Source organism: Xanthomonas sp. NCPPB 1132, assembly GCF_056629235.1.
In genome coordinates this window covers 1-112,687 of record NZ_CM152819.1, presented here as the reverse complement: position 1 = coordinate 112,687, position 112,687 = coordinate 1, and the positions used below count along the sequence as shown (strand labels likewise).

The window sequence follows — 112,687 nt, the reverse complement described above, 5'->3', positions numbered from 1 at the left end:
CATCGGCACGCATCGCCACGGTGACGACCGGCGCAGCAATGCCAGGCTGCGCGACGGGCGTCCTTGCCCGTCATGCGCCACGGCTCAGTAGCGCCAGCGCAACGTAACGCTGACGAAGCGCGGTTCGCCGTAGTTCTGGTAATCCAGGTTGGCCCAGTACTTCTTGTTCAGCGCGTTGGTCACCGCCAGGGTCGCGGTCCACTGCGAACTGAGCTGGTAGTTGGCGTTGAAGTGCACCAGCGCGTACGGATCCTGCACTACGGTGACCGGACGCGTGGCGGCGCTGCCGTCGCCGACAGGGCGCTGGATGTTGTAGCCGCGCACGGCGCTCTGCCAGCTCACGCCGCCGCCCAGGCTCAGGCGCTGCCAGGCGCCGGGCAGGCGCACCTGGGTGGACAGCTGCAGGTAGTCCTCCGGCAGGTTGGCGTAGATCGCATCGGTCGGCGCGCGGGTGACCTTGGCGCGGGTGTAGCCGGCGTTGAGCGTCCAGCCCGGGCGCAGTTCGCCGTTGTATTCCACTTCCCAGCCGCGGCTCTTGGTGCCGTCGACGCCGATGTAGGCCGAACTGCCGTCGGGCAGCGAGGCTTCGGGCTGGGTCATGTCGCGCACCGCGTAGTTGTCCTGCTTGGCCTCGAACACCGCCGCGCTGAGCAGTGCGCGGCCGTCGGCCAGCTGCGCCTTGATGCCCGCTTCCAGGTTGGAGCCCTGCACCGGCGCCAGCAGGTTGTTGTCCTTGTCCTTGTAGTTCTGCGGATTGAAGATCTCGGTGTAGCTGGCGTAGGTGGAGATGGCCGGGGTGAGGTCGTAGACCAGGCCGACGTAGGGCGTGACCTCGTCGCTGACCCGGTAGCGGCCGCTGGTGCCGGTGTAGCGGCCGTCGGCGGCGAAGGCCTGGGTGCGGGTCTGCCAGGAACTCAGGCGCGCGCCGGCGATCAACGACAGCGGCTCGGCCAGACGCAGGCGGGTGGAGGCGTACACGCCGCGCTGGGTGGTGCGCGCTTCGCGCCGCGCGCCGGTGCGGGCGGTGGTGATCTGGCCCACATCGCCGCGCCAGTCGTAGACGTTGGGGATGTAGTAGCAGCGCTCGCGGCCGCAGGTGGTCCAGTCGGCCGGATAGCGCAGCGCCAGGGTCGGCGTGGTCGACTGCAGATCCTGCCAGCTGCCGCCGATCACCACGTCGTGGTCGCGGCCGAACAGCGGGAACGTGCCGGACAGGTACACGTCCAGGCCGTCGCGGGTGTCGGTGGTCCGACCGGCGGCCGCGCGCAGATAGATGCCGCTGCCGTCGCGCTTGGGATAGCCGCTGCCGTACACGCGCAGGTTGTTGACCTCGCCTTCGGTGCGCGCCAGGTTGACCTTCAGCAGCCAGTTCTCGCCGAAGCGCTGTTCCAGGTTGGCGAAGGTAGTGTGGGTGTTGCGCTGCCAGCGCGTCCACTTCGGCGCCAGGTTGGTGGACGTGGGCAGGTCGGCGTACGCACCGTCGGCGAAGAAGTACGGCACCGTGCCCCAGGTCGCGCCGACCGGGTCGTTGTCCTGGCGCTGGTAGCCGACGGTGACCGTGGTGGTGTCGGTCAGGTCGCCCTCCAGCACCGCCATGCCGGACATCTTCTGGTCGCTGTAGTGGTCGTAGTAGTAGCCGCGGTCCTGCCAGGCGGCGACGAAGCGGCTGCGGAAGCGGCCGTCGGCGGTCAGCGGCGCCGTGACGTCGGCCTGGGTGCGGCGGAAGTCCCAGGTGCCGAGCGAGGCCGCGAACGCGGCATCGAAGGTCTTGCCCGGGCGCTTGCGCAGCAGGTTGACCGTGGCCGAGGGAATGCCGGCACCGCTGAGCAGGCCGTTGGCGCCGCGGATCACCTCGACGCGGTCGTAGAAGACCATGTCGTATTCCTGGTTGGTGGAGCCGCTGTAGGTGGGCAGGCCGTCGACCTGAAAGTCGGTGATCTGGAAGCCGCGCGCGAAGTACAGCGGGCGCTGGGTGTCGTAGAAGGAGACGTTGACGCCGGTGACGTTGCGCATGACGTCGTTGATGCTGAACAGCGATTCCTCTTCCAGCCGCTGCTGGCCCAGCACGCTCACCGACTGCGGCGTCTCCTGCAGCGTCAGCGGCAGGCGGGTGGTGGTGGACGGCTGCGCGCGCGACGGGCTGCCGCTGACCTCGACCTTGTCCAGCGTGGTCGGCTGCACATCGGCCTCGGCGTCGGCGGCGAGCAGCGGTGCCGAGGCGGCGGAGAGCGCGGACAGCACGGCGAGGGACAGCAGGCGGCGTGGAGCGGAGGAAAGCATGGATCGATCTCGCGAAGTTGGGGCACGGGGCGACACGGTCGCGCCGCGGGTGGCAGGAAAAGGACAGGCGCAGCCGCACGCCACGGCGGGGAACCGGCGTGGCTGGCCCGGCAGGGCTGGCGGAGGGGCTGTGGCCGTGGATGGCCGTCGAAGAACGCAAATGTAAATCGTTAGCAACAACTTAACAAGGGCAGCCACGCGCCGACACACGGCGACACATCCGTGGCAGTCCCGCTAGCCGCGCGGCAGCGGCAGGCCGGCGAAGTCCTTGACCGTGCGCAGCACGAAGCTGGAATTGACGTCGGCGACGCCGGCGGCATTGAGCAATTTGTCCAGCAGGAACGCGGAGAAGTGCGCCAGATCGCGGACGTAGACGTGCAGCAGGTAGTCCATGTCGCCGGTCAGCGCATGGCAGGCGACCACCTCGTCCCAGCCCTGCACGCTGTCGGCGAAATGGGCGATGCCGCTCTGCCCGTGCTTCTCCAACTGCACGCGGACGAAGGCCTGCAGGCCCAGGCCGATCGCCGCCGGCACCAACCGCGCGGCGTAGCCGGCGACCACGCCCTCGGCTTCCAGCCGCTGCACCCGGCGCAGGCAGGCCGAGGGCGACAGATTCACCTGCGCGGCCAGCTCGGCGTTGCTGGCGCGGCCTTCCCGCTGCAGCAGGGCGAGCAGGCGCAGGTCGGTGCGGTCGAAGGTCGGCGATCCGGTCATTTATTGCTCTGCAACATGGCTTACACGCAACAATATTGCGCGCAGCGCGCGGAACCGTGCAACTTCGCAAGCCCATTGCGCGGCTGCACGCCTACCATCGTGGCTATTCCTTTCCGGAGCGTCGACCATGGACACCGCACCGCGCCGCGTCGAACACCAGCAGACCGACAAGGGCTATGTGCCGGTCTACACCACGTCCGTGGTGACCCAGCCATGGGAGCGCTACAGCGCCGACGACCATGCCACCTGGGGCACGCTGTACGCGCGCCAGCGCGAGCTGTTGGTCGGCCGCGCCTGCGACGAGTTCCTGCAGGCGCAGGACGCGATGGGCATGACACCGCAGGCGATCCCGCGCTTCGACGAACTCAACGCGGTGCTGCAGGCGACCACCGGCTGGACCCTGGTCGGCGTCGAAGGGCTGCTGCCGGAACTGGACTTCTTCGACCATCTCGCCAACCGCCGCTTCCCGGTGACCTGGTGGATCCGCCGTCCCGAGCAGATCGACTACATCGCCGAGCCGGACCTGTTCCACGACCTGTTCGGCCACGTGCCGCTGCTGATGAACCCGCTGTTCGCCGACTACATGCAGGCCTATGGCCGCGGCGGAGTGAAGGCGCACGCGATCGGCCCGGACGCGCTGCAGAACCTGACCCGGCTGTACTGGTATACGGTGGAGTTCGGCCTGATCGACACCCCGGACGGCCTGCGCATCTACGGCGCCGGCATCGTCTCCTCCAAGGGCGAATCGCTGTATTCGCTCGAGTCGAACGCGCCCAACCGCATCGGCTTCGACCTTGAGCGGATCATGCGCACCCGCTACCGCATCGACACCTACCAGAAGACCTACTTCGTCATCGACAGCTTCGAGCAGCTGATGCAGGCGACCGCGCCGGACTTCACTCCGATCTACGCGGCGCTGGCCGACCAGGCGCAGTTGCCGGCGGGTCAGGTGCAGGCGCAGGACCGCGTGTTCCATGCCGGCAGCGGCGAAGGCTGGGCGGACGGCGGCGACGTGTGAAGTGCGGCACTGCCCGTCTCCACCTGACCCTGGCGGAGACGGGCGTGGAGCAGGGTCAGTCGGTGCCGTACTTAGGGTTGTAGGGTCCGTACAGCAGACCGCCAGGGTGGCCGGCGGACAGCAGGCGCTGGCTGGCCACGTTGCCGATCTGATGCCCCTGGTCGGTGACCTGGTTGACGACCTGATTGATCGCGGCCGTCACCAACATGCCAAGCAGACCGCCGCCGGCGTTGTTCTGATTTTCGCCGCTGGACGCCTGCGCCTGGCCCTGCCACAGCACTGTCCCGGTGCGCAGATCCACCAGTTTGGCGTTGGCTGACACCACCACCACGCTGTTGATGACCTGATACACGGCACCGTACTTTTCCACGGTGATGTACAGCGCGGCGTCGGCCCCGAAGATTTCCCGCAACTTCTCCGGAGAGACCGCCTGCGCCTCGTCGGCCACCGTGATGCCGTTCTGCTTGAAGGTCTCGTAGACCGGCGCCACCGGCATCACGTAGTAGCCGGCTTCGGCCAAGGGCAGCGTGGTCACCGACAGCACGCTCAGGCTGGCGTTGACGTCCGGGGCGTGGCTGACCGGCGGCAGTACCAGGATCGACCGTGGCTTGCTGGCCTTGTACGCGCTGTAATCGCGGGACATCGGCTGCGTCGCGCAGGCGCTCAGCAACAGGCCGAGCACGGCCACGCAGGCCATTCTTGCGACGTTCTTCATTGCGCGCTCCTCGCGTTGCGGCCGTTCTTCAACAGCAGATCGATGTACGTGGCGGACTCGGGGTACTGCGCCTTCTCGGCGAGGAGCTGCTGCTGGGCTTTGGCGTCGTTGCCGGTTTCGGCGTACAGCATCCCCAGATGCGCCTGCAGTCCAGGCGGCGGCCTGCGGTTGGCGGCCTGCATCACCTGCAGGTCCTTTTCCAGCGCCTGGATCTGCTGCTCCGGGCTTCCGCCCTTGAAGTGGCTATAGACCTGATCCTGGTAGCTGCCCCACTGGTAGAGCGATGCGCTCTGATGGGCGCAGCCGACCAGCGCGAGCATGGCGCAGGCGCCGAGCCAGCGCCGCTTGCGGACGTTGATGGTGTTCATGTGCGAGGGTCCGTTGCAGGTCACTTGACCGGCTTCCATGCGCCGGCGTCGACCGCGGCGGTGAGATTGTTGACAGCCTCCCGGATCGCCAGATCCAGGACCTTGCCGTTGAGGGTGGAGTCGTAGCTGGAGGTGCCGCCGAAGCCGACGATCTCGCGGTTGGACAGGGTGTACTCGCCGCCGCCCTGCACCGAATACACCACTTCGGACGTCGCGCTATCGACCACATTCAGGCTGATCTTCGCATAGGCCTGCTGCTGCTTGCCGCGCCCGAGAATGCCGAACAGCTGCGTATCGCCGGTTTCCTTGCGGCCGAACTCGGTCACGTCGCCGGTAATGACGTAATCGGCGCCCTTGAGTTGCTGCGCCTGCCCCTTGATCTGCGCTTCCTGCTTGATCTCGCCCATGTTGTCGCGATCCAGCACGCGGAAGCGATTGGTCTGTTGCAGGTGGGTGATCAGGATGGTCTTGGCCTGGCTCCCCAGACGATCCGCGCCATCGGAGAACAGGCCGCGCATGAAGGACGAGCGGTTGTCGAACTTGCCGACGGCGATCGGCGCGCGCGCGCCGGCGTAGGGCACGCTGGCCGCCGCCACGGTCTGCGGCCTGACGCTCTGATGGGTTTCGGTCGCGCACGCCGCCATGCCCAACGCAAGCACCAGCCCGATGGCTCCCTTGATCACACTGTCCTTCATCGATTACCCCTTGTTGATACAGCTACGAAAAAAACGAATCGTCACCGGCTGTGTCCTTGTCCAGCGGCGCCACGTGCGGCAGGCGTGCGCGCATCGCGTGCGTACGACGCGGTGCGTGGCATCGGCAGGCAGAGGAAGAAAGGCATAGCGGAAGAGTGATGTCGCTCCATGACCATCCTGCGCAGGGCAGGGAAAGAAAAATCCATGTCGTCCCGCGACGCAGCGGGACCCAGCTAGGTGGTAGATATCGGCGGCCTCACCTGGAACTTTAGGCCAGCCTCCTGCGGGCAGGTTGCGATGCGCGGAAACACGGGCAGCGTTTCCTCGCGTCGTCGCGCAACCGGGCTGGAATGCGGCGGCGTGGCGCTGCGGCAAACGGCACCGCAGCAGAGATCGGCCGGTACACCTCGGCAAATCGGCAATGCGCCGATCCCGGCGTCGCCGATGGCGAACCTACGCTGTGCAGCGAGCGACATCGGTGCGCCACGACGCGGACACCCCGGATTCCCGGACGCTCCCGTCCAACACGTGTTGGCGGCCCTTTGCGTCGGGAGAATCCTCATGCTCATCTATGTCGGCCTGGACGGCGATCAAGCGGATCAGCGCGGCGCCAAGCTGAAGGCCCTGCAATCCCACTTCGGCGAAACCCAGTCGCATGCCTTGACCATGCTCGATGCGACGTCGCTGGCGCCCAGCAACAAGACGCGCGGCAAGCGCCTGGTGATCAATTCGCACGGCAACGTCAACGTCTTTGCCGGGCTGACGCCGGAGGCGTTCCTGCAGCAACTGTTGAACAAGGGGCTGGGCAAGGACTCGTTCGAGGAGATCGTGCTGATGGCGTGCCAGGTCGGCGCACAGAGCCAGACCAACTCCATCGCCAACAACTTCGCCAAGGACCTGAAGCGACTGCTGGTTGGCCACGGCATCCTTGCCAAACTCTACGCGCCGCGCGGCACGCTGACCTACGTCGTGCACACCGAGCAGAAGCTGGGCCAGACGTTCTACGTGGTGGACAGCATGCATATCGCCTGCCCGGAGCGGAACTATCCGCTGGCCGAAGGCCTGCTGTTGGTGCAGTAAGACCGTATGCAAAACGCCCCGCGGGTGCGGGGCGTTTTGCGAACAGCACCTGGGCGCGCCCGCCCGGGCGTCTGCGCGACCTCAGGCCGCCGCAGCCTCGGCCTTGCCCAGCACGCCGGCGACGAAGGCGCGCAGCTCGGCGTGCTTGGCGTTGTCGAAGAAGCACTGCTGGAAACGCGGGCCGCCCACGGCCTGCTTGACCAGTTCCGGGTCCAGCGCGCGCAGGCCGTCCAAATAGGACTTGGCCAGGGCCTGCTTGACCTGGGTCAGGATGCCGGCGTTGGCCTGCTGCGATTCGCGGCGTTCGGCCGGGTAGCCCATGCCGCGCTCGCCGCTGAAGGCCTTCTCGAAGATGTAGCGCACGTTGATCTCCGCGCCCCAGCCGTAGCCCTTGGCGAAGGCCAGCGCCAGCGCGTTGCCGTTGTTGACCTGGGCGAACAGGTAGGCGTCGGTCGGCTCGATGCAGTAGCCGCAGAACACGCCCGGGTGCGCGTTGAGCGACATCATCGCGCCCTGCCCGGTGCCGCAGCCGGCCACCACGAAGTCCACCGCGCCGGCGTTGAGCAGCAGTCCGGCGCAGATGCCCAGGTGGATGTAGGTCAAGCGGTGGTCGGCGTCGCCGTCCATGCCGACGTTGAACACGCTGTGGCCCTGGGCGGCGGCGACGTCGTTGAGCTGCTGCAGGATCACCGGGTTCTTGGCGGCCTGGCTGAACTCGTTCATTAGGGCGATTTTCATGGGGGGTCCTTTGGTGGGGGATTGGGTGGTTGGCAGGGTGGTTTTGGTTGGGATGGGTCGGCGGTGGTCGCACCCCCATCCGCCCTTCGGGCACCTTCCCCCGGTGGGGGAAGGGAGTAGGCCACGCGCTCTGGCTAGCGGGCGAGCCAGCCGCCGTCGACGGGGATCACGGTGCCGTTGACGTAGTCCGAGGCGCTGCTGGCCAGGAACACCGCGGTGCCGCCCAGGTCTTCCGGCACGCCCCAGCGGCCGGCCGGGATGCGGTCCAGGATCGCCTGGTTGCGCGCGGCGTCGGCGCGCAGCTGCGCGGTGTTGTCGGTGGCCATGTAGCCCGGGGCGATGGCGTTGATGTTGACGCCCTTGGCGCCCCACTCGTTGGCCAGCAGGCGGGTGATGCCGGCGATGCCGGACTTGCTGGCGGTGTACGAGGGCACGCGGATGCCGCCCTGGAACGACAGCATCGAGGCGATGTTGATGATCTTGCCGCTGCCCTGGGCGATGAAGTGGCGGCCGGCGGCCTGGCACATGAAGAACGCGGACTTGATGTTGACGTTCATGACGTCGTCCCAGTCCTGCTCGCTGAAGTCCACTGCGTCGGCGCGGCGGATCAGCCCGGCGTTGTTGACCAGGATGTCGAGGCGGCCGAGGCCGGCCAAGGTCTCGTCGAGGATGCGCTGCACCGGCTCGATGCTGATCAGGTTGGCCTCGATGGCGACGAAGCGGCGGCCCAGCGCGGTGACCCTGGCCTCGGTCTCGGTGGGCGCGGCGATGCCGGCGGCGGCGATGTCGGCGCCGGCCTGTGCCAGGGCCAGGGCGATACCTTGGCCGAGGCCGGTGTTGGCGCCGGTGACCAGGGCGACCTTGCCTTCGAGACTGAACGGGTGGGTCATTGCGTGGACTCCTTGAGGGACTGCGGACGACGGGAATGGGAGCGGCGCGCGGGACGGCGGCCTACTTGAGCTGGCAGATGTCCAGCACGTGCATGTCGGTGTAGTCGAGGTTCTCGCCGCCCATCGCCCAGATGAAGGCGTAGTTGGCGGTGCCGGCGCCCATGTGGATCGACCATGGCGGCGACACCACGGCCTCGTTGTTCTGCACCACGATGTGACGCTGCGCGTCCGGCTCGCCCATGAAGTGGTAGACGCGGTCGTTGGCGCCGAGGTCGAAGTAGAAATAGACCTCGCTGCGGCGGTCGTGCAGGTGCGGCGGCATGGTGTTCCACACGCTGCCCGGCTTGAGCACGGTCAGGCCCAGCAGCAACTGCGAGGACTGGCAGGTGGCCGGCACGATGTACTGGTAGATGGTGCGTTCGTTGCTGGTCTCCAGCGCGCCGCGGTCCAGCGCCACCGCCTCGGCGATCGACAGGCGCTTGGTGGCGAAGCGCGCGTGCGCCGGCGTGGAGGCCAGGTAGAACTGCGCCGGGTTGGCCGTGTCGTCGGAGGCGAACACCACCTCGGCGCTGCCCATCGCCACGTACAGGCCGTCCTTCGGGCCCAGCGGATACGCGGTGCCGTCGACGGTGACGGTGCCGCTGCCGGCGCCGACGTTGATCACGCCCAGCTCGCGCCGCTCCAGGAACGGGTGGCCGGCGGCCGACGCCGGCTCGGTCTGCGCCGGCAGCGTCAGCGCCCGCGTGCGCGGGGCCGAGCCGCCGAGCACGAAGCGCTCGTAGTGGGTGTACTTCAGGGTCACCGCGTCGTCCACGAACAGGCCGTCGAGCAGGTACAGGTCGCGCAACTGGTCGTTGCTGGCGCCCTTGATCGCGTCGGGATGGGTGGCGTAGTGGGTCTTGCAGTACAGGGACATGGGCCTCTCCAGTGCAGGCGACGGCATGCGGCAGCCCGCCACGGAAGACAGTCTAGCGGGTCTGGTAAACCGGTGTCATTCCGCAGTGCACGAAGGGCCGGGATTGGGGATTCGGGATTGGGGATAAGAGCGCTGCGGCACTCGCTGACGGCGTGCTAGCCGGGCGGCAATGGCTCGCCCACGTCGATGCGGTTGCCGTCGGGGTCGGCAAAGACGAAGCAGCGCAGGCCGAAATCGGCATCGCGGAGCGCCTTGATGATGCGCACGCCTTGCGCCTGCAGGCTGTCGTACAGGGCCGTGGCGTCGTCGACGATCAGGTGGGCGACGTTGCTGGTGCTGCCGCGGTGGTCGGGGCGCAGGGTCAGGTGCAGTTCGGCGGCGTCCTTCTTCAGGATCACGAAGCCGACCGGGCTGCCGTTCTGGAACACGCTGCGGAAACCCAGACGCTCGGTGTAGAAGGCGACGGCGCGGGCGATCTCGGCGACGGGTACGGTCGGCGCCAGGCGGCCGAAACGGACCGCGGCGGCGGCAGGGACGGGGGACGACATGGCCAAGCTCCTCGCAGGAAGGCCGCGTGGGTCCGCGCGGACGGTGCCGGGACGGAGCGGGCCTTCGATGGGCGGAGCGGTGTCCGCACGGTCGCCGGGCAGTCTACACCGGCCGCGGCGGGCTCAGTCTTCCGGCGGCTGGCAGGAGTCGCGCACGATCAGGTGCGGGCGCACGCTGGCCACCGCCAGCGACGGCGTGCCCTCGGGCTGGATCAGCATCGCCGCGGCGGTGCGGCCGGTGTCGCGGGTGTGCCGACGCACCGAGGTCAGCGACGGCCACAGCCGCGAGGCCAGCGGGCTGTCGTCGTAGCCGATGATCGACAGCTGGCGCGGGATGTTGATGTTGGCGCGCAGCGCGACCTTGTACACGCCGGCGGCCATCTCGTCGTTGCCGGTGAAGATCGCGCTGGGCCGCTGCTTGCCGAGCAGCAGCTTTTCCGCCGCGGCCACGCCCGATTCGAAGGTGTAGCCGGCTTCGACGATGCGCGCCGGCGGCAACTCGATGCCGCGCCGGGTCAGCGCGTCGATGAAGCCGGCGGTGCGCTCGTGGGCGGAGCGGTAGGCGCTGGGGCCGGTGATCAGGGCGATGTCGCGATGGCCCAGCGACAGCAGGTAGTCGGCGGCCTCGGCGGCGCCGTCGCGGTCGTGGGTGACCACCATCTGCGAGGTGTCGTCCAGCGGCAGCGAGGCGATGCGGGTGTAGCGCACGCCGATGCCGGCGAGCATGTCGGCCAGCGCCTGGTCCTCGGAAGCGCGCGGCACCAGGATCACCCCGTGCAGCTTCTGCTGCTGCACGAAGCGGCGCACGCCCTCGATGTAGCCGGGACTGCGGCTGTCGCAGGGGTGCACCACCAGCTCGAAGCTGGAGCCGCGCAGCGCGTCCAGCGCGCCGTACTGCATGTCCACGATGTACTGCGCGGTGGGGTTGTCGTAGACCATGCCGATCAGGAACGAGCGGCGGAACGCCAGCCCGCGCGCCAGCGGGTCCGGCGCGTAGCCGACCTCGCGCATCAGCGCCTCGACCTTCTCGCGGGTGTCTTTGCGCACCAGCGGCGAGTTGTTGATGATCCGCGACACGGTCTTCTTCGACACCCCGGACAGGCGCGCGATGTCGTTGATCGTCGCGGCCTTGCCGTGGGCGGAAGCGGGAGCATCGGCGGGGCGGGGCTTGTTCGGCGCCATGGACGGAAAACCGGACGAAAGAGAGGGGATTCTACTGGGTGTCATGCTCGCTCCAGCGTACGGTCACGGAACCGGCGTAAACGCAGCGCGTCCGCGCCGACCCGACCCGACCTGGCGCCGGTGTCGACGCCAGGCGTCTGCCGTGGCCGGAGCGGCGTGCGTTTCACGCCGGTGGCGCGCCATGACGCGACCCGGCGCCGCCTGCCCGGCTCAGGCGCGCAGCGCGCGCGGCAGCCATAGCGACAGCTCCGGGAAGAACGCCACGATCAGCAGCACGCACAGCGCCGCCAGCCAGAACGGCCAGATGGTGCGCATGCTCTGGGCCACGGTGATCTGCCCGATCGAGGTGCCGATGAACAGCACCGAGCCGACCGGCGGGGTGATCAGGCCGATACCGCCGGCCAGCACCATCACCAGGCCGAAATGGATCGGGTCGATGCCGTAGGCCTTGGCCACCGGCAGGAAGATCGGCGTGCAGATCAGGATCTTCGGCGCCAGGTCCATGAACATGCCCAGCAGCAGCAGCATCACCACGATCATCAGCAGCACCGTGTGCTGGCTGTGGGCGATGGACTGCAGGAAGTGCACCGCCGCCGCCGGCACCTGCAGGTAGGCCAGCAGCCAGCCGAACACCGCCGCGGTGGCGATCACGAACAGGATCACCCCGGTGGTGCGCGCGGCATGCGTCACCGCGCCGAAGAACTCGGCCCAACGCAGCTGCCGGTACAGCAGCGCGGTGACCAGCAACGCGTACACCACCGCGATCGCCGCGCTCTCCACCGCGGTGAAGATGCCGGCGCGGATGCCGACGAAGATCAGCGCGACCAGGCCCAGCCCCGGCAGCGCCCCGACCAGGCGCAGCGCCACCGCGCGCCAGCCCGGGAATGCCTCGGTGCCGTAGCCGCGCGAGCGCGCCACCGCGTAGCCGGTGAGCATCATCGCCGCGGTCATCAACAGCGCAGGGACGATGCCGGCGGCGAACAGGTCGGCGATCGACAGGCCGCCGCCGGCCGCGGCCGAGAACAGGATCAGGTTGTGCGAGGGCGGCACCAGCAGCGCCACCAGCGCCGCGGTCATGCTGACGTTGACCGCGTAGTCGCGGTCGTAGCCGCGGTTGATCATCTGCGGAATCATGGTGCCGCCGACCGCCGAGACGTCGGCGATGGCCGAGCCGGACACGCCGCCGAAGAACAGCGAGGACAGCACGCTGACCTGGCCCAGGCCGCCGCGCATGCGCCCGACCAGCGAGGACGCCAGCGCGATCAGGCGGTCGGAGATGCCGCCGCGCAGCATCAGTTCCCCTGCGAAGATGAACAACGGGATCGCGATCAGCGACGCCGAGCCGCTGCCGGCGGAGATCTGCTGCACCAGCACCACCGCCGGCAGGTCCAGATACAGCAGCGTGGCCAGCGCCGCCGCGCCCAGCGCATACGCCACCGGCACGCCGATCAGCAGCAGCACCACGAACAATCCCAACAGGATGGCAATGGCCATGCTCAGTTCCTCCCCACGGTGGTGCCCGGGCGCAGCACCCGCCAGGCCTGGTACAGCGCGAACACGCTCATCAGCGCGCCGCCGATCGACAGCGGCAGATAGTTGATGCTCTGCGGCATCTGCGCGCCGGCCATCTTGATGTCCAGCCCGTCCAGCAGCAGCACCGCGCCCCACCAGGCGATCACCGCGCCGATCGCCGCCACCAGCAGCGGGCGCAGCAGGTCGATGACGCGGCGCAGGTTGGCGTGCAGCGTTTCGGCCAGCAGGAAGAAGCCGAAATGGCGGCGGGTGTGCACGCCGGCGGCGGCGCCCAGGCTCATCGCCGTGCTCAGCAGCAGCAGCGTCACCGGCTCGGTCCAGCTCGGCGAGTCGTTGAGCACGTAGCGGGTGAACACCTGCCAGCCCTGCACCACCACCAGCCCGAGCAGGGCGGCGGCGGCGATGCCGATGGCGAGGTTGGCGATCCGGTCCAGCAGCCGCTGCAGCGGCGGCACCGGGAGGGCGGGGTCGTGGTCGGTCATCGGCATGGCTCAGGCGAAATCGCGGATGCGGCGGTAGAGGGCTTCGATCTCCGGCTGCTGCCGGTACTCGGTCAGCAGCGGCGCGGCGGCCTTGCGGAAGGCCGGCATGTCGACCTCGTTGATGGCCACGCCGTAGTCGATCACCTGCTGCCGCGCCTGCGCCTCGGAGGCGTCCCACAGCCGGCGCATCACCGTCACCGACTGCCGCGCGGTCTCCAGCACCAGCGCGCGCTCGTCCGGCGCCAGCGCCTCGAAGCTGCGCCTGGACATCACCAGCACGTCCGGCGCGTAGGAGTGATCGCTCTGCGACCAGTAGTGCGCGGCCTCGAAGTGGCGGCTGGACTGGAAACTGCGCATGTTGTTCTCGGCGCCGTCGATCATGTGCGTCTCCATCGCCGAGAAGGTTTCGCCCAGCGACATCGGCGTCGGGTTGGCGCCGAGCATGCGCATCAGCTTGAGGAAGATGTCCGAGTTCGCCACGCGCAGCTTGAGCCCGTGCAGGTCCTTGGGCTGCCGCAGCGGATGCTTGGTGTTGTAGAAGCAGCGCGCGCCGGAGTCGTAGATCGCCAGCCCGACCAGGTCGCGCTGCTCGAAGCTGCGCAGGATGCTGTCGCCGACGTGGCCGTCGATGGCGCGGCGCAGGTGCGCCACCGAGTCGAACACGTACGGCAGGCACAGCGCCTGGGTCAGCGGGAAGGTATTGTTCAGCGCGCCGGAATACACGCGGGTGATGTCGATGGCGCCGAAGCGCGCCATGTCGATCGCCTCCGCCTCGCGGCCGAGCTGGCCGGAGTGGTACTGGCGCAGGCGCAGGCGGCCGCCGGTCTGCTGTTCCAGGGTCTGCCCGAACCAGCGCACCGCCTCCACGGTGGGGTAGTCGGCCACGTGCACGTCGGTGGCGGTGAGCAGGCGGGTGTCGCCGCGCTGCGCCAGCGCGCCCAGGGGCACGCCGGCCGCCGCCGCGGCGGTGATGCCGGCACCGAGGAATCGTCTACGAGTGATCATGCTGCGCCCTCCCGCGCGTCGTGGTCAGCGCGCAGCCTAGGCTGCGACCGCCCTGCAATGCAGTTCGCCGTAGCCATCGAAGCGGATCGTCGCCTGCTGGCCGATGGCGATGTCGTGGATGCCGGTGGCGTTGCCGGTGGCGATCAGCTCGCCGCGGCGCAGCGGCCGCCCGCGCCTGGCCGAGCGCGCCAGCGCGAACGCGAACGCCGCGCGCAGCCCGCCCGGCAGCAGCGTGGCGCCGCCGGTGCCCACGCACTGGCCCTCGATCCAGGTCTCGGCGCGCAGCGCGGTCTCGTCCAGCGTGGTCCAGTCCGGCACCTGCGGCCCCAGCAGCAGGCCGTTGTTGTTGCCGAAATCGGAGATCACCACGCGCGGCCCCAGCTGGTTGATCGTGGCCAGGGGGCTGCTCGCCACCTCGACCCCGACGAACAGCGTCGCCGGCACCTGCGCAGCCTGCTGCGCGGTCCACTGCACCTGGTCGGCGGGCACGTCGGCCTCCAGGCGCAGCACGTACTCGGCCTCGACCGCGCCGAAGCCGCCGTCGAACACCGGGATGTCCGTTGTTCCACCGGTAGCATTCCACAGCGCAGCGGCGAAGATCGGGCCCAGCAGGCGCTCGTCCCCGGAGTGGTCGCGGCGCTCGGGCGCGATGTAGCCGACCTTCCAGCCGACCACGCGGTCCGGCCATTGCGCGATCGCCAGGTCCTGCACGCGATAGGCGGTCTCCAGATCGTCGGGGATGACACCTGGGAAATCGGGCAATGCGCGGCCCTGGCGACGGGCCTGGACGAAGCGGGCCGCGATGTCGGCCAACGCGGGCGGTGGCGTCTGCGACGGGCCGGAAGGAAGGCTCAAGGGCATCTCCGCAAAGAATGTGGGGGATCGGAATTGCTGCGCCGCGCATCGACAGCGCGTTGCGCCGTTGTATATGGTAAACCGGTGTCATTGGCAATGTGCGGTGCGGCAAAGGGCTGGGAATCGGGAATCGGGAATCGGGAATCGGCAACAGCAACAGCAACAGCAACAGCAACAGCAACAGCGATACAGCGTCATGCGTTGGCGCAGGCGGCGCGCACACTGGGGCCATCGTGCCCTCGGCCACGCGCCGCGGGTTTCTTCCATCCACGACGAGATCTCGATGATGTCGGCCCGACTCCTCCCCACCCGCCCACGTCCCGCCGAATCACTGTCCCCATCCTGCGGCAGGCGCCGGCCCCGCTCCGGCATCGCCCTGCTGGCGGCGCTGTGCCTATTGCTGGGCGTCCTCGGCCCGACGGCAGCGGCCGAGCGGCCGGCCAGCGAGAGCGCCGCCGAGGTGGCGGCGCGGTTGCCGCTATGGCCCGGTCCGGCGCCGGGGTCGGCGGCCGGGCCCGAGCAAGCGCACTTGGTCGAGCGCAGCGACGACCCGGCCCTGTCCGATCGCGCGCTCAGCGGCCGCTACCAGCCCTACATGGTGGTGTACCGGCCCAAGCACCCGAACGGCAGCGCGCTGCTGGTGGCGCCTGGCGGCGGCTATGCACGCGTGGTGCTGGACAAGGAAGGCACGGCCTTGGTGCCGATCTTCGCCGAACAGGCCGGCATCACGCTGTTCGTGCTGCGCTACCGTCTGCCCGACGCGGCCGTCGACGGCGCCACGGCGCGCGACCAGCCGCTGGCCGATGCGCAGCGCGCGCTGCGCCTGATCCGCGCGCATGCCGCCGACTATGGGGTGGACCCGCAGCGCATCGGCGCGATCGGCTTCTCCGCTGGCGGCCACGTCGCCGCCAGCCTCGGCACCCGCTACGACGACGTGGTGTATCCGGCGCGCGATGCGATCGACCAGGTCAGCGCGCGCCCGGACTTCCTGTTGTTGCTGTACCCGGTCATCGACATGGGCAGCGGCACCGCGGCGCACACCGGCTCGCGGCTGCGGCTGCTCGGCCGCCACCCGGACGCGGCGACCATGGCCGCCTACTCGCTGCAGAACCGCGTGCACGCCGGCATGCCGCCCACCTTCCTGGTGCAGGCGCAGGACGACCCGGTGGTGTCGGTGGAGAACAGCCTGCTGTTCTACCAGGCGCTGCGCCAGGCGGGGGTGCCGGCCGAGTTGCACCTGTTCGCGCACGGCGGCCATGGCTTCGGTGTCCGCGGTATCGCCGGCCTGCCGCTGGCAGCATGGCCGCAGCTGGCACTGAGCTGGATGCGCAACGTGCAGGACGATCCGCGCGCCCGCGCGCCGATCCCGCCGCCGGCGGGGGGAAAGTGAACCACATGGCCTGCGCGCCGTTGGCTGCCCGGCCAGGCGATCGCGCCGCCACGCCGCACACGCGTCCCCGATCGCCACATCAGGAGTCCGTCCACGCATGACCGCCCGCCCTCGTCTGCCCGCCCCGCATCCCACCGCGCCCGACGACCAGGGCCGGCGCCGCTTCCTGCGCGACGGCGCACTCGGCGCGCTGGCCATCGGTGGCGTGCTGCCCGGCGTCGCGAGCGCATCGGCGCCGACGCCCGCGGCACCGCTGGCACGCACCCGCAGCGGCCGCATCCGCGGCCTGCGCGAGCAGGGCGTGTGCGTGTTCAAGGGCATTCCCTACGGCGCCGACACCGCGCCGCGACGTTTCCAGCCGGCGCTGCAGGAACGGCCCTGGCACGGCGTGCGCGACTGCAGCGCCTACGGCGCATCGGCGCCACAGCGCGGATCCGAGCCGGTCAGCGAGGACTGCCTGTTCCTCAACGTCTGGACGCCCGGCCTGCGCGACGGCGCGAAGCGCCCGATCCTGTTCTACATCCACGGCGGCGCCTACAACAACGGCTCCGGCAGCGACCCGCTGTACGACGGCGTGCGCCTGTGCCAGCGCGGCGACGTGGTGGTGGTCAGCGTCAATCATCGCCTCAACGCCTTCGGCTATCTGTACCTGGCGCCGTTCGGGGGCGAGGCCTATGCCGCCTCGGGCAATGTCGGCCAGCTCGACCTGGTGCAGGCGCTGCAGTGGGTGCGCGCGCATGCGGCCGAGTTCGGCGGCGACGCCGGCAACGTCACCGTGTTCGGCCAGTCCGGCGGCGGCGCCAAGATCGCCACGCTGATGGCGATGCCGGCCGCGCAGGGCCTGTTCCACCGCGCCTGGACCATGAGCGGGCAGCAGGTCACCGCCGCCGGGCCACGTGCCGCCAGCCAGCGCGCGCAGTTGCTGCTGCAGGCCCTGCAGTTGGAACCATCGCAACTGGACGCGCTGCGCACGCTGCCGCTGCAACGCGTGCTCGAGGCCACCCGCATCCGCGATCCATCGCGCGCGGAGGACACCGCGCTGTACCTGGGCCCGGTGCTGGATGCGCAGGTGCTGCACCGCCATCCGTTCTGGCCGGACGCGCCGCCGCAGTCGGCGCGCATCCCGATGGTGATCGGCAACACCCACGACGAGACCCGCGCCTTCCTCGGCCACGATCCGGCCAACTTCGCGCTGACCTGGGACACGCTGCCGGCCAAGCTGGCGCAGGAGCAGTTCGTGGACCTGTCGCCGCAGGTGGTGATCGCCGAGTACCGGCGGCTGTATCCGCACTACACGCCGAGCGAGGTGTTTTTCGCCGCCACCACCGCCGGACGCTCCTGGCGCGGTGCGGTGGAGGAAGCCGAGGCGCGTGCGCGGCAGGGCGCGCCGACCTGGGTCTATCAACTGGACTGGGGCTCGCCGCTGGACGGCGGCAAGTTCGGCGCCTTCCACACCCTGGACATCCCGCTGGTGTTCGACAACATCCGCCAACCCGGATCGCGCACCGGCGATGGCGCCGATGCGCAACGCATGGCCGATGCGATGAGCACAGCGCTGCTGGCCTTCGCCCGCCACGGCGATCCCAACCACGCCGGCCTGCCGCGCTGGGCACCGTATTCGCTGGCGCAGCGCGAAACAATGCTGTTCGATACCGACAGCCGCCTGGCGCACGACCCGCGCGGCGGCGAGCGGCGCCTGTACCAGCAAGTGCCGTTCGTGCAGCGCGGGACGTTGTGAGGCGGCGCGCCGTCCTCCACGGCAGCCGCACGACCGTCTGCTACGAGCCGGAGTACTTCCAGTACAGCCTGGATGTCCGGGTGTCGTAGACCATCACCCCCGCGCCCTTGGTGAACTCGGTCTGCGGACCAAGCTTGCCCGATTCGTCGTAAAAGAAGGTGACCACGAAACGCGAGGACGTTGCCACGGGGAACTTGGGGCAACCTTTTATCAGCGGGGATTCGGGTTCGGCCCACTGTTCCAGCTTGAACTGCCTATCGAGGTCGAAGGGACCGCGCTGCCAATGCCGCAGCGCGGCGGCGGTGGCCCAGTAGGTGTCCGGAATCCTCGCCACATCGACGGCATAGGAATAGAAGAACCCATCGAGGAATCCCACGTCCTCGCAGAATTGCGGTAGCCCGCGCAAGGAGGTGACCTGGGCGAGCCTGCTGCGCTGCAGTTGATCGCGCATCGCGCCGACGGCCTTGTAGTTGTGCCGCATCATGCCGACCATCTGCAACTGCACGATCGCCCCCAAGGGGATCACCAACCACAGCGCGAGTACCCGCAACGGCTTGACCAGACGCATCGATCACCTCGGCGAAGGGCTATGCGCAGCCGCTAGCATTGCATGTCGCGCGAGCCGGGACTACCAACCGGTCTCCTCGGCCAGCACCACCTGGCTGCCGCCGCCGATGCGCGCGCGCTGCAGCAACGCCTCGGCGCGTTGCATCAGCGTGGCCGCAGTATCGGCGGGCGCGGCGAGCAAGGCGCCGACGCTGACGCCGAGCCGTTCGTTGGCCATGTCGGCGTGCGCGATCGCCAGCAGTTCGACCATGTCGCGCAAGGCCGGCGCCACCTGCCGCAGGTGCGCGCCAGTGGCGTCGTACAGCACGAGCGCGAAGCGGTCGGCTTCGATGCGCATGGCCACGTCCATCGGCCGCAGCAGGCATTGCAGCACCTCGGCCACGTCCACCACGGCGCGATCGGCCTCGTGCGCGCCGTAGCGCTGCGCGAAGGCGGCGTATCCATCCAGTTCGACCAGGATCAACGCCAACCCGCGCTGCAGGCGCCGGGTTTCGGCCAGCGCCACCGCCAGGTGCTCCTCGAAGCGGCGGCGATCGCCAAGACCGGTCAGCGCGTCGCGCAAGGCTTCGTCGTCGCGCACGCGGCGCTGCAGAAACCCTTCGCGGCGCGAGTGCTCGCGCAGGTAGCCGCCGACCGCGCCGACCGGCACCGCCGTCCACAGCAGCCACTGCAGGCGCAGGTAGGCATCCCGGGCCGCGCCGTCCAGCAGCAGGTGGCCGGCCGCGGCGCTGATCGCACACAGCAGCAGCGCCACCGCCGCGCTCTGCCACAGCGCCAGGCCCAGCGGAAAGAAACCGGCCACCAGCACCAGGGTCATCACCGCCGCCGCGTAGCGCAGCTCCTGCGGCGGGTAGCCGATGCTCGACAGCACCAGCCCGGTACCGCCGACCAGCAGCAGCAGCGCGGCGCGGCCGGGGCCGTGCGTGTCGGCGCGGTGGATCGCCGCCGCCACCCACAGCAACGCCAGCAGCGTCGCCCCGCGCACCGCGATCGCATAACCCAACAGGCCACCGCCGCCGCGCCAGCCGAAATGCACCGCATCCCAGCCCAGCAGCAGCAGCGCGATCAACACGCCCAGCGAGGCCGCCACGCGCTGCGCGAAGCCCAGCGTGGTGGCGGTGTAATGGCGGTACGCCCGTTCCAGTGGAGGATCGAAACGCAGCGCGGCGAATCCCTTGCGCAGTTGCGCCGCGTAGGCCTCGCCCGGCGGCGTGTCGTGTGGCTCCTGGTAACGCTCGTGCATGCAGTCCCCTGTCGACGGCAGCGCGGCGCGAAGTGCGGAGCGGGTCACATCAGGTCGTGGAACCCGACTCCATTTCGTGCGGACGCTGCGGTGCCCACGTCGAGACCATGAAAAAGCACCGGCGCGCGATTGTCCACTTTCGGGGCGATCGATTGCGTGACAGCGGCACCCTACTGCGCCGCATGGAGCGCACTGTGGCGCCTCAGCGCGGCGGCGGGAACGCCCACACGCTGTGCGGATCGCCGCCCTGCCCACGACGGTACGCCGCGCGCGCCATCTGCCAATAGGCCCAGGCCAATACCAGCGCGCAGGCATCGATCGCCAGCAGGGTGCCGCTGCTCCACGGCGCCACCCAACCGGCGGCGCCGCGCAAGCCGGCCAGCGGTACCAGCGCGGTCAGCACCGCGCAGGCCAGCAGCAGTTCGTAGGCGCCGCGCGCGGTCGGCCGCAGCAGCGCCCAGGCCACGCCGAGCGCGAACACCGCGTAGTACGCGCCGCGCTCCATCCCCGGCGGCAGCAGGCGCGCGGCCACGAACAGCGCCGACACCCCGGCCACGCAGCCCAGGCAGACGCCGGTGGTGAGCCGTGCCATGACGTGGGTACGCAACGGCTGCGCATGCTGCCGGCGCTTGCGCCGCGCTTCCACCCACAGCAGGTTGCCGCTGTAGAACAGGAACGCACCGCCGAGGCCGAGCAGGAAGTACAGCCACTGCAGCGGCCAGCGCCCGTAGTTGCCGAAGTGCAGGGTCTGCAGGCCGCGCAGCGCGGCCACGCCCGGCGACATGGTCTGCGGCGACAGCACCCGCAGCACCTGGCCGTCGGCCGCGCGCAGCGCCACGCCGCCGAGGGTATTGAGCCGGCGCTGGTCCTGGTGGCCGTAGAGCTCCACCTGCGCGTTGGCGTCGCCGGCATCGTGGAAGGACAGGCTCTCCGGCACAAAGCCGGGATTGGCCGCGCGCGCCCGCGCCACCAGCTCGGCCACCGGCAGCATCGGCGCAGGCACATGCGCGGGCTGCACGTGCGGGGCCAGTTCGAAGTCGGGCTGCAGCACCTGCATCAGCTTGCCGTCGAACACCAGATACTGGAACGGCGCCAGCAGCAGCACGCCCAGGGTCAGCACCGCGCCGGACCAGGCAAAGATCACGTGGAACGGCAGCGACAGCATGCCGATGGCGTTGTGCGCGTCCTGCCACAGGCGCTTGACGTTGCGACCGCGGCGCAGCGCGAACAGGTCCTTGAGCAGCACCGGCGCATACAGCACCACGCCGCTGACCAGGGCCAGCCCGTACAGCAGGCAGACCACGCCGAACAGATACGTGCCGAAGGTGCGCGGCAGCCCGGCGGTGAAATGCAGGTCGTACAGGAAATCGACGAAGCCGCTGCGCTGCGGCAGCTGCACCGGTTGCCCATCGGCGCCGGGCTGGAACTGCACCATGCCGCCGAAGGCCTGCTGTGCGGCCGGCCCGAACGCGTACAGCTGCGGCAACGCGCGGCCCTCGCCCGGCAGCATCAGGGTGTAGGACTCGGCCAGCGCCGGATGCCGTGCCAGCACCGCATCGGCCAGCGCCTGCGCGGCCTGTTCCGGCGGCAGCGCAGGCGCCTGCACGTCAGACGGCCGCGGCCACTGCTCCAGGTCGTGGGTGAAGATGTTGATCGCCCCGGCATAGAAGGCGATGAACAAGGCCATGCCGGCGAGCAGGCCCATCCAGCTGTGCGCCGACAGGAACTGGCGCAGGGTCGCGGCCTTCATGGAGTCACCTGCACGAAATGGCTGGCCTTGAGCAGGAACAGCGCCACGTAGCACAGCGCGGTCGCCGCACCCAGCCACAGCCACGCACGCGCGCCGCTGCGGAACACGAAAGCCAGCGACATCGCGCCGACCCACGCCGGGAACACCAGCAACAGCCACGGCAACGTGTGCACCTGCAGATTGCCCGGCCACAGCAGGACGCACAGGCCGATCGCACCCACCGCCAGCGGCAGCCCGAGCACGATCGCCGCCAGCCACCTAGCCCACATCGCCAGCCCCTCGGTGCAATTGCCGCCACGCATCCAGGTACGGCAAGGCCACCGCCGCCAGCATCGTCGCGCTCAATGCGGCGAAGACGCCGGCCCACACGCCCAGCGCGGCGATCGCCGCGCCCAGCGCTGCCACGCACAGCAGCGTGCCGGCCACGCGCAGCGCGCGCGCGTGCCGGCGCCAGGCCGGACGCAGCCGCTGGTGCGCGGTGGCCAGGTAGAACGCCAGCGCCGCCAGCGCGGCGGCCAGCAGATAACCGGCAGTGGCAAAGGCGAGCATCACCAGCGCGCCTCGAAACCGATGCCGACCACGCGCGGCGCGCCCAGGATCGCGACCGGATCGGTGGCCCAGCGGTACTGCAGGTACTGCCGGTCGAGCAGGTTGTTGGCGAAGATCCACGCGCTCCAGTCCAGGTTCTCGTAGCCGAACTTGGCGTTGACCACGGTGCGCGACGCCAGCTGCACGGCGCCGGTGCCGATGTCGGTGTACACGCGGTCGCGGAAGCTGGCATTGAGGTTGGCCAGCCAGCCCTCGGCGAAGCGCCAGTTGGCGCCCAGCGCCGCGGTCCAGTGCGGCGCATAGGCGAACTCGCGGCCGGCGTAGTCGATGACCGAGGCGCCGGCGATGGTGGCGAAGCTGTCGTAGCGGGTGCGCGCATAGCCCAGCGAGCCGTACCAGTCGAAGGCCTCGTTGGGGCGGTGGCTGGCCTCCAGCTCGGCCCCGTACAGATGCGCGCGGCCGGCGTTGACGGTGTTGAAGTCGAAGCTGTTGAGGCCGAAGTAGGCGGTGGTCTGCTTGTCCTTCCAGTCGATGTAATAGGCGTTGGCGTTGAGGGTCAGGCGCCGGTCCAGCCACTGCGAGCGCAGCGCGGCCTCGTAGTTCCAGGTGTATTCCGGGTCGTAGGGGAAGGCCTGGCTGCGCGCGGAGTTGAAGCTGGAGCCGCCGGAGCGGTAGCCGCGCTGCACCACCAGGCTGGCCGACAGGTCCGGGTTCCAGTCGTAGCGCACGCCGAGCTTGGGCAGCAGCGCGTCGAAATCGCGCGTGTTCCAGGCCACCTCGCCGTTGGCCGAGCGCACGATGCCGGCCACGCCCTGGTTGATCGCGACGATAGCCCGATACAACGCGGTGCCGCTGGCGGCGAAGGCGGCCGGATCCGGATAGCGACCGGCGAAGGCGGCGGTGGTGTCGGAGGCCATGGCGTAGCGCTGGCGGTCGTAGCGCAGCCCACCCAGCAGCGAGAACCCGCTGCCCACCTGCCATTGGCCGTCGGCGAACAGCGCGCGGTTGCTGGAGCGGGTCGGGCTGGCGCTGACGTAGTCGACCGGAATCACCGGCAGCGCCTGCGCGTAGCGGGCGGCGATCGCGGTGGCGGTGGCAGCCGGGAAGCCGGCGCTGCGCAGCAGCCCGGCGATGGTGGTAGTCGGCGTGGCGACGTTGTTCAGCAGTTGCGCGTCGTTGTCTTCCACGTGCCGCGCCCAGTACGCGCCGATCAGGCCCTGCACCGCGGCGCCGGCGTAGTGCAGGCGCAGTTCCTGCGAGGCGGTGGTGTCGTCGAGCTGGCGCCGCGCGTAGCCGGCATTGTCCGGGCCATGGTCCATGTCCCACAGGCTGGACGAAGTGACCTTGTTCCAGGCGCTGACCGAGGACAGCGACCAGGCGTCGGAAAGCGCGTAGTCGGCCTGCAGGGTCACGATGTCGCTGTCGCTGCGGGTGCGGTCCGGGGTGTTGTTGGTGGCGTAACGGTGCTCGAGGTAATCGGGCAGGTCGGTGCGCACGTAGGTGTACATGTACGGGCCGGTGCGGTGCGAGCGGGTATAGCCCAGTTGCACTTTCAGCCCGGCGATCGCCGACGGCGTCCACAGCAGCTTGCCGCGGTAGATCGCCGAGACCTGAGCGTCGTCGGCGGCCTGGCGGGTAAGGTTCCAGGTGTAGCCGTCGAAGCTGCGCTGCTCCACCGAGGCGCGGAACGCCAGTTCGTCGGCGACGATCGGGCCGCCGATCGCGCCGGCCAGGCTGCGGTCGGACGGGTCGGAGGCCAGTACCCGCAGCTTGCCCTGCCAGTCCATGGTCGGCTCGGCGGTGCGCAGGACGATCGCGCCGGCCAGGGCGTTCTCGCCCTGCAGGGTGGACTGCGGGCCGCGCAGGACTTCCACCTGCTGCAGGTCCCACAGGCTCAGCGGCGCCCAGCTGATCGCTTTCCATGGCAGGGCGGCGCCGTCCAGATAGATGGTGGCCAGCGGTGCATCGCTGCCGCCATCGATGTTGCGGATGCCGCGGATGCTGAAGCCGGCATCGCCGTAGGTCTGGGCCATGTTGGCGGTGCGGTTGAACACCTCGTAGGCGTTCTGCAGGTTCTCCTGCTCGATGCGCGCTTCGGTGGTGACGGCGACCGAGCTGGTGGTGTCCTGCACGCTGCGGCCGCTTTTCTCGCCGGTGACGACGATCTGGTCGAGGGTGGTGGGATCGGGGGGAGGCGCGGCCTCACCGCCTGCGGCGCGCGTTGTGGGCGCCCAGCCCAGCAGGATGGAGACGACAGACAAGGACACCACCGATCGCGCGACGCGCATGCACCACTCCCCCCGAAAAACGCACGGATGAAGGCATGGCGGCGGCTGTGCCCGGCTGCCGGACCCGGCAGCGCTGGGCGCGGACTTTAGCAGAGCGGGGGCGGGGGCGCTATGGGATTTGGGATGGGTGGCGGGTTTGTTTTGGGCTCTTGGGCTCTTGGGCTCTTGGGCTCTTGGGCTCTTGGCGTCGTAGGCGTCGTAGGCGTCGTAGGCGTCGTAGGAGCGGCTTCAGCCGCGACCGGGCTCTACCGTGAAATCGCGGTCGCGGCTGAAGCCGCTCCTACGGCTCACTTCATCTGATACATCAGTTAGAAGCAAAGGCTTTCGCCCTTGCGGGCGAGTTACTTTTCTTTGCTCGCGCAAAGAAAAGGTAACCAAAAGAAAGCGCGCCCTGCCTTGCGCCCTCCGCGCTGCGCGCTCCGGGTCCGCGTCCATCCCGGGGATCCGCGGAAGGGGCATCCTGCCCCTGCCGCGGACGGCGTACATCCATGTACGCCGCCCTTCGGGTGTTTCCCCGCGATGGCCGCCGCTTCGGAAGGGAACCCGGCAAATCAAAAGCGAGAGCCAAAGCCCAGCAACAGCAACAGCAACGGCAACGGCAACGGCAACGGCAACGGCAACGGCTATGGTCACAGCTGCGGCAACTTATCCTGCCAAACGCAAACGGGCGGGAGGACTGTCGCCCTCCCGCCCGCTGGTGCCGGCAGGTGCTGCCGGCGTGGTGCTACGACTTGCTGCGATCAGTGCCAGTGCAGGTTGAAGGAGACGCCGACGATGCGGGGTTCGTTGTACACGGCCGCCATGTAGTTCTCGATCACGCCCTTGAGGTTCTTCTCGTTGGTGATGTTGCGGGCGAACGCCGCCACTTCCCAGGCGCCGTAGTTGCCGGTGTAGCCCAGCTTGAGGCCGCCTTCGAAGTTGCCATTGGAGGTGAACTCGGTGGAGTCGTACAGCACGAAGCTGGTGTAGCCCTGCTTGTTCCAGTCGGTGGCGACGAAGAAGGCGCCGCCGTCGTTGACCGGGATGTCGTAGCGGGCGGCCAGGTTGACGTTGTACTTGGGCGCGTTCGGCAACGGGTTGCCGTCGATCTGGGCGAAGGTGTTGTTGCCGATGCGGATCGTCGGATCCTTCACCGTACACACCACCACGCCGTTCAGGCCGCACACCTGCGCGTACACGCGCTTGTCCTGGATCTCGCTGTGCAGCAGGCTCAGGCCGGCGGTCAGCGACAGGTTGGGGATCGGGCGCCAGTCCAGGTCCGCTTCCATGCCGTAGGCCTTGGCCTTGTCGGCGTTGAACAGCACGCCGTTGCCGTTGGAGTCGTTGCCGTTGAGCTGGATGTCGTCGACGGTGTAGGTGAAGCCGGTGACGTTCAGGCGCAGGCGGTTGTCGAACAGGTTGGTCTTGATGCCCGCTTCCCACGACAGGATGGTTTCCGAGTCGGCGGTGGTGAAGTCGGAGTTGAACACCGCCGAACGGCCCTGGATGGTCGGGCCGCGGAAGCCGCGGGCGACCTTCGCGTACACGTTGACGTTCGGGTTGATCTCATACATCGCGCTCAGGTCCCAGCTCGGCTGGGTGTCGGCCAGGCGCACGTCGCGGCGGCCCTTGTAGGTGACCACGCCGGCCGCGGTGTCGGCGGTCTTGAGCAGCTTGGTCTCCTTGCTGTCGCGGGTCTGGCGCACGCCGGCGGTCAGGGTCAGCGCGTCGGTGACCTTGTAGGTCAGCTGGCCGAAGCCGGCCCAGGAGGTGTTGCTGTTGTGCAGGCGCACCCAGTTGTTGGGATTGCGTGCGGCGGTCTGCAGGAAGTAAGCGCGCTGGTAGAAATCGGTGGTGTCCTTGCCGTCGAAGTAGAACGCGCCGGCCTGCCACTGCAGCGGGGCGTCGCCTTCGCTGGCCAGGCGTAGTTCCTGGGTGTACTGGTCCAGGTCGCGCACCTGGCCCATCGACTGGCCGTAGCCGTTGGGCACACCGTTGACCGGAAAGTTGGCCGCGGCGCCGCCGTCGGTGTCGCCGCGGCTGTAGCCGGAGGTGGTCTCGTAGGCGCTGATCGAGGTCAGCGACACGCCGCCGAAGTCGTAGATCGCCTTCAGCGAGGCGCCGTGGGTCTTGTACGCCTGCGGGTTGTCGTGGGCTTCGTCGTAGGCCACCTGATCGCGCGGCACGTCGACCTTGTTGGAACCATTGTGCAGGGCGCCACGCAGGAACAGGGTGGAGGTGCCGTCGTAGTCGCGGGTGTGGAACGAACCGAGCAGGGAGAAGTTCTCGCTCGGCTTCAGCAGCAACTGCAGGCGCGCGTTGCGGTCGTCGTAGCCGCCCATCGCGTCCTTCTTCGGGGTGATTGTGCCGTCGGCGCTGGGGCCGGTGTAGGTGTTGTCCACCCAGTTGTCGCGGTGCTGGTACAGCGTGGACACGCGGAACGACAGCACGTCATTGATCGGGCCGCCGATGCCGCCGTCGACCGAGACCGTGTTGTAGCTGCCGTAGCTGGCGGTGACGCGGCCGGTGTAGTCGTCGCTGGGCTTGATGCTGTCGAACTTGACGATGCCGGCGGTGGTGTTGCGGCCGAACAGCGAGCCCTGCGGGCCGCGCAGCACTTCCACCTGGTCCACGTCGTAGACCGGGTTGGACTTCAGCACCACGTGCTCCAGCACCACGTCGTCCTGGATGATCGACACCGGCTGCGAGGCGCCGAGGTAGAAGTCGATGTTGCCCAGGCCGCGGATGTAGAAGCGCGGGAAGATGCGGCCGGTGGTGGTCTCGGCATAGAAGCTGGGCACGCGGCCGGACAGCGCCAGCAGCGTGTCGTCGCCGCCGGCGGTGAAGTCGCGCATCGCCTCGCCCTGCACCACGCCCACCGACACCGGCACTTCCTGCAGGTTCTGCTCGCGGTGCTCGGCGGTGACGATGATGGTGTCCAGCGAGGTCGCCGCATCGCCAGTGCCGGCGGCGTTGGCCGGGCGGGTCTCGCTGCCAGCCAGTGACGGCGCGCTGTCCTGCGCGGCGGCGGCGGCGGCGACCGAGGCCAGCACCAGGGCGGCGCAAGCCTGCGCCAAGCGGGTACGGACCGGCGCGGCGCGCGCGGCCAGCGGCCGCGGGGAGAGAGAGGAGAGCAGCATGTCGGATCCTTGTGAGCGCGCAGAATCGAGTCCGTTCGGCTTGCGCAGCAGCCCGCGACGGCATGCGCCATACGGTGGTGCAGCGCGGCACGATATGTCGTCTGTGTTGCACCGCCATTGCAATGACGGCATATCGGCCACGGCGCAACGATGCATGACCGCCCGACGGCGCGCGAAGCCGCTGCAGCGGACATCTGCCGACGTGCATGCGCCACGCCACATGGTCGGCTCTGCGCGTCACGACGCCGTGCAGACACCCCGGCCACGGCCGATCGACGTGGCGCAGCCAATGCTGCCCCTTGTCGTGCGCCACGCGTCCGGGCCATGCGGCCCACGCCGCCGCGCCGCCCTTGGAGTACCGCATGCGCCGCATCCTGTTCGCTCCCCTGTTGCTGACGTTGGCGGCCTGCGGGCGCGACCCCACCGAACCCGCCGCGCAACCGCCCGGCGCGGCCGAGAGCGCCAAGACCCGGGTCCTGGAAGCCGGCGCCAAGGCACTGCAGGACAGTGGCCCGGCCGCGGTGCTGGACATCCACCTGGTCGGCTTCCATCCGATGCGCGAGCATCCGCACCAGCAGATGGAAGCCCACCACTTCTGCCGCCAGGCCAACGAGGATTTCGCCCAGTGCGCCCTGTTCGACGGCGACACCGCGCAGGCCAACCTCACCGGCGTGGAGTACATCATTTCCGAGCGGCTGTTCCAGCAACTCCCGCCCGATGAGCGCCGCTACTGGCATCCGCACAACGGCGAGATCCTGTCCGGCCAGCTGTCCGCACCCGGCCTGCCGCTGACCGCGGAGAAGGCGCTGATGCGCAGCAAGCTCAACAGCTACGGCAAGACCTGGCACACCTGGCATTCGCGCGACGGCGATGCCGCCGGCGACGCCCTGCCGCTGGGCGAGCCGATGCTGGCCTGGTCGTTCAACCGCGACGGCGAACTGCAACCGGACCTGCAGGCCCGCCGCGATGCCATCGCCCCGCACCGCAGCGCCGAACTGCGTGCCAACCGCCAGGATCTGACGCCGCTGGCCAAGCCGCAGCAGGGCGTGGACCTGCTGCGCGACGCGTTTCCCGCGGCCACGCCGATTCCCGGGGTGGTGGAGGCGGGCACGGAGGAACGGTAGGTACCGGCGGCGCCAGTCAGGCCGAATGATCCGCTTCTGCGCGGCGATATGCCACGTGCTGCAGGGCCTGCAGCGGCGCCGGCATCGGCACGGCGACATGCGCTTCTTCGAGGTTCCAGCCTGCCGGGAAGTCCGCGATCACCTCGGTGGCGGCGCGCGAGCAGCTTTCGTGCGGCGCTTCCAACGGCGGGCCATCGTATTCGAAGCGCAATCGGACTACGCGCCGCGCCCGATCGGCCTCGATCGAGGCTTGCCGCAGTTGCGGGTGCACCTCGCCGAGCAGAGCGCGCTGCAGGCTCAGCAATAACACGGTACGGCTGCCGAGTTCGTCCATCGTGCTTCCCTCGTCTACGCCGGCGACGTCATTGCGTGCAGCGCTGCGCGGCAAACTCGGCCAGGCGTCTGGTGAGCGTTCCTTCCTGCCAGGCGATGTCGAAGATCACCCAGCGATCGTCCTGGCAGCCTAGCACCACCGTGTCCGTCCACTGCTGGCCATCGATGGCCAGGCTGGCATGCACCTGCGCGGTGTCGCCGGTGACCTGGGCGGTCGTCGAGACCAGCGCAGTGGGCTGGTCCGGCCACAGGAAGAACGGGCTCTGGTCGAGCATGTGCGGCTTGACGTCTGCGGGCACCAGTTTGGCGCAGGCCGCCTCGTAGGCGCGCTGCGCCTGCAGCGCCGCGAACAAGTCCCGCCCCAGCAGCTGCCGGACCTGCGCAACGTCTCCGTCGGCGTGCTCGGGCGCGATCGCCCAGGTATAGAACGTCTGGACCGTGCGCGCCGGCGACTCGCCGGCGATGGCGGCGAACGCGCTCAGCCACAGGCTCATCGCACACAGAAAACGAATTCCCCTCATCGATCGCCGACACCTTGAGCCGCCAGGCGCGGCATGGCGATCCTCAACGAGGCGCTGCGCGCCGTCAATGCGAGCGCTCCCCGTGCGCGCCAGCGACCGGCGTGGACGCAGCAACCAGGCGGCCTGGGTAACAGGAGACATCCGATCTGACCCGGACTCCACGCACCTACGTAGGAGCGGCTTCAGCCGCGACGGGCTTTACCGGGAACGCCTACGCGGCTAAAGGGCACCTCGAACAACCTGCCACGACCTGGAGCCAGGGGCAGCATCTGTCGCAACGGCACCAGAGCGGCGCCTGATCGTGGTGGTTGGGAGGCTGAGGTGGCCGCTCGGCCACCTCAGCCGATCACGCCGGCACCATGGCCCGCTCCTGTAGCCGTGCCAGCCGCATCACGTTATGGCTGGCGACCTTCAGCCCGATCACCACCTTTGCCCGCGCCAAGCCGATGCAGCGTACGAACTTGCCGCCTTGTTGGGCCAAGCGCGCAAACGGGTGCTCGCCGAACACCCGATCCTTGGCAATGCGACGGTTCCGGCGCTTTGCTGCCTCGCTCAAGGGCTTGCGTGCCTGCCCTTGATGTTGGATCGCGGGGCGGTAACCACGCTTTTTCAGGTCTGCTTCTCGCGCTGCATCGGCATACCCGCTATCGGCCCATACCGTGCGGCCGGTGTTGTCCGGGTCCAGCACCTGCTCGAAGTGGCGGCTGTCGTGCACGTTGGCCGCGCTCACGTCGTAGCGGCGGATGAAACCCCAGCGGCGGTCCGTGCTGGCGTGCAGCTTGTAGCCGTAGAACGTCACCCCATGCTTCCTGGTCCAGCGTGCCTGCACGTCTTTCTGCGCACGCTTGGCATCACTCCAGTCCTGGCCGACGTCATCGCCCTGCTTGATCTGCGCGTTCTCCTCGCGCGTGTTGCGCTGGATCGGAGCGCTGACGATGCTGGCGTCGATGATCTGACCGCCGCGGGCAATGAACCCAGCACGTTGCAATTGCTCACCGATCGCCGTGCTGATGTCGCCCATCAGATCCTTGGTCTTGAGCCGTTCGCGCCACACCCAGATCGTCTTGGCGTCGGGCACCTTGCCGCTGTGTTCCAGTCCAAGGAATTGCTGGAAGCTGCGCCGATCCAGCACCTGATACTCCAGCGCATCGTCGGAGAGGTTGTACAACTGCTGCAACAGCAGCAGCTTGATCATCATCTGCGTCGGCCAAGCCGGACGGCCGCCGCGCTTGCCGGTACCCAAGGACAGCTTCGCGTCTACGGCGTGAGCAATCCCGGCAAAGTCGATATGCCGTGACAGCAGAGCCAGAGGATCGCCGATCTGCTGCCGCTTGGCTTCGCGTTCGTGGCCGGCAAACAGGCTGATCATCGTGGCGTCCTCGGCGTGTTCTCCAGACCAATGATGCCAAAGGTGGGGTTTTTAGAGGTGCCCTGAAGCCGCTCCTACAAGACCACGACACATTTCACCGAGTCGAAGCAAAAGCACGTACCAGGGCGGTCCTTCAGTCGCTGTCCACCCCAAGCACGCTCAGACGCAGCGGCGGTGCATCCGGGCCGGCCGGCGCATGCGCCAGTCTTCCGGTCACCCGCACCACCTGACCGCTCCCTTCCTCACGCAGATGCGCCGCCTGGTCCGCGGTGACCACCAGCCGCAACTGGCGCACTTGCTCGTGCCGCGGCTGGCGCCCGTCCGTCGACGCCGCCACGCACAGCGGCTGCGGCAGGATCAGCACCTCTTCCTGGGTCGCTGCCGCAGCGGCGTCGGCATGCGTGTGGGCATGCGGCGCGGTGGGCGCCGCGGATTCTATGGGCGACGGCGCCAGGGTGCCGGACAGGGTGACCTGGGTAGGCCCGTACGGCAGACAGTGCCTGGGCGCCGCCATCAGCGCGGGCGCAATACCGATCAGCAGCAGCGAAAACAGCGACAGGGTTCGACTCGGCATCGGAGCACGCGGACGTGGACGGACCTGCGAGCATACCCAAGCACGATGGCGGGCGTGCTGCAGTCGGGCGCCCACCGTCGAGCACCGTGCTGCGCCGCCATCGAGCCGGCGGAGGCCGTCAGGGTTCGCGTTCCACCACCACGTCGGTGAACCGCGGTTCGGCGGCGATCAGCGCATGCAACCGCACAAAGCACGGATCGTCGTCGTGCATCGCATGGCGGCCGAGCAGGCGCTCCCAGAACGAGCGCTCCTTCTCGATCTGCAACATCCAGGTATGGTTGCCGTCGACCTCTTCCTCGGCGTAGGCACCGACAAGGTAGGAGCGCCCCTGGCATTCGGCTTCGGACGCCCAGCCCCAGTCTTCCGGGTCCGGCTCGGACAGCACCATGCTGTCGCCGACACGGACGCGCAGCCAGTCCAGCAGCGAGCTGCCGCGGATCGGATTGATCGGATTCTCCGGCTCGGCGCTCACCTCGAGCAGGCGGGAGCGGAAGTGGATGACAGGATGCATGCGGCAGCTTGACTCTCGAACGATCAGGGGGCGGACGCACGCATCGGCGCGGCTGCGTCATGGCGAGCAGGCGCGGATGGGCGGTCCAGGAAGGTAACGCATGCACGGCCGCCCAGGTGGACAACGGTGCGGCACGTCATGCAACCCGGTGGCGGCCGGCATCGCCGCTACGGCACATGGGCATCTCTCGCAGCGCCCTGCCACCAGGGACCGATACCGTGGTGCAGCGACGGGCCGGACCCATTGCAACACGGGCGCATGACAACTCATCGCATCTGTCGTAGACAGGCACGCGCGCCCAGATACGCCCAGATGCCGAGTGCGACGGCAAGCCAGACGCTGGCGACCTTGCTGCAGGCCGAGGCGAAGAGCAGGTACGGAAACGAGTCGCCGGGAGGACCACCTTGCAACGACGCTGTGCCCCCGCGTTGCCAGAACGTCAGCCACGCCTCGACACCGCACCACAACGGCAGCACCCAACCGGCGGACAGCAGCGCGATCGCGACGGCGAGCAGGCGCTGCTTCATCGCACACCGCCATGCGCCGACGTGGCCACGCGGCAACTAGCGTGGTCGTGCGACGGATCCGCAAGCCGGTTGAGCAGCCACAGGGCGATCGACCGTCGCGGCAGCCCTGCCGTCGTCATGGCGACGCAGCGGCGGTACAGCCTCACGGTGTTTGCTCCGGCTCCGGCTCCAGATCCGGCTCGAAAGGCTGATCGGGCAGACGCTGCCCGCACCATGGACAGAACTGCACACAGATCGCGTCGTTGAGATACCAGGTCGGATCCTCGCCGCGGAACAGCTCGAACCCGATCCGCACCACCCTGTCCGGCTTGGTCACCGCGGCGAACATGCTGCTGCAGCAGTAGCGTGCGACACGCTTGCGCCACACCACACGCTCCGGGAACTGCGCGTCCATCCAGGCGGTTCTCCAGGCCTGGCACGCCGTGCACTGCGCCAGATGCGACAGCGCCGCAAAGGTCGGTGGGTCCGGGAAATGTTCCTCCTCTACCTCGATCATGCACTCCAATGCGATCTCCAGCTCCGGGCGTTCGCCGATCTGATCGCGCAGCGCCGACAGCGTGTGTCGGGTGGTGAAGCAGGTGCCGGAATGGGGCATAAGGGTCAGGTGCAGTCCATTGCGAGGGAGTCGAGCATCACCATGCAACGTTGGCACAGGCGCGCCGTAGAGCCAAGGTCGCGAATAGCGCTCCTTACTCAACCTGTCGCGATCTCACGCCACTCCAGCAATCTGTCTGCCGCCCGTGCGGCCTGTTCTTGCACTCCGGGAAGACCCATACCCTGCTCGCTGAGCTGCAGCAGATGACGAACCAGCGCCGGATGGTCCGCACCTTGCCAGAGCAGACTGCAGATCGGCTCGACATAGCCTTCGTACTCATCGCGCGCCTGCGGTGTTCCAGCGATGCCGATTGGGTCCCAGATGTAGTGCAGCACCTCGCTGACCGCGCGACGCAAGGTCAGCATTTCATCCCGACGGCGTGTCGATGCGACGCGACGCACATCCGCATCGTTCCGCAGAGACCGCAGTAATGCGTCATCTTCGATGTAGAACATCTCGCGACACGGCAACTCGGGCTTTACCGCAATCATCATCAATTGGCCGAGACGCAGATCAGGATCGCGCTGCCATGCCTCCTTCACCGCGGCGAGGACGCCATCGATTCTCTCTGGATCTCGCATGTGTATTCCTTTGTCGCCGACATCCACCAGCGTATACCGGCAGGCCCGATGCAATCGCGTGCAGCCGGGCGGGTCAAGTGGGTATGCTCTTGCCGCACGCAGCGCAGAGCTTCGCGCGCGGCGTTCGCAATGGCTTTCCGCAGACGTGGCACGGGGGGCCGTAGATGGACAGGCGGTGATGCCAGATCACGGCCGGATTGGTCTCGGTCCGCCCGGTCAATTCGTGATAGAGCTGGCGCGCCCGCTGTCCGTATGGCATTGCCAGCGCTTCGTGCAAGGAGATTCCATTCTGCCGCCGGAGCTCCTGAATATCGTAGAGCGACTCGGTCAATGCAGGATCCATGGTTTCCCATTCTGCGTCGTCCAGCATTGCCACCACCTTGTCGCAACGCCAGCAGTATAGATCCTTTGCCATCACGTAGACCTTCATAGAGCAATGTTGATATGGATGAAGCAGAGGCATGACGAGGCAAGATAAGGGCACTCTAGATGCCGCTTGCTCAGCCAGGACTCAATCGGTTTACTACTCCGTTTTGCCCCGCCCAGCCTTGGCGTCAGCTCCCCGCCGCCTGCCACAGGGCATAGCCCAACAGCCCAAAGCCCACCAGCGCGAACCCACCCCAGAAGGCCGCCGTGTCGGCCGAGACCACGCGCGGGGCCAGATAGGCACTGCGCTTGCCGGATTTCCTGCGCTGCTTGCTGCTCCACGGTTCGACGCTGTAGCAGCCGAACGAGAACGCCGGCACCACGATCATGCCGACGACATAGCACAGTCCGTACAGGACGATCTCCAGCATCGGGCGCAGGACGATCTCGGTCAACAGGCGTGCGGGCATGGTGTCAGCTGATCCAAACAGAGTGATGTACGGCGCCGGCCACGCCCCTGCGTTGGGCCTGCATGCGATGCTCGCCCAGCGGCCGGTGGCCGTCAACGGCTCACTGGCTGCCGCTGAGCAGCCGATGCACCAGTTCGAATCCAAGCACCGACATCGACGGATAGCGGGCGTATTCGTCCACCGCCAGCATCCGCACGAAGGTATCGCCTTCGTGCAGTTCCCCGGCGATGTGGAAGGTGAGCAGTTCCCCTGCCTCCTCGGGCAGCGGCGCGTGGCCAATGATCTGCCAGTCGCCGCGCTTGAGCTTCTGAGTGCCGGCAAACAGCAAGCGGATGTCCTGGTTGCTGTCGCGCACCGGCAGCGGCTGTCCAGGCGACGGGCCAAGCGCCGGCATGGATGCATGCCGTTCCAGCACACAAAAGCCGACCACCTGGCGATAGTCGCCCTGCGGCGCCCACAGCACCTGGCATAGCGCATACGTTCCCGTGTCCAACGGGATCGCAAAGACATCGCCTGCCCGGTACTTCACTGCCGTTCCACTACCCTCTGCGTCTGAAACCTGGATCGCCGCAAAGGGGGATCCCTGCAACGTGCCTGATGGCATCTACCTTACAGGCCGAGACTTTTTTCCGCGTGGGCGTCGCAAGTCGAATGACTTGCGGCTGGACCACTGCCCCCTCCTGACGGTAGTGACTGGCAGGCACCACGACGCCCTCGCCTGCCGGTTCGCTCGCCACTGGTTCACCCGCCGTGGACCACACTGTCGCCCCACCTTTGGAGCGACTCTGATGCACAAGACCTGGCTGCTCGCCTTGTTGGCGGTTCCCGCACTGGCTCACGCGGCGTCGGACGAGGACGCGGCGATGTGCCGCAACGGCGGCTTCCCGATGAGCACGGCCGGGTTCTCGCTCGCCAAGGTCGCGGTGCCGCGCCTGTACCTGCTCAACGACGACAACGGCTGCCCGGCCAAGGGCGAGGCCGCGTGCCGGCAGCGCGCCTATGTGGTCAAGGACGACACGGTGATCCTGGCGCAGCGTCAGGGCGGCTTCGTCTGCGCGTTCTACCCCAACAAGGTCGGCGGCAGCGCCGGCTGGGTGGCGGCGTCCAGCGTGCAGGCGCTGCCGACGACGGCCGCACCGAAGCCGCAGGCCTGGGTCGGTCAGTGGCACGACGGCGACAACGCCCTGCAGCTGCTCGCCAACGGCGACGGCACCCTCACCGCCAACGGCGATGCCTACTGGCCCAGCGCCAACCCGAGCCCCGAGGAAAGGCCCGGCGGCCCCAACCTGGGCGCCGTCACCGCACGCGGCTTTCCGGAAGGCAACCGGCTGGAACTGAGCGAGGACGACTGCAAGGTCCGCCTGCAACTGCTCGGCGACCTGCTGGTCGTCTCGGACAACCTGCAGTGCGGCGGCGCCAACGTCAGCTTCAATGGCGTGTACCGGCGCGCGGCGGCGAAGCGCTGAGGCGCAGCCTCCGCGGTTCCCTCGTTTGGCGTGATCCAGGCGGCGATCCGGTGCCGCCTGGGTTCTCGCTAGAAGATCGCGTCCCGCGGCGTGACGCCAGTTTGCGTCACAGACCCACGCTTTGCGCGACAAGCTCCGCGAAAACCCACACATCGCCCTTGTCATACGTCTCCGCAGAGCGAAATTTCAAAGTCATCGCACTCAACGTGACTCTGACTGCTGTTTTGGAATGATTTTTAGGGGACAGCTTCACGGGGTCAGAGCATCAAGCATCAGTGATGCAATGTTTCCCATAGACTCAATGGAGAAGCGAGCCTGCGATGGTGTGAGACCACCAATCCAAGGCCGACCGTGACCAGTGCCTTGCTTATTGCGCAAAGCGTTCAAAGCGCAACCGAGCTCATACGCAGCACGCTCCATACGCTTATTGATAGGTTCACTAGCAATAACTGGATCACTCGGAGTGGCAAGGCCAAGTGCCGTGAAAGCTTGACCCAACAAGGTTGGGAAGTTGGAGGTGCTCGAATATGAACCCCACTTCTGCACTAGCACGTGAGCGGCGGTTGCCTCCAGTAGGTCCTTAGCCGTTCCAGCTAGCAATGGACTGTCCAGCGATCCGCGTCGTGCGCGGTCAGCATATGCTTGCAGGGCCGCCGTAAGGGCTTTGCCCGTCAGGGAATCTAGTACCCTCGGCTGGAGCGAACCGTCAGACGAGAGATCCCAGCCTTGTGCGGCAAAGACCGAGGTGAGGTTAGTGATTGCCTCGGCACCGCAGTAGTTGTTAGAGGTCGGACGGAACCCGCCGTAACCTTGAACGGTTGAAATGAGGCCAACAACAAGCACCTCCCCAGCGGGAGGATTGTTGGATAACGCCCAACTCAAGGTGCCACGTACTCGCTTTGATTTTCCGATTGGCTTACTGCTCAATCTGCCAGGGTCAGCAACCGCGAGTTTGGCTTGATCAATCTGAAACTCGATATCCGAGTGCGTGGGCTCACGCTTATCACTCTGTGAATCATCGACGAGCCGAGCGATCGCTACGACTATAGCATCAGTAAGTGAAGGTCGGTTTGCCATGATAGTTCATCTACCCCCAATTATTGAACGTTCTAAATGCGGCGCAACACAATCCTCCCTGAGTCAGGGGCTTACGTCAATCGTCCACTTATTTGAAATTCCTCCACTTTTCGTGCCTGTTGTCGGCCTCCCCGCCTACGAGTACCTCCAACCCCACCTCCGCAGTTCTCAGTTCCGAATCTCGCGGCAACCTAACGCAGGAAACGGCGCCCGCGCCACTTGACAGAAACTGGGCCTAGAGAATTTTCGTCAGATTGTCCTTCCTAGGGTGACCAACACAGAAAATTTCACTCTGACCTATTTCTCGTTCTTCTGGCGCCACCTAGTCCGCGCGGAGATTAGTTTGCTCAAAGAAGAGGCCGAGCTCCCCTCGCATCTGGCGATATGGAATTGAAACGCACTATAACGAGGCCAGTCTTCGAAACGAGTTTAGGATGCGCCGTGACGCAAGCTCGGCCTCGATCTTCCACAGCCGCGCAAGCGTTTGAACAGATGTCTGGCACTGGGCTGGCTGCAACGGCTCCCCATTCTCAGTGGCGAAAGGTCCATCGGTTTCAGTCAGCACTCGGTCCGGGGGCATCATCGCCGCCAATGCCCGCCCCTTCTGCCCCCGCAGCATGCCGTTGCCCACGGAAAACCAGCATCCCATTTCGATTGCCCGGGCCAATTCGCGTTGGCTGCCAGAGAACCAGTGGAGAATCGCCACGCCATAGCCAGGGTGTCGCTCCAACGCGTCAAGTACTGCCGTTGCGGCATTACGGCTATGTAGGGTGAGGATGCGCCCACCAGCCCGGACACACGAGGCCAGCACATGGTCGAAGATGGCAACCTGTGCCTCCCAACTTGTCCGGTATTCGGTGCCGCCATCCAATCCGACCTCCCCGACATAGCGGGCGAGCGGCAGCAGCGCATCGAACAAGGCGAGCTCTGAGCGCCGTTCTGCCGCCAGCTGGGGATGCAGGCCCAATGCCGTCTTGATGCGGCTGTGCCCTGCGGTTAAGGCTGATGTTTTCTCCCATGCACGAGGTGTGGTGGTAACCGACAGCACATATGCGCCGCTGGACTTTATGGCACTAACTTGCACCGCAGGCTCTGGATACAGGTCCAAATGACAGTGCATATCGATCAGCGGTGCGGCCATTACACGAGATGGTGAGAACCCAGGAAATCCCTGACCTCTATCATCCCACGATGCACCGCTTCCAGGCGCGCCTGACGGTCAACCGCTGCCAATGGCATGGGTCCCGCTTTGGCTACCCATGCGGCCATATCCGTGTCATCCAGCGCCTCAGCAGCCAACATCATAGCCATCAGGTCATCTGAGCCTGAACTGTGCTGGAAAAAGTGCAGCAGGTTTCTGGCATCGGGTGAGTAGACGGTGTTGTCCTGCCATCCTGCAGCGTAGAAGGATGCCCGCCGGATCAAACAGGGCACACATCGACCGCATTGCACCCCCGTGCGCTTCCACTTACCGCACGACACGGTCCGTGACGCCATCGCCGCCAATTGCGGCTGGGACGCGCAGGCCGTCATCATTTCACCCTTTGTCATCTGGGCATAGGGGTTTACCAGCTCCACGTCGATGCCCACCATGTCCATCACGGTCTGGATTTGATGTAGATAGTAAGGATGGGTGGTGCGGGTGCTCAACGCTCCGATGCGTCGGTTTGTCAAAGGCGGATTGATGGCAATCAGGCCATTCTCTGGCACGAAGAGTGTCGTGCGCCCCTGCCCAAGTGAGGCGGCCATCAGTGCGCCCATGGCCAGAAAGTTCAAACTGCGGGTGCGCATCTGCACATCATGGCCACGACCCAGACTCGCCACTGGTGAGGCCGACGTAGCAAACCGCACGACACCTGGCCCAAAGTGAGCCAAGAGTTCCTTCTGTCTGCTGCCATCCAGACGATACGCATGGCTAACCAGCACCGGGTTGCGGCCTCGGCTGCGCAGGTCCAACGCTCCAATGGCGGAATCCAACCCGCCCGAATACAAACATACGCTATCGCAGCCATCCAAAATGATCTTTCGCTGCACCCGATCACGCGGCACAGGCGGGCGCGAGCCCCCGCGCACGAACTGCAAAGTCCACTCATCACCACTAAGAAAGCCCAAAGCTCGCTGGAGAATCGGAATGGCCGGCCGCCAGCGCGTAGGGTCTATCAAAGCTACTTTTAGCTTGATCTCTCGAGCCCAGCCGTCAGGCGCTTTGCCACGATCAGCGAATGTATCAGCTGCAGTTACGGCCAATGACAAGGACAAAAAGTCAAACGCCGTCCGGTTCAAATGGTTTTGCACCCGAGACAATTTGTCCAAGACCGGGCCGCCCACGGTTCCTCCGCCTATATACTGAGGACGCCGCCCATAGAGATGCACAGGTATACGTGATTCGGTGGGTATCGGGAGTTCGTCTGTGTCGGGATGCACGATGATCTGGTTCATGGCTCAAAGCCCTCCCATTCGCTCCAGACTTCCTTGATAGCTTCCAACTGAGCAGCTTGCATATCCGCTTGATTCATCTGGCCAATTTGATCTTGCAGCAACGGTTGCATGTGCTTGTCGGTGGTGGCTTGGACCAGTTCCCACAGTTCCTTCTCCGCCTCCCGAGCGCGATCAGTAGACTCAGCCTTGGTGAAGGCCTCATTGGAGTCGAGAACGATCTGCTCGAAAACGCAAAGCGCCGTATAGACCACCATTAGCTCGACGATGATCTCTTCGGTAATTGCAGCAAAGTCGAAATCTTCCACACCATCCAAACACGTGGCGAGCGCCTCGGTCAGCGCTACGCGAATGCGCTCCGCGTCGCCATTTATCGGAACCAGCGCCTCCACTAGAGCATCAATCAGCTCTCGCGTAGAGTGACCCGCTAGTGCTCCGAGATTGAACGGTGCAGCAGTCGGGTTGGTTCGCAAAGCAGTGAGTGCATCGAACAACCAGGAGCCGGCCTGAGCCATCGCACCAAATCGACGCGGACCATGTTCCGATCCACCAGTCGACGTCTGGGCATATGCTCGCAATCCCTTTCGGAGCGACTCCCCATCGCCAGTGGCAACAAAGCGACCGAGAGAGGTGCGAAAACCCTGAAAGCGATTGGGCTCAGGTTCTGGACCTGGACCTTTCCCATCTACATCGGCCCAAGGCGGTACCAAAGGACTGCGGTTATTGGCACCTTTACTAGACGTAGAAGTCCCCATTTATGCCTCCTCCTTGAACCAATCTGCGTCTTTCACACTGACGGTTAACCAGCCTGGCAACGGCGATGGCAGACTGCGGATGAAGACGGCCAGTTGCGCTGCGGCGCTAGAGTCGGCATCGGCAAGCAGCTTCGCACCCACGAAGCCATCAGGTTTCTTCTTCCAATCGGCGTGGCCACGCATCTGACCGATTAGCTCGCGCATGACATCGCTACGCTCACCTGGTGGGAGCGTTCGCACGGCACCCAACCCCATCGGAGAGGACAATGTCTTAGCCTCACGCAAGCCTGCCAACGCGCTTAGCGCAGCAGCCGATAGCCCGGAGGAACTAGTCCGCAATACAGCCGTCTCACGGCTCAGATACACAAGTGAGCGCAGATCCAGTTTTCCGAGCTTGGGTTCAAGACCAAACCAGTCGAAGATGAAAGCCACGCTCTTCTCCCACTCCTTTGGCGCCTTGGCAACGAACTTCTCGCGATCATTCGACAGCGCTTCAAGCTCAGCTATCAGTGGCGACGCTCCCTTGGATGCACTAGTGATCAGCGAGTAGAGCTGATTGATCGCCTGTTCATCGGCACATCGCTCAAACAAAGCAAATTTCGCGACCATCGCCTCATTGACAGGCATCTTCCTGCGAGCGGCAATCGCAACACGTAATCGCACGGTATTGAGCAACCGCTTGATCAAGCGAGGATTACCGAGCACATGAGTAGACCTAACCAGCAAAGGCGCTAACCGGTCAGCAGTCTCAAAACTACTTCTCAGCTCATCACTAGGGTTTTCGCAGTAAGCCAACGCTTCTTCAACAGTCAAGGGATCTGTTTCCCAACTCCTTCTAAGATTATCTTCAAGCCCCGCCTGAAGATCGCTCCGGTTGGCCTCCGAGACATTGCCAGCGTCTGCAAATAGCATGAATAAGTAAGCTCGAATCTCGGTGATCCCAAGACGGGGGACGCGTACTGGGATCTGGATCAGCTTATCCAGGTAGTCGGTGACATGCCGAGCGCTTGCGCCGTTGAAGTGCTGACTAACCGAATTTCGAACCATGTCTTCGTCAGCCGCCACCACAAAAGCCGACTGCTTCATGAAAAGGAACAAGCGTAGCGCTTCGAGCGTGTGGATGGTCTGCGCGGGAAGACAGCGATCCAGATTGTCCACGAATACGACCATGGGCTTCTTAAGCCCTCGCAGTACCAAAGCGAACTCCTCGCGAAAAGCATCGATCTGCTCGGGGGGGCTCTGCTCCTTGGCAGGCCGAATCACCTTCGCAACCTGCTTTCCACTATTCACTAGCGCTTTGCCATCCTCCTCGTCGGCCTTACCTGCCACGACATCGCCCAACGCACCGATCGCCCGTGACGCCACGCCGAACAAAGGAACACCGAAAGCGGCAGCTGCCAACTCCACCCCAACGCCCAATGCTCGCACCTTATCTACTCGTTTGAGCATGCTCGTGGCCGTTCCACGCAGGCCAGCATCCTCCTTTGCGGCGTCATACAAAGTGCGTGCGATGACATCCATCAGCGCGGCGCGTGCATCATCGTAGCCTTGGTACAACCAAGCATCAAAACGGATGACGATTACCTTATCATTGGCGCTTTCGCAGAGCTTAACTTCGATAAGATTGAGGAGGCTCGACTTACCTGTGCCCCAAGTGCCAAATACGCCCACCGACACCGGGCGCATGGAGGGATTAAGAAGGATCTCTGAAACCACCTCTGCCAGTTCCAGATAGTTTAAATAGTCGTGCCTGGTTTCTATATCTGACCACATTGCAGCCTCCCTTCCTTGCGACGCACGGAAAATCTACCACCCATACAACTGCGTATACGCCTGTTGGCCGCAAAGCCTCCTCACTCCAAGCGATAGCCCGGGTCAAATTGGAATTTCAGATTAACGGATACGGAGAAAACACAATCAACTTCGACGATTCCACTCAGCTGATCTCTTCGCCTTGAGCTTTTAACTTAGAAACTAATGCTTATGTCGCCGGTATTGATTGTTGGTATTAGAACTACGATAGCTACCACCTTTGTGCGAAGAGCCATGGCCCGACGTGTAGTGACCGCCGTGACTGGTCGTGTGGTGTGAACCCGCCGCACGCACACGTGCGTCCGCAGATGCAGCAGCCAGGCACATGGCGAACCCAGCCAGCGCCCCGATGATCGAGACTTTGGTAAACATCGATTTCCCCCTGAGAAAAAGTGGCTTCCTAGTTTCCGTTGCAGATCGGCGCTCTACGCCGCGTATCCCGCAGGCGCGCCCGTCCAATCAGGTCCGATGGAAGTCCGTTCTCCCACAGACGATCCTGTTTTAGCACGACGTCACACTTTTTGGGGAGACAAATGCGGCCGTCCGTCGGGAACATTCCGAGGTGAATGCGCGCCCCGCTAGGCAAGGGCGCGTCTTGATGTGGGCTCGATTAAATCAGGGCACATCCACCACATTGTTTCTCTTCGTCAGTTCTGCGACGTCGCCCTGGGTGACGATACGCAGCCGACCGTTTTTGGCGCTCTTTCCACCGGCCACCACCAACCGCACCAACGCCGTCTTCGGCTCCAGATCGCGCGGCGCCGCCAGCGCCTGGAACGCCGCCCGCGCCACTTCCCGACCCCGCGCATCCTCCAGCACCACAAACCCAGCCGGCGCATCCACATGCCCCAGGCTATGCACGGTGACTTCGATGGCATCGTCCGTCACCCGCACATCCCCACGCCCAATCCCCAGATCCGGCCGTTGCTCGACCGGCACCGCGGCCGGCGTGACCAGCTCGAACTCCATCACCACCGTCTGCCCGGCTGGGAATTCCACGTCCACCGCCCCGCTCTTCTCGAGCGCGAACTCGCGCGTGGCGGCCTTGCCATCGATCTTCCCGTCGCCGTCGCGATCCACACCCGCACGCATGCGCCACTGCCCGGCCGCGACATTCCACCCGGTCATCTGCGCCCGCTGCACCTTGCCGCTGGTGTTGTAGCCGATGACGGTGAAGCGATCCTGCCGCGGCTTCGGTAGCAGCAGCGCCACCTGCACCGCGCCTTCGGGATCGGCGAAGCGCCAACTGACGGTGTGGCCGGGATAGGTCTGGTTGCGCTTGAGGGCGACGCCGCCGAGGCGGGCACGCTGCAGGTTCACGGTTGGCGATTCGACGCGGTCGCTCCACCAGTGGCCTTCGGTGTTCATGTAGAAGGTCTGCAGTTTGTCGCGGGTCTCGGCGCGGTACAGGGTTTCCAGCCAGCGCGGGTCGCCGCTCTGTTCCCAGGCGACGTGGTGGGCGAAGTCCGGCGCGTCGTCGGGGTCGGCGTCGGCCGCGGTCTTGGCCAGGCTGGCGCCCCAGCTGTCGCGCTTGCCGAGTACGTCGAGGAAATTCTCGTTGAGCAGGGACAGGCCGCCGGGGCCGGCCTTGGCGACGCGGTAGTCGATGGCCTTCAGATAACGCGCATCGCCGGTCCAGCGGTAGGCCGCCCAGAAGGTGTGCAGGGTGTCGGGGCCGCCGCTGCCGTCGAACAGGCTGCCGCCGCGGGTCTTGCCGGTGGCCCAGTCGATCTCGTTGGGCAGCGCCCACTGGCCCTTGGCGTCGGTGTAGGCGTGGGCCAGGTAGCCGTCGGCCAGGCCGGTGACGATGCGGCGGCTGTTGGGGTCGGCGTTGTAGCCGCCCAGCAGCAGTGCCGGGTGCAGGATCGGGAACGAATAGGGCTTCTGCCACTGCCAGTTCGGTTCGCGGTAGACCTTGCGCCCGCCGAACCAGTTGCTGGCGAACAGCAGGTGGCCCTGCGGGTTGACCTGGATGATGTTGTCGAACGCCTTCACCGTGCGCATCAGCCGCTCCACCGTCAGCGGGTCGCCCCAGTTGAGGTAGAGCATTTCGCTGTTGATGTTGATGCCGTCTTCGTAGGAATGCAGTTCGTCGGTCTCGATGGTGGAGAGGCCGTCGGTGAACATGCCGTTGCGGTAGTTGGCGTCGGACAGGGCGGTGAGCGAGGCGTTGAGCTTGTCCGGGTCCACGCCCATCAGGGCGACGCCGGGCCATTGCTGGGTGAGGTCGGAATCGTCGGAGATGCCGCCGCCGAAATCGCCATAGTCGACCTGGCGCTCGTCGATCCACCAGTTGATGTAGCGGCGCGTGGCCTTGAGATCTTCCAACTGCCAGAACGCCCAGCCCGGCACGCCCTTGGGCGGCTGCGGCAACTGCACCGGCAGCGGACCCTGGTTGCCGTAGCTGATGTCGGCCCAGTACTGGCGGCCCAGCGCGTTGTCCGGGTCCACCCGCAGCAGGTCGTGGATGTCGGCATCCAGGCGCGCGTACAGGCGCTGGCGCTTGGAGGTGGTGTGTTCCTCGACCAGGAAGCCCCAGTTGTCCTTGACCTGGTTGAAGCGGTCGGCGATGTGCTCGACCTTGGCCTGGTCGCGCGGCTTGAACAGCAGGCGGATCTGCGCGCCGTCCAGCGCGCGCGCGTCGAAGCCGGGCGCGGCGGAGGCGATGCTGAGCATCAGGCTGTCGTCGGTCAGGATGCGGTCGCGCAGGTCCAGCCACAGCGTGCGCGCCTGCCCGGGCGCGACCGAGACCGACACGTCGAGCATGTCGCGGCCGGGCCAGATCGGATCCTTGACGCGGATGTTGAGCGGGATCAGGCCTTTGTGCGTAGCCGGCAGTTGCAGCGCCGGCAGGTCGATGGCGATGCCGTCCAAGCCGTCGTGCATGTTCTCCCAGCCGTAGGACCAGCTGCGCATCAGCGGCTGCGCGGCCGGGGCGTCGCCGAGGTTGGACGGAATGAGCACGTGGACGATGGGCAGCGGCGGCACCGCGGTCTTGTCGTCGGCACGCTTGCGCGAGGGCGCCTTGGTCGGCAGCGCGACCACGGTGCTGCGCTCGTCCGGCGGGTAGCGCCCGGCGATGTAGGCGCGCAGCGCGGCGAGGTTGGCGTAGTCCGGGGCGATGTCGCTGTGCACGGTGTAGCGCAGCGTGGCGCTGGGGTTGGCCGGCTCGGCGCCGGCGCCGACGTCGTAGGCCCAGATCTCCTGGATCGGGGTTTCCTGGGCGACGTTGGTGAAACGCAGGTGGCCGCCGCGGCGGCGTTCGAACTGGTCGACGCTGCGCACGGTGCCCTGGGCGCGCGAGAACAGCGGCGCAGGCGTGGCGCCAACGGCGGCATAGGTGGCCTGGCCGTAGGCGGCGCCACGCAGTTCGATGCGGTTGAACGGTTCGTCGGGCAGGGCCAGGTCCAGCGCCTTGCCGCCTTCGACGTAGACGTTCCAGTCGGGCAACTGGAAGTAATCGTTGCGGCCGGGCAGGCGCGAGCGGTTGTAGACGCCGGGCCAGGTGGTCTCGGCGATGCCGTCGGTCGCCTTCCACATCCATTCCTTCAGGTCCTTGGCGTCGGCGAACTCGACCTTGCGGATGCGCGTGGACGGGGCATCCAGCGCCGGCGGGGCGCGGCAGTGGTCCCAGCCGAAGCGGTGCAGCCAGGCGTTGCGCGCGGCATTCTCGGGCACGGCTTCGGCGCTGCGCGGCTCCTGCTGCCGGGCCAGCGCGGCGACGCCGGCGGCGTCGAGCATGCGGTCGTAGACGCGGATCTCGTCGACATCGCTGCCGCGCAGGAAGTTGTAGCGGCTCTGCACCTGGTGCGGCGCCAGCACGCGCGCGGCCAGACCGAGTTGGTCGAGCGCGGCATCGAAGTCGAGCGAGCCGCCGTCGGCGCAGGCCTGGGTGCAGTCCACGCGCGCGGCTTCCTTGCCGTCCACGTACAGGCGCACGCCGCGGGTCTCGTCCCAGGCGAAGGCCAGGTGGGTCCAGGCGCTGGGCGCAGGCACCTTGTCGAGCTTGAAGGAGACGCGGGTGCGCGCCAGGTTGGCATCGGTGACGAAAGCATCGAAGCCGTGGCCGTTCCAGTCGATGCGCAGCCAGGCCATGTCCCAGCTGGTGTGGTCGGCGTAGCCGACGCGGAAGATCACGAACGGCGCTTCGCCCACCGGGTAGCGCGAGCGCCAGAGGAACGACAACGTGCCGCGCTGGGTGTAGAGGTTGCCGGGGGCGTTCCAGGACAGCACGCCGTCGTCGGCCCATTCGATGGCCTGGCCGGAGACGCCGGTGGGCACCAGGGCGATCTTGTCGCGGAAGTTGGGTGTCGGGTCGCCGTGGGCGACGTCGGCGTCCAGGCCGTGGTCGGCGGAGACGCGGAACAGCAGTTCGGGAGTCGCGGCTGTGGCGATGGTGGGACAGACGAGTCCGCACAGCAGGGTGAGACTGTGGAGCATGCCGCGCAGGCGCATGGGGAGTGCGGTGGAAGACCGAGGCCGGCTGCCGCGGCTGAAGCCGCTCCTGCGAGGAGCCGGTGCGCGCGTAGGAGCGGCTTCAGCCGCGACGATGTGGTCGGCGACGGCGCCACTGCGAATTGCCTGTTTCATCTCGCTCCTTTGCGATCGGCGCGCACCATGCCGGCGCGCGTCGATCTCCCTCCCCGGCCCGCGAGTATGCGGGCAGCGGGGCGTTGCCGATGCCGCAGCGCGGCACCGGCGCACGCAGACATCAAAACTTGTAACGCACCCCGATCGCGTACTGGCGGCCGGTTTCGCTGTAGGTCAGCGGCAGCTGCGCGCCGGTGGCGCTGGTCTGCACCCACTCGTAGTACGGCACGTTGGTCAGGTTCGAGCCTTCCAGGCTGATGTCGATCTTCTCGTCGATCTTGTAGGTCAGCTTGGCGTCGACGACATTGGTGCCGCGCATGCCGTGCATGTCGAAGCCGGTTTCCGTGGCCGGTACCTGGGTCAGGTAGCCGTCGCGGTGGGTCAGCGACACGCGGCCGCTGAAGCGCTCGCCTTCGTAGAACAGCGTGGCGTTGTACGAGTTCTTCGACAGGCCGGTGAGGTCGGTGTTGAACGACAGCGCGCCGGTGCCGGTGACGTACTGGATCTTCGACTGCACGTAGGTGTAGTTGAGCTGGGTGCCGAAGTTGGCCCACTTGCCCGGCAGGAAGCTGAAGGGCTGGATGTAGTTGAACTCGGCGCCCTTCAGCTTGCCGCCCGGGGTGTTGAGCGGCACGCTGAAGACGAAGTCGTCGCTGGCCGCCGCGCCAGTGCCGTCGAGCAGGCTGACCGGCAGGCCGCTGCCGGAGTACGGGGCGATGGTGCGCGCGGTCTGCACGAAGCTGTCGATGTCCTTGTAGAACAGCGCCAGGCCGAGCATCGCGCCTTCCTGCAGGTACCACTCGAAACCGAGGTCGGCGGTCTTGGCGCGGATCGGATCCAGGTTCGGATTGCCGCCGCTGACCGTGCGCGCGCCGCCGGCGACGGCGACGGTCACACCCGGGGTCAGGCTGCCCAGGCCCGGCCGCGTCATCACCTTGGCGGCGCCGAAGCGGATCAGGAAATCCGGGGTGATCTCGGCGACCAGGTTCAGCGACGGCAGGGTGTCGTGGTAGTCGCGCTCGACCGTGGTGTTGATCAGGTTGGAGCCGACCAGGGCGTAGCCGGTGGAGGACTGGTTGGTCTTCACGTAGCGCACGCCGACGTTGCCGGAGAACGGGATCGCGCCGATGTCGAAGGCGAAGTCGCCCATCAACCACGCGCCGCGGTCCTTTTCTTCCACGCTGCGGGTGTTGACCGCGCGCTCGGTCAGCGTCCAGGTGCCGGTGCCGCTGTAGATGCCCAGCGCATCGGCGATGCCGTTGAGGTCGGGCACCGCCCAGTTCGACGGCGAGCCCTCGATGCCCTTGAGCCCGGCCAGCGTCACCAGGTCGACCGGCACGATGCGGTTGCCGGTGGCGAAGGTCGGCACGCTGGTTTCGGAGGCGCGGCGGAACTCCTTGGTGTCGAAGCCGTAGTTCTTGGCCAGCACGCCGCCCTTGAGGATGAAGTTGGTACCCAGGTTCCACTCGAAGTTCAGCGAGCCGGTGTCGAAGCTGTTGTTGGCCGACTGCGGACGCATGCGCACTTCGGCCAGGGTCCAGCCGTTGGCGGCGGTCGGGTCGATGCCGTAGTTGAACACCGGCGAGGTGTAGCTGTTGCGGTAGTCGTAGCTGTACCCGGCGACGTTGTTCTTGTCCATGATGATCGTGGTCTGGATCGGGTTCCGGTGCTTGGAACTGGAGCTGCCGATCTCGCCGGTGATCTTGAAGGTGTCGCTGAAGCGGTGCTCGCCGTTGAGGGTGAGCTGCTTGAAGACCGTGTTCCACTCGTCGTGGCGGTTCTCCGAACGGATGTCGGTGTTGTCGAAGCGGCCGTACAGCAGCGCGCCGGAGGCCGGGTCGACGTAGCCGTCGCGCACGATCATGTCCGGCTTGCCGTTCTGCGAGCGGCCGCGGCTGAAGCTGATCGCCTCGATGTAGTGCTCGTCGCGCTTGGCGTCGATCTTCGAGTACAGGCCGTCCAGCGAGAACTCGGTGCTGTCGTTGGGCTTCCACTGCAGCGAGCCGGTCACGCCCAGGCGGTTCTGCTCGTGCTCCATCTGCGTGTAGCGCGGGATGCGCGGGCTGAACACGTTGGCGCTGTTGGCCGCGGCGAACGGCGAGGCGGCGCTGTAGCCGTTGTTGCTGGGGCCGTTGGCCCAGCGCGTGGTGCCGCTGCCTTCCTCAAGCACCTGGCGCTCGGAATAGGCCACCGACATCAGCGCGCCGAAGGTGCCATCGGCCCAGGTGTTGGCGACCAGCGCGGCGATGCGCGGATCGGCCTTCTGCGACATGCCGTTGTAGGTGGCCTGGCCGTTGGCGGCGAAGGTGAAGCCGTCGTAGTCGAACGGCCGCGCGGTGCGCAGGTCGACCGTGGCGCCCAGCGAGCCCTCCTCGACGTCGGCCGAGGCGGTCTTGCGCACCACCATCTGGGTGAACAGGTCCGAGGCGAACACGTTGAAGTCGAAGCCGCGGCCGCGGTTGGTGCCGCCGCTCTGGTCGCTGGCGCCGACCGTGGTCAGCGCTTCCATGCCGTTGATGCGCACGCGGGTGAAGTCCGGGCCGAGGCCGCGCACGGAGATGTTGCGGCCTTCGCCGGCGTCGCGGGTGATGACCACGCCGGGGATGCGCTGCAGCGATTCGGCCAGGTTGGTGTCGGGGAACTTGCCCACGTCCTCGGCGACGATGGCGTCGACCATGCCCTTTTCGGCGCGCTTGATGTCCAGCGCCTTCTCCACGCTGGCGCGGTAGCCGGTGACGACGACGGTGTCGAGCTCAGTGGTGGCGTCGGCCGAGGCCGTGGCGGGCGTCGCGGACGCCGGCGCCTCCTGCGCCTGCAGCGCACCGGCCTGCAGGGCCAGGCCGATCGACAGCGCGAGCAAGGTAACCGGTGTCTTCCGGCGTTCGGTACGTGATTGCATGTCCTCCCCTCCCAAGGGTTCCATGACGGCGTTGAACTACGGGCGTTGTCGTGAATGACACCGCTAGTCAAAACCAACGTTAACAGTTGCGAAACATTGCAGCATCTTGCAGCGCAACAGAGTGCCCGGCGGCCGCAGGGTCTTTCCAGTCAATGAGATAGCGCACGATCGCGACGCGGGCCGGCGCCGAACCGCGTGCTGCCGCACGAAAATGACACCGCTAGTCACTTTTTCTGGCCGAGGTGCGCGTTTCGCGGCATGCTTGGCGTCCCTTCGGCCGCCCGGACCCGCCCGCCATGATCGTTTCCCGCATCGTCTGCTTCGGCGAACTGCTGCTGCGCCTGGGCGCACCCGGCCACGAACGGCTGCTGCAGACGCCGCGGCTGGAGGTACAGGTGGGCGGCGCCGAGGCCAACGTGGGCGTGGCGCTGGCGCATTTCGGCCATGCCGTGTCCGTGGTCAGCGTGCTGCCGGACAACCCGCTGGGCCAGGCCGCGGCCGGCGAGCTGCGCCGGCACGGGGTGGATACCGGCGGCATCCGCTTCGTGCCCGGGCGCATGGGCCTGTACTTCCTCAGCACCGGCGCCGGGCACCGGCCCAGCGAAGTCACCTACGACCGCGCCGGCTCGGCCTTCGCGCTGGATGCGGGCGACCAGCACGACTGGCCGGCGCTGCTGCAGGGCGCGCAGTGGCTGCATCTGTCCGGGGTGACCCCGGCGCTGGGCGAACGCGGCGCGGCGGCGACGCTGGCCGCCGCGCAGGCGGCACGTGCGGCCGGGGTGCGGGTGTCGTTCGACGGCAACTACCGGCCCAAGCTGTGGGAAGCCTGGCACGGCGATGCGCCGGGCATCCTGCGGCAACTGCTGGACCAGGCGGACGTGCTGTTCGCCGACTACCGCGACCTGGAGGTGGTGCTGGGTCACCGCTATCCGCAGGACAGCGTGCAGGCGCGGGTGGAGGCCGGCGCGCGCGACGCCTTCGCCGCGTTCCCGCAGCTACAGGCGATGGCCTGCACCCAGCGCGTGGCGCATAGCGTGGACCGGCACAGCCTGGGCGCGCTGCTGCTGCGCCGCGACGGCAGCGTCGCGCAGGCGCCGGCCGAGGAGCTGAGCGGCATCGTCGACCGCATCGGCGGCGGCGACGCCTTCGCCGCCGGCGTGCTGCACGGGCTGAGCCGCGGATGGGACGACACCGCCACGATCCGCTTCGGCCTGGCCGCCGGCTGCCTCAAGCACACGCTGCCGGGCGACGTGCTGGCGCTGAGCGAGGCCGAGGTGCAGGCGTGTGTGGGGGCGACGCGGTTCGATGTGAGGCGGTGAGGGGCCGGGAATGGGGAATGGGGATTGGGGATTGGCAAAGGCGCTAGCGCTGCGGGTTCGCGGCGCGGGGCGGTGCCGCGGTATGGAACCGGCCGCATGCCCGACGAGGTTCGGTCAATTCCAGCACCGCGGCTTCGTTTGTCGCGGCTGAAGCCGCTCCTACGGGTGCAGCGCGTGCTCTCGTAGGAGCGGCTTCAGCCGCGACCGGCCATCGCACGTTGGCGATGCGAGGTGCAAAAGAAAACGGCCGACATCGCTACCGGCCGCATCTCTTTCCGGGATTCGGGATCAACGCGACTCCGAATCCTCACTCCCCAATCCCGGCTCCTCAGAGCTCCACGCAATCGAACTTCACGTCCGGGTCGACGTCGGCGTCGTAGTCCACGTCCTGGCGTTCGAAGCCGAACAGCTTGAGGAACTCGTGCTTGTAGCCGGCGTAGTCGGTGAGCTGGAACAGGTTCTCGGTGGTCACCTGCGGCCACAGCGCCTTGCAGGCGTCCTGCACGTCGTCGCGCAGCTCCCAGTCGTCCAGGCGCAGGCGGTTCTCGTCGTCGGTGGCCGAGGGCTGGCCGTCCTCGCGGTACAGGCGCTCGCGGAACAGGCGGTCGGCCTGCTCGATGGTGCCTTCGTGCAGGCCCTTCTCCTTCATGATCTTGTAGACCATGGAGATGTACAGCGGCATCACCGGGATCGCCGCGCTGGCCTGGGTCACCACCGATTTCAGCACCGCCACGTTGGCTGCGCCGCCGTGCTGCTGCAGGCGGGCGTGCAGGCGCTGCGCGGTCTGGTCGAGGTCGACCTTGGCCTTGCCCAGCGCGCCGTGCCAGTAGATCGGCCAGGTGATCTCGGTACCGATGTAGCTGAAGGCCACGGTGCGCGCGCCCGGGGCGAGCACGCCGGCGCCTTCGAGCGCATCGATCCACAGTTCCCAGTCCTGCCCGCCCATCACGGTGACGGTGTCTTCGATCTCCTGCTCGGTGGCCGGCTCGATCGAGGCCTCGATGATCGCGTCCTTGTTGGTGTCGATGGCGGTGGCGGTGTAGGTCTGGCCGATCGGCTTGAGCGCCGAGCGCTTCACTTCGCCGGTGCCCGGCAGCTTGCGCACCGGCGAGGCCAGCGAATACACCACCAGGTCGACCTGGCCGCCCATGTCCTGCTTGATCAGTTCGATGACCTTGGCGCGCGCTTCGTCGGAGAACGCGTCGCCGTTGATCGACTTGCTGTACAGGCCGGCGGCCTTGGCGTGCTTGTCGAAGGCGGCGGCGTTGTACCAGCCGGCTGTACCGGCCTTCTTCTCGCTGCCGGGCTTTTCGAAGAACACGCCGAGCGTGTCGGCGCCGAAGCCGAACGCGGCGGTGATGCGCGAGGCCAGGCCGTAGCCGCTGGACGCGCCGATCACCAGCACGTTCTTTGGCCCATCGTGGCGCACGCCGCGCGCGCGCGTGGCAGCGATCTGCTCGAGCACGTTGCGCTCGCAACCGAGCGGATGCGTGGTGGTGCAGATGAAACCGCGGACTTTCGGATGGATGATCAACGTGAATTCCTCGTCGGCACAATGCCCGCGGCATCTTAATGTCTGCGGCGGGCGCACAGAAGTCCCGGTGGTAGCACACGGCGGGGTATGGAGCGTACTGCGGGCGGGCGCGCGCGTTTGGGTGGTGTCGCGTCGCGGCTGAAGCCGCTCCCACAAAGGCGGTGACGTGGTGGCGGGCGCTGCGCTGGCGCGAGGTGAATCGCGCTGGTCGGCGCACCACGCATCGCGCCTTCGGTTGTCGCGGCTGAAGCCGCTCCTACGGCAGGCTGCGGCACGGCGCGGTGGCATCGTTGTGGGAGGGACTTCAGTCCTGACGCGCTGCCGGTGGACGTCGCAGCGCCACCGCTGTGCACGCATCAGATGATGCGCAAGGTGATCGCCTTGAGCACCGCGCGGGTGCGGTCGCGGGTGCCGAGCTTGTCGAGGATGGTGGAGACGTAGTTCTTCACCGTGCCTTCGGCCAGGAACAGGCTGCGCGCGATCTCCTTGTTCGAGTAGCCGCCGGCGAGCAGGCGCAGGATCGCCACTTCGCGTTCGTTGAAGGTGTCGCGCGGGGCGTCCTCGTCGCGGTAGCGGTAGCGCGCGCGCACCGGGTCGGTGCTGACCGGCTGCAGCAGGGTCTCGCCGGCGGCCACGCGCGCGATCGCCTCGCGCAGGTCCTCCGGCGCGGCGTCCTTGAGCAGGAAGCCCTGCGCGCCGGCGGCGGTGGCGCGCAGCAGCAAGTCCGAGTCGTCGAAGGTGGTGAGCAGCAGCAGCGGCGTGCCATTCCCGCTCGCGCGCAACCGGGTCAAGGCCTCGATACCGTCCACGCCGGGCATGCGGATGTCGCTGAGCACCACGTCTACCGCCTCGGTTGCCAACCGTTCGATCAGCTCGGCGCCATCGCTGACCTCGAACGCGACCGTGATGCCCTGCTGCTGCAGCAGGGCGCGCAGTCCGGCGCGCACCAGCGCCTGGTCGTCGGCCAGCGCGACGGTGATGGATGCGAGCTGGGTCATGCGGGGATCCTGGCGGTCAGGCGCAGCGCGCCGTGCGGTGTGAAACCGATGTCCAGGCAGCCGTGCGCGGCGACGATGCGCTCGCGCATGCCGGACAGGCCGTTGCCTTCGCGCAGGCGCGCGGCGTGCTGGCCGTTGTCCTCGATGCGTAAAAGCAACGACTGGCCATCGCGTGCCAGGCGCACGTGCAGTGTATCGGCGTCGGTGTGCCGGGCGGTGTTGGTCAAGGCTTCCTGCACCACACGCAGCAGGGTCTCGGCCAGGGCCGGATCGGTGACGGTGGCGTCGGCGGCGATGTCCAGCGCCAACGCGGGACGCGGCAGCGGCGCGGCCAGCGCGCGCAGCGCGGTGTGCAGGTCCAGCCCCCGCGTATCGCGCAACGCCTGGACCACACTGCGAATGTCGTCCAGCAGCTCGCTGGACAGTTGCTGGGCGATGCGCACCTCGTTGCGCGCAGCCAGGGCCGGGTCGCCGGCCAGCACGCGCAGGTTGAGCTTCATCGCGGTGAGCTTGTGTCCGGCCACATCGTGCAGTTCGCGTGCCACGCGCAGGCGTTCGGCATCGCGCGCGCTCTCGGCGAGCAGCGCGCGCGTGGCCAGCAGGTCGGCATTGACCAGGGCCAGCGCATCACGCGTGCGCTCGGCGTTGCGCGCGTAGTAGGCGACCAGCGCGGAAAATGCCTGGAAGCTCGCATAGATGGCGACCACCAGCCACTGCCGCTTGACGCCTACCATATCCAGCATCAGGTACAAGCCGACATTGATCGCCAGGCCGAAGGTCAGCACCACCGCCGGCCGCCAGCGCATGGCCGCGTGCGCCACCAGCATGACCAGCAGCACCGGCGCCGTACCGGCGCGCGGCTCCAGGCAGACCAGCCACAACGCCAGCACCGCCTGCACGCAAAGCGCCGCGTCCGGCAGGACCGCGCGTGCCCTGAGCCAGTCGTAGGCGATGAACAGCCCGGCGAAGCCGCCCAGCAGCCACCACCGCAGCGCGCTGCCGTCGGTTTCGAAGCCGAACGACAGCGCGACCGCCACGATCGTGATCAGGCCAGCGATATTGAGCGGCTCGAAGAACTCGCGCAGAGTCGGGTGCATGGGGCGATGCTCGCCCGCCCTCGCGCAACTGGCAATGGGCTGGCGAGAGGTCGTGACTTCCGGCAGGTGGCAACTACCACCGCCGGTCGCCGCGTCGCAGGCTTTGGCCGTGGGGCGGACGCCCAATCGCGTTTGGCAAGCGTCGGGCCGCAGATCGTGACTTCCGGCAGGTCATGGTCATGACGACCGGCCATGCCAGGAATCCGATCGGCGGCGGATGCTAGGAGCGTCCTCCTGCAGACCCGACCGAGTGCCTCGCATGGCAACCACGACGCCCCGCCAATCCATGTCGACCGCATCGCTGGTTGCCGTCCTGCTGGGCTTTCCGCTGGGTTCGTTCCTGCTGTCGTTGCTGTTGCTGCAGCGCCCCGCAATGGAAGCGGCGCACTGGGACGGGCAGGCGGTCGTCTTCTTGCTCGCCGCTTGCTGGTACGCCCTTCAGATCGCGTTGTTGCTCTTGGCGCTGAGGAAAGCGGACTGGTCCTGGCGGGACATCGGCTGGTCATTTGGCAGTCGCGGCACGGCGTGGTTGATCGCGGCATACCTCGGGGTGGCCTTCGCGTTGATCGGCGGTGTGGAGTGGGCATTGGCGCATGGTCCCGCGGCCGATCCGGCGCAACTGTCCGATCTGGCGAACCTGACGCCGCGCACGCTGCAGGCGCGACTGATCTACGTCGTGATGGGCCTGCTGGGCGGCCTGTGCGAAGAGCTGGTGTACCGCGGTTTCGCGTTGCAAGGGTTGCGTCGCCGCGGTGCGGGGATCGTCGTTGCGTGCCTGCTGGCTTCCCTGGCGTTCGTTGCGCAGCACGGGCTGAAGTCGCTCAGCCAGTTTGCGTGGTTCTTCACGTGGGGGCTGGTGTTCTGCGTGCTGTTCTTGATCTGCCGGCGGCTGTGGCCCGGGCTCATCCTGCACTGGTTGGTCATCCTGTCGGCGTTGCCCGCCGTTCTGCCGCATTGATCGAAGGAATCTGCGATGCTGAACCTCGACCTGTCGCACCTGCTGTTCTGGATCGCCTGCGCCGCGTGGTGGGTGGTGGAAGTGTTCATTGGCCGTCGGCGCCGCAGCCAAGACGATCCTGCACGCGATGGCGGCACGCTGCGCATGCTGTGGACGGTGCTGTACGCGGCGATCTTCGTGGCCGTGATGCTGAGCATGCTGGGCGTCGGTCGCTGGCCGTTCGGCTGGCGCCTGCCGCTGCTGTGGATCGGGACGGCGATGGTTGTCGGCGGGCTGGCGTTCCGGCTGTGGGCCATTGCGGTGCTGGGCCGGCAGTTCACCGTGGACGTGGGCATCCAGCCGGGCCATGCACTGATCACTGCCGGCCCCTATCGGTGGCTCCGCCACCCCTCCTACACCGGCGCGCTGCTCGCGTTCTACGGGCTGGCGCTGGGCATGGGCAACGTGCTGTCGCTGCTGGCGATCGTGCTGCCGGTGACCTGGGCATTCCTGCGTCGCATCCGGGTCGAGGAAGCGATGCTGACCCAGGCCTTCCCCGAGGACTACCCGGACTACGCCGCGCACAGCTGGCGGCTGCTGCCGTGGGTGTGGTGAGGCCGCGTCGATGGACACTGTCGACCTGCTGCTGGCCGCCCTGCACCACCTGGCGATGCTGCTGCTGATCGCCGCGCTGGTGGCCGAATGGGCCCTGCTGCGCGCGCCGCTGGCGCACATCCAGTTGACGCGGCTGGTCCGCATCGACGCCATGTACGGCACGGCCGCGCTGCTGATCCTGGCGATCGGCGCGCTGCGCGTGCGCTACGGACTCAAGGGCGCCGACTACTACCTGCACAACCCCTGGTTCTGGGCCAAGCTCGGCACCTTCGCGGCGATCGGCCTGCTCTCGCTGGTGCCGACGCTGCGCCTGCCGCAATGGCGCCGGCAGGCGCGGCGGCAGCCGGACTGGACGCCTCCGCCCACGCAGGTGCGCACGCTGCAGCGCTTGCTCGGGCTGGAACTGGCCCTGGTGGCCTTGCTGGTGGTGCTGGCCGCGGCGATGGCGCGCTATCGGATGTTCTGATTGGTATGACCAATGCGGCACCGCATGTTACTGCGGTGATTGACGTTGCGTGAGACGTGGCGCCTAATGGCCAGACCACGCGCGCACCTTCACGCAATTGGTATGACCAATCCATCCATTGCCGCCAGCGCCGACGCAGCGGCTGAGCCCCCTGCCCGGCTCAGCGACCGGGTCGCCGCCCAGTTGCGCGCACTGATCGCACACCGCGGCCTGCCGGTCGACGCGCGCCTGCCCGCCGAGCGCGCCCTGGCCGCGGAACTGGGCGTGTCCCGCCCGGTGCTGCGCGAGGCCATCGCACAGCTCGCCAGCCAGGGGCTGCTGCGGGCGCGCGTGGGCGGCGGCACCTACGTGCAACGGCCGCCGACCCCGGAGGACCAGGTGGTGGCGCCGCTGCAGCCGTTCCTGCCGCTGCTGCACGCCGACCCGGAGTACCGCTTCGACGTGCTGGAGGCCCGTCATGCGCTGGAAGGCGCCACCGCCTGGCACGCGGCGCTGCGCGCCACCGACGACGACCGCGCGCGCATCGACGCCGCGTTCGAGGCGCTGCTGCAGACCCACGCGCAGGCCGATGCCAACGCCCAGGCGCACGCCGACGCCGACTTCCACCTGGCCATCGCCGAGGCCACCCACAACCGCGTGCTGCTGCAGGTGATGCGCGGCCTGTTCGACCTGCTGCAGGCCAACATCTCGCAGAGCCGGCAGCAGTTGTTCGCCTCGCCGCGCATCTTCGCCGCCCTGCACGCCCAGCACCGCGCGCTGCGCGACGCGATCCTGGCCGGTGACCCGGAACGCGCCCGCGCCGCCGCGCACGCGCACCTGGAATTCGTGCACAGCGCGCTGCGCACGCTCGACGAGGACGATGCGCGCCGCGCGCGTGCCTCGCGCCTGCCCTCTTCTCCCTGACCGCCCTGCCCCGATGATCATTTCCGCCGCCACCGACTATCGTGCCGCCGCCCAGCGCCGGCTGCCGCCGTTCCTGTTCCACTACATCGACGGTGGCGCCTATGCCGAACACACCCTGCGCCGCAACGTGTCCGACCTCAGCGACATCGCCCTGCGCCAGCGGGTGCTGCGCGACATGTCGGCGCTGGACCTGCACACCGAGCTGTTCGGCGAACGCCTGGCCTTGCCGGTGGCGCTGGCGCCGGTGGGCCTGACCGGCATGTACGCGCGCCGCGGCGAGGTGCAGGCGGCCAGGGCGGCGGCGGCCAAGGGCGTGCCGTTCACCCTGTCCACGGTGTCGGTGTGCCCGATCGAGGAAGTGGCGCCGGCGATCGACCGGCCGATGTGGTTCCAGCTGTATGTGCTCAAGGACCGAGGCTTCATGCGCAACGCGCTGGAGCGGGCCAAGGCGGCCGGCGTGAGCACCCTGGTGTTCACCGTGGACATGCCGGTGCCGGGTGCGCGCTACCGCGACGCGCATTCGGGCATGAGCGGCCCCAACGCGCCGCTGCGGCGCATGCTGCAGGCGCTCACGCATCCGCGCTGGGGCTGGGACGTGGGCCTGCACGGGCGTCCGCACGACCTGGGCAACATCTCCACCTACCGCGGCCACCCCACCGGGCTGGCCGACTACATCGGCTGGCTCGGCGCCAACTTCGATCCGTCGATCTCGTGGAAGGACCTGGAGTGGATCCGCGAATTCTGGACCGGGCCGATGCTGATCAAGGGCATCCTCGACCCGGCCGACGCGCGCGATGCGGTGCGGTTCGGCGCCGACGGCATCGTCGTCTCCAACCATGGCGGACGCCAGCTCGACGGCGTGCTGTCCAGCGCGCGGGCACTGCCGGCGATCGCCGATGCGGTGAAGGGCGAGCTGAAGATCCTGGCCGACTCGGGCGTGCGCAGCGGCCTGGACGTGGTGCGCATGCTGGCGCTCGGCGCCGACGCGGTGCTGCTCGGCCGCGCCTTCGTCTACGCGCTGGCTGCGGCCGGCCAGGCTGGCGTGGAACACCTGCTGGGCCTGATCGAGAAGGAGATGCGGGTGGCGATGACCCTGACCGGCGCCAGGTCGATCGCGGCGATTTCGCGCGAGTCGCTGGCGCAGGTGACGCGCGAGGCGATGATCTCGGCGTAAAGCCGGTCGCGGCGGCCCTGGCGCCGCCGCGACCGACCTGCCCTAGCCGGCCTTGCGCCGCGCCGGCGCCTTGCGCGCAGCCGGCTTGGCCTTGGCCGCCGCCGGTTTGGCGCGCGGCGCCTTCTTGGCCTTGCCGGCCGCGCTCTTGGCCGGCTTGCCGCTCTTCTTCGCCGCGGTCTTGCGCACCGGCACGCGCTCGTCCTGTTTGGCCGGCGTGCGCTTCTTGGCCTCCAGGCTCTTCTGCAGCAGCGACATGAAGTCGACCACGTTGGTGGTGGCGTCCTCGTGGTGCGGCGCCTCGGCGTCCTCGTCGACCTGGGTGGTGCCCTCCTGCGCCTTGATCCGCTTCTGGATCACCGCGTGCAGCCGCTCGCGGAATTCGTCGTGGTAGGCATCGGGGTCCCAGCGCCCGGACATTGAGTCGATCAGTTGCGCCGCCATCTCGGTTTCCTTGGCGCTGATCCGGTAGTCGGCGGCCTTGCCGCTGGGCAGCGTGTAGTCGTCCAGGTCCACCAGTTCCTGCGGATAGCGCAGCAGGATCAGCACCAGCGCGTCCTGCAAAGGCATCACCGCCGACAGGTATTCGCGGGTGCGGATCACCACCCGCGCGATGCCGACCTTGCCGGTGCTGCGCAGGGTCTCGCGCAGCAGCACATAGCCCTTCTCGGCCTTCTTGCCCGGCACCAGCACGTAGGGCTTCTCGAAGTAGCGCAGGTCGATCTCGGCGGCGTCGACGAAGGCCTCCACCTCCACCGCCTCGTGGCTCTCCGGCGCGGCCGAGGCGATGTCCTGCTGCTCGACCACCACGTAGTTGCCCTTGCTGTATTCGTAGGCCTTGACGATGTCCTTCCACGGCACTTCCTCGCCGGTGTCGGCATTGACCCGCTCGAAGCGGATCGGGCGCTTGTCGCGCGCGTCCAGCATGCGGAAGTGCAGGTCGACCCGGCGTTCGCCGGACATCAGCGACACCGGCACGTTGAGCAGGCCGAAGGACAGCGTGCCGGTCCAGATCGGGCGCGGCATCAGTGCGGCTCCATGCCGGTCGCCTGCGCCGGCAGGTGGTCCAGCGCCTGCCAGGCGTCCTCGACCACCTGCCGCGCCTGGCCCCAGTCCAGCCGCGAATCGCCGCGCACCAGGTCCCAATGCGCGGCCAATTCGCCATCGGTCTCGGCCTCCGGCCCGCGCGGCCAGCCACGGGCGTGAGTCTGCAGGGCGAAGGCATAGGCCGGGCACAGGTCGCGCCATGGCGTGCGGTGGCGCGCACGGCGCTGGCGGTAGTCGGCCAGGCTGTAGCGGCGGTAGTCCGGCGCATCGTGCGGGCGCGGCGCGGCGCCACGGCGGCGCGGCGGCGGCACGCTCGGCAAGGGATCCAGATGGGCGTTGAACAGCAGCGGGTCGGGGCGGTCGCTGGGGCGCATGGCAGGGCTCCGGGCGGCTCGGCGGGGGGATGCGCAGCAGTAGCGCCCGCCCCGTTAGCGGTTCGTGACCGACGCGTGCAAGGGCCGCGATTCGCAATGGCTTCACTGCCGCGGCGGTGAACTGGACCTCCGCCGCCATTCCTCTGGAGGAACCGGACATGTCCACGCCTACCGACCCGCTGCGCCGCGCGGCCCCCCTCCCCGGCGAACAACGCGGCAAGCGCGAGACGCAGCTCAGCGAAGACCGCGGCGCCGGCGACCGGCCCGAGACCATCGTCGAGCACGAACCACGCACCGGCGAGGATCGCCCTGCCCCGCCGGACACGCCGGCGCATTCCACGCCCGACACCGCGCACGGACGGCATGCCGACGCCAACCAGGACGAAGCGCTGGAAGAAACCTTCCCCGCCAGCGACCCGGTGTCGCCGTTCGTGCCGGCGAAGGCGCCGAAGGCGTCGTAGGACGCCGAGGGCAGCGTCGGCGCGATGCATCACATCGGTAGGAGCGGCTTCAGCCGCGATGGAGCCGGGATTGGGGAATAGGGAATGGGGAATCGCAACAGCGGCTCCCACTCCCACACCGGGGTTCCTACTGTAGGAGCGGCTTCAGCCGCGACCACGCGAGATCGAGAAACGCCCTGTCGCGGCTGAAGCCGCTCCTACACCTTCCCCGCCGCCTCCAGCGCGGCGTACTCGCCGTCGGTGAACAGGCGCGAGCGCACCAGGAAGCGCACGCCCTCGCCGTTCTCCAGCGAGAACATGCCGCCGCGGCCGGGCACCACATCGATGATCAGCTGGGTGTGCTTCCAGTAGGCGAACTGCGACGGGCTGATGTAGAACGGCGCCTGCCCGATCTCGCCCAGCAGCACGTCGCGGTCGCCGACGATGAAGTCGTCCTGCGGATAGCACATGGGCGAGGAACCGTCGCAGCAGCCGCCGGACTGGTGGAACAGCAGCGCGCCGTGCCGCGCCCGCAGCTTGGCGATCAGCTGCAGCGCCGGCAGCGTCGCCAGCACCTGCGGCGGCAGCGCGTTAGCGGGCGCGGACGCGTCCATCAGGCGGCTATGTCCAGCACGATGCGGCCTTCGATCTTGCCGGCGTGCATGCGCGCGAACACGTCGTTGACGTTGTCCAGGGTGTCGGTGGCCACGGTCGCGGCCACCTTGCCCTGCTCGGCGAATTCCAGCGACTCCTGCAGGTCCAGGCGCGTGCCGACGATCGAGCCGCGCACGGTCACGCCGTTGAGCACCATGCCGAAGATATCCAGCGGGAACTGGCCCGGCGGCAGGCCGTTGAGCGAAACCGTGCCGCCGCGGCGGACCATGCCGATGGCCTGCTCGAACGCCTTGGGCGAGACCGCGGTGACCAGCGCGCCGTGCGCACCGCCGATTTCCTTCTTCAGGTACGCCACCGGGTCGGTGGTGCGCGCGTTCACCGTCACCGTCGCACCCAGGCGCGTGGCCAGCGCCAGCTTGGCGTCGTCCACGTCCACCGCGGCCACGTTCAGGCCCATCGCCTTGGCGTACTGCACCGCCATGTGGCCGAGGCCGCCGATGCCGGAGATCACCACCCAGTTGCCGGGCCGGGTGTCGGTCACCTTCAGGCCCTTGTACACGGTGACGCCGGCGCACAGGATCGGTGCGACCTCGACGAAGCCGATGTTCTTCGGCAGGTGGCCGACGTAGTTGGCATTGGCCAGCGCGTACTCGGCGAAACCGCCGTTGACCGAGTAGCCGGTGTTCTGCTGCGTCTCGCACAGGGTTTCCCAGCCGCCCAGGCAATGTTCGCAATGGCCGCAGGCCGAGTACAGCCACGGAATGCCGACACGATCGCCTTCCCTGACGTGGTCCACGCCGGCGCCGACCGCCACCACGTGGCCCACGCCCTCGTGGCCGGGAATGAACGGCGGATTCGGCTTCACCGGCCAGTCGCCTTCGGCCGCGTGCAGGTCGGTGTGGCACACGCCGCAGGCTTCGATCTTGACCAGGATGTCGCCGGCCTGCGGCCGCGGCACCGCCACTTCCTCGATTGCCAGCGGCTTGCCGAATTCCCGCACCACGGCGGCTTTCATCGTCTTGTCCATTGCAACGCTCCTGAGAAAAACGAGTGATGTCACCATCGCGCGACCGGCGACGGATTGCCTTGATCCAGATCAGTTGGCGGCAAGGCGACGACACGCCTGTGCGCGTGCCGCCGCCCTGCCCGCGCGTCAGAAGAAGCCGAGCGCCTTCGGCGAGTAGCTGACCAGCAGGTTCTTGGTCTGCTGGTAGTGGTCGAGCATCATCTTGTGGTTCTCGCGGCCGATGCCCGACTGCTTGTAGCCGCCGAACGCGGCATGCGCCGGATAGGCGTGATAGCAGTTGGTCCACACCCGCCCGGCCTGGATCGCGCGGCCCATGCGGTACAGCCGCGCCGCATCGCGGCTCCACACGCCGGCACCCAGGCCGTACAGCGTGTCGTTGGCGATCGCCAGCGCCTCGGCCTCGTCCTTGAAGGTGGTCACCGACACCACCGGGCCGAAGATCTCCTCCTGGAACACGCGCATCCTGTTGTGGCCCTTGAACACCGTCGGCTTGACGTAGAAGCCGCCGGCGAGCTCGCCATCCAGCGCGTTGCGCTCGCCGCCGATCAGCACCTCGGCGCCTTCCTGCTTGCCGATATCGATGTAGGACAGGATCTTCTCCAACTGCTCGCTGGAGGCCTGCGCACCGACCATGGTGTTGGGATCGAGCGGGTTGCCCTGCTTGATCGCCGCCACGCGCTTGAGCGCCTTCTCCATGAACTTGTCGTAGATCGATTCCTGGATCAGCGCGCGCGACGGGCAGGTGCACACCTCGCCCTGGTTGAAGGCGAACAGCACGAAACCTTCCACCGCCTTGTCGAGGAAATCGTCGTCCTCGGCCATCACGTCGGCGAAGAAGATGTTGGGCGACTTGCCGCCCAGCTCCAGCGTCACCGGGATCAGGTTCTGGCTGGCGTACTGCATGATCAGCCGGCCGGTGGTGGTCTCGCCGGTGAAGGCGATCTTGGCGATGCGCGGGTTGCTGGCCAGCGGCTTGCCCGCCTCCAGGCCGAAGCCGTTGACCACGTTGAGCACGCCCGGCGGCAGCAGGTCGCCGATGACCTCCATCAGCACCAGGATCGAGGCCGGGGTTTGCTCGGCCGGCTTCATCACCACGCAATTGCCCGCGGCCAAGGCAGGCGCCAGCTTCCAGCACGCCATCAGCAGCGGGAAGTTCCACGGGATGATCTGGCCGACCACGCCGAGCGGCTCGTGGAAGTGGTAGGCGATGGTGTCGTGGTCGATCTCCGAGATGCCGCCTTCCTGCGCACGCACCGCGCCGGCGAAGTAGCGGAAGTGGTCCACGCACAGCGGCACGTCGGCATTGAGCGTCTCGCGCACCGGCTTGCCGTTGTCCCAGGTCTCGGCATAGGCCAGCAGCTCCAGATTCTGCTCGATGCGGTCGGCGATCTTCAGCAGCACGTTGCTGCGCTCGGTGCTGGAGGTCTTGCCCCAGGCGTCCTTGGCGGCGTGCGCGGCGTCCAGCGCGGCCTCGATGTCCTCGGCGTTGGAGCGCGCCACCGCGGTGAACACCTTGCCGGTGATCGGCGTGCTGTTGTCGAAGTACTGCCCGCTCTTCGGCTCCACCCACTTGCCGCCGATGAAGTTGCCGTAGCGCGACTTGAAGATGGACTGCGGATCGGTGGCATGCGGCTTGGCGGTGCTGACGGCATTCATCGTGGTGTCTCCTTCGGCGGTCGAGAAGGACAGGGCAGGCCCGTCCGGGTAGCTGCACATGCGCAAGTCCGATGCCAGGTTTTGCGTGCTGCGCCGCGTCACGCGTTCGCACCGCGACACAGCGACGCACCCCGCCCGGTTTTGCTGCGTCGCGCCACGCCTGCCGATTGCGCCGCGCCGGCGGATGTGTTGTTTATCGGAACACCCGTATCACCAGGTGTCGCAATCTGCGACAGCGGAGCCGGACATGGCGCAGCACCCTTCGCAACACCAACTCGGCCAGGCCCGCCGGGCCTTCTTCGAACGCGGCGGCGCGCCGGTCGGGCAGGTGCCCGACACCATCCTGCAGTCGTGGCAGCGCTGCCAGCGCCTGGGCCTGGCCGCGGATGCCAAGCCGGCGATCGAGCCGCTGGAAGCCTCGCGCCTGCGCGCCCTGCGCGAGGCGCACGAGCGGCTGTGGCGGCTGGCCCGCGCCGAGCTGGAAGGCCTGGCGGGCGACGCCGCGGCCACCGGCAGCATCGTGCTGCTCACCGACGAGGCCGGCTGGATCCTCGACGCCGAAGGCAGCCCGCGCTTCCTCGACAAGGCGGGCAGGGTGGCGCTGATGCCCGGCGCCTGCTGGAGCGAACCCCAGGTCGGCACCAACGCGATCGGCACGGCGATCGTCGAAAGCCGCTCGGTGGAAGTGCGCGGTGGCGAGCACTATTTCGCCCCGCACCAGATCCTCAGTTGCGCCGCGGTGCCGATCTTCGATCCCTACGGCCACCTGGCCGGCGTGCTCGACATCTCCGGCGACGCCAGCGTGCAGCACATGCACGCGCTGGCACTGGCGCGGATGGCCGTGGCCAACATCGAACACCGCTATTTCGACGACGGCATTCCCGGCTGCGAACTGCTGCGCGTGCACCACGACCCGGCGCTGCTCGGCACCGCACGCGAAGCGCTGCTGGCCTTCCGCAACGGCCGCCTGGTGGCGGCCAACCAGGCCGGGTTGCGGCTGTTCGGGCTGGAACGCCACGAACTCGGCCGCGCACCCTACGAGGCGCTGTTCGAAGAGCCGCTGTCGCGGCTGCGCCAGCAGGGCAGCGTGTTCGACCTGCAGGGGCGGGCGCTGCACGGACGCATCGACAGCCCGGCCGACGACCGTCCGCGGCGGCGGCCGCAGCAGGCGCCGATCACGGTGACCGCGTCGTCGCGGCCTTCGGCGGCGGCCGCATCCGACGCACCGCTGTTCGACGCCGCCCAGGAGCTGGCGCTGGAACGCGCGCGGCGCGTGCTCGACGCGCAACTGCCGGTGCTGGTGCAGGGCGAGACCGGCACCGGCAAGGAAGTGTTCGCGCGCGAACTGCACCGGCGCAGCGCACGCGCCGGGCGCCCCTTCGTGGCGGTCAACTGCGCGGCGCTGCCGGAAGGGCTGATCGAAGCGGAACTGTTCGGCTACGAGGATGGTGCCTTCACCGGCGCGCGCAAGCACGGCAATCCCGGGCTGTTGCGTCAGGCCGATGGCGGCGTGCTGTTCCTGGACGAGATCGGCGACATGCCGCTGGCGCTGCAGCCGCGGTTGCTGCGTGTGCTGCAGGAGCGCGAACTGCTACCGCTGGGCGGCGGCAAGCCGGTGAAGCTGGATTTCGCGCTGATTTGTGCCACCCACCGCGACCTGGACGCGGCGATGGCCGAGCAGCGCTTCCGCCCCGACCTGTACTACCGCATCGCCCACCACTGCGTGCAGGTGCCGGCGCTGCGTGCGCATCCGGACCGGCGCACGCTGGTCGCCGAACTGTGGACACGGCTTGGCCAGGGCAGGCGCCTGACCGAGGCCGCCCTGGCGACGCTGAGCGCCTATGCGTGGCCGGGCAATCTGCGCCAGCTGGTGGCCTGCCTGCGCACGCTGGTGGCGCTGAGCGAGCCGGGCGCGCTGGTCGATAGCGACGCGTTGCCGGCCTATCTGCCCGGCGTGCGCGCGGCAGAGCAGGGCAGCAACACCGGCACCGCGATGCCGTTGCCCGATGCCGACCTCGACAGTCTCGCGCTCGGCGCCATGCGCCAGGCCCTGGCTGCCTGCAACGGCAACGTCTCGCAGGCCGCACGGCGGCTCGGCATCAGCCGCAGCACGCTGTACCGGCGGCTGCAGTTGGGCACGCACTAAGATCGCGTTTCGCTGCGTGCCGGCTGCGCCGCGCGGTCGTCGACATCGCGTTTCTCGCAGGAGCGGCTTCAGCCGCGACGCGACTCCATCGGTCATGCCAGTCGCGGCTGAAGCCGCTCCTACAGGACAGCAGTGCTTCTTGCCGAGTTGCGACAGATCCTGCAGAACGCCGCGTCACGGTTGACCGTCGCTCTCGCATCCACCGTCTGCTTGAAGCACTACACATCGCCCGCGACTGCCGCGTCCGAACAGGGCCAGCAGCGCGTGGTGGTGCCGGCGATGCTCCAGGTTCTTTCAGGACCAAGGAGCATCATCGGCCTGGCTCATCGCGGCCGTGCCGGTGCCGACGGCGCTGCCACCGCCGTGGACGGCCGCTGCATCGGCCGCAGTGGCGCGCGGGGTTCGCGCCGGAGCTGCCGGCCGGTGGCTTCGGCCTGCGCCTTGAGCGCCGGCGGCGCCGTGGGACTGGACGCGACGAACGCCGCCAGTTGCAGCGCCAGCGGTGGATCCATCAGGCGCAGCAGGCCCAGCGCGTGGCCTTGCCGCACCGGATCGCCCGAGGTGATGTCGGCGTAGAAGAGTTCCACGTACTTGCTCTGCAACGAGCGCGCAAATTCCCTGTTCTTGTCTTCCACGCTGAGCTTCGCCAGCGCCAACTGGCCTGCGGAAATCTTGTCCGCGGCGGCATTGCCGTAGAAGGCCAACACCGCCATCGCCAACGGCGCCAGCATCTTCTCCAGGAGCCGGAACGCACGCTCGGCCGGGGTTTTCCGCGTCTGCAGCGCCTGCTTGAGCCGGGCGACGTCGCTCAGCAACCGGTCGAGCTTGTCTTCCACGACATTCCCTCCGCGACATCGACGCCTGCATGGGCCATCCATGCGGCGCTGCCTTCCCTGCGTCTAAGCGTCGCCGGCGGCGGCTTGTGAAGCGCGCATGCCACGGTGTGTCGCAAGGCCCGCGGACAGGTCAGGGCATGCGCTCCCGGCGCTGCCGCAGCAGGCCTGCCACCGCGTCCGCCTCGTGATCGAGCTGCGCCTGGAACTTGCCGTAGTTGGATAGATGCAGAGACTGGTAGATCCGTCGCTTCGCATCGGCGAACAGCAGCGGCAATGGATCGCCTGCACTCGGGCGCGCCGGCAGCCAGGAAAACAGGTGGGTTGCACGCAGCACGCGCACGACGGTGGCCGGCATGAACACGTGGCGTGCGCGACCGCCACGCATGGCGGCGTCGATCATGCGCAAATGGTCAAGATCCAGATCCGCCACCACCAGATTGCTGCGCCCGACGGTCGGCACATGCAGCAACTCGACAAAGCAGACCTGCCCCGCATCCTGCGGAAGAAAGCCCAGGCGTGCGAAATTGCGGTGGTAGCGGCGACCGCCGCCACGGTACTGCGGCAGCAGGAACGGATGGTGCACGCCGTGCCGCTGCCAGAAGCCGACGCCATCGCGATGGTAGTCCAGCACCTGCACTAACACCGGGCGCGATGCGATGTCGGCCGCGTAGTTCGCATCGAGGCCGACGAACAGGAACTCCGCGTCCCATGGTGCCGCCCCCTGGTAGGGGCGATCACGGAAATGCCGGCACAGCTCCGCGCTGGGATGAAGCTGGTAGATGCTCCCCTCCTAAGGCCAACTCAGTGCGGCAAGTCCCACTGCAACCCGACCGTATAGCTGCGATCCGGCCCCGGCTCGTAGTAACGGCCATTGCCGTCGTTGACGATGACCGAGCCGATGTAGCGGCGGTCGAACGCGTTGTCGATGCGCGCGAAGGTGCGTAGGGTGCCGTGCGCGGTGGTCCAGCGCCGCGCCGCTTCCAGGTTGAGCAGGGCGTAGCCGGGCGCGGCCTCGCTGGCCAGGTCGTTGACCACGGTGTCGCCAGCGGCCACGCCCTCGACCGCGAACTGCCAGGCGCGCGGCTGCCACTGCCAGCGCGCGAACAGTTGCTGCTGCGGCACGCCGGGCAGGCGCGTGCCGGCGGCCACCACCGCGGTGGGCGTCGCGCAGCCGCTGCTGGCGCAGGTCAGGTAGGCCTGGCGCACCGTCGCCTGCAGCCAGGTGTAGGCCAGTTGCAGTTGTGCGCTGTCGCCCAGCGGCAGGGTCAGGCTGGTCTCGGCGCCCTGGCGGCGAGTGCGGCCAATGTTGCGGTAAGTGCTGCGGCCGTTGGTGTTGCTGGCCACCGCCAGTTCGTCGTCGGTGCTGGCGCGGAACAGCGCCGCGTCCCAGCTGGCGCCGGCGGCGTTGCGCCACTTCGCGCCCAGTTCCAGGTTCTGGCTGCGCGCGGCGGCCAGGTCCAGGGCCAGGCCGGCGCCGCCGTCACGGCGGTAGCCCAGCTCGTTGAAGGTCGGGGTCTCGAAGCCGCGCCCGGCCGAGGTGTAGAGCCGCAGGTCGTCGGTGACGCGGAACACCAGCCCGGCCACCGGGGTGGTCGCGGCATAGTCGGTGCGGCCGCTGTCGTCGGGGTTGCGGCCGACGATATAGGCATCGTCCGAACGGAACCGCACCTGGCTGTGGCGCAGGCCGGCGAGCAGCGACCAGCGCGCGGCGAACTGCCACCAGGCCTGGGCGAACTGGTCCACGTTCTCCACCCGGTCCTGCTGGTCGCGGCGCAGCGGCCCCTTCACTCCGAGCGTGCTGCCGACGAAGTTCTCGTAGCCGGTGCGGTGCTGTTGCTGGCGGTCGGCATTGGCGCCGACGGTGAACTGGAACGGGCGTCCGGCCAGCTGGCCCTGCCAGGCCCAGCGCGCGTCAAGGCCGCCGTAGTCGCCATCCAGGTCGATCACGCCGCCGGCGTTGAGCGGGTTGCTCTGCGCGCTCACCGGCACCGAGAGGTATTGGGTGACGTCGCGGCGCCCGGCGTAGCCCATCAGGCGCCAGGTCTGCTGGTCCACCTGCTGGGTGAAGATGGCGCCGGCCTGCACCTGGCGGGTGGACTTGCGGGTATCGAACTGGCTGGCCGCGGCGGTGGCCTGGCGCGGGTCGGCAGCGGCCTGGGCGCGGCTCAGGCCCAGCGGATCCTGCGCATCGGGCGCCTCCAGCGCGTTGAGCAGCAGGTCCAGGCGCCGCCCCGGCGCCAGGTCGATGCCGATCTTGGCGTTGAAGGTGGTGCGCTGGGCGTGGCTGTGGTCGCGGTAGCCGTCGGTGCTGAAATGGGTGGCGGCCAGGTTGTAGTGGACCTCGCCTTGCTGGCCCAGCGCCTGGGCGCTGAGGGCGGCGGTGCCGTGGCTGCCGATCGCGCTGCGCAGCCGCCACGGATCGTCCGGCTGGCCGTCGGCGCTCCACAGCTGCACCACGCCGCCGGAGGAATTGCCGTACAGCGCCGAGAACGGCCCGCGCAGTACCTCGACCCGCTCGCTGCCGAACAGGTTGAAGTTGGACAACTGGCCCTGGCCGTCCGGCATCGTCGCCGGGATGCCGTCCAGCAGCAGGCGCACGCCGCGCACGCCGAACGCCGAGCGCGCGCCGAAGCCGCGGATCGACAGCTGGGTGTCCTGCGCATAGTTCTGGCGATCGCGCGCGAGCAGGCCGGGCACCCCGACCAGCGCCTCGGACGTCTGTATGCCGAGGCGGTCGCTGTCGCCCAGGCCGGTGGTGGTCAGCGACGCCGGCAGGTCGAAATCGGCCACGCCGCCGACGCGGGCGGCCTGGACCTGCAAGGCGGGCAGGGTGGTGGCCGGCTCCTCGCCAGGAGCGGCGTGGACCAGAGACGACAGCGCCAGGGCGCAGGCCCCGCAGAGCAGGGCGGAGGGCAGGGAAGAAGACATGGCCCATCATCGCCCAACTGCCGCCCGGCCGCACCGGCCAAGCGCGGCAGCGTTTGTTAGGATGAGGTGTTTGACCGCGCCGGCTCCGGTCCTTCCGGCCCCCACCTCCGCCACCGAACGAGTACCGCCGTGTCCTTCTTTGCAAACGTGGAACAGGTCCCAGGCGACCCGATCCTGGGCCTGACCGAGGCCTACAACGCCGACTCCCGCCCGACCAAGGTCAACCTGGGCGTGGGCATCTACTACGACGAAAACGGCCGCATTCCGCTGCTGCGCGCCGTGCAGCAGATCGAGCAGCAGCTGGCGCAGGAAGCCAAGCCGCGCGGCTACCTGCCGATCGACGGCCTGCCCGCCTACGACCTGGCCACGCAGAAACTGCTGTTCGGCGCCGAGTCGCCGCTGCTGGCCGCCGGCCGTGTCGCCACCTCGCAGACCGTCGGCGGCAGCGGCGCGCTGCGCGTGGGCGCGGACCTGCTGAAGAAGCTGCTGTCCACCTCGACCATCGCCATCAGCAACCCGAGCTGGGAGAACCACCGCGCGGTGTTCACCGCCGCCGGCTTCGACGTGGTCGACTACACCTATTTCGATCCGGCCAGCCACGGCCTGAACTTCGACGGCATGCTCGCCGACCTGCGCGCGCTCGCCCCCGGCAGCGTGGTGCTGCTGCATGCCTGCTGCCACAACCCGACCGGCGCCGACCTGAGCCAGGCGCAGTGGCGCACCGTGGCCGAGCTGCTGAAGGAACGCAATCTGTTCCCGTTCGTGGACATCGCCTACCAGGGCTTCGACAAGGGCATCGACGCCGACGCCTACGCGGTGCGCCTGCTGGCCGAGGTCGGCATCGACAACTACGTGGTCGCCAGTTCCTACTCCAAGTCGTTCTCGCTGTACGGCGAGCGCGTCGGCGCGCTGTCGGTGGTCTCGGCCAACGCCGCCGAGAGCAAGGCGGTGCAGTCGCAGGTCAAGCGCATCATCCGCACCATCTACTCCAGCCCGTCCACGCACGGCGCTGCGCTGGTCGCCGGGGTGCTCAACAGCCCGGAACTGCGCGCGATGTGGGAGCAGGAGCTGACCGAGATGCGCGAGCGCATCCATGCCCTGCGCGCCGGCATGGTGCAGAAGCTCGCCGCCCTGGGCGCGCCGGAGTTCGGCTTCATCCAGCAGCAGGCCGGCATGTTCTCCTACTCGGGCCTGAGCAAGGCGCAGGTGGACCGGCTGCGCGAGGAGTTCGGCATCTACGCGGTCGGCACCGGCCGCATCTGCGTGGCCGCGCTGAGCCAGAAGAACCTGGACTACGTGACACAAGCCGTGGCGACCGTGCACAAGGGCTGAGTCCCCGCGGTCCCGCACCGAGGCCGGAAGCGCCTGCGCTTCCGGCTTTTTTTGTGCCTGCGGGGCGGCCGCGTCTGCAAGCGCGGAAAGGATCGTGGAACGCCGTTGATCGAAATCTACGGCGCAACCCGCGACAATGGCGGTCCCCTTTCTCACGCAAGGCCGTCCTACCCATGTCGCGAACGTCGCTGACCCGCTTCCTGATCGAAGAACAGCATGCCGGGCGTATCGGCCCGGAACTGCGCCAGCTCATCACGATCGTGTCCCGCGCCTGCAAGCGCATTTCCATCGCGGTCAGCAAGGGCGCCCTGGGCGGCGTGCTCGGCGATGCCGGCACCGGCAACGTGCAGGGTGAGGCGCAGAAGAAGCTGGACGTGCTGAGCAACGACATCCTGCTCGAAGCCAACGCCTGGGGCGGCCACCTCGCCGCCTGCGCCTCGGAAGAAATGGACCACTGCCAGCCGGTGCCCGACAAGTACCCCAGCGGCGATTTCCTGCTGCTGTTCGATCCGCTGGACGGCAGCTCCAACATCGACGTCAACGTCTCGGTCGGCACCATCTTCTCGGTACTGCGCGCGCCCCCAGGCACCGACAAGCCCGGCGATGAACACTTCCTGCAGCCGGGCACCGCGCAGGTCGCCGCCGGCTACTGCATCTACGGCCCCAGCACGATGCTGGTGCTGACCCTGGGCCACGGCACCCACGCCTTCACCCTCGAGCGCGAGGAAGGCAGCTTCCTGCTGACCCAGGCCGACATGCGCATCCCCGAGGACACCGCCGAGTTCGCGATCAACATGTCCAACCAGCGCCACTGGGAAGCGCCGATGCAGCAGTACGTGGCCGACCTGCTGGCCGGCAGCGAGGGCGTGCGCGGCAAGAACTTCAACATGCGCTGGATCGCCAGCATGGTCGCCGACGTGCACCGCATCCTCACCCGCGGCGGCATCTTCATCTATCCCTGGGACAAGAAGGACCCGGGCAAGGCCGGCAAGCTGCGGCTGATGTACGAAGCCAACCCGATGGGCATGCTGGTGGAGCAGGCCGGCGGCGCCGCCAGCACCGGCCGCGCACGCATCCTCGGCCTGCAGCCGGAACAGCTGCACCAGCGCGTGCCGGTGTTCCTGGGCTCGAAGAACGAGGTGGCCGAGGCGGTGCGGTATCACCTGGAACACGACGCGGCGAACGCCTGAGCGACACAGCGGCCGATGGCGCGGGCAGGAAACGACCCAGCCCGCGCCTCGGATTGGATTGGATCGCGCGGTGTGAACTGGCGTTGCTCTGCTCCGCGCAAGGCGTCGCGTCGGCGCTCGCCTGATGCATGGTGGCACCGAGGCACTCCAGGCCAGGCGCGAGCGGAGCGGTGGCTTCGATACACATCGATTGCGTCAGCGGCACCGAAACTTGTGAGACGCTGGGCGACCCCGTCGCGCAGTGAACACCGTCATTCCGTGCAGTTGCGGGCGTTCAAGTATCAGGAGACCGACCATGTTCAAACGATGGCTTGCCGCTCTGTTTGCATTGTTTGTCGCTGCTTCGCCAGTGGCGGCCGACGCGTGGCGGGAGGGAGGTCTCTACGCGACCAGTCGGCCGGAGGGTGGGTATGTGCTGCTCAAGATTCTCAAGCTGGACGCGGATGGCGTGCATGTGCGCGTCTACAGCAACGTCTACCCAGTGCCGCCCAAGGCAGTCGACGCGTCCACGCTGTATCTCGCTGGCGACAATCGACGCGATGACGAGCCACTGGGCATGGGCCACCTTCCGATTTCCAGAGCGTCTTTCGCGGGTTGGGATCTTCATTTCGTTCAACAGTCCTCGGTGACCGAGGAAGAGCTCGAGGGCTACCGGATCTGGCAGGAAGCGCAGGGCGGTTACTTCTAGCGCTGCCGAAGACACGCCGTTGGCAGCCGCCCGCACCGATCCCGACATCCGTACGTGCCCTTATGCAAAGAGACCCGGCCCATCTGCGTCGATCGCGCCGCCATGATGAGTGGGTAGGCGGCGGACGCTGCGCGAAGGCTGGACTGTGCCAGGGTAGCGGCGGTCCGGGGCATGCGCGGAGTGCGCCGATCGCTGCCCGTCGTCAGGTGCACCAGGCCGTACCAGGCAGGAGGAAACCCATGAACCAGACCCTTGTCGTGCTGTTCTTCTTCGCCACCGCACCGGTCGCGCTGATGCCCACCGTCATCGCGCTGTTCACCCGCCATCGCTGGCGAAAGCGCATCGTGCTGATCAACCTGGCGCTGTGGACGCTGTTGTTCTTCGCCGCCCGGAGTTTCACCCTGTACAACTCCAGTCGCTTCGAACTGCCCACCCTGCTGGCGCTGGCAGTGTGGCTTGCCCTGCTTGGCATCGCGATCCGCGGCAATCCAGCGCCGGCCGACACGCGCTAGGCATCAGCCACGGCAGTGCGTGTTCCGCTGACGCATGGCCGCGCGGTTGAAGGCGGGATGGATGCCGGCGTCGCCGATTTCGCCGCCCGCAGGCCTAGTCCGTACGTGCCGCTGCGGGGATGCAGTCCGCTGGCCGACGACATCCACTGCTCGAGGCCGCTTCGCTGCGGCTGCAACCCCACGAAATCGCTGGTAAGGTCGCGCGATGTCCGACACGCATCCCGATTTCATCGAAGTGTTCGAGGGCGCCATGTCCCGCGAGGACTGCGCCGCCATCCTGCGGCGCCTGCGCGGCAGCACCCAACTGCGGCCCGGCGAGGTCGGCAGCGGCGTGTTTCCCGAGCTCAAGCGCAGCCGCGACCTGCGCATCAGCGGCCTGGAGCCGTGGCGCGATGTGGAACAACGGCTGCAGCAGGCGGTGTTCGGCGGATTGCTCGGCTATCTGCGCAAGTACCCGCAGACCCTGATCTCGCCGCTGATGCTGCAGGTGCCCGGTGCCGACGGCCAGCCGCACCGGCTTGGTGCCGAGGACTTCGCCCTGCTCGACGACGCGGCGCTGTCCAACCTCGCGCGCACCTGCCTGCGCCCGGGCGCGATCAACCTGCAGTGGTACGAGGCGGGCGAGGGCGGCTATCCGTATTGGCACTGCGAGCTGTACCCGCGCGACCCCAGCGCCGAGACCCTGCACCGGCACCTGTTGTGGACCCTGTACCTCAACGACGATTTCGACGAAGGCGAGACCGAGTTCCTGTTCCAGCGCCGCAAGATCGCCCCGCGCGCCGGCAGCCTGCTGATTGCCCCGACCGCCTTCACCCACACCCACCGCGGCAACCGTCCGCAGCGCGGCGACAAGTTCATCGCCACGAGCTGGATCCTGTTCCAGTCGGCCCAGGCGCTTTACGGCAGGGAATAGGGAATGGGGAATGGGGATTCGCAAGAGCGGCATGGCGCGGCCGGACGCAGCCTCTGCAACCAAACTGCCAAGAAAGCCGTTTTTACGAATCCCGAATCCCCAATCCCGAATCCCCGCTCAAAACAACACCCCCTGCGGCGACGGCGGGCGCGGCGGTAGCGGTTTGACGAAGTGGCTGCAGTCCAGGCGGCGGCGCGGGGACTCGGCATAGCCCAGCCGCTTGTGCGCCAGGGCGAAGCGCCGCGCCAGCAGGTCCGCGTAGACGCCTTCGCCGCGCATGCGCTTGCCGAAGGTGCTGTCGTAGTCCTTGCCGCCGCGCAGTTGCTGCACCGTGCTCATCACGTGCGCGGCGCGGTCGGGATGGTGCGCCTGCAACCAATCGCGGAACAGCGGCGCCACTTCATGCGGCAGGCGCAGCAGCACGTAGCCGGCGGACTCGGCGCCAGCCTCGCGGGCCGCTTCCAGCACCGCTTCCAGCGCATGGTCGTTGATCCACGGGATCACCGGCGCCACCATCACTCCGACCGGGACACCGGCCTCATGCAGGTTGCGCATCGCGCGCAGCCGCGCGTGCGGCGCCGAGGCGCGCGGCTCCAGCCTGGCCGACAGCCGCGGGTCCAGCGAGGTCACCGAGAAGTGCACGCTGACCAGGTTGTCGCGGGCCAGCGGCGCCAGCAGGTCCAGGTCGCGCTCGACCAGCGCGTTCTTGGTGATCAGCGAGAACGGATGGCGGGTCTCGGCGAAGACCTCGATCAGGCGCCGGGTCAGCTGCAGCTTGCGCTCGATCGGCTGGTAGGCGTCGGTGTTGATGCCCAGCGCGATCGGGCTGGGCACATAGCCGGGCTTGGCCAGCTCGCGGCGCAACAGCTCCGGGGCATTGGTCTTGGCAAACAGCCGCGTCTCGAAGTCCAGCCCCGGCGACAGATTCAGATAGGCGTGGCTGGGGCGGGCGAAGCAGTAGCTGCAGCAACAATTTATGAGCAGGGAGAAGTGTTCGTTTTTTGGCTTTCGACCACTGTGTACTGGGATCTTAGAGGCCGCCAACTTCAACCGTAAGTGGGTTTTGTCGGCTACCACCAATGGGTAACGCAGTCGAAGTAGTGAGAGCTGGCTGCCTAGCTAGCGGTTTGCGCCCCCACACGAACAGGCGGATGATCTTCAAGTGGTCTGCTGGCTGTTCAGCTTCACGGAGAGCGATTGCAACAGGCGCTGTTAGCATTAATACTAACAGCATGAGGAAGAAGAGCTACTCTGCGGAAGCGACCGATGATCTTGCCGATCGAGATGTCAGAAGCTCGCGGACAGTCATCAAAGGCCGAGGTACCACGTTGTACGTGCCTGGTCGATTCGCAGTTACCACTTCCGTCGAGATCGATGACGGCTGGGGATCATCTGAACCCGATGTCGAGTCCCCCGCCCGACCCAAAACGATTGTGGCGGAGGAGACCGCGAGGAGCATCATCAGTCGCAACAGCTCGCCGGACGTAGGATTCTCACAATCTGTGAACCCATACAGGGGCTGTGAGCACGGGTGTGTCTACTGCTTCGCTCGGCCATCACATGCCTACCTGGATCTATCGCCGGGCTTGGATTTCGAAACGCGGATTTTCTCCAAGTCTAACGCCGCGGCATTGCTTCGCGCAGAGATCGCTCGCACGTCCTATGTGTGCTCTCCTATTGCGCTTGGCATCAACACCGACGCCTATCAGCCGGCCGAGCGGCGTTATGGCATTTCGCGGGCATGTCTTGAGGTCCTAGCTGACGCGCGGCATCCGGTCAGCTTTGTCACGAAGGCGGCACTAATCGAGCGCGACATCGATGTGCTGGCCTCAATGGCGCAACACAATCTGGTATCCGTGCACTTCTCGGTGACGACTCTGGACAATCGCTTGGCGGCGAAGATGGAACCGCGTGCAGCCGCCCCGCATGCCCGGCTGCGCGCGATGCAGGCGCTGCATGAGGCCGGCGTCCCTGTGGGCGTCTTGGTTGCGCCAGTAATTCCAATGATCAACGACAGGGAGCTTGAGCACATCTTGGAAGCAGCCCGGGCACACGGCGCGCGCTCAGCTGGATATGTTTTGCTGCGCTTGCCGCATGAGCTTACTCAACTCTGGCGCGAATGGCTCGAGTTGCACTACCCGGACCGAGCCAAGCATGTCATGAGCCTCATCCAACAAATGCGCGGCGGCAAGGACTACGACAGCAGCTTCGGCAAACGCATGGTTGGCGAAGGCCCATTCGCGCAACTCATCGCGCAGCGATTCGCCTCTGCACACCGCCGGCTTGGATTCGGCAGGATGCCAAGGCTAGACACCAGCCAGTTTCGCCCGCCTCGACTGGAAACCCCGCAGCTAGAACTTTTCTGATGGACGCAGCTCCGAGGGATCTCAAGAGTCAGACATGATGCCTCTGCCCCCGACCGCCGCCCCCGCTCCTGCTCCACCTGCAGTGCCAGCAATGTCGCCAGCACCTGCCACGCTGCTGAGGCGTTTGCGTCGGCTTCGGAGTTTTCGACTTGGAGCGGGAATACGGGAACAGTCAGGACTACGCTGCGCCGACTATGTGTCCATGAGGCGTCGGTTCTGTACTCAATCCGACGTGTAGATTCGAAGGGGTCGGCCGTCCCAAGACGCATAGAGGCGATTCCTTCCCCAGTAGGAAACCCAGCCGTCATGGACCTTTCTGAAAGCACGGAAGACTGGGCCCCCGGGCATACCTTCGATCAGTTCACCGGTCAACACAGTCATGTTGGCACCATCGTTCAAGTCCCCAACGGTCTGCACGGACGGGATATGAGCTAACAGTGCGGCAGTGGGCGTCTCTTTGAGCACAACACAAAACGATGCCCTCTCACTGCAGGCCACCAACCGGTCGTAGGCAGCCCCTTCCCTGATGGATTGGAGCAGTGGTTGCAACGATTCCAAAGCAAACGCATGGGCACGTTCTTTCATCGCAATTTGAGAGGCTTCACGGCACCATGCTTGGAGATCCATCTTGTCCGCCAGCGTCAACACCTTTTCACGTGATGCCCAGTCCCTGGTTCCCGGCAGATAACGCGAGGTGGTGATGAACAAGCCGCTGGCGCCTTCCCTTCGCGAATGGGCCTCCAGCGCTGCGACTGCTTCCAAGCCTATGGGGTTAGTTTGGGCATAACGCTTTGCCTGGATGAGGGTCAAGCTCTCCCCCAGCGGGGATTCTTGCCACACACGGACATCTACCCACTCGTCTCCTGACCCGGGGCCAATACGGGTCTTCCAACCTCTTGCCGCAAAGATGCTGCTGATCAGCTCTTCGAATACGCGGTGAGGGAGGCGATGGAAGTCTTCCGGATGTCTCTCGAAATAGGCGTAGATCTCGCCAGAGATGTCTGCGGTGTCCGCTTCAATCAACCGACACGTCCATTTCCACTGCGCCCACTGGTCAAACCTTCGCTGAAGGTCGGATTCGTCATCGATTAGGTAGTAGTGTGCTGTCACCGTGTCCTGGAGCTCCAGATACACCCCAATCTTCTCCAGTTCTTGGTAGAGCTCCTCTGACTCATCCCCTCCCCAATTGAGGCACTGCCCCACCATGCCCTCGGACCACAGCAGTGTGATTGGTTCTCCGTCGCCTGGCTCAGAATCGTAGTGCTTCAACGGATCCTTGTGGCCGGTGTGATGCCAAAAATCGTGCTTTCGCCCCCAGCGCTCAGTAATCGCATGCGCCTGAGCAATAAGGGCCTCCAGGTCCGCGTCTGGGTGAGATGCATCAGGCTCCCCTTTCGTACTCATCGTGAAGCCCATCGTTCCGCGTCCAGGAATTTTGATGATGGTAATGCGTGGGGCTGTGGATCAATCGCTGGTAGACTGAACTTCGCCCGAGTCTCTTCTGCCAACTCGTCCCGCCGCGAGAATCCGTAGTCCGTCAGTGCTGGGTTGGGAGCCAGCACGGTCTCCAAGCAGCCAGCGAGCACGCAGAATAGATCAGCTCGAATCAGTCCCAGCACCACCTCGCCCTCTTGCCAACCGGACCCCATACGGCGATTGAGTTGGGGTGTTCCGCCGTGGGCGTATTTGTGCAGCCATTTGGCTGCCCCGCCCTTCTTGAATCCTTCCACCAGACCCTGGATTGGTGGAAAGATGGGCAGTAGTGCATTTGCCATATCACGCAGCATAGGAACGTCCTCGACGGGGCTGTCCTGCCCGTCCGCGGCCAAGCCCTGGATCGTCTCCAACGGCGCAACATAGGTGAACCAATAGCCGATGGTGGAGGCTTCCAGGATTGGGCGAAGCAAGGCTGCCGCTGATCCGTATTCACCCGACGTCCCCCCGCTTTCAGTAGCGGGGCTCTTTAGAGTCCGGGTTTCATCGTAGCGGCTTTGGCTGCTAGCTGTTGGGCATAGGCGGCCGGGGGCAGGCCGCCCAAGATCTTCTTCGGTCGCTCCTCGTTGTATTCCCGTCGCCAGGTCTCGATCTCGGTGCGGGCGTGCAGCAGCGTCGGGAACCAGTGCTCGTTGAGGCATTCGTCGCGCAGGCGGCCGTTGAAGCTCTCGATGTAGGCGTTCTGGTTCGGCTTGCCTGGCTGGATCAAGCGCAGCTGCACACCGCGCTCGTGGGCCCACGTCACCATCGTCTTGCCGCAGAACTCCTTGCCGTTGTCGGTGCGGATCACCTGCGGCAGACCCCGTGTCAGCGCCAGCCGATCCAGCACCCGGGCCACGCCGTGACCAGAGATGGCCCGCTCCACCTCGATCGCCACTGCCTCGTGCGTGGCATCGTCGACGATGGTCAGGGCCTTGAGCACCCGGCCCTCGGCGGTGCGGTCGAACACGAAGTCCATCGACCAGACCTGGTTGGCGGCTTCAGGCCGAAGCAACGGCTGGCGCTCGCCCAGCAGCACCTTCTTCCGCTTGCGCCGGCGCACCTGCAACCTGGCCTCCTGATACAGCCGTTCCACCCGCTTGTAGTTCACCGGCCACTGCTCCTGCCGCAGTTTCAGATAGATCATCCCGACGCCGTAGCGCTTGTGCCGCTGCGCCAGCGCCAGGATCCGCTCGCGCAGCTCGACGTTGCGATCCGGACGCGGGACGTAGCGCAGCGCGCTGGCGCTCATCCGCACCACGGCCAGAGCCCGTCGCTCCGTGAGCCCGCGCTCCATCAGCTGCCGCACCAGCATCCTGCGCGCCGGTGCGGTCACCACTTTTTTCGCAGGGCATCCTTGATGACGTCGTTCTCGAACAGCTGCTCGGCCAGCAGCTTCTTCAGCCGCGTGTTCTCCGCCTCCAGCTCCTTGAGCCGCTTGGCCTCCGGCACGCTCATGCCGCCGAACTTGCTGCGCCACAGGTAGTAGGACGCCTCGCTGAACCCGTGCCGCCGGCACAGGTCCTTCACCGCCACGCCGGCTTCGGCCTCACGCAGAAAGCCGATGATCTGCTCTTCGGAAAAGCGCTTCTTCACGTCCAATCTCCGTCTCGTTGGGGATTGGACTCCAAATCGCCGTGCTACTCAAAACTGGGGGGACGTCGCACCCACCTCTACCAAGCGTATGAAGGCCGAGTGGTGCTCCAGCGCCAGGTCGATAGCACACCTGGCAAAGTCCACCCGAAGAGAGGTGGGCACAGTCGCGGAAAGCAATGCACGGAAGCGGTAGTTCTGCTCCCGAGATGCGGAACAACGGTATTGAATGACTCGAAGCGATTCGGCGTCCATAGCGAGATGAACAACTGGTCGCCCTAAGCGACCCGGTTGGACTGGGTCATGTTCAAGTTTTCATAATCTGGAAGTCTAGCTCACTCGAACATGCAGAGCTTCAGCCAAATTGATTGCGTTCCGGTGGAAAGGATCTTGATCATCGTGGTCTTTACGCTTCATTTGCCAACGTTCCAACTCGGAGAAGTAGTCATCGGCGCATTGGCGGCTCTACAGTAGTCTCGCCTCTCTTCTCTTTTGGGGAGATTCCCGGCTTTTGCTTCGCCTCCTGTGTTCTTGGAAATAACATGGAAGGTCATGGAAGTGTCATGGAAGTAGCGATCTAATCGGCATACGCCTCACGGTCGGCGCGGCGTGCAGCCCTGATTTCTCGGGAGATGTTCCGAGTCACTGCTGATGCCTCCCTCAATCCATCGAGGTTTATAGGAGTTGGCGCGTGTAAGCGAGGCGCCACGATAGTGCGAACTTTCGGTGATTTTCCGAAGCAGTAGAACAGACCTGAACCGACCCCTCCCATTTCGTCGACTGCATAACGAATTACTAGGTTGTCAGGATCAAGCCCACTAGCGCACGCCGCGAGGTGCGCCTCTCTACCCAGGTCCGAAACGATTCCATGGGTCTCAGCCAAGGATTCACGATACGCCTTGGAGTACACCCAAAGAGGGTAAGCGCGATCTCCAGATTGAACTGACAAGACAGTGACGAGGCAACCTGCTTGGATTAGACATTCCCAGGCTTTCCAGAACCTCCCAATACTTGCCTCAGAATCATTCCCAAAGAGGCCAGCTACCACTCGAATCGGCACGCGCCAAGGCTCACCTTCCCTTTCGGCTACCAGCCAAAGCTGAAGCGCGCCCACGTCCCCTTGATAGCCGAGCTCAAAGTCCTGGCCAGCATATCCGGACTGATCCCACTCTTTATAGGGCATGGTGTCGGGCGGGCATCCGAACCACCTCGCGTAGTCGGTGGCTGTGTATACATGGAGAAGCACGAGGATTGCGTCTTTGATCGCCGACTCGGGCTGATCCAGCTGCATTAGCTGGCCAAGATGTGATCCGTAGTCGGGATGGCGCTCAATGAGGAGGGACGGGAGGTAGGCAAACTCACCGTCCCATCGCTCAATCCTGTACTCGTCTGCATTGGCCTTCTTGCGTCCCGTAGCTGCTATCAGACCTCGAGGAAGTTCGTGGTCAACATCAAAGGAAAGAAGCCGCTTCAGTACCTTCTTGGAACGGAAGTCGGAGCATCCGGTTGTTAGGCGAATCGACTTTGCGCCGGCGGCAGTAAGCTCCCGCTTCGGGCCGTACGCGTATGCCGATAGAGTCATATATCCAGCCAGCAGATCTGGACCATCACTTACCTCGGCGATGGCCTTTGCCGCCTGCATCGACACTTTGAAATATCCAGACATTTCGAATTTTCCCTCGGCCCCTGTGTATCCGATTTTAGCGGAGAGATCGCCGGACTACGTCACCCGCGTGAGCTACTTTGGGGAACTGACAAAACTGGTCCAGCCCATTTTTTCTGCGCTTGCGAGAAGGCCGATCGAGGCTATAAGAAGTGTTCATGTCGAAGCGAAGGAAGTTCGACCTGAGTTCAAGCGCGGTGCGGTTGAGCGGCCAGTCAGCCGGGTATCAGTTGTAGCCGAGTGGCTTGAGGACTGGGGATTCGGGAGAACTTGCTGACCGTTGGAAGCGGGAGGCCCAGAGCGAGGGCCAGGTGGCCTTCAGCGGAACAGACATGCCTCGAGACGGCGAACTGGCGCGCCTGAAGCGCCAGCTGGGCCAAGTGGGATTTTCTGCGAGAAGCGGCGACGCTCTTTGCCAACGGATCATCCTGAGGTTTCAGTTGATCGAACGTTACCGCCAAGAGTTCTCGGTACGACTGATGTGCCACTGCCTGCGGGTGTCGACCAGTGCGACCACGGCTGAGCAGGAGTTTGCCCAGCGCCTGCCAGCCAGTGCCTGCTTGGTCTGATCCACGAGCTGTACGAACAAAGCCGGAGGGCGCTGGGCGTAGCCGCATGCACCTCGAAGTGCACTATCGCATTCCGTCAACCTAATGAGTTGTACAAGTTGGGAAGCCCGAAATGTCTACTCCTGAAGCACGCACGACTTGTACAGTGGTTCTGACACGCCACGGATGGTCGAATGGCCGCTGCAAAGAATATCGCCAATGGAGCCTTGCTGAGCGCGGCCTACTGCGCCGCATTCCTAGTGGCCTGGCGCTGTTCCGTGGATCAATGGTATCTGCCCGCGGGGCTGCGGGTGGCGACGCTGCTGTTCCTGCCGTACCGGTTGTGGCCTTACCTGCTGGCCGGCGACGCAGCCGCCTTGCTGATGATCCGCGTGCCGATGGCTCGGGAGCAAGGCGCCAATCCGCTGTGGGCGTATCTGAGCCCCTTCCTATTGATGCCCTGCGTTGCGCTGATGGTGCATACCGCGCGGCGCCACCTGCCGCGGTTGCTGGACCAGGAATACCTGCTGCTGCCCGTCTCGCTGGTGCTGGCGCTGTGGAGCACGCTTTGCAACATGGCGTTGAACGCCCTGTTCAAGGGTTACACGGCCCTGACGCCACTGGAGGCTTTGACGCGCTACTGGCTAGGCGATTACCTCGGCATGTTGATGTTCTCCCTACCTGCCATCCTGTGGCTGCGGCGTAAGGATCGCGGGGCGGCTCCTCGCAACTTACTCCGGGACGGCATCCTGGGCATGAGCGTGGTCGCGGCCCTGTTCCTGGTGGCGGGTCTGACCGAAGACCGCCTCTCTCACCAGTTGCTGATGTTCTTGATGATCCTTCCCTCGATCGTGCTGACACTGCTGCACGGGTGGCGCGGAGCGGCGATCGGGATCGTCCTGGCCAACGTCGCCATCGGGATCATGCTGCCCGATGCGATGACGCTGGCCGCGTACCACGCCGACGCGTTTCGGGTGCAGGTGCTGCTTGCGGCAGCCGCCACGGGACTCTTCGTGTTCGGCTCGCGCCTTTCCATTGCCTTCGAACGCGCACAGCGCCTCGGACATGCCCGCGAGGAAGCCCTGCAATTCGCGCAGGCCAGTTACTTGCAGGCCGAGCGCGCCCTTCGACAACGCGTGGTCGAATACACCGACATCAATGTGCACGTCAACAAGCTGCGCAGGGACATCGTGGCCTACCTGCGATCTAGGGGCCAGCATGCCGCGGCTATGGAAATGACGCGCACCGGCCTGATCCAGGCAAGGTTGCTCGACGAATACGTCACTGCCCTCTATCCCTTGGGCATCGAGACACAGGGCCTGTACGACATCCTGCAATCGGTTGCGTGCAGCAACCTGTGCAGTACCGAGTTCCAGTGCCGCCTCCAGGGCAATCCCAGGCACTTGTCGCTCGGCCTGCAGCTTGTCGCTTATCGTTGCGTGCTAAACGTGGTCGAGACCCTGCCGCCCGCCCGCAAGCACTTGCTGCGGGGCAGGGTATGGCGGGTAGGATCCAGGCAGGGAATCGCCGTCAACGTGATCGCGGATGCATCCTTGCTCGATCCCGTGCGGCGCGGCAATCCTGATGCGGACTGGGAACTCGCGGCCCGGCTCAAAACGCATGGCGGCACCTGCCGGCGCCGCCATGCCTACAGCCTCAGTTTTCTCGTGTCCGAATCGGTCGGCGAGGGAATCAGTCTGCGGCCCTGATTTCCCAAGCGTTGCCAATACTGCCCGGGACCACGCGCACGACGAAACTCGACGTCTGGTACACCACCGCCCCCTTGGCGCTGGCCGCCTTCGCAGGCAAGGTCACGCGCGTCACATCCGCGCCCATGGGCAGCACCCACACTGTGTCGTTGATCCTGCCCACAGCAGCCCGTACCGTCCCCGGCACATCATTGATCTGCAGGTAGGTCACGCCGTCGCGCTCAAACTCGTAGATGCGCCATGCCGGATCCAGCGCCAGGTTGCGAGCTTTCGGCAAGCTTTCGCCGAGGCCTGCAGCCGCCGCGGGTGATCCGTGGCCGCCATCCGGGCAGCACGCGTGAGCCACGCTGGCGCCAGCCAGCAATACACCAGCCAGCGTGATATGGACCAGCGCGCCCGTCTTCTTCATTTTCATGACTCGTCCTTGTCCCCGTCAGGGGGAGCTTCGCCTGCGTTTCAGGCCAGCCCAAGGTACGTGGTCTGGAATGGGGAACGGTCGACAAGTCCCAAGCGTGAAGCGGTGGTCTAGTGCAGAGTGACCCCTGTGCAAATCGTTGGCAATGCAGGAGGCGGCCTGCCTGTCTCAGGGCTGCTTTGGGGAATCGACGAAGACCACGGGCGTTCCGGCGGCGGACCCGATCGGCAACTGCTGTTGGACACCTGGCGTCACGATGAGCGCCGTTAGCACCTCGTCCTGCACCGAATTGATCTGCACGTACTTCACGCCGTCCTGCGTGAACGTATAGACCTTGAAGTGCGGCGAGAGACTGACGTTCTTGGCGCCTGCATGGACGCGTTCGCCGAGTCCTTGGACAACGTGCCCGACCGGAGGCGGCGGCTCCGCCGCAGTGACACATGTGCTCGCGATCGCTGCAGATAGCATAGCGGCGCGCAAAAGGTAGCGAGGGGCGCGGTCCATGTCCCATCTCCTTGAGGTTCGCATTTGCGGCACCGCCAAGCTACTCCCCGATAGACTCCACCAGCAAGCACCACCCTGGTCACTGCGTCTACGAAACTGGACAAATCGGGGACTCGGTGCAGGCTCAATGCGCAGCGGACTGGCGAAGCGTGATGACCCGATATTGACCATGGTCGCCGTAGCGCGACCCCTTCTTCTCGAAGTCGGCGCAGAGCCGGTCTTCACCGCATGGCACCAGGTCGGCCCGTGCAACGCGATCCAGATACGCGATTTCGGCCCGGCGCTGTTCCGCCTCGGCCAGCGTCGCCTTGGCGCTGTAGAGCACATACCCCACCCCGCACAATCCCATGACGGCCGCCGCCAGCATGGCAATGGAGCCCATCCACATGCGGCGCATGGCCGTGGCTTCCAGGGATTGCTGCGCTTGCGCGTAGCGCTGGGTGGCCTGCTGCAGCGTCTGGTTCGCAGCGGTCAGCGCACGATCGAATCGCTCGGCCGCCGGATCCAGCGCCACCGAGAGCGCCTGTTGCGTCAATTGCGTCAGCCGCGGCAGCGCGTTCTCCACCACGCGATTGACGCTCCGGTCGGCATTGCCGACCGCTCCATTGAGTACCTGCAGCTGCCGGGAGATCTGGTCTTGCAGGCTTTGTTCCCGTACTTGCATCGTTGCGATCAATGCCGCCATGGCCTTGATCGTTTCTTGCAGCGCCTCGTTGGAAGTTCCGCTTTCCGGTAGCGCGTGCGTGCCTGGCGTATCCATCGTGTCCCTCTTGAAAATTCCATTCACCGCAGGATCGGGCTGCGATTACCCGCCGCCACCGCCTCCTCCTCCCCCACCACCGCCGCCGCCACTGCCTCCACCGCCGCCGCCTCCTGCATCACCGCCGCCGCCGCCCCCTCCCGGTGCGCCACCTTGCATCATCGGCCCGCTGGCGAACTGCGGCAGGGTCATTACCATCACCGGGCCACGGCTGGTCTGCACCTCGGCCGAAGTATCCAATCCCAGCGACTGCATCGCCGTGACCTGTTCCGTTGCTTCCTGCATGGCCTTGGCCTCCAGATGCTCATGGCCCTGTTGCAGCAGGGCATGGGTGAGGGGACTGTTCGAGATCCGGTTCAAGGCCTGCTCGATGGCCGCGTCGTTCTTGGAATCGATGGCATGCAGTAGATCGTCCACATCACGGTCGCCAGTGATCTCCTTGCGCTGGGACAACTGGGGATCGTCCGGCTCGCCGGGCCTTTGCCCCGCAGCAGAAGCGGCATCGCGGCGCGCGGTTGCGGGCTGTGGCTCGAACGCCGCATACTCGTTTGGTACAGGCACGTACGCATCCTGCTGATGGGGGACATCGAGGTCTGCGAGGGTATCGCCGTCTCCGCGCTCTCGCCGCTGCTGTCTTTCCTGCTCCAGGCGTTCTTCCTGCTGGAGATCTTTTTCGAGTTGTATCCGTAGCGCACGCATCGTTTGCAGCGTCTCTTCCCAGGTTTCGGCTCTCTGGGGCGCAGGAGTGGCATGCGCATCCTGACCATCCGCTGGCGCATCACGGCGCTGCTCGCGTGCCGTTTCTTCGCCTCCGATCTCGTCACTTGCGCGGCTGGCACCACGCGCCCCTGAGGAGGACGCGTGCGCCAGTACATCGTCAGCCGCATGCATGTCCGATGGCGACACAGAGGGCGCAAGTGTGTGCTGGTCCTCGGTGCGCTCCGCAGGGAGCTGCATGGCTACCGACGCACCCGACGCTGCCTCCGTTACCTGGGCGCGGTGCTCCTGCACTTGCGTTTCCAAGGGCTCGTCACGTCGTTGCAGTGGCGCATCTTTGCGCATGGCCGACGCTTGCGCACTCGGCGGATAGGGAGCAGACGGCACCTGCGCATCAGTGGTTTGCGCGGCTGACGCGTGCGCGATCTCTGGCGCTGCCGGACGCTGCGCATCTTGTGTGCGGCCTTCTTGGCCCCAGTGTTCCTGCGTCGTTTGCTGGGGTATCTCGGCTTCCCGGGGCTGCCGAGACGGCGCCGCCTGCTCGCCGGCGTCTTGGGCGTAGCGTTCCTGTACGTCAAATGACTCCTGAGTGCGCGGCTGGACAGTCTGGAGCTGTCGCTGTTCCTGCCCGCGCTGCTGGGCTTCCTGAGCCCGTCGCTGCTCCTGCGTCGACAGCACGGCATCCTCGGCTTGGTGCCGTTCCCGCCCGCGCTGCTGGATTTCCTGAGTCTGGCGTTCCTGCTGTTCGCGCCCCTGCAACTCCTGGCTTTGCCGATCGAGCGTGGCATGCGCCTCCAGCGCCTGGGCCGCATGCGCTTGTTCCTCGTGGGACGCCTGCGCCAGCGCGTGCTCGCGGGCTTGCCCGGCCTGCTGCTCCTGGACCTGGCGCTCCTGCTGTTCGCGCTCCTGGCGTTGCTGCGCAGCGCTGGCCGCCTGGGTCTGCGCCTGCATGTCGAGCGCATGCTGCGGGCTGGAAGACGAGTTGGAGGACGCGCCGTCCGAGTCGGCCGACCCGTCGGAGGTGCGCGCGGTCGACGCCAGCCGCGGCGTAGGCATGTCCGAGGATGGCTGGACTGGCTGGTGCGCCCGCACCTCTTGCAGTGCCTGCCAGATGTCCTCGGTGCTGGTGACGGCTGCGATGCGATCTACCCCATCGGCGCCGCGCTGGAGGTGGGCGATCGGACTGTCGGCACCGAACACCCCACCGGGGCCGCGCTGCAGCTGCAGCGCGCCATCGCCGGAGAGCCCTTGCGCCTCGCGCGTGCGCTGGGTGGCCAAGTCGATCGCCTCGCGCCACTCGGGCTTCAACTCGGTTCCAACGATACGGTAGCGATAGAGAGTCTCCTCGCGTTGCAGGTCTTGCGGCGACGGAGGTGACTGGGGGAATGCAGCAATGGCCTGGGCATGCTCGACCAGCGCCGACTGCAGCAGGACGCGCGCGGTGTTCAATTCAAGCGCGCGATTGCTATCGGCCGGTGCGCCGTTGCGGGTCCACTGACCATCTGCTTCACGGTGGTACTGCTTGCCATCGGAGGCAGTCAATGCATCGGGATCGGGCAACGAGGCTCGCACAGCCTCCGACATCGGCCACCCCTCTGCTGCCCAGCCACTACGGTGGTAGGCCAGCTCGTAGCGCGCTGCGATTGCTCCAGGGCTGTTGGCGAGATTGCGGGCAACGACGGCCGCCGCCTCGGCCTCCAGTTCCGCCACGCGGGGTGGCAATGCTGTCTCTTCCGCGTAGATGCCGCGATTGTTCTCCCCGGAAACACCGATCTTGGCCAGGCGATGCCATTGGCCATCGGTGGGGTCTCGCTTCCAGCTCGCCGGCGAAAGGCTAGGACGGTCACTGTCGTTGGCTGGCAGGATGCAGGGATCTTCTGGCTTCGGTGCATCCCTCAGGGCCAGCGCCGCTGCGGCGTTGGTCGCAAGGTAGTTCAGTTCGCGCGCCTTGTCGTAGCTGGCAACGATGGACGTAGGAACAGGATTGCTGGCGCCATCGTTGGTGCCGTCGACCATGCCCTGGCGCGACCAGGCGTAGCCGTCGAAGGACCAATGCGTACCGTCGCGGTCGGTCTGTTGATAGATCTGACGGTTGTCGTACAGATCGGCCAGCTTCTCGCCGGCCTTGCTCATGAAGTACGCATCGGCCGCGATCAACACCATGGGGCCGGCGCCAGAGGTGCCCAAGGCATATGCTGCCGTACTGCCGCCGGCCCAGCCGCCAAGATTACGGCCGGCGAAGTGGGTCAGCTCAGATTGGGCGGCAAGCGGATTTTCCTGGCTGTACAGTTCGCCGGCACGGCGCGCAGTGATGGCGGTATCAGCCGCGCTAGCGAGCAAGCCCGCGCCGCGCAGCAATTGGCCAGCGGAGTGGTTACCAGCTAAAAGCTCGGCGGTAGCGAAGCCGCGCACTGAGCGAGGAGCAATTAACGAGTCCGAGTCTGCTGCGATGGAAGCCGATACCGGTGCTGCCGAGGGGGGGGAATGCGGTGCAGCGGCGTTGCTGTTAAATGCTTGGTTGACCCGCGCGCTCGCTGGCGCAGAAAGTGTCAGACGCCCGCCTGACTGTGCCTGTTCGACCGAATCGCCCAGTAACTGCCTGCCGAGCGCCGCATCGCCCTTGACGGTCTTGAAGCCAGGTTGGTTGATAGCATGGATACTGTTGATGAGATTGGACTCGGACTTCAGCACGGCAGGCCACCGCGCCTCGGCCCCCGTCAGCTTGAGTGCCTCATCGATTTGCAATGCGTTGGTTTGTTGGTAGATGGGCAACTTCTTGAAGAAGTCTTTGTTGATCTGGTTGGCCTGCTCCGCCGTCATCCCGATTGGCGTGTTGGTCAAGAGGTCATTGTTCACCATAGCCACTTTCAAAGTGGCACAAAGCTTGTCAACCTCTTTGGAAACCCGTGCAGCTGCGGCTCGATCTCCCGCCAACGCGGCTTGGCCGTCAGTGCTATCCTCGAGAAAAGTCAACTCTTGCTTGAGGCCGTCGGAATACTGGCTGAGAGGACCTCCATTGTGAGGGGAGACGTCAAGCTGCAAGGCCAACTGTTTGTCAGCAGGAAGGTTCAGCAGATTAACATCACCATTTAGATCGAAAAGGCCAAACTTCGAGAGCTTCTTGAGCAAAGCGCTCTCTCGGAATGCTTGCTGCTCGATAAGGTGATGACCCTGAAAAACCGGCTTGTCGTTCTTAGCCACGTCAGAAGTTCCGATTTGGCATATCGCAGAAAATCCAAACCACTAAAAATCTGAGGCATCCTTCCACCACAGACCATCGGAGCTAGGTTTCACTCCGATTCCCGCGCCCCGTATCGCTTCATACATCGTGCGATCACAGATCACACTAGATGGCTTTTCCCCCATCCTGAAGACATGGGAATCCCCGATCAATTCCTCTTTGAAACATAGCTTTGCGCCTCCTGAAAAAGTGATGATCTCCACGTCTTGGTTTGAGGCGTGATCTCGTGCAATTCTCGTTTGAAAATCTGATCTTGATTTGTCCAGTGCAAAAATTGTCCGAACCACGTCACACAGATAGTGCTGCGGCCCCTTCGAGCCGTCTGGCAATACGTAATCACACGGGGCAAATGCGAAGCCATCGGCATCTACCGCTTCGAAAACGCGCTTGAGTCGCTCCGATACCAGCCAGTAGCCGCTGAATCCTCCTTCGAGATCGCGAGGACGCCTTTTGGAATTGCGTGCATGAGCCAGAATGGGCGTTTCCGCCAGTGCAGGAAATCCGCCATCCACGGGCCTAATAATCAGACGTGGAGGTGTCAGAAGGGCGTCTTCGTTGGAAATCTCAACGTCGGTTCCAGGGCCGCCACCGCGGATGTCTGGATCGAGGAGATAAAATTTGCCCTTTTCAGGTCTCTGGGTGTAAGTCATGGGATCACTTCAATAACAATAACGAGGACACTACCAAGCAGCGGCTATCACACACTCGGGTGTATAGAATGCCAGTTGAGGCTGCCGTATGCAGTAGGAAAATTCTGACAGGCTAACTCCAATTTACACCCAGAAGAGATCGACCGCAGCGGGCGCTATGCGCTTGCGCAGCGCTTTGGTGATCGTCTCGCGTCACTGATCCGCCCTAGATGGAGCCGTAGGCGGCCACTCAAGGATACAGTAGAGGAAATGCGACTTCACCGCTAAACGAAATCCACCACCTTTACGGAGGGCAAGCCGAGCATGCCGGCGCGGCAGAAGGATCGTCAGCGGTGTTACTCATAGCAGGCGGCAAGGACTACCTCTCCCCAGAAAACGTGACACGCACGGGCAGCTCAAGTTTTAACGGAAGCTGCCGCTTGTAATAGAAGTATTCGGAACTCTAACGTGCATATAATTCTTCTACTCGTTGTGACCGGGTCATTACTATGGGGCTGGATTGCTATGGTCCCATACTTGCTAAGTCATGGATGGCCGCTGTCCATTGCAGTTACATCTGTCGCCCTTATGAATTTATTTTGGGGCGTTTCCACAATCTACTTGATCGACCTACTGAGTTCTCATTATCGAAAGAACAATGAATTTCTCAGAAAATTCTATCAAGAGCTCCATACAGATCTTCTTGCACTTCTTACTTTTGCGGCGATCCTCGTCGTCGTTTTCAGCTTAGCTAAACCCAGCTATTCTTTCTCCAACATAGATGTTGCCTGCCTGGGAATACCTTTATTCATATATGCGATTGATTCCCTGGCGAAAACCAAAGATCCTGTAGGAATTCTTAAACTTCGCTTAGCTTGGCGCTTGGCCCTCATGATGCCATCTGTGACATTGCTAATCGCCTCTAGCTGGTCTCTGATCCACATATATTCAGGTGAATTTCCGGCCAGCGCTTCTCTCTGGATCCAGTTTTGCATTTTATTCGCAGGCTTCTCCTCCTATGTTGCTGCAAAGCAAGTGCGCTATTTTGTGTTACATCGAAAACTTGGAATCTCCCCTACAATTGAAAGGATATTCAAGAAGTTAAGAGGAGGCAAGCCAGGGATCTATGATCAGACGGCAGCTATGGCAGAGTTATTTCAACGCGAGATGAGGTCAGCCACATCCAAGGCCGCATCCGAGCGTCGTAGAGTCTCCAAGAAGAAGAGGCTAAAGAGGTAACTCAACCTACTAAATCCGCGGTGTAGATTGGCCGCGTCGCCATAAAGCAATCAAGGCCGCTTATCTTGACACTTCTAACAAATGCGCTTGCTTGCCCATTAATAGAGAAAAATCCACTGTCCCTAATGATCTGAGCAATCGCAGCTGCCCGATAGAACGTAAATGTTGCTTGCCAATAGTACGTAATCGAAAACCGACAAGACGCGAGCAAGGCTATCCGAAAAACATCAACACGCAAAATGATTCATCGTTTTTAGTTTCACGGGCCCACGTAGATTGGACCATACATGCCTGTATTGATTAGTAGGTTCCAAATTGCCTTCATCTTCTGCCCTGCCTCTTGGTCGACGAACAAGGACGAACGGCTGCCATGGGGCCGGCCAAGGAAGTAAGGACGCATACTCTCCCAAGTCTCAGCAACCTCGGCACGTTCCCACGCCGCAAGCTCCTTCTCGAGGAGAAGGGGTAACGCGATCGACAAAGGAATCGTGGCCGCACCGCCAGTGCTCTTATCCCAGTGGCAGCGAACGAGTATTGCCGTTGCCTGAGTATTATAGAACTTCACATCCAAGCGCTCCGCAGTGACGGACGCAACCCGGTGACTAGGAAGACTTTTTACAGAATCTATAACTCGTTGCCCATCGTCGTAAGGACAGGTGATGAATCCGTTCTGGAATGTGACCGTGTGGTCTAACCCCATGTAGCCACAGTCACGGCTAGGGTAGGTCACCGGATGGCTACCCACGTGGTAGTTGCTAACGAGCGGGTGCCAAGTTGGATAGGAGCGAATTACTGGTCCTAGTTCGTCGACAATGTCCATCAAACGATCGATGCTTCGCTGACGCTCATCCGCAGTCAAGCCCTTGCAACGAGTGATCAGGTACTCAAAGGCGCTTTCGTACTCTTCCCGCGCCGCTTCATCTGCTCGGAATGCCATTTCATTAGCTCATTTTGGTGAGCCCCCGACGTCCCCCCGCTTTCAGTAGCGGGGCTCTTTAGAGTCCGGGTTTCATCGTAGCGGCTTTGGCTGCTAGCTGTTGGGCATAGGCGGCCGGGGGCAGGCCGCCCAAGATCTTCTTCGGTCGCTCCTCGTTGTATTCCCGTCGCCAGGTCTCGATCTCGGTGCGGGCGTGCAGCAGCGTCGGGAACCAGTGCTCGTTGAGGCATTCGTCGCGCAGGCGGCCGTTGAAGCTCTCGATGTAGGCGTTCTGGTTCGGCTTGCCTGGCTGGATCAAGCGCAGCTGCACACCGCGCTCGTGGGCCCACGTCACCATCGTCTTGCCGCAGAACTCCTTGCCGTTGTCGGTGCGGATCACCTGCGGCAGACCCCGTGTCAGCGCCAGCCGATCCAGCACCCGGGCCACGCCGTGACCAGAGATGGCCCGCTCCACCTCGATCGCCACTGCCTCGTGCGTGGCATCGTCGACGATGGTCAGGGCCTTGAGCACCCGGCCCTCGGCGGTGCGGTCGAACACGAAGTCCATCGACCAGACCTGGTTGGCGGCTTCAGGCCGAAGCAACGGCTGGCGCTCGCCCAGCAGCACCTTCTTCCGCTTGCGCCGGCGCACCTGCAACCTGGCCTCCTGATACAGCCGTTCCACCCGCTTGTAGTTCACCGGCCACTGCTCCTGCCGCAGTTTCAGATAGATCATCCCGACGCCGTAGCGCTTGTGCCGCTGCGCCAGCGCCAGGATCCGCTCGCGCAGCTCGACGTTGCGATCCGGACGCGGGACGTAGCGCAGCGCGCTGGCGCTCATCCGCACCACGGCCAGAGCCCGTCGCTCCGTGAGCCCGCGCTCCATCAGCTGCCGCACCAGCATCCTGCGCGCCGGTGCGGTCACCACTTTTTTCGCAGGGCATCCTTGATGACGTCGTTCTCGAACAGCTGCTCGGCCAGCAGCTTCTTCAGCCGCGTGTTCTCCGCCTCCAGCTCCTTGAGCCGCTTGGCCTCCGGCACGCTCATGCCGCCGAACTTGCTGCGCCACAGGTAGTAGGACGCCTCGCTGAACCCGTGCCGCCGGCACAGGTCCTTCACCGCCACGCCGGCTTCGGCCTCACGCAGAAAGCCGATGATCTGCTCTTCGGAAAAGCGCTTCTTCACGTCCAATCTCCGTCTCGTTGGGGATTGGACTCCAAATCGCCGTGCTACTCAAAACTGGGGGGACGTCGCAGCCAAGATAGAGGTTGCTGATTGAAGCCCGTGTGGGCTGCCATTAGGTAGAAGAATGGCGGCCAGTCATTCATCTGTGGATGCACAATTTTTGCAGCGTCTGTGTAGCCGATTCCTTCGATTAGCTTGAAGAGTTGAGGATCAAGTTGCTGCAGTTCCACTCTTGCCGGGAGGAGCTGCCCCTTGCCGTATTGCACGACCGCTCTTGCGATGGGTGCTAGTTCGTCACTCCTGTTCTTGCTCCTATCCAGTTTGTAGTTTTGCACTAATTGATGGAGCTTCAGAAGTTTGGGCCATAGGCACTCCATGGTCCTCCTCGCGTCCTTCGCAGCATGCTCGATGACAGCAATGTAGCCCTCTAAATCGATATCCTGTTGCGGTGCTGGTTGTATCTTCACTCCTGCGAACGGTTTTTTTGGAATTTCTATTTTTGATTTTTTAGAGCCAGTTCTTTCGTTCAAAGATGCAAAAGTAGATTTCGCCGCGCTCCAATAGCCTAGCTGTGTATACGGCCTTCTTCGAGCTAGTTCCGGATCCTTAAGCCAGGCCAAAAAATCCTGGAGGACTCTTTCCGGAAGAAGATCGAGGTGGTCGATCTTCTTCCCAGTTGACAAAAGGAAGGCAATAAAGCCATCCCTGAATTGCCCTGCTTTTCCTTTACCGGTTGTGCGTTTCTGGGAATAAGAGCAAGCAGCAAACGCTTTGGCCAACTCGACGGCGATCAGGCCAACCGCAAGCCACTGTGTGAGCACAAGCTTCTGGTTGATTTCCAGCCCTGGATCCTTGAACTCTACTTCCAATGCGCCCTTGTCGTGGTGGATCTTCCACCGCTGGTGGGGCTGCTCGGCTTCATCTTGCTGCCCATGGAACCGCGTGGCTGCCGCACCCTTCTTAGGCATTGGAACCTCTCACTCGGGCTGCTAAAAAATGCTTGGTACGAGCTCTCGTAGCTGTATCGAGTGCGATTCCGAGAGCTCGCTCTCATAGATATGCGAGCACTGCAAATACATTTGCTCGGTTGTTTCCCTGTTACTGTGCCCAAGCACGGCTTGGACATACTTGGAGGGGTCCGAGTCTCCACCGTTGCGTCGATGAATGAATGTCGTCAAGGCGAACGTGTGGCGCAGGGCATGGATGGTGATCGCCGCTCGTTGCACACGCTCGATGGCGTCTTTATCTGAATTTTCGGAAAGCAGGCGTCCTAAGAGATGCCGCCGGGCGGATGCCATCTGGCAACTGAATTTTCTTACTGACGCGGGCCTAGCGCGACTGTTCGCCCTTTTTCCACCTAGAAGAAACAGGTGGCCATGTTCGGACTCAATCCAACCAGATCGCAAAGCCTCGTTCATGAGTGGCTTCCTGATGGTTCTGGCGTACTCTCGAAGTACGTTTATCAGCCAAACAGGGAACGGCACATCCCGCTTTTTGTTACCTTTCCCGATAACGCGAATTGCGACGTGTGTGAATGGATCTCGGTTTTTAAGGTCGGCTAGTTGGATTGAGTCCAATCGCAGATCACAGACCTCCTGACGCCGTAGTCCGGTGTGCAAGCACACCTCCGCCATTAGCCTGAGAGAAGAGAGTTCCTGAGCGGGCTGCAACCCGCGGTTGGCGTCCTCAACCACTGGCGTGGGTCCTAAAGTGTCGAAGAGCGCGCTGATCACCCTTGGATCTAGCGCACGCACCAGGCGATCCTGGGGAGCACCTCGTATGACACCGATGTTGCCTGCGAATACCTCTCGTGTTCCTGTTCGCGTCGTCATGGTCGAGCGGCCGAAGCGATGCTTCAGCAGTCCCGAGTCCTGGCAATACTCCAAGAACGAGACCACGCTTGCTCGTCGTCTAGAGACGGTGGCCGGAGAGTAGGCGCGTTCGGTCGCTGGCGAGATTTGCCCAGCCATGGACTCCAAGTAGTCGATCAGAACATCAGGAGAGGAGTCAGCAACCTGTAGGCCGCGAGCATCCAGATAGTTGTGGTAGTCCGCTAGGTCATAGGCGGCTGCTTCGGATGACTTCGCGCTGCCCTTAAGCCGATGCTCTTTTCGGCCGACCAAGTGCTTGGTGACCAGATGGTCGAAGCACGGCTGCACCATCTTTCCGGTCGGCTCCGAGACAAGAAAATGGAAGCCAGCGGGCAGCGGCTTCGCTGCTCGGGACGATGTACCAGGAGCCCGTGGTACGCCATGGCGTACGCGGGCTCGATAGCCGTCAGCTGCCATGCTTCGCACTGGAGTATGTTTTGTTTTTAGACGCAACTACCTATGCGCTTGGTCTATTTTTCTGAACATCTACCACGCGACCATACCGTGCTCGCAGCCGCGGTACGGATTGACCGACTGCGCGAACCCCACGTCCGGCGACTGGTTGCGGCTGATGATGCTGCGCGCGGTCTCCTCGCTCACCTGCGTGCGCAGGCGCGGGGCGGCGAATTCCTCACTGTCGTCGGGATGCCAGCCGTCGTCCTCGGCCTGGCTGACGGTCCGTTCGAAACGGCCCGGCAGGTGGCTGCCGGCGCCGCGGCCCTTGATGGCGGTGCTCATCGGCATAGGCTACGCGGCAGCCGTCTCGGCGGATGCGACGGCACCGGCGGCGGCGCTGAATCTTTCAGGCGACGCAGTCAGCGTGGCGCACCTCCGTCCGTTGCGCACGGCGGCGCAGATCGACGTTCCACGGCAGGCCGGCGGCATGTCGCTCTTCGGCGATGACGCTGCTATTCGCCGAACCGGGGCCTCGTCGCGGGCGCACGCGAACGCCGACGCCTTGGCGTCACCCGGTTGCCGCGAACGCCTGCTGTCATACACCCGCAGTGCAGCGAAGGGTCGCAGAGCCGATGGCTGCCAGCACGTCAGTCAGCAAACCCGCGCGATCCGGCCCGTCGCCAAGGTGCCGGGCCGACATCGCCTTCGCCGCAACCTCCGCGCCACCCTCTAGAATCCGCCGATGCTCGTGATCGCGACTCTGCAGAACACCTGGGACCGGCTGACCGGCATCCCCCACATCGGCGCCTACCTCACCGCCGCCTACCTGCTGTACATCCTGTGGCTGAGCGGCTGGATCGTGCTGCAGAAGCGCGAGCCGGCGGCGACGCTGAGCTGGGTGCTGTCGCTGGCCACCTTGCCCTACCTGGGCTTCGTCATCTACTACCTGCTGGGCCCGCAGAAGGTGAAGCGGCAGCGCCTGCGCCGCGGCCGTTCGCGCTCGGGCATGGAGCACTACAGCAGCGTGTGCCCGCCGGATGCCGACTGCACCGAACTGGCCAAGATCGCCCAGGCCACCACCGGCCTGGCGCCGAGTTCGGCCACTGCGGTGCAGTGGCTGGTCGACGGCGCCGCCACCTACGACGCGATCGTGCGCGACATCGGCGCCGCACAGCATCACGTGCACCTGGAGTACTACATCTTCAATCCCGACCGCACCGGCACGCGCATCCGCGACGCGCTGGTCGAGCGCGCCCGCGCGGGCGTGCGGGTGCGCCTGCTGCTGGATGCGGTCGGCTCCTCACAGGTGCGCAAGCGCTTCCTGCGGCCGCTGCTGGAGGCCGGCGCCGAGGTCGCCTGGTTCCATCCCACCCAGTTGCTGCGGCCGTTCAAGTTCAAGCGGCCCTGGGTCAACCTGCGCACCCACCGCAAGATCGTGGTGATCGATGGCCGCATCGCCTTCACCGGCGGCATCAACGTCACCGACGAGGAGAACGAGGCGCTGCGCGGCGATGCCTACCGCGACCTGCACCTGCGCTGCGAAGGCCACGTGGTGCGCAGCCTGCAGCTGGTGTTCGTGGAGGACTGGCTGTACGCCACCCGCCAGGGCCGCGACGCCTTCGACATGGCGCGGATCTGGCCCAGCGACATGCCCAGCCGCGATGCCGGCAGCATCCAGGCGCAGGTGCTGGTGTCGGGGCCGGATTCGTCCTGGGAGAGTATCCACCGCCTGCAGGTCGCCTCGATCTACGAGGCGCAGCGGCGGGTGTGGCTGGTCACGCCGTATTTCGTGCCGGGAGAGGCCGCGCGCATGGCGCTGACCTCGGCGGCGCTGGGTGGGCTGGACGTGCGCCTGCTGGTGCCCAAGCGCAGCGACTCGCGGCTGGTGACGCTGGCCGCGCGCTCGTACTTCGACGAACTGCTGCAGGCTGGCGTGCGGATCTACGAATACGGCCCGCGCATGCTGCACACCAAGGCGCTGATCACCGACGAGGACCTGTGCCTGGTCGGCAGCGCCAACTTCGACAACCGCAGTTTCCGGCTCAATTTCGAGGTCGCCACGCTGTTCCGCGACCGCGGGCTGACCAAGCAGCTGGCCGAACTGCTGGAAGGTGAGATGGCCGATGCGGTGCGCGTGCGCGACGACCGCAAGCGCTCGCTGTGGCGCTACCGGCTGCCCGAGGCGGTGGCGCGGCTGACCTCGCCGCTGCTGTAGCGCATCTCCGACAACGCGCTTCACCATGGCGCAACCGGACACAGCGTGACACCCTCATGGGAGCGGCTCGGCCGCGACGGGGATGTCCCGGTAACGCCGCTCGCGGCTGAAGCCGCTCCTGCAGTGGGGCTTGCGTCGTGATTGGAGGTGCCCTTGGTCGCGGCGCCCCGCCAGCCGGACCTGCGCCGGCCGCGCACCACGTGGAACCTGCATGCCCGGCGGCGCTACACTGCGCCATCCTTGGGGAGATCGTCATGTACTGGCTCTTTCTGCCGCTCGCGCTGGGTGCTTTCGTTCTGGCGTTCACGACGCCGCACATGTGGTTGCTGGTGGTGAGCCTGCTGGCTGCGCTGGCGTTCCTGCTGGGCTGGGCGCGCGGCTGGTACGTGGCCAAGATCGGCGACGCCAGCCAGCGCGACGCGATGCCGATGATCGACCCGGCCGAACTGCGCCGCCTGCGCGAGCAGGCCGAGGCGCGCCGCGCCGCGGCCGCCGCCAGCGACGACGCCGCGGCGCCGTAACCGACACGCCGGCGATGACCAAGCTCAGCGTCAACGTCAACAAGATCGCGGTGCTGCGCAATTCGCGCGGCGGCGACCTGCCCAGCGTGCTCGAGGCCGCGCGCGCCTGTCTGGACGCCGGTGCGCACGGCATCACTGTGCACCCACGCCCGGACCGGCGCCACATCCATGCCGAGGACGTGCTGGCGCTGTCCGTGCTCACCCGCGACCGCGGCGTCGAATTCAATATCGAAGGCAACCCGTTCGCGCCGCCGCGGCCCGGCTATCCGGGGCTGATCGCGCTGTGCGCGCAGACCCGCCCGGCGCAGGCCACGCTGGTGCCCGACGGCGACGGCCAACTCACCTCCGACCATGGCTTCGATTTCGGCCGCGACAGCGACCGCCTGCGACCGCTGATCGCCGAGCTGAAGGCGCTGGGCTGCCGGGTCAGCCTGTTCGTCGATGCCGACAATCCCGACCTGGCGGTAGCGGCCGAACTCGGCGCGGATCGCATCGAGCTGTACACCGGTCCCTATGCCGCCGCGTGGGACGAGGGCGACAGCGCCGCGGCGGCGCCGTTCGCGGCCGCCGCACGCCGTGCGCAAGCCGCCGGGCTGGGCGTCAACGCCGGCCACGACCTGGCCCAGGCCAACCTCGGCGCGTTCCTGGCGAACGTGCCGCAGGTGCTGGAAGTCTCGATCGGCCATGCATTGATCGGCGAGGCCCTGTACGCCGGGCTCGACGCCACGGTGAAGGCGTATCTGGCGGTGCTGGCGGCGAACCGGTAGCCGCCGGACCCTGGCTTCGCTGCCCTGAGCGCGGCCGCACGGGGCGATCGCAACACAAGGTCCGCGATTCACGTGCTTCGAGGTGCAGGGAGGCGGCCAGAGCGTGCCAAGCACACCACAACACGCGCGCCAGCATCGCTGCGACGCGCGTTACCGTATCGCTCGCTAGTGCGCCTGCACGAAGCCGATGCGTTGGACGTCGGCGTTCTTCGCGGCCGCCAGCACCTTGGCCATCGACGCGTATTCCGCATCCGGGCTGGCATCGATGCGCAGCTCGGGCGGATTGCCGGCGGCTTGCGCCATGGCCTCCTGCAGACGCGGCTGCAGATCGCGCAAGGGCAGCGGCGCGGCGTTCCAGAACAACTGGCCGCTGGCATCCAGGCGCAACTGGATCGGGTCGGGCGGCGGCAAAGGCGTGGACGGCGCCGACGTTCGTTGCGGCAGGTCCATGGTGATCGTGCGCGTCAGCATCGGCGCGGTGACGATGAAGATGATCAACAGCACCAGCATCACATCGACCAGCGGGGTGACATTGATCTCCGCCAGCGGTCCCCGATTCCCTGCAGCACTGAACGCCATGGCCAGCCTCCTGTGGGTGTGGTGTCGCGTCACCAGCCTACACCCGCAACGCAGCGGTGTGCGAGGGGCGGCGAGGGGCGGCGCGGCCCGGGCGGAGAACGGTCACCATCGACAGGCCGGGTATGAACTTGGCCACTGCCAGCACGCGCACGCCCCAGCGCGTAGAGGCGCTCGGTGCGCTTCTCGGCCGCTTGGGCCGAGAGTCGGCCGAGCGCGAACCGCGTCCAGCGAGGCAGGCGGCGCGCCCTGCGACGCGCTCGGCCGCAGGCCGACGCTGGCGGAATGGGCAGGGCAGTCGGCCCCCCACCACGCGCATAAAAAACGCCACCGTTGCCGGTGGCGTTTGCAGTCGCGTCATGACTGAGGTGTTGCGGTGAAACGGATTGCGGTGAAGCTTATTGCTGCACGAAGCCGATCTTCTTCATGTCCGAGTTCTTGGCGGCGGCCAGCACCTTGGCCATCACTTCGTACTCGGAATCCGGATTGGCATCGATGCGCAGTTCCGGCTGGTTGGTCGGATCGCGCTGGACTTCGTTTTCCATCATCTGCGGAAGCGCAGTCACCGCTACCGGGCTGTTGTTCCAGAACACCTGGTTCGACGCATCGATCCGCAGATCGATCGGCGGCGGCGGATCGCGCAACTGCGGCGGCGGGTTGATGACCCGCTGCGGCAGATCCACGTCGATCGGGTACGTCATGATCGGCGCGGTCACGATGAAGATGATCAACAGCACCAGCATCACGTCGACCAGCGGCGTGACGTTGATGTCGGCCATGGGACCACGGCCGCCTCCTGAGCTGAACGCCATGGCTCAGTTCCCCTTCTCTTTGGTCGCAACGAAGCCGACGTCCAGCATGCCCTGACTCTGCGCGATCTTGGTGATCTCGTTGATCGTGCGCATCTTGGTGGTGCGGTCGCCACGCAGGTTGAGCGGCGGCTGCGGGGTCTGCTGTGCAGCGGTCGAGAAGCGCGACTCCAGGGCTTCCTTGGAGATCGGCTCATCGTTCCAGTACAGCGACCCATCCTCCTTGACCGCCAGGGTGATCGGATTCGAACGCTTGTCGTCCTTGTCCGGATCCTGCTTCAAGTTGGCTTGGGGCAGCTCCACCTTGACCTTGTGGGACATCAGCGGTGCCGTGATGATGAAGATGATCAGCAGCACCAGCATCACGTCCACGAGGGGCGTGACGTTGATGTCGGCCATGGGGCCGCCGCTGTTACCACTACTGAAAGCCATAACGGGCTCCGTTAACGTTGCGTGGACGACTTAGCCGGGATCAGCGAACGCGCGAACCGGTGGCGAAGAAGTCGTGCAGGTCGTGAGCGAAGGTGTCGAACTTGGCGATCACCGAGCTGTTGACCTTGCTGAAGAAGTTGAAGGCGAACACGGCCGGGATCGCGACGAACAGACCGATCGCGGTCATGATCAGCGCTTCACCGACCGGGCCGGCGACGGCGTCGATCGAGGCCGAACCGGTGGCACCGATCTTGATCAGCGCGCCGTAGATGCCCCACACGGTACCCAGCAGACCGACGAACGGCGCGGTCGCACCGACGGTCGCCAGCAGGGTCATGCCCGACTGCAGCTTGGTGCTTTCGCGGGTCACGGCCTGACGCAGGGCGCGATCGACGAACTCCGAACGGCTCAGGGTCTCGCCCAGGCCGGTGCCGGTGCCGGCTTCGGCGCGCTGGTGGTGCGCGGCGGCCTGCGCGGCGTCCAGGGCGATCTTCGAGAACGGCTCGGAGGCCGGCTGCTCTTCCATCGCACGGATGGCGTCCTGGGCGTTCGGGGTGTCCCAGAACAGGCTGGTGACGCGGTCGGCCTGGCTCTTCAGACGGGTGGCGCGGAAGATGTTGATGATCGTCCAGTACCAGGACGAGGCGGACATGATGATCAGGGTGATGAGCACCACCCAGGAGACGGCGAAGTCACCCGGCTTGGAGGTCATTTCGGTGATCAGGTGCTCGAAGCCCATCTGCGACAGGGCGTTCGATGCGTTGTTGCCCCCCGCAGCAGCGGCGATGAAAATTTCCTGCAGCATGACGCTTACCTTTGTTGTGTGTGGTGGTGATGAGGGTGGTGCAAAGAGTAGACAGGGCTTGCGGACCGGCGGTGCGCCGGTCCGCGCAACCTTTGTATCAGTTCAGCGCGAAGTTGACCGGGACGCGGACGCGGCCGGCGGTCTTCTGTCCATTGACGACAGCGGCATTGAACCGCCACTTGCGCGCTGCTTCCATGGCGGCGCGGTCCAGGTCGCGGTTGCGGCTGGATTTCTCGACGGCAACGTTCGTGACGTTACCACTGGCGTCGACGTCGATGATCAGGATCACCTCGCCCTGTGCGCCCGACCGGAATGCAGCCGGCGGGTACTTCGGCGGGTTCATGTTCTTCGACGAGATATCGACGCTAGCGCTGATGTCGGAGGGTGCGGCCGGCGGCGCGGGCGGCGACGGCGGCGTGGCGATGTCCGTGTCGCGCGGCGTCGGCTTCGGCGGCGCCAGGTTCTTCACCGGCGGCGGCGGAGTTTCCGGCGGCTTCGGCGGCGGCGGCGGCGGCGGGGGAGGCGGCGGCGGTGCGTCCACCAGGGTGACCATGATGTTGCGTTCCTTCTCCGCCACCGCCTTGGGCGCAACGGCCGGAATCAGCAGCAACATCAGCGCTGCAAGGTGCAGCGCGATTACGAAGGCAATACCGATGATGCGCGGCCAGCTGAGGCCGGAGGCGTCATCTTTGTCGTAATGCCGATGGATGACCAGTTGTTCCGTCATGCGCCAATGACTCGATTAAAGGGGGGCGGATCCCGCGGTGGAGCGGGACCCAAGTTCACGCGGCGATGACACCGCAGGAACCTCCAAGCTTATACCAATCCCTGTTACCTGCACTACTTTCAGCACTGGTAATCGGGGGCTTTTTTTGCGTGCTACTTCAGGTTGATGATCTTCTTGGCGTCTTCCGGCTTTTTGACGCCCTTGGCCAGCGCCTGCTGCGCCGCCTGCTTGGCCTCGGCCACGCGGCCTTCCGAATGCAGCACCTTGGCCAGGTTGAGGTAGGTTTCGCCGTCCTTGGACAGCGGCGCGGCCTTCTGCCAGTTCTCGATCGCCTGCGGCAGCTGGTCGGTGTAGTAGTACGACTGCGCCAGCGCCAGGTAGGTCTGGTAGTCCGGCTTCAGAATGCCCTTCTGCATGCCTTCGTTGATGACCGCGATGACGTCCTTCTCATGGCCGTCGGTGTTGGCGTAGATCGAATACAGCTGCTTGTATTCCTTCTCGTCGGTCAACTGACCGGAGGTACGCAGCTTGTCCATCACCGCCGCGGCCTTGTCCATCTGGTCGGCCTGCATGTACATGCTGGCCAGGTTGAGCTGGGCCTTCTTGTCGTTGGGCGACTTGGCCGCCAGCGCCTCGGCGGCCTTGACCGCCTCGCCGGTCTGGCCGGCCTCGGCGTAGGACGCCATCAGCAGCTGGTTCCAGCTGTCCTTCGGTTCCGGCGACGCGGCGATGGCCTGCTTCAGCGCCGGGATCGCTTCCTGGTAGCGCTGCGCCTGGTACAGGGCCTGGCCTTTGAGGATCAGGTCTTCCGGGCGGGTCGACTTGGTTTCGGCGAGGAACTTGTCCAGCGTGGCCAGGCCTTCGGCGGTCTGGTCGTCCTGCAGCTGCAGCTGCGCCAGCATCAGCATCGACTGGTAGTGGCCGTTGTTGTCCAGGCCGTTGAACTGGATTGCCTGCTTCAGGTACGCCTGCGCGGCCTTGCTGTCGTCGAGGTTGTAGGCGGCCTGCGCGGCCAGCTGCGCGGCGACCGACTTGTCGTACTCGTTGGCGCCGCTGTTGCCCAGGATCTCATCGGCCTGGCTGCGCACCGACGCGTAGTCCTCGCCCTTGTTGTAGGTGTCGATCAGCTTCTGCAGCTTGCTGCCGAGCTTGGACGACGGCTTGCCGTTGGGCTCCTTGCGCTCGGCATTGGGGAACAGCACCGCCGCCTTCTCGCTCTTGGCATTGCGCGAGGAACGGTGGTCGGTGCGATCGCTCTGCGCAGCGGCATCGGTCACCACCGCGCCACCGAGGGCGGCGGCGATCACCAGGGACAACAACGCTTGCTTGCGAATGCGGAATTTCATGGGTCACCTCGGTGGATACCGCCCGGAGCGGCACGGAAGACGGAGCGGCCATTCCTCGGCCGAGCCAGCAAACCTATCAGAAACCTGTACGCCGTGAAAACGTTTTTGGATGCGTTTTCTGTGACAGTGCCGGCGGCCGGCGCAGGGACGACGCCAGGCTCAGCCGCACTTGGGCGTCCTGCCGGCACTGCGCGCCTGCGCATACACCGGTTCCAGCGCGGCGACGTCGCGCTGCAGCTCGCCGATGCGGGCACTGGGATCGGGGTGGGTGGACAGCCACTGCGGCGGACGGTCGCCGCCGGCGGCCATCATGTTCTTCCACAGTTCCACCGCCTGCGCCGGGTCGAAACCGGCCTGCGCCATCAGGCGCTGGCCGACGACGTCGGCTTCGGCTTCCTGCTGGCGCGAGCCGGGCAGCAGGAACAGCGTCTGCGCGGTCATGCCGCCGACCTGGCCGACGGTATCGGCCGCGCCCTGGCCATAGCGGGCGCCAGCCAGCGCGCCGATCACGCTCAGGCCTGCCTGCGCCCCGAGTTGGCGGGTGATGCGTTCTTCGTGATGACGCGAGATGACGTGGCCGATCTCGTGGCCGAGCACGGCGGCGAGCTGGTCCTGGTTCTTGGCCACGCTGAAGATGCCGCTGTTGACCCCGACCTTGCCGCCGGGCAGGGCGAAGGCGTTGGGTTCCTTGTCGTTGAACAGCGCGGTTTCCCAGCCGGTGCCGCGCCATTGGTCGGGCAACTGCGCGACCAGCGCGTTGACCACGCAGCGCACGTAGGCGTTGCGCTTGGGATCGGTATCCAGCTGTTCCTTGGCCTTGGCCTCGGCGAACGCCTGCGCGCCCATCTGGTCGAGTTGTTGTTGCGAGATGCCGCCGACGACCTGGGTGCGCCCGGTTGGCGATGTCGTCGTCGCACACGCTGCCAGCAGCATCGCGAGCGACGCGCCAAGTACCACTTGCTTCATACGGTCCCCCCTCCTGACACGCGTCGCAGTGTGGAGGGCCGTGTCTTAACATTTCGTCAAACAAACCTTCAGGTTGCGCCAAACCAGTACAGCCCGGCGACCGCGATGGCGTTGTTGAGGCCATGCGCGGCGATCGACGCCCACAAGGTGCCGGTGCGCTTGTACAGCCAGGCGAACGCCGCGCCCATGCCGCCGTAGACCAGCCACAGTTGCGCGGTCGCGGCCAGGCTGTTGCCGGTGGTCCCCGGTACTTCGTGCACCAGGGCGAAGGCGGCGCCGCTGAGCAGCATGCCCAACCGCGGCCGGCCTGCGTCCCACAGCCGCCCGAACAGCACGCGGCGGAACAGCAGTTCCTCGTAGGCCGGGGCGATCACCACGGCGAACACGATCAGGAACAGCGGCATCTGCGCCATCGCGTCCTGCATCAACGGCAGGTTGGTCGGCACCGGCTTGATGCCGACCTGCGCCGCCAGCGCGGAAATCGCCGCGCTGCCGACGAACACCCCGACCGCGACCAGCAGCACCCAGCCCCAGGTCGACGGCGTGCGCGCCGCCTGCCGCGAGGCACGCCGCTCGGCGGCGCTGGCCGGGCGGCGCAGGAAGTACAGCAAGAGCGCCGCGGAGAGCGTGCTGACCAGGGCGATCAGCAGTTGCGCCAGCGCGCCCGGCTGGCCGACCCGCTGCGCCACCACCGATGCCAGACGATCGGCGGGGATGCCGTGCGCCTTCAATTCCATCGCCAGTTGGAAGCCGCGGATCACGCCCCAGACCAGGCCGCTCAGCACGCTCACCGCCAGCAGCACCACCGCTGCCAGCAGCACGTCGAGGAAGAACCCGAGGATCGGCCGGCGCGGGCGGGCCGGCGGCGCGGACGGCAACGGCAGCGGGGTGGCGGGCAACGGCGGTGCGGTCATCGCGGTCCTGGACGGAAGCGGGCGGAAGGCGCAGCGGGACGCGCGCCCCGGCGCAGGCCGGGGACGGGCACCGCCACGGTCAGATGTCGAGGTTGGCGACCTTCAGCGCGTTCTCTTCGATGAAGTCGCGGCGCGGCTCGACCACATCGCCCATCAGGGTGCTGAAGATCTGGTCGGCGGCGACCGCGTCCTCGATGCGCACCTGCAACAGGCGGCGCGTGTCCGGGTTCACCGTGGTCTCCCACAGCTGCTCGGCGTTCATTTCGCCCAGGCCCTTGAAGCGCTGGATCTGTCGGCCCTTCTTGGCCTCCTCGAACAGCCAGGCGTGCGCCTGGGCGAAGCTGCTGATGGCCTGGGTCTTGTTGCCGCGCACGATCTGCGCGCCCTCGCGCACCAGCCCGTTCAGCGCCAGCGCGACCTCGCGCAAGGCCCGCAGCTCGCCGCTCTCGAAGGCGGCCATCGGCACCCAGCTGGTGAGCTCTTCGCCCATGTGGCGACGGATCACCTTCAACATCGCCGGCTTCTGCTCGCTGCCGCGCTCGAAGGACAGCGCGTAGCGCGCCGAGCCCAGGCTGCCGCGGTTGAGCACCGCCTGCAGCGCGTCCAGGCTCGGATGCGCTTCGCCCTCGCTCTCCAGCTGGGCGACGTCCAGCGGCGGCAGGTCGATCAGCGCGCTCAGCAGCGCCGGGTCGTAGCGGTGCGCATTGCGCGCCACCGCCTCGTTGGCGCTGGCGAACAGCAGCAGCAGCTTCTCCAGCGCCGCGCCGGTGATCGGCGGCTCGTTGCTGGCCGGGACCAGCGCCGCGCCTTCGACCGCGCTGCTGGCCAGGTAGGCGTTGAGCGCGTTGTCGTCCTTCAGGTACAGCTCCTGCTTGCCCTGCTTGAGCCGGTACAGCGGCGGCAGGCCGATGTAGACGTAGCCGCGCTCGATCAGCTCCGGCATCTGCCGGTAGAAGAAGGTCAGCAGCAGGGTGCGGATGTGCGCGCCGTCGACGTCGGCGTCGGTCATGATGATGATGCGGTGGTAGCGCAGCTTGTCCGGGTTGTACTCGTCGCGGCCGATGCCGGTACCCAGCGCGGTGATCAGCGTGCCGACCTGGTCGGAGGACAGCATGCGGTCGAAGCGCGCGCGCTCGACGTTGAGGATCTTGCCGCGCAGCGGCAGCACCGCCTGGTTCTTGCGGTTGCGGCCCTGCTTGGCCGAACCGCCTGCCGAGTCACCCTCGACGATGAACAGCTCCGACAGCGCCGGATCCTTTTCCTGGCAGTCGGCCAGCTTGCCGGGCAGGCCGGCGATGTCCAGCGCGCCCTTGCGACGGGTCAGGTCTCTTGCCTTGCGCGCGGCTTCGCGAGCGCGGGCGGCATCGACGATCTTGCCGGCGATCGCCTTGGCCTCGTTGGGGTTTTCCTGCAGGAATTCTTCCAGGCGCGCGCCGAAGGCGTTCTCCACCGCCGGGCGCACGTCGGAGCTGACCAGCTTTTCCTTGGTCTGGCTGGAGAAGCTCGGGTCCGGCACCTTCACCGACAGCACCGCGATCATGCCTTCGCGCATGTCGTCGCCGGTCAGGTTGATCTTGGCCTGCTTGGCGATGCCGTTCTGCTCGATGTAGGTGTTGAGCACGCGGGTCAGTGCGCCGCGGAAGCCGGCCAGGTGGGTGCCGCCGTCCTTCTGCGGGATGTTGTTGGTGAAGCAGTACATCGTCTCCTGGTAGGAGTCGGTCCACTGCAGCGCCACGTCCACGGTGATGCCGTTGTGCTCGCCGGTGACCGAGATCACGTTCGGATGCAGCGGGGTCTTCAGCTGCGCCAGGTGCTCGACGAAGCTGCGGATGCCGCCCTCGTAGTGGAAATCGTCGCGCCGGCCCTCGCCGCGCTCGTCGGCGAGCACGATCTTGACCCCGGAATTAAGGAAGGACAGCTCGCGCAGGCGGCGCGCCAGGATGTCGTAGTGGAATTCCACGTTGTTGTGGAAGGCCACCACCGACGGCCAGAAGCGCACGGTGGTGCCGCGCTTGGTGGTCTCGCCCAGCTTGACCAGCGGTGCGACGGCCGCGCCATTGCTGAATTCCTGCTGGTAGTGGAAACCGCCCTGGAACACGTCCAGCAGCAGCTTCTCCGACAGCGCGTTGACCACGCTGACGCCTACGCCGTGCAGGCCGCCGGACACCTTGTAGCTGTTGTCGTCGAACTTGCCGCCGGCGTGCAGCACGGTCATCACCACTTCGGCAGCCGAGACCTCGCGGCCGAGCTTGGCGCTCATCTGCGCGTGCTTGCCGACCGGGATACCGCGGCCGTTGTCAGATACCGAGACCGAACCATCGGCGTGAATGGTCACCGCGACGTGGTCCGCGTGCCCGGCCAGGGCTTCGTCGATGGAGTTGTCGACAACCTCGAACACCATGTGATGCAGGCCGGTGCCGTCATGGACGTCGCCGATGTACATGCCGGGCCGCTTGCGGACCGCCTCCAGCCCTTCCAGGGCGGTAATGCTGTTGGCGTCGTAGTTGCCGTTGCTGGGCGGGGTGTTCTGTTCGTCGGTCATGCGGGTGCCGTAGGCTCCACGAGGCGGCGAAGACAGGCGGGGGCCGGTTCGCGCCGCTGGATAGGGGATTGGCGGGAATTATAGCAGCCCGGGCCGCCGGACCCGTGGCAGCCTAGGAGACGGCCAGGATCTGCCCATGTTCCACGTGGAACCGCGCGATCGGCAGGCCGGCATCGGCCAGCGCCTTCGGGGTTTCGGTGGCGGTGACGAAGACCTGGGCCGGCCCGGCACGCAGCCGCTCCAGCACGCGTGCCTGATGGTGGCGGTCCAGTTCCGAGGCCAGATCGTCCAGGGCGATCACTGGCCACTCGCCGCGCTGCTCGGCATAGTCCTCGGCCTGGGCCAGCAGGCAGGCCAGGGCAGTGAGCTTGGCCTGGCCGCGGGAGAGCGCGTCGCGGCCGGGAATCTCGGCGAAGCTGAGGCTCCAGTCGGCCCGGTGCGGACCGGCCGAGGTATAGCCAAGCTGACGGTCGCGCTCGCGGTTGAGCAGCAGCGCGTCGGCCAGCGACACCTCCTGGCGTCTCCAGCCGGGCGCGAACTGCAAATGTGAGATACCCAGCGCCGGCGCCAGATCCGGGGCGAGGGCGAGCAGGCGCTGGAGCAGGCGGTCCAGGTAGTCCTGGCGACGCGAGGTCAGCGGCTCACCGGATTCGGCCAGCTCGTGGTCCCAGGCATCCAGCGCCGCGCCGCTGCCACCGCTCCTGAGCAGGGCATTGCGCTGCTTGAGCGCGCGGGCATAGCGTCGCCACAAGGACAGGAAATCAGGTTCCACGTGGAACAAGCCCCAGTCGACGAAGCGGCGCCGGGGCTCGCCGCCGCCGCTGACCAGGAGATGGCTCCCTGGCTCGAAGGTGACCACGGCCAGCGCGGCGCACAGCGTACCGAGATGGGCGACGTCCTGGCCGTCGAGGCGACCACGCCATTCCTGACCGCTGTGGCGCAGGCCGGCGCGACGCCGACGAGTCGGAGCTGCGTCACCGGCGTGTTCCTGCCATTCGACGAAGACATCCAACGCCTCCTGGCCTTGGCGAACCAGGCCATCGCGCACGCGGCCACGGAAGCTGCGGCCGTAGGCCATCAGGTGCATCGCCTCGAGCACGGTGGTCTTGCCGGCGCCGTTGTCGCCGGTGATCAGGTTCAGCCCGGGCGCGGGCGCCAGCTCGAGCGTCGCGAACCGGCGCAGGTGATGGAAATCGAGACGGGAGACGTGCATGCGGGGATAGAGGCGAAGGCGCTCGCACCGGGCGCACGCAGATCGGGATTGGGGCAGGGCGGCAGCATACCCAAAATGGTCTGTGGGTGTCGGTGAGCCTCCGCTGTCAGGGCTCGGAGTGCCGTCTCAGTGGACCTATGGAGCCGTCGCGTGCGAGCCAACCCGCGGACTACGCAGATCAGGTCTAGCCGGAGAGCAGAAGGGCGGTCCCAGCGAAGTTAGGTCCTACGCGGATTCTGTGGCTCCCGCTGGGATGCTGTCCTACGGGCGATGGACCGCTACCAGGCTGCACGACGCCCAACGGAGCATCGATCTGGCCAGCCGCAGCGGTAGAGACGCTCATCGCCGCATGTCCCTCGATGGGCAACGTATTCCCGGAAGCGCGCACCAGGCGTCGCGCGCGCGCGAATAAAACCGATCGTCCAACCCCCAAAAAGAAAACCCGGCACAAGGCCGGGTCGCTTTCGCACGTGTTCCACGTGGAACACGAACGCGGAACATCAGAGACGCAGCGGCATCACCACATGACGCGAGCGGGCGCTGCTGGCCTCGCGCACCAGTGCCGACGAGTTGGCGTCACGCAGCTGGATCACCACGAACTCCTCGCGCAGCGCAGACAGTGCATCGAGCAGGTAGTTCACGTTGAAGCCGATCGCCAGGTCGCTGACCTTGGTGTCCGCTTCCACTTCTTCCTGCGCTTCTTCCTGCTCCGGGTTGTGCGCGCTGATCTTCAGCTGGCCCGGCGAGACTTCCACGCGCACGCCGCGGTACTTCTCGTTGGACAGGATCGCCGCACGCTGCAGCGCCGCGCGCAGGGTTTCGCGATCCAGCTTGACCTCGCGGTCCGCCCCGATCGGGATCACCGCTTCGTAATCGGGGAAGCGGCCGTCGATCAGCTTGGAGGTGAAGGTAACATCGTCGCGCTTGACCCGCACGTGCGCACGGCCGACTTCCAGCTCGACTTCGCGCTCGCCGCCTTCCAGCAGCCGCTGCAGCTCGGTCACGCCCTTGCGCGGCACGATGATCTGGCGCTTGGCGCCGCCGGCGTTCTCCAACTCGGTCTCGCACAGTGCCAGGCGGTGGCCGTCGGTGGCCACGCAGCGCAGGGTCTGGTCGCGCAGGTCGAACAGCAGGCCGTTGAGGTAATAACGCACGTCCTGCTGCGCCATCGCGAACGCAGTGCGCTCGATCAGTTCCTTCAACGCCGCTTCCGGCACCACCACGCGTTCGGTGGCTTCCACTTCGTCGACGGACGGGAAGTCGTTGGCCGGCAGCGTAGCCAGGGTGAAGCGGCTGCGCCCGGCCTGCACGGTGATCTTGTCGCCGGACTGGGACACGGTGACCTTGCTGCCGTCGGGCAGGGCACGCACGATCTCGAACAGCTTGCGTGCCGGGATCGTGGTTTCGCCGTCCTGGGCATCGTCGACCGCAATGCGCGAGACCATTTCCACTTCCAGATCGGTACCGGTCAGCGACAGCTGGCCGCCCTGCACCTGCACCAGGAAGTTGGCCAGAACCGGCAAGGTCTGGCGGCGTTCGACCACATTGACGACTTGCGCCAATGGCTTGAGGAAGGCTTCGCGCTGCAGTGTGAAACGCATGTGGTTCCGTGCCCCTATGCTTTAAAAGATGTGGAATAAATCAAAAGCTTGGTGGTGATGGTAGAGCGAAATTCGGTGCAAATGTAGCTCAAGCCACTGAATAAAAAGAGTTTTTAACGCTCCCAATCCCGTGTACTACTGTCCCGGAACTGGTGGGGAAACCTGTGGATAGTTTTGCCGTCGCCGCCGCGTCGCGCTTTATCCACAGTTTCTCCCGGATTTGTCGCGAAGTCATGCACCGATTTATCCGGCGTCCGCTACCCCGGCCACCGCACTACTCGCTGAGCTTGCGGATCAGCTTGTCCCAGTCTTCGCGGAGCTTGCCGTCGGTCTCCATCAGATGCTTGATCTGGCGGCAGGCGTGCAGCACGGTGGTGTGGTCGCGCCCGGCGAACGCGTCGCCGATTTCCGGCAGGCTGTGTTCGGTCAGTTCCTTGGTCAGCGCCATCGCCACCTGCCGCGGCCGCGCCAGCGAACGGGTGCGGCGCTTGGACAGCAGGTCCTTGATCTGCAGGCCGTAGTAGTCGGCCACGGTCTTCTGGATGTTGGGGATGCCGATCGCCTGCTGCTGCGCGCGCAGCAGGTCGCGCAGGGTTTCCTGGGCAAACTCGGTGGTGATCGCACGGCCGGTGAAGTTGGCGCGCGCCGCCAGCGTGTTGAGCGCGCCTTCCAGATCGCGCACGTTCGAGCGCATCTTCTTTGCGATCAGGAACGCCACGTCGTCGGGGATCTCCGCGCCGCGCTCGCGCGCCTTGGCCAGCACGATCGCCGCGCGGGTCTCGAAATCGGGCGGATCGATCGCCACCGACAGGCCCCAGGCCAGGCGCGACTTCAGCCGCGGCTCCAGGCCCTCGACCTCGCGCGGGTAGCGGTCACAGGTCAGGATGATCTGCTGGCGGCCGTCGAACAGCGCGTTGAAGGTGTGGAAGAACTCTTCCTGGGTGCGGTCCTTGCCGGCGAAGAACTGGATGTCGTCGATCAGCAGCGCGTCCACCTGCTGGAACTGGCGCTTGAACTGGTCCATGGTCTTGTCCTGCAGCGCGCGGATCATCGCGCTGAAGAACTGCTCCGAGCGCAGGTACATCACCCGTGCGTTCGGGTTCTGCTCGCGCATGGCGTTGCCGGCGGCGAACATCAGGTGGGTCTTGCCCAGGCCGGTGCCGCCGTACAGCAGCAGTGGGTTGTGCGCGCGGTCGCCGGGCTTCTGCGCGGCCTGCACCGCCGCGGCCAGGCCGAGCTGGTTGCTGCGGCCTTCGACGAAGTTGGCGAAGGTGTAGTGCGAATCGAGATTGCCGGCGAACGGCTCCAGCAACGGCGGCGCCGGGGTCCGCGCCGCCGCGGTTTCGCTGGGCGGTGCGGCGGCCGGTTCCGGCGCGCGCGGACGCGAGCCGACCTGCAGCAGCACCTCGCCGCTGCCGGCGAAATAGGTCAGCAGTTCGCGGATACGCGGCAGATAGCGCTCGCGCACCTGCTCGACGATGAAGGCGTTCGGGGCGTACAGCACCATGCTGTTGTCATGGCGCTGTTCGGCTTGCAGCGGTTTCAACCAAGTGTGAACGTCCTCGGCTGGAAATTCGGCTTCCAGACGTTCCAGGCAACGGGGCCAAGCATCCAT

The 112,687-nt window shown here is 66.2% G+C and carries 102 protein-coding genes and 3 pseudogenes; 27 read left to right on the top strand and 78 right to left on the bottom strand.

Going from position 1 to position 112,687, the window contains the following annotated elements:
- Positions 1–84: 84 nt before the first annotated feature.
- Both AC1G9L_RS00525 and AC1G9L_RS00520 read right to left on the bottom strand, forming a co-directional pair.
- Entirely contained in the window at positions 85–2,280 is a 2,196-nt protein-coding gene (locus AC1G9L_RS00525) for a TonB-dependent siderophore receptor (protein WP_481069963.1), read from the bottom strand.
- A gap of 234 nt (positions 2,281–2,514) precedes the next feature.
- On the bottom strand, positions 2,515–2,994 hold the full coding sequence (locus AC1G9L_RS00520) for an Lrp/AsnC family transcriptional regulator (protein ID WP_010343045.1): 480 nt from the start codon (positions 2,992–2,994) through the stop codon (positions 2,515–2,517).
- 127 nt (positions 2,995–3,121) lie between these two features.
- On the opposite strand from AC1G9L_RS00520, the gene phhA reads away from it, so the two are divergent.
- The gene (gene phhA, locus AC1G9L_RS00515) at positions 3,122–4,012 is read left to right on the top strand and encodes a phenylalanine 4-monooxygenase (RefSeq protein ID WP_019799820.1); all 891 of its coding nucleotides are present in this window, start codon (positions 3,122–3,124) and stop codon (positions 4,010–4,012) included.
- Positions 4,013–4,067: 55 nt separating this feature from the next.
- Here the strand turns inward: phhA and AC1G9L_RS00510 are convergent, their stop codons facing one another.
- From AC1G9L_RS00510 to AC1G9L_RS00500, 3 genes are read right to left on the bottom strand one after another with little or no spacing between them, the layout of a single operon-like run.
- The gene (locus tag AC1G9L_RS00510) at positions 4,068–4,727 is read right to left on the bottom strand and encodes a DUF799 domain-containing protein (RefSeq protein WP_209245633.1); all 660 of its coding nucleotides are present in this window, start codon (positions 4,725–4,727) and stop codon (positions 4,068–4,070) included.
- Entirely contained in the window at positions 4,724–5,095 is a 372-nt protein-coding gene (locus tag AC1G9L_RS00505) for a DUF4810 domain-containing protein (RefSeq protein WP_019799822.1), read from the bottom strand. The genes AC1G9L_RS00510 and AC1G9L_RS00505 overlap by 4 nt, the downstream gene beginning before the upstream one ends.
- A gap of 20 nt (positions 5,096–5,115) precedes the next feature.
- A complete protein-coding gene (locus tag AC1G9L_RS00500; protein ID WP_019799823.1) occupies positions 5,116–5,790 on the bottom strand; it encodes a CsgG/HfaB family protein in 675 nt (224 codons plus the stop codon).
- Positions 5,791–6,351: 561 nt separating this feature from the next.
- Here AC1G9L_RS00500 and AC1G9L_RS00495 point away from each other — a divergent pair.
- The gene (locus tag AC1G9L_RS00495) at positions 6,352–6,870 is read left to right on the top strand and encodes a hypothetical protein (RefSeq protein ID WP_019799824.1); all 519 of its coding nucleotides are present in this window, start codon (positions 6,352–6,354) and stop codon (positions 6,868–6,870) included.
- Between the two features lie 81 nt (positions 6,871–6,951).
- Here the strand turns inward: AC1G9L_RS00495 and AC1G9L_RS00490 are convergent, their stop codons facing one another.
- From AC1G9L_RS00490 to AC1G9L_RS00450, 9 genes are all read right to left on the bottom strand, one after another.
- Positions 6,952–7,608: an RpiB/LacA/LacB family sugar-phosphate isomerase gene (locus AC1G9L_RS00490; RefSeq protein ID WP_481069962.1), complete on the bottom strand. Its 657-nt coding sequence runs from the start codon at positions 7,606–7,608 to the stop codon at positions 6,952–6,954.
- A 134-nt stretch (positions 7,609–7,742) separates the two neighbouring features.
- A complete protein-coding gene (gene kduD, locus AC1G9L_RS00485) occupies positions 7,743–8,498 on the bottom strand; it encodes a 2-dehydro-3-deoxy-D-gluconate 5-dehydrogenase KduD (protein ID WP_019799826.1) in 756 nt (251 codons plus the stop codon).
- A 61-nt stretch (positions 8,499–8,559) separates the two neighbouring features.
- On the bottom strand, positions 8,560–9,414 hold the full coding sequence (gene kduI / locus AC1G9L_RS00480; protein WP_019799827.1) for a 5-dehydro-4-deoxy-D-glucuronate isomerase: 855 nt from the start codon (positions 9,412–9,414) through the stop codon (positions 8,560–8,562).
- Between the two features lie 155 nt (positions 9,415–9,569).
- The gene (locus tag AC1G9L_RS00475; RefSeq protein WP_019799828.1) at positions 9,570–9,962 is read right to left on the bottom strand and encodes a VOC family protein; all 393 of its coding nucleotides are present in this window, start codon (positions 9,960–9,962) and stop codon (positions 9,570–9,572) included.
- A gap of 123 nt (positions 9,963–10,085) precedes the next feature.
- A complete protein-coding gene (locus AC1G9L_RS00470; protein WP_010343057.1) occupies positions 10,086–11,144 on the bottom strand; it encodes a LacI family DNA-binding transcriptional regulator in 1,059 nt (352 codons plus the stop codon).
- Positions 11,145–11,354: 210 nt separating this feature from the next.
- Positions 11,355–12,638: a TRAP transporter large permease gene (locus tag AC1G9L_RS00465; RefSeq protein WP_209029945.1), complete on the bottom strand. Its 1,284-nt coding sequence runs from the start codon at positions 12,636–12,638 to the stop codon at positions 11,355–11,357.
- A gap of 2 nt (positions 12,639–12,640) precedes the next feature.
- Complete coding sequence (locus AC1G9L_RS00460) at positions 12,641–13,159, bottom strand: TRAP transporter small permease (RefSeq protein ID WP_019799830.1); 519 nt, start codon at positions 13,157–13,159, stop codon at positions 12,641–12,643.
- 9 nt (positions 13,160–13,168) lie between these two features.
- On the bottom strand, positions 13,169–14,164 hold the full coding sequence (locus AC1G9L_RS00455; RefSeq protein ID WP_481069960.1) for a TRAP transporter substrate-binding protein: 996 nt from the start codon (positions 14,162–14,164) through the stop codon (positions 13,169–13,171).
- Positions 14,165–14,200: 36 nt separating this feature from the next.
- Positions 14,201–15,025: a 2-keto-4-pentenoate hydratase gene (locus AC1G9L_RS00450; protein ID WP_481069959.1), complete on the bottom strand. Its 825-nt coding sequence runs from the start codon at positions 15,023–15,025 to the stop codon at positions 14,201–14,203.
- A 370-nt stretch (positions 15,026–15,395) separates the two neighbouring features.
- Between AC1G9L_RS00450 and AC1G9L_RS00445 the strand changes: the two genes are divergently transcribed.
- Together AC1G9L_RS00445 and AC1G9L_RS00440 are read left to right on the top strand one after the other, a co-directional pair.
- A complete protein-coding gene (locus tag AC1G9L_RS00445) occupies positions 15,396–16,409 on the top strand; it encodes an alpha/beta hydrolase (protein WP_481071222.1) in 1,014 nt (337 codons plus the stop codon).
- 97 nt (positions 16,410–16,506) lie between these two features.
- Positions 16,507–18,147 carry a carboxylesterase/lipase family protein gene (locus AC1G9L_RS00440; RefSeq protein ID WP_481069957.1) on the top strand — a complete coding sequence of 547 codons (1,641 nt, stop codon included), beginning with the start codon at positions 16,507–16,509 and terminating at the stop codon, positions 18,145–18,147.
- Positions 18,148–18,187: 40 nt separating this feature from the next.
- Here the strand turns inward: AC1G9L_RS00440 and AC1G9L_RS00435 are convergent, their stop codons facing one another.
- The 7 genes from AC1G9L_RS00435 to AC1G9L_RS00405 all read right to left on the bottom strand — a co-directional run bounded on the left by AC1G9L_RS00435 (position 18,188) and on the right by AC1G9L_RS00405 (position 27,663).
- Positions 18,188–18,715 (bottom strand): hypothetical protein, encoded by a 528-nt coding sequence (locus tag AC1G9L_RS00435; protein ID WP_019800930.1) that lies wholly within the window; start codon positions 18,713–18,715, stop codon positions 18,188–18,190.
- A gap of 60 nt (positions 18,716–18,775) precedes the next feature.
- Positions 18,776–19,957: a GGDEF domain-containing protein gene (locus AC1G9L_RS00430; protein WP_481069956.1), complete on the bottom strand. Its 1,182-nt coding sequence runs from the start codon at positions 19,955–19,957 to the stop codon at positions 18,776–18,778.
- Positions 19,958–20,159: 202 nt separating this feature from the next.
- A complete protein-coding gene (locus AC1G9L_RS00425) occupies positions 20,160–21,707 on the bottom strand; it encodes a PepSY-associated TM helix domain-containing protein (RefSeq protein WP_481069954.1) in 1,548 nt (515 codons plus the stop codon).
- Positions 21,704–21,976 carry a hypothetical protein gene (locus AC1G9L_RS00420; protein ID WP_019800440.1) on the bottom strand — a complete coding sequence of 91 codons (273 nt, stop codon included), beginning with the start codon at positions 21,974–21,976 and terminating at the stop codon, positions 21,704–21,706. Before AC1G9L_RS00420 ends, AC1G9L_RS00425 begins: the two co-directional genes overlap by 4 nt.
- Positions 21,966–22,256, bottom strand: coding sequence for a hypothetical protein (locus AC1G9L_RS00415; RefSeq protein WP_481069953.1), 291 nt, complete (start codon positions 22,254–22,256; stop codon positions 21,966–21,968). Before AC1G9L_RS00415 ends, AC1G9L_RS00420 begins: the two co-directional genes overlap by 11 nt.
- Positions 22,256–24,544: a TonB-dependent receptor domain-containing protein gene (locus AC1G9L_RS00410; RefSeq protein WP_019800896.1), complete on the bottom strand. Its 2,289-nt coding sequence runs from the start codon at positions 24,542–24,544 to the stop codon at positions 22,256–22,258. Before AC1G9L_RS00410 ends, AC1G9L_RS00415 begins: the two co-directional genes overlap by 1 nt.
- A 740-nt stretch (positions 24,545–25,284) precedes the next feature.
- On the bottom strand, positions 25,285–27,663 hold the full coding sequence (locus tag AC1G9L_RS00405; protein ID WP_481069951.1) for a TonB-dependent receptor: 2,379 nt from the start codon (positions 27,661–27,663) through the stop codon (positions 25,285–25,287).
- Between the two features lie 362 nt (positions 27,664–28,025).
- Between AC1G9L_RS00405 and AC1G9L_RS00400 the strand changes: the two genes are divergently transcribed.
- Positions 28,026–28,787 carry an OBAP family protein gene (locus AC1G9L_RS00400; protein WP_481069949.1) on the top strand — a complete coding sequence of 254 codons (762 nt, stop codon included), beginning with the start codon at positions 28,026–28,028 and terminating at the stop codon, positions 28,785–28,787.
- A gap of 16 nt (positions 28,788–28,803) precedes the next feature.
- On the opposite strand, the gene AC1G9L_RS00395 is transcribed toward AC1G9L_RS00400, so the two are convergent.
- From AC1G9L_RS00395 to AC1G9L_RS00345, 11 genes are all read right to left on the bottom strand, one after another.
- Complete coding sequence (locus AC1G9L_RS00395) at positions 28,804–29,121, bottom strand: MafI2 family immunity protein (protein ID WP_019800644.1); 318 nt, start codon at positions 29,119–29,121, stop codon at positions 28,804–28,806.
- Positions 29,122–29,149: 28 nt separating this feature from the next.
- A complete protein-coding gene (locus tag AC1G9L_RS00390; RefSeq protein ID WP_019800645.1) occupies positions 29,150–29,614 on the bottom strand; it encodes a DUF3828 domain-containing protein in 465 nt (154 codons plus the stop codon).
- 373 nt (positions 29,615–29,987) lie between these two features.
- Positions 29,988–31,010: an IS5 family transposase gene (locus tag AC1G9L_RS00385; RefSeq protein WP_019798968.1), complete on the bottom strand. Its 1,023-nt coding sequence runs from the start codon at positions 31,008–31,010 to the stop codon at positions 29,988–29,990.
- 133 nt (positions 31,011–31,143) lie between these two features.
- Positions 31,144–31,584, bottom strand: a complete 441-nt coding sequence (locus AC1G9L_RS00380) for a hypothetical protein (RefSeq protein ID WP_019799591.1) — start codon at positions 31,582–31,584, stop codon at positions 31,144–31,146.
- Between the two features lie 118 nt (positions 31,585–31,702).
- Positions 31,703–32,095, bottom strand: coding sequence for a hypothetical protein (locus AC1G9L_RS00375; protein WP_010340810.1), 393 nt, complete (start codon positions 32,093–32,095; stop codon positions 31,703–31,705).
- Positions 32,096–32,361: 266 nt separating this feature from the next.
- Positions 32,362–32,622 carry a hypothetical protein gene (locus tag AC1G9L_RS00370; protein ID WP_019799590.1) on the bottom strand — a complete coding sequence of 87 codons (261 nt, stop codon included), beginning with the start codon at positions 32,620–32,622 and terminating at the stop codon, positions 32,362–32,364.
- Between the two features lie 142 nt (positions 32,623–32,764).
- A complete protein-coding gene (locus tag AC1G9L_RS00365; RefSeq protein ID WP_019799589.1) occupies positions 32,765–33,217 on the bottom strand; it encodes a hypothetical protein in 453 nt (150 codons plus the stop codon).
- A gap of 98 nt (positions 33,218–33,315) precedes the next feature.
- Complete coding sequence (locus tag AC1G9L_RS00360) at positions 33,316–33,798, bottom strand: hypothetical protein (protein ID WP_019799588.1); 483 nt, start codon at positions 33,796–33,798, stop codon at positions 33,316–33,318.
- 73 nt (positions 33,799–33,871) lie between these two features.
- On the bottom strand, positions 33,872–34,228 hold the full coding sequence (locus AC1G9L_RS00355; RefSeq protein ID WP_019799587.1) for a hypothetical protein: 357 nt from the start codon (positions 34,226–34,228) through the stop codon (positions 33,872–33,874).
- Between the two features lie 124 nt (positions 34,229–34,352).
- A complete protein-coding gene (locus AC1G9L_RS00350) occupies positions 34,353–34,634 on the bottom strand; it encodes a hypothetical protein (RefSeq protein WP_481069948.1) in 282 nt (93 codons plus the stop codon).
- A gap of 100 nt (positions 34,635–34,734) precedes the next feature.
- On the bottom strand, positions 34,735–35,127 hold the full coding sequence (locus AC1G9L_RS00345) for a hypothetical protein (protein ID WP_481069947.1): 393 nt from the start codon (positions 35,125–35,127) through the stop codon (positions 34,735–34,737).
- 295 nt (positions 35,128–35,422) lie between these two features.
- On the opposite strand from AC1G9L_RS00345, the gene AC1G9L_RS00340 reads away from it, so the two are divergent.
- Complete coding sequence (locus AC1G9L_RS00340) at positions 35,423–36,100, top strand: hypothetical protein (RefSeq protein WP_019799584.1); 678 nt, start codon at positions 35,423–35,425, stop codon at positions 36,098–36,100.
- Positions 36,101–36,349: 249 nt separating this feature from the next.
- Here the strand turns inward: AC1G9L_RS00340 and AC1G9L_RS00335 are convergent, their stop codons facing one another.
- The 8 genes from AC1G9L_RS00335 to AC1G9L_RS00300 all read right to left on the bottom strand — a co-directional run bounded on the left by AC1G9L_RS00335 (position 36,350) and on the right by AC1G9L_RS00300 (position 49,669).
- Positions 36,350–37,177, bottom strand: coding sequence for an abortive infection family protein (locus tag AC1G9L_RS00335; RefSeq protein WP_481069945.1), 828 nt, complete (start codon positions 37,175–37,177; stop codon positions 36,350–36,352).
- A gap of 400 nt (positions 37,178–37,577) precedes the next feature.
- On the bottom strand, positions 37,578–38,318 hold the full coding sequence (gene qatD, locus AC1G9L_RS00330; RefSeq protein WP_481069943.1) for a Qat anti-phage system TatD family nuclease QatD: 741 nt from the start codon (positions 38,316–38,318) through the stop codon (positions 37,578–37,580).
- Positions 38,318–39,616 (bottom strand): Qat anti-phage system QueC-like protein QatC, encoded by a 1,299-nt coding sequence (qatC, locus tag AC1G9L_RS00325; protein WP_481069942.1) that lies wholly within the window; start codon positions 39,614–39,616, stop codon positions 38,318–38,320. Before qatC ends, qatD begins: the two co-directional genes overlap by 1 nt.
- Positions 39,613–40,128, bottom strand: a complete 516-nt coding sequence (locus AC1G9L_RS00320) for a hypothetical protein (RefSeq protein ID WP_481069940.1) — start codon at positions 40,126–40,128, stop codon at positions 39,613–39,615. Before AC1G9L_RS00320 ends, qatC begins: the two co-directional genes overlap by 4 nt.
- A 240-nt stretch (positions 40,129–40,368) precedes the next feature.
- The gene (locus tag AC1G9L_RS00315; RefSeq protein ID WP_019799579.1) at positions 40,369–42,141 is read right to left on the bottom strand and encodes a P-loop NTPase fold protein; all 1,773 of its coding nucleotides are present in this window, start codon (positions 42,139–42,141) and stop codon (positions 40,369–40,371) included.
- Between the two features lie 201 nt (positions 42,142–42,342).
- Positions 42,343–42,552 (bottom strand): hypothetical protein, encoded by a 210-nt coding sequence (locus AC1G9L_RS00310; protein ID WP_481069938.1) that lies wholly within the window; start codon positions 42,550–42,552, stop codon positions 42,343–42,345.
- Positions 42,553–42,795: 243 nt separating this feature from the next.
- Positions 42,796–46,620 (bottom strand): LamG-like jellyroll fold domain-containing protein, encoded by a 3,825-nt coding sequence (locus tag AC1G9L_RS00305; protein ID WP_481069936.1) that lies wholly within the window; start codon positions 46,618–46,620, stop codon positions 42,796–42,798.
- 271 nt (positions 46,621–46,891) lie between these two features.
- Positions 46,892–49,669 (bottom strand): TonB-dependent receptor, encoded by a 2,778-nt coding sequence (locus AC1G9L_RS00300; protein WP_481069935.1) that lies wholly within the window; start codon positions 49,667–49,669, stop codon positions 46,892–46,894.
- Positions 49,670–49,965: 296 nt separating this feature from the next.
- On the opposite strand from AC1G9L_RS00300, the gene AC1G9L_RS00295 reads away from it, so the two are divergent.
- Entirely contained in the window at positions 49,966–50,988 is a 1,023-nt protein-coding gene (locus AC1G9L_RS00295) for a PfkB family carbohydrate kinase (RefSeq protein WP_481069933.1), read from the top strand.
- 328 nt (positions 50,989–51,316) lie between these two features.
- Here the strand turns inward: AC1G9L_RS00295 and fabV are convergent, their stop codons facing one another.
- The 3 genes from fabV to AC1G9L_RS00280 all read right to left on the bottom strand — a co-directional run bounded on the left by fabV (position 51,317) and on the right by AC1G9L_RS00280 (position 54,617).
- A complete protein-coding gene (fabV, locus tag AC1G9L_RS00290) occupies positions 51,317–52,522 on the bottom strand; it encodes an enoyl-ACP reductase FabV (protein WP_019799898.1) in 1,206 nt (401 codons plus the stop codon).
- Between the two features lie 356 nt (positions 52,523–52,878).
- Positions 52,879–53,520, bottom strand: coding sequence for a response regulator (locus tag AC1G9L_RS00285; protein ID WP_019799899.1), 642 nt, complete (start codon positions 53,518–53,520; stop codon positions 52,879–52,881).
- Entirely contained in the window at positions 53,517–54,617 is a 1,101-nt protein-coding gene (locus tag AC1G9L_RS00280; protein ID WP_019799900.1) for a histidine kinase, read from the bottom strand. Before AC1G9L_RS00280 ends, AC1G9L_RS00285 begins: the two co-directional genes overlap by 4 nt.
- Before the next feature lie 259 nt (positions 54,618–54,876).
- On the opposite strand from AC1G9L_RS00280, the gene AC1G9L_RS00275 reads away from it, so the two are divergent.
- From AC1G9L_RS00275 to lldD, 5 genes are all read left to right on the top strand, one after another.
- The gene (locus tag AC1G9L_RS00275; protein WP_481069932.1) at positions 54,877–55,575 is read left to right on the top strand and encodes a CPBP family intramembrane glutamic endopeptidase; all 699 of its coding nucleotides are present in this window, start codon (positions 54,877–54,879) and stop codon (positions 55,573–55,575) included.
- A gap of 15 nt (positions 55,576–55,590) precedes the next feature.
- A complete protein-coding gene (locus AC1G9L_RS00270) occupies positions 55,591–56,169 on the top strand; it encodes a methyltransferase (RefSeq protein ID WP_019799902.1) in 579 nt (192 codons plus the stop codon).
- A 10-nt stretch (positions 56,170–56,179) separates the two neighbouring features.
- Positions 56,180–56,635 (top strand): DUF2214 family protein, encoded by a 456-nt coding sequence (locus tag AC1G9L_RS00265; RefSeq protein ID WP_019799903.1) that lies wholly within the window; start codon positions 56,180–56,182, stop codon positions 56,633–56,635.
- Positions 56,636–56,737: 102 nt separating this feature from the next.
- Positions 56,738–57,538: a transcriptional regulator LldR gene (gene lldR / locus AC1G9L_RS00260; protein WP_481069931.1), complete on the top strand. Its 801-nt coding sequence runs from the start codon at positions 56,738–56,740 to the stop codon at positions 57,536–57,538.
- 13 nt (positions 57,539–57,551) lie between these two features.
- On the top strand, positions 57,552–58,712 hold the full coding sequence (gene lldD, locus AC1G9L_RS00255; protein WP_481069929.1) for an FMN-dependent L-lactate dehydrogenase LldD: 1,161 nt from the start codon (positions 57,552–57,554) through the stop codon (positions 58,710–58,712).
- A gap of 42 nt (positions 58,713–58,754) precedes the next feature.
- On the opposite strand, the gene ku is transcribed toward lldD, so the two are convergent.
- Complete coding sequence (gene ku, locus AC1G9L_RS00250; protein ID WP_481069928.1) at positions 58,755–59,735, bottom strand: non-homologous end joining protein Ku; 981 nt, start codon at positions 59,733–59,735, stop codon at positions 58,755–58,757.
- Positions 59,735–60,130 (bottom strand): hypothetical protein, encoded by a 396-nt coding sequence (locus AC1G9L_RS00245; RefSeq protein ID WP_481069926.1) that lies wholly within the window; start codon positions 60,128–60,130, stop codon positions 59,735–59,737. Before AC1G9L_RS00245 ends, ku begins: the two co-directional genes overlap by 1 nt.
- A 158-nt stretch (positions 60,131–60,288) precedes the next feature.
- Here AC1G9L_RS00245 and AC1G9L_RS00240 point away from each other — a divergent pair, with 158 nt between their 5' ends.
- Entirely contained in the window at positions 60,289–60,591 is a 303-nt protein-coding gene (locus AC1G9L_RS00240) for a hypothetical protein (protein WP_019801302.1), read from the top strand.
- Between the two features lie 197 nt (positions 60,592–60,788).
- Here the strand turns inward: AC1G9L_RS00240 and AC1G9L_RS00235 are convergent, their stop codons facing one another.
- The 3 genes from AC1G9L_RS00235 to adh all read right to left on the bottom strand — a co-directional run bounded on the left by AC1G9L_RS00235 (position 60,789) and on the right by adh (position 63,868).
- On the bottom strand, positions 60,789–61,184 hold the full coding sequence (locus AC1G9L_RS00235) for a DUF779 domain-containing protein (protein ID WP_019799229.1): 396 nt from the start codon (positions 61,182–61,184) through the stop codon (positions 60,789–60,791).
- Positions 61,184–62,212: an alcohol dehydrogenase AdhP gene (gene adhP, locus AC1G9L_RS00230; RefSeq protein ID WP_019799228.1), complete on the bottom strand. Its 1,029-nt coding sequence runs from the start codon at positions 62,210–62,212 to the stop codon at positions 61,184–61,186. Before adhP ends, AC1G9L_RS00235 begins: the two co-directional genes overlap by 1 nt.
- Positions 62,213–62,338: 126 nt before the next feature.
- A complete protein-coding gene (gene adh, locus AC1G9L_RS00225; protein ID WP_481069925.1) occupies positions 62,339–63,868 on the bottom strand; it encodes an aldehyde dehydrogenase in 1,530 nt (509 codons plus the stop codon).
- 247 nt (positions 63,869–64,115) lie between these two features.
- On the opposite strand from adh, the gene AC1G9L_RS00220 reads away from it, so the two are divergent.
- Positions 64,116–66,014, top strand: a complete 1,899-nt coding sequence (locus tag AC1G9L_RS00220; RefSeq protein WP_481069923.1) for a sigma-54-dependent Fis family transcriptional regulator — start codon at positions 64,116–64,118, stop codon at positions 66,012–66,014.
- A gap of 323 nt (positions 66,015–66,337) precedes the next feature.
- Here AC1G9L_RS00220 and AC1G9L_RS00215 read toward each other — a convergent pair whose 3' ends face one another.
- From AC1G9L_RS00215 to AC1G9L_RS00205, 3 genes are all read right to left on the bottom strand, one after another.
- Positions 66,338–66,850, bottom strand: coding sequence for a hypothetical protein (locus AC1G9L_RS00215; RefSeq protein WP_481069922.1), 513 nt, complete (start codon positions 66,848–66,850; stop codon positions 66,338–66,340).
- 130 nt (positions 66,851–66,980) lie between these two features.
- Positions 66,981–67,487: a hypothetical protein gene (locus tag AC1G9L_RS00210; RefSeq protein WP_019799079.1), complete on the bottom strand. Its 507-nt coding sequence runs from the start codon at positions 67,485–67,487 to the stop codon at positions 66,981–66,983.
- 164 nt (positions 67,488–67,651) lie between these two features.
- A complete protein-coding gene (locus tag AC1G9L_RS00205) occupies positions 67,652–69,778 on the bottom strand; it encodes a TonB-dependent receptor family protein (protein WP_481069921.1) in 2,127 nt (708 codons plus the stop codon).
- 129 nt (positions 69,779–69,907) lie between these two features.
- Here AC1G9L_RS00205 and AC1G9L_RS00200 point away from each other — a divergent pair, with 129 nt between their 5' ends.
- The 5 genes from AC1G9L_RS00200 to AC1G9L_RS00180 all read left to right on the top strand — a co-directional run bounded on the left by AC1G9L_RS00200 (position 69,908) and on the right by AC1G9L_RS00180 (position 74,413).
- Positions 69,908–71,110: an amino acid aminotransferase gene (locus AC1G9L_RS00200; protein ID WP_010340653.1), complete on the top strand. Its 1,203-nt coding sequence runs from the start codon at positions 69,908–69,910 to the stop codon at positions 71,108–71,110.
- Between the two features lie 173 nt (positions 71,111–71,283).
- Positions 71,284–72,300: a class 1 fructose-bisphosphatase gene (locus tag AC1G9L_RS00195; RefSeq protein ID WP_019799076.1), complete on the top strand. Its 1,017-nt coding sequence runs from the start codon at positions 71,284–71,286 to the stop codon at positions 72,298–72,300.
- Between the two features lie 295 nt (positions 72,301–72,595).
- Positions 72,596–72,988, top strand: a complete 393-nt coding sequence (locus AC1G9L_RS00190) for a hypothetical protein (protein WP_481069920.1) — start codon at positions 72,596–72,598, stop codon at positions 72,986–72,988.
- A gap of 239 nt (positions 72,989–73,227) precedes the next feature.
- A complete protein-coding gene (locus tag AC1G9L_RS00185; protein ID WP_019799074.1) occupies positions 73,228–73,500 on the top strand; it encodes a hypothetical protein in 273 nt (90 codons plus the stop codon).
- 205 nt (positions 73,501–73,705) lie between these two features.
- Positions 73,706–74,413: a 2OG-Fe(II) oxygenase gene (locus tag AC1G9L_RS00180; RefSeq protein WP_010340659.1), complete on the top strand. Its 708-nt coding sequence runs from the start codon at positions 73,706–73,708 to the stop codon at positions 74,411–74,413.
- Between the two features lie 117 nt (positions 74,414–74,530).
- On the opposite strand, the pseudogene AC1G9L_RS00175 reads toward AC1G9L_RS00180, so the two are convergent.
- A pseudogene (locus AC1G9L_RS00175) lies at positions 74,531–75,379 on the bottom strand (PA0069 family radical SAM protein); the annotation flags it as partial.
- 266 nt (positions 75,380–75,645) lie between these two features.
- On the opposite strand from AC1G9L_RS00175, the gene AC1G9L_RS00170 reads away from it, so the two are divergent.
- Positions 75,646–76,779, top strand: a complete 1,134-nt coding sequence (locus AC1G9L_RS00170; protein ID WP_481071220.1) for a PA0069 family radical SAM protein — start codon at positions 75,646–75,648, stop codon at positions 76,777–76,779.
- Positions 76,780–77,001: 222 nt separating this feature from the next.
- Here the strand turns inward: AC1G9L_RS00170 and AC1G9L_RS00165 are convergent, their stop codons facing one another.
- The 4 genes from AC1G9L_RS00165 to AC1G9L_RS00150 form a co-directional block, all read right to left on the bottom strand.
- Positions 77,002–78,183, bottom strand: a complete 1,182-nt coding sequence (locus tag AC1G9L_RS00165; protein ID WP_481069919.1) for a restriction endonuclease — start codon at positions 78,181–78,183, stop codon at positions 77,002–77,004.
- Positions 78,180–78,686, bottom strand: a complete 507-nt coding sequence (locus tag AC1G9L_RS00160; protein WP_481069918.1) for a DUF6988 family protein — start codon at positions 78,684–78,686, stop codon at positions 78,180–78,182. Before AC1G9L_RS00160 ends, AC1G9L_RS00165 begins: the two co-directional genes overlap by 4 nt.
- A gap of 56 nt (positions 78,687–78,742) precedes the next feature.
- A protein-coding gene (locus AC1G9L_RS00155; protein ID WP_481069175.1) for an IS3 family transposase occupies positions 78,743–79,848 on the bottom strand; the annotation gives its coding sequence in 2 pieces (ribosomal slippage) (positions 78,743–79,590 and positions 79,590–79,848; 1,107 coding nt in all).
- Positions 79,849–80,422: 574 nt separating this feature from the next.
- Entirely contained in the window at positions 80,423–81,511 is a 1,089-nt protein-coding gene (locus tag AC1G9L_RS00150) for a hypothetical protein (protein WP_481069917.1), read from the bottom strand.
- Between the two features lie 155 nt (positions 81,512–81,666).
- Here AC1G9L_RS00150 and AC1G9L_RS00145 point away from each other — a divergent pair.
- Together AC1G9L_RS00145 and AC1G9L_RS00140 are read left to right on the top strand one after the other, a co-directional pair.
- Positions 81,667–82,065: pseudogene (locus tag AC1G9L_RS00145) on the top strand (transposase); the annotation flags it as partial.
- 185 nt (positions 82,066–82,250) lie between these two features.
- On the top strand, positions 82,251–83,765 hold the full coding sequence (locus AC1G9L_RS00140) for an MASE1 domain-containing protein (RefSeq protein WP_481069916.1): 1,515 nt from the start codon (positions 82,251–82,253) through the stop codon (positions 83,763–83,765).
- On the opposite strand, the gene AC1G9L_RS00135 is transcribed toward AC1G9L_RS00140, so the two are convergent.
- From AC1G9L_RS00135 to AC1G9L_RS00115, 5 genes are all read right to left on the bottom strand, one after another.
- Complete coding sequence (locus AC1G9L_RS00135) at positions 83,749–84,180, bottom strand: hypothetical protein (protein WP_019799653.1); 432 nt, start codon at positions 84,178–84,180, stop codon at positions 83,749–83,751. The two genes, AC1G9L_RS00140 and AC1G9L_RS00135, sit on opposite strands and share 17 nt — an antisense overlap.
- 168 nt (positions 84,181–84,348) lie before the next feature.
- Positions 84,349–84,684, bottom strand: a complete 336-nt coding sequence (locus AC1G9L_RS00130; RefSeq protein WP_019799654.1) for a hypothetical protein — start codon at positions 84,682–84,684, stop codon at positions 84,349–84,351.
- 124 nt (positions 84,685–84,808) lie between these two features.
- Positions 84,809–85,444: a hypothetical protein gene (locus tag AC1G9L_RS00125; protein WP_481069915.1), complete on the bottom strand. Its 636-nt coding sequence runs from the start codon at positions 85,442–85,444 to the stop codon at positions 84,809–84,811.
- A gap of 45 nt (positions 85,445–85,489) precedes the next feature.
- A complete protein-coding gene (locus AC1G9L_RS00120) occupies positions 85,490–89,020 on the bottom strand; it encodes a coiled-coil domain-containing protein (protein WP_481071218.1) in 3,531 nt (1,176 codons plus the stop codon).
- Between the two features lie 384 nt (positions 89,021–89,404).
- Positions 89,405–90,052 (bottom strand): DUF1629 domain-containing protein, encoded by a 648-nt coding sequence (locus AC1G9L_RS00115; protein ID WP_481069914.1) that lies wholly within the window; start codon positions 90,050–90,052, stop codon positions 89,405–89,407.
- 600 nt (positions 90,053–90,652) lie between these two features.
- Between AC1G9L_RS00115 and AC1G9L_RS00110 the strand changes: the two genes are divergently transcribed.
- A complete protein-coding gene (locus tag AC1G9L_RS00110) occupies positions 90,653–91,270 on the top strand; it encodes a hypothetical protein (protein WP_481069913.1) in 618 nt (205 codons plus the stop codon).
- Between the two features lie 259 nt (positions 91,271–91,529).
- Here AC1G9L_RS00110 and AC1G9L_RS00105 read toward each other — a convergent pair whose 3' ends face one another.
- The 5 genes and pseudogenes from AC1G9L_RS00105 to AC1G9L_RS00085 all read right to left on the bottom strand — a co-directional run.
- Complete coding sequence (locus tag AC1G9L_RS00105) at positions 91,530–92,207, bottom strand: hypothetical protein (RefSeq protein WP_481069912.1); 678 nt, start codon at positions 92,205–92,207, stop codon at positions 91,530–91,532.
- Between the two features lie 58 nt (positions 92,208–92,265).
- Positions 92,266–93,371, bottom strand: a protein-coding gene (locus AC1G9L_RS00100) for an IS3 family transposase (protein ID WP_481069175.1) whose coding sequence is annotated in 2 segments (ribosomal slippage) — positions 92,266–93,113 and positions 93,113–93,371 — 1,107 coding nt in all. Because the reading frame shifts where the segments join, the coding sequence is not laid out codon by codon here.
- A gap of 44 nt (positions 93,372–93,415) precedes the next feature.
- On the bottom strand, positions 93,416–94,339 hold the full coding sequence (locus AC1G9L_RS00095) for a hypothetical protein (RefSeq protein WP_481069911.1): 924 nt from the start codon (positions 94,337–94,339) through the stop codon (positions 93,416–93,418).
- A gap of 21 nt (positions 94,340–94,360) precedes the next feature.
- Positions 94,361–95,005, bottom strand: coding sequence for a tyrosine-type recombinase/integrase (locus tag AC1G9L_RS00090; RefSeq protein WP_481071216.1), 645 nt, complete (start codon positions 95,003–95,005; stop codon positions 94,361–94,363).
- A 738-nt stretch (positions 95,006–95,743) separates the two neighbouring features.
- Positions 95,744–95,980: pseudogene (locus AC1G9L_RS00085) on the bottom strand (PA0069 family radical SAM protein); the annotation flags it as partial.
- Here AC1G9L_RS00085 and AC1G9L_RS00080 point away from each other — a divergent pair.
- The 4 genes from AC1G9L_RS00080 (at position 95,967) to AC1G9L_RS00065 (ending at position 99,141) form a co-directional block, all read left to right on the top strand.
- Complete coding sequence (locus tag AC1G9L_RS00080) at positions 95,967–96,371, top strand: hypothetical protein (RefSeq protein ID WP_481069910.1); 405 nt, start codon at positions 95,967–95,969, stop codon at positions 96,369–96,371. The pseudogene AC1G9L_RS00085 and the gene AC1G9L_RS00080 sit on opposite strands and share 14 nt — an antisense overlap.
- A 9-nt stretch (positions 96,372–96,380) precedes the next feature.
- Positions 96,381–97,853: a cardiolipin synthase gene (gene cls, locus AC1G9L_RS00075; RefSeq protein ID WP_019799852.1), complete on the top strand. Its 1,473-nt coding sequence runs from the start codon at positions 96,381–96,383 to the stop codon at positions 97,851–97,853.
- A 254-nt stretch (positions 97,854–98,107) separates the two neighbouring features.
- Positions 98,108–98,374 (top strand): hypothetical protein, encoded by a 267-nt coding sequence (locus AC1G9L_RS00070; RefSeq protein ID WP_048491179.1) that lies wholly within the window; start codon positions 98,108–98,110, stop codon positions 98,372–98,374.
- Between the two features lie 14 nt (positions 98,375–98,388).
- Positions 98,389–99,141, top strand: a complete 753-nt coding sequence (locus AC1G9L_RS00065; protein WP_481069909.1) for a pyridoxine 5'-phosphate synthase — start codon at positions 98,389–98,391, stop codon at positions 99,139–99,141.
- Between the two features lie 165 nt (positions 99,142–99,306).
- Here the strand turns inward: AC1G9L_RS00065 and AC1G9L_RS00060 are convergent, their stop codons facing one another.
- From AC1G9L_RS00060 to dnaA, 12 genes are all read right to left on the bottom strand, one after another.
- Positions 99,307–99,720 carry an ExbD/TolR family protein gene (locus AC1G9L_RS00060; RefSeq protein ID WP_019799468.1) on the bottom strand — a complete coding sequence of 138 codons (414 nt, stop codon included), beginning with the start codon at positions 99,718–99,720 and terminating at the stop codon, positions 99,307–99,309.
- 395 nt (positions 99,721–100,115) lie between these two features.
- Complete coding sequence (locus tag AC1G9L_RS00055) at positions 100,116–100,529, bottom strand: ExbD/TolR family protein (RefSeq protein WP_026143210.1); 414 nt, start codon at positions 100,527–100,529, stop codon at positions 100,116–100,118.
- A 3-nt stretch (positions 100,530–100,532) separates the two neighbouring features.
- On the bottom strand, positions 100,533–100,958 hold the full coding sequence (locus tag AC1G9L_RS00050) for an ExbD/TolR family protein (protein WP_010340666.1): 426 nt from the start codon (positions 100,956–100,958) through the stop codon (positions 100,533–100,535).
- Positions 100,959–100,998: 40 nt separating this feature from the next.
- On the bottom strand, positions 100,999–101,763 hold the full coding sequence (exbB, locus tag AC1G9L_RS00045; protein WP_010340667.1) for a TonB-system energizer ExbB: 765 nt from the start codon (positions 101,761–101,763) through the stop codon (positions 100,999–101,001).
- Positions 101,764–101,860: 97 nt separating this feature from the next.
- Positions 101,861–102,490 carry an energy transducer TonB gene (locus tag AC1G9L_RS00040; RefSeq protein ID WP_481069908.1) on the bottom strand — a complete coding sequence of 210 codons (630 nt, stop codon included), beginning with the start codon at positions 102,488–102,490 and terminating at the stop codon, positions 101,861–101,863.
- Between the two features lie 152 nt (positions 102,491–102,642).
- Positions 102,643–103,836, bottom strand: coding sequence for a tetratricopeptide repeat protein (locus AC1G9L_RS00035; RefSeq protein ID WP_019800189.1), 1,194 nt, complete (start codon positions 103,834–103,836; stop codon positions 102,643–102,645).
- A 159-nt stretch (positions 103,837–103,995) separates the two neighbouring features.
- A complete protein-coding gene (locus tag AC1G9L_RS00030) occupies positions 103,996–104,802 on the bottom strand; it encodes a M48 family metallopeptidase (protein ID WP_209245578.1) in 807 nt (268 codons plus the stop codon).
- A gap of 68 nt (positions 104,803–104,870) precedes the next feature.
- Positions 104,871–105,716 (bottom strand): CPBP family intramembrane glutamic endopeptidase, encoded by an 846-nt coding sequence (locus AC1G9L_RS00025; RefSeq protein WP_481069907.1) that lies wholly within the window; start codon positions 105,714–105,716, stop codon positions 104,871–104,873.
- Between the two features lie 79 nt (positions 105,717–105,795).
- Positions 105,796–108,258, bottom strand: a complete 2,463-nt coding sequence (gene gyrB / locus AC1G9L_RS00020) for a DNA topoisomerase (ATP-hydrolyzing) subunit B (RefSeq protein WP_019800416.1) — start codon at positions 108,256–108,258, stop codon at positions 105,796–105,798.
- Between the two features lie 112 nt (positions 108,259–108,370).
- The gene (recF, locus tag AC1G9L_RS00015; protein WP_019800417.1) at positions 108,371–109,471 is read right to left on the bottom strand and encodes a DNA replication/repair protein RecF; all 1,101 of its coding nucleotides are present in this window, start codon (positions 109,469–109,471) and stop codon (positions 108,371–108,373) included.
- Between the two features lie 500 nt (positions 109,472–109,971).
- Positions 109,972–111,072, bottom strand: a complete 1,101-nt coding sequence (dnaN, locus tag AC1G9L_RS00010) for a DNA polymerase III subunit beta (RefSeq protein ID WP_010340416.1) — start codon at positions 111,070–111,072, stop codon at positions 109,972–109,974.
- Between the two features lie 274 nt (positions 111,073–111,346).
- Positions 111,347–112,687, bottom strand: a complete 1,341-nt coding sequence (dnaA, locus tag AC1G9L_RS00005; RefSeq protein WP_026144198.1) for a chromosomal replication initiator protein DnaA — start codon at positions 112,685–112,687, stop codon at positions 111,347–111,349.

Bases quoted from the DNA above. Each gene is read 5' to 3' on its own strand.
- AC1G9L_RS00355 (WP_019799587.1), bottom strand. From the start codon at position 34,228: ATGAAGGTCTACGTGATGGCAAAGGATCTATACTGCTGGCGTTGCGAC.
- AC1G9L_RS00275 (WP_481069932.1), top strand. From the start codon at position 54,877: ATGGCAACCACGACGCCCCGCCAATCCATGTCGACCGCATCGCTGGTT.
- AC1G9L_RS00350 (WP_481069948.1), bottom strand. From the start codon at position 34,634: ATGCCCGCACGCCTGTTGACCGAGATCGTCCTGCGCCCGATGCTGGAG.
- AC1G9L_RS00475 (WP_019799828.1), bottom strand. From the start codon at position 9,962: ATGTCGTCCCCCGTCCCTGCCGCCGCCGCGGTCCGTTTCGGCCGCCTG.
- AC1G9L_RS00465 (WP_209029945.1), bottom strand. From the start codon at position 12,638: ATGGCCATTGCCATCCTGTTGGGATTGTTCGTGGTGCTGCTGCTGATC.
- kduI (WP_019799827.1), bottom strand. From the start codon at position 9,414: ATGTCCCTGTACTGCAAGACCCACTACGCCACCCATCCCGACGCGATC.
- AC1G9L_RS00170 (WP_481071220.1), top strand. From the start codon at position 75,646: ATGAGGAAGAAGAGCTACTCTGCGGAAGCGACCGATGATCTTGCCGAT.
- AC1G9L_RS00335 (WP_481069945.1), bottom strand. From the start codon at position 37,177: ATGGCAAACCGACCTTCACTTACTGATGCTATAGTCGTAGCGATCGCT.
- AC1G9L_RS00285 (WP_019799899.1), bottom strand. From the start codon at position 53,520: ATGACCCAGCTCGCATCCATCACCGTCGCGCTGGCCGACGACCAGGCG.
- AC1G9L_RS00420 (WP_019800440.1), bottom strand. From the start codon at position 21,976: ATGTGGGCTAGGTGGCTGGCGGCGATCGTGCTCGGGCTGCCGCTGGCG.
- kduD (WP_019799826.1), bottom strand. From the start codon at position 8,498: ATGACCCACCCGTTCAGTCTCGAAGGCAAGGTCGCCCTGGTCACCGGC.
- AC1G9L_RS00050 (WP_010340666.1), bottom strand. From the start codon at position 100,958: ATGGCTTTCAGTAGTGGTAACAGCGGCGGCCCCATGGCCGACATCAAC.
- AC1G9L_RS00265 (WP_019799903.1), top strand. From the start codon at position 56,180: ATGGACACTGTCGACCTGCTGCTGGCCGCCCTGCACCACCTGGCGATG.
- AC1G9L_RS00370 (WP_019799590.1), bottom strand. From the start codon at position 32,622: ATGAAGCAGCGCCTGCTCGCCGTCGCGATCGCGCTGCTGTCCGCCGGT.
- AC1G9L_RS00195 (WP_019799076.1), top strand. From the start codon at position 71,284: ATGTCGCGAACGTCGCTGACCCGCTTCCTGATCGAAGAACAGCATGCC.
- AC1G9L_RS00505 (WP_019799822.1), bottom strand. From the start codon at position 5,095: ATGAACACCATCAACGTCCGCAAGCGGCGCTGGCTCGGCGCCTGCGCC.
- qatD (WP_481069943.1), bottom strand. From the start codon at position 38,318: ATGGCCGCACCGCTGATCGATATGCACTGTCATTTGGACCTGTATCCA.
- AC1G9L_RS00520 (WP_010343045.1), bottom strand. From the start codon at position 2,994: ATGACCGGATCGCCGACCTTCGACCGCACCGACCTGCGCCTGCTCGCC.
- AC1G9L_RS00090 (WP_481071216.1), bottom strand. From the start codon at position 95,005: ATGGCGGAGGTGTGCTTGCACACCGGACTACGGCGTCAGGAGGTCTGT.
- adh (WP_481069925.1), bottom strand. From the start codon at position 63,868: ATGAATGCCGTCAGCACCGCCAAGCCGCATGCCACCGATCCGCAGTCC.
- AC1G9L_RS00080 (WP_481069910.1), top strand. From the start codon at position 95,967: ATGGCGGTGCTCATCGGCATAGGCTACGCGGCAGCCGTCTCGGCGGAT.
- AC1G9L_RS00525 (WP_481069963.1), bottom strand. From the start codon at position 2,280: ATGCTTTCCTCCGCTCCACGCCGCCTGCTGTCCCTCGCCGTGCTGTCC.
- AC1G9L_RS00035 (WP_019800189.1), bottom strand. From the start codon at position 103,836: ATGAAATTCCGCATTCGCAAGCAAGCGTTGTTGTCCCTGGTGATCGCC.
- AC1G9L_RS00115 (WP_481069914.1), bottom strand. From the start codon at position 90,052: ATGACTTACACCCAGAGACCTGAAAAGGGCAAATTTTATCTCCTCGAT.
- AC1G9L_RS00460 (WP_019799830.1), bottom strand. From the start codon at position 13,159: ATGACCGACCACGACCCCGCCCTCCCGGTGCCGCCGCTGCAGCGGCTG.
- lldD (WP_481069929.1), top strand. From the start codon at position 57,552: ATGATCATTTCCGCCGCCACCGACTATCGTGCCGCCGCCCAGCGCCGG.
- AC1G9L_RS00390 (WP_019800645.1), bottom strand. From the start codon at position 29,614: ATGAGCCTGTGGCTGAGCGCGTTCGCCGCCATCGCCGGCGAGTCGCCG.
- AC1G9L_RS00340 (WP_019799584.1), top strand. From the start codon at position 35,423: ATGCACAAGACCTGGCTGCTCGCCTTGTTGGCGGTTCCCGCACTGGCT.
- AC1G9L_RS00450 (WP_481069959.1), bottom strand. From the start codon at position 15,025: ATGCCCTTGAGCCTTCCTTCCGGCCCGTCGCAGACGCCACCGCCCGCG.
- AC1G9L_RS00235 (WP_019799229.1), bottom strand. From the start codon at position 61,184: ATGGACGCGTCCGCGCCCGCTAACGCGCTGCCGCCGCAGGTGCTGGCG.
- AC1G9L_RS00025 (WP_481069907.1), bottom strand. From the start codon at position 105,716: ATGACCGCACCGCCGTTGCCCGCCACCCCGCTGCCGTTGCCGTCCGCG.
- AC1G9L_RS00190 (WP_481069920.1), top strand. From the start codon at position 72,596: ATGTTCAAACGATGGCTTGCCGCTCTGTTTGCATTGTTTGTCGCTGCT.
- AC1G9L_RS00380 (WP_019799591.1), bottom strand. From the start codon at position 31,584: ATGCCGAGTCGAACCCTGTCGCTGTTTTCGCTGCTGCTGATCGGTATT.
- AC1G9L_RS00385 (WP_019798968.1), bottom strand. From the start codon at position 31,010: ATGATCAGCCTGTTTGCCGGCCACGAACGCGAAGCCAAGCGGCAGCAG.
- phhA (WP_019799820.1), top strand. From the start codon at position 3,122: ATGGACACCGCACCGCGCCGCGTCGAACACCAGCAGACCGACAAGGGC.
- AC1G9L_RS00065 (WP_481069909.1), top strand. From the start codon at position 98,389: ATGACCAAGCTCAGCGTCAACGTCAACAAGATCGCGGTGCTGCGCAAT.
- AC1G9L_RS00495 (WP_019799824.1), top strand. From the start codon at position 6,352: ATGCTCATCTATGTCGGCCTGGACGGCGATCAAGCGGATCAGCGCGGC.
- AC1G9L_RS00185 (WP_019799074.1), top strand. From the start codon at position 73,228: ATGAACCAGACCCTTGTCGTGCTGTTCTTCTTCGCCACCGCACCGGTC.
- AC1G9L_RS00130 (WP_019799654.1), bottom strand. From the start codon at position 84,684: ATGGACCGCGCCCCTCGCTACCTTTTGCGCGCCGCTATGCTATCTGCA.
- AC1G9L_RS00375 (WP_010340810.1), bottom strand. From the start codon at position 32,095: ATGCATCCTGTCATCCACTTCCGCTCCCGCCTGCTCGAGGTGAGCGCC.
- AC1G9L_RS00405 (WP_481069951.1), bottom strand. From the start codon at position 27,663: ATGCTGCTCTCCTCTCTCTCCCCGCGGCCGCTGGCCGCGCGCGCCGCG.
- AC1G9L_RS00030 (WP_209245578.1), bottom strand. From the start codon at position 104,802: ATGAAGCAAGTGGTACTTGGCGCGTCGCTCGCGATGCTGCTGGCAGCG.
- AC1G9L_RS00180 (WP_010340659.1), top strand. From the start codon at position 73,706: ATGTCCGACACGCATCCCGATTTCATCGAAGTGTTCGAGGGCGCCATG.
- AC1G9L_RS00395 (WP_019800644.1), bottom strand. From the start codon at position 29,121: ATGGACGAACTCGGCAGCCGTACCGTGTTATTGCTGAGCCTGCAGCGC.
- ku (WP_481069928.1), bottom strand. From the start codon at position 59,735: ATGCCGCGCCCGATCTGGACCGGCACGCTGTCCTTCGGCCTGCTCAAC.
- AC1G9L_RS00310 (WP_481069938.1), bottom strand. From the start codon at position 42,552: ATGTTTACCAAAGTCTCGATCATCGGGGCGCTGGCTGGGTTCGCCATG.
- AC1G9L_RS00135 (WP_019799653.1), bottom strand. From the start codon at position 84,180: ATGAAAATGAAGAAGACGGGCGCGCTGGTCCATATCACGCTGGCTGGT.
- AC1G9L_RS00240 (WP_019801302.1), top strand. From the start codon at position 60,289: ATGTCCACGCCTACCGACCCGCTGCGCCGCGCGGCCCCCCTCCCCGGC.
- exbB (WP_010340667.1), bottom strand. From the start codon at position 101,763: ATGCTGCAGGAAATTTTCATCGCCGCTGCTGCGGGGGGCAACAACGCA.
- AC1G9L_RS00295 (WP_481069933.1), top strand. From the start codon at position 49,966: ATGATCGTTTCCCGCATCGTCTGCTTCGGCGAACTGCTGCTGCGCCTG.
- AC1G9L_RS00220 (WP_481069923.1), top strand. From the start codon at position 64,116: ATGGCGCAGCACCCTTCGCAACACCAACTCGGCCAGGCCCGCCGGGCC.
- AC1G9L_RS00105 (WP_481069912.1), bottom strand. From the start codon at position 92,207: ATGGCATTCCGAGCAGATGAAGCGGCGCGGGAAGAGTACGAAAGCGCC.
- AC1G9L_RS00500 (WP_019799823.1), bottom strand. From the start codon at position 5,790: ATGAAGGACAGTGTGATCAAGGGAGCCATCGGGCTGGTGCTTGCGTTG.
- AC1G9L_RS00415 (WP_481069953.1), bottom strand. From the start codon at position 22,256: ATGCTCGCCTTTGCCACTGCCGGTTATCTGCTGGCCGCCGCGCTGGCG.
- AC1G9L_RS00150 (WP_481069917.1), bottom strand. From the start codon at position 81,511: ATGTCTGGATATTTCAAAGTGTCGATGCAGGCGGCAAAGGCCATCGCC.
- lldR (WP_481069931.1), top strand. From the start codon at position 56,738: ATGACCAATCCATCCATTGCCGCCAGCGCCGACGCAGCGGCTGAGCCC.
- AC1G9L_RS00470 (WP_010343057.1), bottom strand. From the start codon at position 11,144: ATGGCGCCGAACAAGCCCCGCCCCGCCGATGCTCCCGCTTCCGCCCAC.
- AC1G9L_RS00455 (WP_481069960.1), bottom strand. From the start codon at position 14,164: ATGATCACTCGTAGACGATTCCTCGGTGCCGGCATCACCGCCGCGGCG.
- AC1G9L_RS00055 (WP_026143210.1), bottom strand. From the start codon at position 100,529: ATGGCGTTCAGCTCAGGAGGCGGCCGTGGTCCCATGGCCGACATCAAC.
- AC1G9L_RS00060 (WP_019799468.1), bottom strand. From the start codon at position 99,720: ATGGCGTTCAGTGCTGCAGGGAATCGGGGACCGCTGGCGGAGATCAAT.
- cls (WP_019799852.1), top strand. From the start codon at position 96,381: ATGCTCGTGATCGCGACTCTGCAGAACACCTGGGACCGGCTGACCGGC.
- AC1G9L_RS00315 (WP_019799579.1), bottom strand. From the start codon at position 42,141: ATGTGGTCAGATATAGAAACCAGGCACGACTATTTAAACTATCTGGAA.
- recF (WP_019800417.1), bottom strand. From the start codon at position 109,471: ATGCACGTCTCCCGTCTCGATTTCCATCACCTGCGCCGGTTCGCGACG.
- AC1G9L_RS00095 (WP_481069911.1), bottom strand. From the start codon at position 94,339: ATGCCTAAGAAGGGTGCGGCAGCCACGCGGTTCCATGGGCAGCAAGAT.
- AC1G9L_RS00320 (WP_481069940.1), bottom strand. From the start codon at position 40,128: ATGGCTCAGGCCGGCTCCTGGTTGTTCGATGCACTCACTGCTTTGCGA.
- AC1G9L_RS00360 (WP_019799588.1), bottom strand. From the start codon at position 33,798: ATGCGAGATCCAGAGAGAATCGATGGCGTCCTCGCCGCGGTGAAGGAG.
- AC1G9L_RS00305 (WP_481069936.1), bottom strand. From the start codon at position 46,620: ATGCTCCACAGTCTCACCCTGCTGTGCGGACTCGTCTGTCCCACCATC.
- AC1G9L_RS00510 (WP_209245633.1), bottom strand. From the start codon at position 4,727: ATGAAGAACGTCGCAAGAATGGCCTGCGTGGCCGTGCTCGGCCTGTTG.
- AC1G9L_RS00430 (WP_481069956.1), bottom strand. From the start codon at position 19,957: ATGCACGAGCGTTACCAGGAGCCACACGACACGCCGCCGGGCGAGGCC.
- AC1G9L_RS00245 (WP_481069926.1), bottom strand. From the start codon at position 60,130: ATGCGCCCCAGCGACCGCCCCGACCCGCTGCTGTTCAACGCCCATCTG.
- AC1G9L_RS00400 (WP_481069949.1), top strand. From the start codon at position 28,026: ATGCGCCGCATCCTGTTCGCTCCCCTGTTGCTGACGTTGGCGGCCTGC.
- AC1G9L_RS00270 (WP_019799902.1), top strand. From the start codon at position 55,591: ATGCTGAACCTCGACCTGTCGCACCTGCTGTTCTGGATCGCCTGCGCC.
- AC1G9L_RS00490 (WP_481069962.1), bottom strand. From the start codon at position 7,608: ATGAAAATCGCCCTAATGAACGAGTTCAGCCAGGCCGCCAAGAACCCG.
- AC1G9L_RS00040 (WP_481069908.1), bottom strand. From the start codon at position 102,490: ATGACGGAACAACTGGTCATCCATCGGCATTACGACAAAGATGACGCC.
- AC1G9L_RS00205 (WP_481069921.1), bottom strand. From the start codon at position 69,778: ATGTCTTCTTCCCTGCCCTCCGCCCTGCTCTGCGGGGCCTGCGCCCTG.
- AC1G9L_RS00425 (WP_481069954.1), bottom strand. From the start codon at position 21,707: ATGAAGGCCGCGACCCTGCGCCAGTTCCTGTCGGCGCACAGCTGGATG.
- AC1G9L_RS00070 (WP_048491179.1), top strand. From the start codon at position 98,108: ATGTACTGGCTCTTTCTGCCGCTCGCGCTGGGTGCTTTCGTTCTGGCG.
- AC1G9L_RS00435 (WP_019800930.1), bottom strand. From the start codon at position 18,715: ATGCGTCTGGTCAAGCCGTTGCGGGTACTCGCGCTGTGGTTGGTGATC.
- dnaN (WP_010340416.1), bottom strand. From the start codon at position 111,072: ATGCGTTTCACACTGCAGCGCGAAGCCTTCCTCAAGCCATTGGCGCAA.
- AC1G9L_RS00410 (WP_019800896.1), bottom strand. From the start codon at position 24,544: ATGCGCGTCGCGCGATCGGTGGTGTCCTTGTCTGTCGTCTCCATCCTG.
- AC1G9L_RS00440 (WP_481069957.1), top strand. From the start codon at position 16,507: ATGACCGCCCGCCCTCGTCTGCCCGCCCCGCATCCCACCGCGCCCGAC.
- adhP (WP_019799228.1), bottom strand. From the start codon at position 62,212: ATGGACAAGACGATGAAAGCCGCCGTGGTGCGGGAATTCGGCAAGCCG.
- AC1G9L_RS00300 (WP_481069935.1), bottom strand. From the start codon at position 49,669: ATGCAATCACGTACCGAACGCCGGAAGACACCGGTTACCTTGCTCGCG.
- AC1G9L_RS00365 (WP_019799589.1), bottom strand. From the start codon at position 33,217: ATGCCCCATTCCGGCACCTGCTTCACCACCCGACACACGCTGTCGGCG.
- AC1G9L_RS00280 (WP_019799900.1), bottom strand. From the start codon at position 54,617: ATGCACCCGACTCTGCGCGAGTTCTTCGAGCCGCTCAATATCGCTGGC.
- AC1G9L_RS00165 (WP_481069919.1), bottom strand. From the start codon at position 78,183: ATGAGTACGAAAGGGGAGCCTGATGCATCTCACCCAGACGCGGACCTG.
- AC1G9L_RS00120 (WP_481071218.1), bottom strand. From the start codon at position 89,020: ATGGTGAACAATGACCTCTTGACCAACACGCCAATCGGGATGACGGCG.
- AC1G9L_RS00125 (WP_481069915.1), bottom strand. From the start codon at position 85,444: ATGGATACGCCAGGCACGCACGCGCTACCGGAAAGCGGAACTTCCAAC.
- gyrB (WP_019800416.1), bottom strand. From the start codon at position 108,258: ATGACCGACGAACAGAACACCCCGCCCAGCAACGGCAACTACGACGCC.
- qatC (WP_481069942.1), bottom strand. From the start codon at position 39,616: ATGAACCAGATCATCGTGCATCCCGACACAGACGAACTCCCGATACCC.
- dnaA (WP_026144198.1), bottom strand. From the start codon at position 112,687: ATGGATGCTTGGCCCCGTTGCCTGGAACGTCTGGAAGCCGAATTTCCA.
- AC1G9L_RS00140 (WP_481069916.1), top strand. From the start codon at position 82,251: ATGGCCGCTGCAAAGAATATCGCCAATGGAGCCTTGCTGAGCGCGGCC.